Below are 115,343 nucleotides of genomic sequence, written 5' to 3'. Positions count from 1 at the left end.
CCGCGCCGAAGCGGTGACCAACGCCATTATGCAGGCCAAAGAGAACGATGTGGTGCTGCTGGCAGGTAAAGGCCATGAAGATTATCAGATTGTCGGCACCCACCGTCTCGATTACTCAGACCGTGTCACCGCCGCGCGTCTGCTGGGGGTAGTAGCATGATTAGCGTAACGCTCAGCCAGCTTGCCGGCACGCTGCACGGTGAACTTTTAGGTCAGGACGTCACAATTGACGCCGTGACCAGCGATACCCGCAAACTGACGCCTGGCTGCCTGTTTGTGGCGCTGAAAGGCGAACGTTTTGACGCCCACGACTTTGCCGATCAAGCCAAAGCGGGCGGCGCGGGCGCGCTGCTGGTGAGCCGCAAGCTGGATACCGATCTGCCGCAACTGGTGGTGAGTGATACCCGCCAGGCCTTTGGCGAACTGGCGGCATGGGTGCGTCAGCAGGTGCCGACGCGCGTCGTTGCGCTGACCGGCTCCTCCGGTAAAACCTCGGTGAAAGAGATGACCGCCGCCATTCTTGGCGAGTGCGGCAACACGCTCTACACCGCGGGCAACCTGAACAATGACATCGGTGTGCCGATGACCCTGCTGCGCCTGACCAAAGAGCACCAGTACGCGGTGATTGAGCTGGGGGCTAACCACCAGGGCGAAATCGCCTGGACCGTCAGCCTGACCCGCCCGGAAGCGGCGCTGGTCAACAACCTGGCTGCTGCGCATCTGGAAGGGTTCGGATCGCTGGCGGGCGTGGCGAAGGCGAAAGGTGAAATCTACACCGGCCTGCCGGCCAACGGCATCGCCATCCTCAATGGCGATAACAATGACTGGCTGAACTGGCAGAGCATTATCGGCGATCGCAAAGTGTGGCGCTTCTCGCCTAACGCGGCGAACAGCGATTTTACCGCCACCAATGTGCATATCACCTCCCACGGCACCGAGTTCACGCTGCAAACGCCGACCGGCAATGCCGAGGTGACTTTACCCCTGCCGGGACGTCACAACATTGCTAACGCGCTGGCAGCGACCGCGCTGGCAATGGCGGTGGGCGCATCTCTCGATGCGGTAAAACAGGGCCTGGCGAAGCTGAAAGCAGTGCCGGGCCGTCTCTTCCCGGTGCGCCTTGGTGAAAACCAGCTGCTGCTGGACGATACCTATAACGCTAACGTCGGGTCGATGACCGCCGCTGCGCACGTGCTGGCAGAGATGCCCGGCTACCGCGTGATGGTGGTGGGCGATATGGCGGAGCTGGGCGACGAGAGCGAAGCCTGCCACGTTCAGGTCGGCGAAGCGGCGAAAGCCGTTGGTATCGACAAAGTGCTGAGCGTCGGCACATTAAGTAAAGCGCTCAGCGACGCCAGCGGCGTTGGCGAGCATTTCAACGATAAAGCTGCGGCCACGGCGCGTTTAACAGCGCTGATTGCCGAGCACCCAATGATTACCATTTTAGTGAAAGGTTCACGTAGCTCCGCCATGGAAGAGGTGGTACGCGACTTACAGGAGAACGGGACATGTTAGTTTGGCTGGCCGAGCATTTGGTCAAATATTATTCCGGCTTTAACGTCTTTTCCTATCTGACGTTTCGCGCCATTGTCAGCCTGCTGACCGCGCTCTTCATCTCACTGTGGATGGGGCCGCGCATGATCGCCCGCTTGCAGAAACTCTCTTTTGGCCAGGTTGTGCGTAACGACGGCCCGGAATCGCACTTCAGTAAACGCGGTACGCCGACGATGGGCGGGATCATGATCCTCACCGCGATTGTCGTCTCCGTGTTGCTGTGGGCTTACCCCTCCAACCCGTACGTCTGGTGCGTACTGGTGGTGCTGGTGGGCTACGGCATCATTGGCTTTGTCGATGATTACCGCAAAGTGGTGCGCAAAGATACCAAGGGGCTTATCGCCCGCTGGAAGTACTTCTGGATGTCGGTGATTGCGCTGGGCGTCGCGTTTGCGCTCTACCTTGCCGGAAAAGATACCCCCGCCACCGAACTGGTGGTGCCGTTCTTTAAAGATGTGATGCCGCAGCTCGGTCTGTTCTACGTGCTGCTCGCTTATTTTGTGATTGTCGGCACCGGTAACGCCGTCAACCTGACCGATGGCCTCGATGGCCTGGCGATTATGCCGACCGTCTTTGTCGCAGGCGGCTTTGCGCTGGTGGCGTGGGCGACCGGTAACATGAACTTCGCCAACTATCTGCACATCCCTTACCTGCGTCACGCGGGTGAGCTGGTGATCGTCTGTACGGCGATTGTCGGTGCCGGGCTCGGTTTCCTGTGGTTTAACACCTATCCGGCGCAGGTCTTTATGGGCGATGTCGGATCGCTGGCGCTCGGCGGCGCGCTCGGCATTATCGCCGTGCTGCTGCGCCAGGAGTTCCTGCTGGTGATCATGGGCGGTGTCTTTGTGGTGGAAACGCTGTCGGTGATTTTGCAGGTTGGCTCGTTCAAACTGCGCGGCCAGCGCATTTTCCGTATGGCACCGATTCACCACCACTATGAATTGAAGGGCTGGCCGGAGCCGCGCGTGATTGTGCGCTTCTGGATTATTTCGCTGATGCTGGTGCTGATTGGCCTGGCAACGCTGAAGGTACGTTAATCATGGCAGATTACCAGGGTAAAAAAGTCGTCATTATCGGTTTAGGCCTGACGGGCCTTTCCTGCGTGGACTTTTTCCTCGCGCGCGGCGTCACGCCTAAGGTGATGGATACCCGCACGTCGCCGCCGGGGCTGGATAAGCTGCCGGAAACGGTCGAGCGCCATCTTGGTAGTCTTAACGATAACTGGTTGCAGAGCGCCGATCTGATTGTCGCCAGCCCCGGTATGGCGCTGGCGCATCCGTCGCTCAGTGCGGCAGCGGACGCGGGCGTCGAGATTGTCGGCGATATCGAGCTCTTCTGCCGCGAAGCGCAGGCACCGATCATCGCCATTACCGGTTCGAACGGCAAAAGCACCGTCACCAAACTGGTTGGTGAGATGGCGGAAGCGGCCGGTAAAAATGTTGGTGTCGGCGGCAATATCGGCCTGCCAGCGCTGATGCTGCTGGACGAAGCGCGCGAGCTGTATGTGCTGGAGCTCTCCAGCTTCCAGCTGGAAACCACCTCCAGCCTGCACGCCGTGGCGGCAACCATTCTTAACGTCACTGAAGATCATATGGATCGCTATCCGTTTGGCCTGCAACAGTACCGCGCGGCCAAACTGCGTATCTATGAAAACGCCAAAGTGTGCGTGGTCAATGCCGATGACGCCCTGACCATGCCGGTTCGCGGTGCCGATGAGCGCTGCGTCAGCTTTGGTGTCGACGTCGGTGACTATCACCTCAACCGCCAGCAGGGCGAAATCTGGCTGCGGGTAAAAGGTGAGAAGGTACTGAACGTCAAAGAGATGAAACTGAGCGGCCAGCACAACTACACCAACGCGCTGGCAGCGCTGGCGCTGGCGGATGCAGCCGGTTTACCGCGCGCCAGCAGTCTGAAAGCGCTGACTACCTTTGGCGGGCTGGCGCACCGCTTCCAACTGGCTTACGAGCATAAGGGCGTGCGCTGGATCAACGACTCGAAAGCGACCAACGTCGGTAGCACCGAAGCGGCGCTTAATGGCCTGCAGGTGGAAGGTACGCTGCATCTGCTGCTCGGCGGTGACGGCAAATCGGCGGACTTCTCGCCGCTGAAGCGCTATCTCGGCGGCGATCGTATTCGCCTCTACTGCTTCGGGCGCGATGGCGCTGAGCTGGCTGCGCTGCGCCCGGAAGTGGCTGAGCAGACTGAAACTATGGATCAGGCGATGCGCTTAATTGCCGCGCGCGTGCAGCCAGGCGATATGGTGCTGTTGTCGCCGGCCTGTGCCAGCCTCGATCAGTTTAAGAATTTCGAACAACGGGGCGACCAGTTCACCCGTCTGGCGCAGGAGTTAGGCTAATGCGTTTAACGCTTCCCCGCCCGAGAATGCCGCGTCTGCCAGGTTATGGGATCCTGGCGTGGCTGTTTGCGGCATTGAAAGGCTGGGTCATGGGCTCGCGACAGAAAGATACCGACAGCCTGGTGATGTACGACCGCACGCTGCTGTGGTTGACGCTCGGCCTGGCGGCGATCGGCTTCATTATGGTGACCTCGGCGTCAATGCCGGTCGGTCAGCGTTTGACGGACGATCCCTTCTTCTTCGCCAAACGCCATGGGCTTTATCTGTTCCTGTCGTTCTGTATGGCGATGATCACGCTGCGTCTGCCGATGGAGTTCTGGCAGAAGTACAGCTCGGTGATGCTGATCGCGGCGATCATTATGCTGTTAGTGGTGCTGGTGGTGGGGAGTTCAATCAACGGTGCATCGCGCTGGATTGACCTTGGCATCATGCGCTTCCAGCCGGCGGAGTTCACCAAGCTGTCGCTCTTCTGCTACCTGGCGAACTACCTGGTGCGCAAAGTGGACGAGGTACGTAATAACCTGCGCGGCTTCTTAAAACCGATGGGCGTGATCCTCGTGCTGGCGGTCCTGCTGCTGGCGCAGCCTGATCTCGGTACGGTGGTGGTGCTGTTTATTACTACGCTGGCGATGCTGTTCCTCGCGGGTGCGAAGCTGTGGCAGTTCATCGCCATTATCGGCATGGGTATCTCGGCAGTGGTGCTGCTGATCCTCGCTGAACCCTATCGTATTCGCCGCGTAACCTCCTTCTGGAACCCGTGGGAAGATCCGTTTGGCAGCGGATATCAGTTAACCCAGTCGCTGATGGCGTTTGGCCGCGGCGAGCTGTGGGGGCAGGGGCTCGGCAACTCGGTGCAGAAGCTGGAGTATCTGCCGGAAGCGCATACCGACTTTATCTTCTCCATCATCGGCGAAGAACTCGGTTATATCGGTGTGGTAGCCGCACTTTTAATGGTATTCTTCGTCGCTTTCCGCGCCATGTCCATTGGCAGAAAAGCGCTGGAGATTGACCACCGCTTCTCCGGTTTCCTTGCCTGCTCCATAGGTATCTGGTTTAGCTTCCAGGCGCTGGTTAACGTCGGTGCGGCAGCCGGTATGCTGCCGACCAAAGGCTTAACCCTGCCGCTGATCAGTTACGGCGGCTCCAGTTTATTGATTATGTCGACGGCGATTACGCTGTTGCTACGGATAGATTATGAAACGCGTCTGAAGAAAGCTCAGGCGTTTACACGAGGTGTGTGATGAGTGGTCAACCTAAGCGGTTAATGGTGATGGCAGGCGGAACCGGCGGGCATGTTTTCCCCGGTCTCGCCGTGGCGCACCATTTGATGGATCAGGGCTGGCAAGTACGCTGGCTCGGAACCGCCGATCGTATGGAGGCTGACCTGGTGCCGAAGCATGGCATTGATATCGACTTCATCCGCATCTCTGGCCTGCGCGGCAAAGGGTTGAAAGCGTTGCTGCTCGCGCCGGTGCGTATCTTTAATGCCTGGCGTCAGGCGCGCGACATTATGAAGCGCTTCAAGCCGGACGTGGTGCTGGGCATGGGCGGGTATGTTTCCGGCCCCGGTGGTCTTGCCGCCTGGTCGCTCGGTATTCCGGTTGTCCTGCATGAGCAGAACGGTATTGCCGGTTTGACCAACAAGTGGCTGGCGAAGATCGCCACCAAAGTGATGCAGGCGTTTCCCGGCGCATTTCCGCAAGCGGAAGTGGTGGGGAACCCGGTGCGCGTCGATGTGCTGGCGCTGCCCCTGCCGCAGATGCGCCTGCCGGGCCGCGAAGGACCCATTCGCGTGCTGGTGGTTGGCGGCTCGCAGGGCGCGCGCGTGCTGAACCAGACCATGCCGCAGGTGGCGGCTAAACTGGGCCCGGCGATCACCATCTGGCATCAGAGCGGGAAAGGCGCGCAGCAGGATGTCGAGCAGGCATATGCCACTGCGGGTCAGGCGCAGCATAAAGTTACTGAATTTATTGACGATATGGCTAAAGCCTATGCGTGGGCGGATGTGGTCGTTTGCCGCTCCGGCGCGCTGACGGTGAGCGAAATCGCCGCTGCCGGTCTGCCGGCGCTGTTTGTGCCGTTTCAGCACAAAGACAGACAGCAGTACTGGAATGCCCTGCCGCTGGAGAAAGTGGGCGCGGCGAAGATCCTCGAACAGCCGCAGTTTACCGTTGATGCCGTGGCAGCAACGCTTGCGGGCTGGGATCGTGAAGCATTAAGAGAGATGGCGGAACGCGCACGCGCGGCAGCTATCCCCGACGCCACCGAGCGGGTGGCGCATGAAGTGAGCCTTGCGGCTCAAGGGTAAATCGTGGCGACGCCTGTTTGCGTCGCGCCAATTTTTAGAAGTTGATGGCGTTTAGAAAATGAATACACAAGAACTTGCGAAACTGCGTTTAATCGTGCCTGAGATGCGTCGCGTCCGGCACATTCACTTCGTTGGCATCGGCGGTGCTGGCATGGGCGGTATTGCCGAAGTGCTGGCCAACGAAGGCTACCAGATTAGCGGTTCTGATTTAGCGCCAAACCCGGTGACGCAGCAGCTGACGTCCCTTGGCGCCACCATCTACTTCAACCATCGCCCGGAAAATGTGCTCGATGCGAGTGTTGTTGTGGTCTCCAGCGCCATCTCTGCCGATAACCCAGAGATTGTTGCCGCACAGGAAGCGCGTATCCCGGTGATCCGCCGCGCGGAGATGCTGGCTGAATTAATGCGTTTTCGTCACGGCATCGCTATCGCCGGGACGCACGGAAAAACGACCACCACCGCCATGGTCTCCAGCATCTACGCAGAAGCGGGTCTGGATCCGACCTTCGTTAACGGCGGGCTGGTAAAAGCGGCCGGGGTGCATGCGCGCCTGGGCCATAGCCGTTATCTGATTGCCGAAGCGGATGAGAGCGACGCCTCCTTCCTGCACCTGCAACCGATGGTGGCGATTGTGACCAATATCGAAGCCGACCATATGGATACGTACCAGGGCGACTTCGAGAATTTGAAAACGACCTTTATCAACTTCCTGCACAACCTGCCGTTTTATGGCCGTGCGGTGATGTGTGTTGATGACCCGGTGATCCGCGAGCTGCTGCCGCGCGTCGGGCGTCAAATTACCACCTATGGATTTAGCGACGACGCCGATGTGCGCGTTGAAGAGTACCGCCAGCAGGGTCCGCAGGGCCACTTTACGCTGGTACGCCAGGATAAACCGGCGCTGCGCGTAACGCTCAATGCGCCGGGTCGCCACAATGCGCTTAATGCCGCAGCGGCGGTGGCCGTGGCGACAGAAGAGGGGATTGACGACGAGGCGATTCTGCGCGCGCTGGAGAGCTTCCAGGGCACCGGGCGCCGCTTTGATTTCCTCGGCGAGTTTCCGCTGGAAGCGGTGAATGGCAACAGCGGCAGCGCGATGCTGGTTGATGATTACGGCCACCATCCAACGGAAGTGGACGCGACGATCAAAGCCGCGCGCGCCGGCTGGCCGGATAAAAATCTGGTGATGATTTTCCAGCCGCACCGCTATACGCGTACCCGCGATCTCTATGACGATTTCGCCAACGTGCTGACGCAGGTGGATAAGCTGCTGATGCTGGAAGTTTACGCCGCGGGCGAAACGGCGATCCCGGGTGCTGACAGCCGTTCGCTGTGCCGCACGATCCGCGGTCGCGGCAAGATCGACCCGATCCTGGTCTCCGATCCGGATCAGGTAGCAGCGATGCTGGCCCCGGTGCTGACCGGTAACGATCTGATCCTGATTCAGGGCGCAGGTAATATCGGCAAGATCGCCCGCAGCCTCGCGCAGTGCAAACTGGTGCCGCAGAGCGAGGAGGTGCAGCGTGGCTGAGAAAGTTGCCGTTCTGCTGGGTGGCACCTCCGCCGAGCGCGATGTGTCGCTTAATTCAGGCGCGGCTGTGCTTGCCGGGCTGCGTGAAGGCGGCGTTGACGCCCATGCCATCGATCCGCGCGAGGTTGATGTAACCCGCCTGAAGGAGATGGGCTTCAGTAAAGCGTTTATCGCGCTGCACGGCCGCGGCGGTGAAGATGGCACGCTGCAGGGTCTGCTGGAGCTGACCGGCGTTCCCTACACCGGCAGCGGCGTGATGGCCTCTGCGATTTCGATGGATAAACTGCGCAGCAAACTGCTGTGGCAGGGCGCGGGTTTACCGGTTGCGCCGTGGGTTGCGCTGACGCGCGGTGAGTTTGAATCAGGCCTGCAAGCATCTGATATTCAAAGTATTGAAGCGTTGGGCTTGCCCCTGATCGTTAAGCCAAGCCGTGAAGGCTCCAGCGTCGGGATGTCAAAGGTCAACGAAAGTAGCGATCTGCAGGCGGCTTTAGCGCTTGCTTTTCAACACGATGATGAAGTTCTGATCGAAAAATGGCTCAGTGGCCCGGAATTTACCGTCGCGTTGCTTGGAAATGAAATTTTACCGTCGATTCGCATTCAACCGGCGGGAATCTTCTATGATTATGAGGCGAAGTATCTCTCTGATGAGACGAAGTATTTCTGTCCATCAGGTCTGGAAGCAGAGCGGGAAGCGGCTTTACAGGCGCTGATCGCCAAAGCGTGGCAGGTTTTAGGCTGCCGCGGCTGGGGGCGAATCGATGCCATGCTCGACAGCGATGGTCAATTTTACTTGCTGGAAGCGAACACCTCGCCGGGTATGACCAGCCACAGCCTGGTGCCGATGGCGGCGCGTCAGGCGGGGCTGAGCTTTACCCAGCTTGTTGTTCGTATTCTGGAACTGGCGGAGTGATATGTCTCAGGCTGCGCTGAACACGCGAAATCGCGAAGCGGAGGCGGTAACGACCTCCCGCCGCAACAATGGAACGCGCCTTGCCGGCATTGTGTTCCTGTTGACGGTACTGTGCACCGTGTTGGTGAGTGGCTGGATTGTGCTCGGCTGGATGGATGACGCGCAGCGGTTACCGCTGTCGAAGCTGGTGTTAACCGGCGATCGTCACTACACGCGCAATGATGATATTCGCCAGTCCATTCTGGCGCTTGGCGCACCCGGGACCTTTATGTCCCAGGACGTCAATATCATTCAGAGCCAGATTGAGCGCCTGCCGTGGATCAAGCAGGCGAGCGTAAGAAAGCAGTGGCCGGACGAATTGAAGATTCATCTGGTTGAATATGTGCCCATAGCGCGGTGGAATGACCAGCATATGGTTGATGCGGACGGCAACGCCTTTAGCGTACCGGCAGAACGCACCAGCAAGCAGATATTGCCGATGCTGTATGGCCCGGAAGGCAGCGAAAACGAAGTGCTGCAGGGTTACCGCGATATGGGACAGGTGCTGGCAAAGGATAAGTTCACGCTGAAAGAAGCGGCGATGACCGCGCGGCGCTCCTGGCAGGTGACGCTGAGCAATGATATCAAGCTCAACCTGGGCCGTGGCGATACGATGAAACGTCTGGCGCGCTTTGTTGAACTCTATCCGGTGCTGCAGCAGCAGGCCCAGACAGATGGCAAAGAGATAAGCTACGTGGATTTGCGCTATGACTCAGGCGCGGCGGTAGGCTGGAAGCCTGCCCCTGTACAGGAACAAGCGGATCAGCAGCAAAATCAGGCACAACAGAATCAGGCACAGGCAGAGCAACAATGATCAAGGCGACGGACAGAAAACTGGTAGTTGGACTGGAGATTGGCACCGCGAAGGTCGCCGCTTTAGTAGGGGAAGTTCTGCCCGACGGTATTGTTAATATCATTGGCGTAGGCAGTTGCCCATCCCGTGGGATGGACAAAGGCGGGGTGAACGATCTGGAGTCGGTGGTGAAGTGCGTACAGCGCGCCATCGATCAGGCCGAACTGATGGCCGATTGCCAGATCTCCTCGGTCTACCTTGCGCTCTCGGGTAAACACATTAGTTGCCAGAACGAAATTGGTATGGTGCCGATTTCAGAAGAAGAAGTGACGCTGGAAGATGTGGAAAACGTGGTGCATACCGCGAAATCAGTCCGCGTACGCGATGAACACCGCGTGCTGCACGTGATTCCGCAGGAGTACGCCATTGACTACCAGGAGGGCATTAAAAACCCGGTAGGCCTTTCTGGCGTGCGTATGCAGGCGAAAGTACACCTGATTACTTGCCATAACGATATGGCGAAAAACATCGTTAAAGCCGTTGAACGATGTGGTTTGAAAGTTGACCAACTTATCTTTGCCGGGCTGGCCTCCAGCTACTCGGTGTTGACGGAAGATGAACGCGAACTGGGCGTCTGCGTCGTTGACATCGGCGGTGGTACAATGGACATGGCCGTTTATACCGGCGGCGCGCTGCGCCACACCAAAGTGATCCCTTACGCGGGGAATGTGGTAACCAGCGATATCGCCTACGCCTTCGGCACACCGCCGAGCGATGCGGAAGCGATTAAAGTTCGCCACGGTTGCGCGCTGGGATCGCTGGTCGGCAAAGATGAGAGCGTGGAAGTACCAAGCGTGGGCGGTCGACCGCCGCGCAGCCTGCAGCGCCAGACGCTGGCAGATGTGATTGAGCCGCGCTATACCGAGCTGCTCAACCTGGTCAACGACGAGATATTGCAGTTGCAGGAGCAGCTTCGCCAGCAGGGCGTGAAACATCATCTTGCGGCGGGGATTGTATTAACCGGCGGCGCGGCGCAGATTGAAGGTCTGGCGGCCTGCGCGCAACGTGTGTTCCATACGCAGGTGCGTATTGGTGCACCGCTCAATATTACTGGCTTAACTGATTACGCCCAGGAGCCGTATTACTCTACGGCGGTTGGGTTGCTGCACTACGGGAAAGAGACCCATTTAAGTGGTGAAGCGGAAGTGGAAAAGCGGACGTCAGTCGGTTCGTGGTTCAAACGAATCAACAGCTGGCTGCGAAAAGAGTTTTAATTTTTTTCAGAGACCGTAGAAAATTAGCGGTTTCAGGCGACAGGCACATACGCCAATCCTGATAAGCGGCCCACGGGCTGCCCGGTGGATGAGGCGTAAAGACGGAGAGAGATTATGTTTGAACCAATGGAATTAACCAACGACGCGGTGATTAAAGTCATCGGCGTCGGTGGCGGCGGCGGTAATGCCGTAGAGCATATGGTGCGCGAGCGCATCGAAGGGGTTGAGTTCTTCGCGGTGAATACCGACGCCCAGGCGTTGCGTAAGACGGCGGTAGGGCAGACCATTCAGATCGGTGGCGGTATCACCAAAGGTCTGGGCGCAGGGGCTAACCCTGAAGTCGGTCGTAATGCGGCTGAAGAAGATCGTGAAGCGCTGCGCGCTGCGCTGGAAGGCGCTGACATGGTCTTTATCGCAGCAGGCATGGGTGGCGGTACCGGTACCGGTGCAGCGCCTGTGGTAGCTGAAGTTGCTAAAGACTTAGGCATTCTGACCGTTGCGGTGGTGACCAAGCCGTTCAACTTTGAAGGCAAGAAGCGCATGGCCTTTGCAGAGCAGGGTATTACTGAGCTCTCAAAACATGTCGATTCCCTGATCACTATTCCGAACGACAAGCTGCTGAAAGTGTTGGGTCGCGGTATCTCTCTGCTTGACGCGTTTGGCGCGGCAAACGACGTGCTGAAAGGCGCGGTGCAGGGTATCGCCGAGCTGATTACCCGTCCGGGTCTGATGAACGTTGACTTCGCCGACGTGCGCACCGTGATGTCCGAAATGGGCTACGCGATGATGGGCTCCGGTGTGGCAAGCGGTGAAGATCGTGCGGAAGAAGCGGCAGAAATGGCGATCTCCAGCCCGCTGCTGGAAGATATCGACCTCTCTGGCGCGCGTGGTGTGCTGGTTAACATCACCGCGGGCTTCGACCTGCGTCTGGATGAGTTCGAGACCGTTGGTAACACCATTCGTGCGTTCGCTTCTGACAACGCGACGGTGGTTATCGGTACTTCTCTTGATCCGGATATGAACGACGAACTGCGCGTGACCGTTGTTGCCACCGGTATCGGTATGGACAAGCGTCCTGAGATTACTCTGGTAACCAACAAGCAGGCGCAGCAGCCGGTGATGGATCGCTACCAGCAGCACGGCATGCAGCCGATGCAGCAGGAGCAGAAGCCGGCGAAAGTGGTTAACGACAATACACCGCAGACCACTAAAGAGCCCGATTATCTGGATATTCCGGCGTTTCTGCGTAAGCAGGCGGACTAAGAATTTGCTGGAATTTGGGCATGTTCGCTCTTTGTGCTAAACTGGCCCACCCATTGTGTTATACAATTTGGTTGGATTGGTAATAAGGCGAGATTATACGATGATCAAACAAAGGACTCTTAAACGTATCGTTCAGGCGACTGGTGTCGGTTTACATACCGGCAAGAAAGTCACACTGACGTTGCGCCCTGCGCCGGCAAATACCGGGGTCATCTATCGTCGCACTGACTTAAATCCACCGGTAGACTTTCCGGCTGATGCTAAATCTGTGCGTGATACTATGCTCTGTACTTGTCTGGTCAACGAGCATGACGTGCGGATTTCCACCGTCGAGCACTTAAATGCGGCTCTGGCGGGGCTGGGTATCGACAACATTATTGTCGAAGTCGATGCACCGGAAATTCCAATTATGGATGGCAGTGCAGCACCGTTCGTATACCTGTTGCTTGACGCAGGGGTCGAGGAGCTGAACAGCGCCAAAAAATTCGTTCGCATCAAAGAGACGGTGCGCGTTGAAGATGGCGATAAGTGGGCCGAGTTCAAACCGCATAACGGTTTTACGCTCGATTTCACCATCGACTTCAACCACCCGGCGATTGATGCCAGCACGCAACGCTACGCGATGAACTTCTCTGCCGATGCATTTATGCGCCAGATTAGCCGCGCGCGTACCTTCGGTTTCATGCGTGATATCGAATATCTTCAGTCCCGCGGCCTGTGCCTGGGCGGAAGCTTCGATTGTGCCATCGTAGTTGACGATTATCGCGTACTGAACGAAGACGGCCTGCGTTTCGAAGATGAATTCGTGCGCCACAAAATGCTCGATGCAATCGGCGACCTCTTTATGTGTGGTCACAACATTATCGGTGCGTTTACCGCTTATAAATCCGGTCATGCGCTGAACAACAAACTTCTGCAGGCTGTTCTGGCAAAACAGGAAGCCTGGGAATATGTGACCTTCGAAGATGAAGCTGAACTGCCGCTGGCATTCAAAGCACCTTCAATGGTTCTGGCATAACGCCATAACCTAAAAAATCGACTGGTTAACCTGGCACTCTCTCCGGTCAGGGGAACCAGTCGTTTTTCTTTTTGCGCGCCGCAAAACCCTCTCTTTACGACTAATCTTTCCGGAAATCTTTTCAACACTGCGATCCTGCGTTTGATTGCTGCTTTCCTCGCCAGTTTTCACGTGTGTCAGGCCTGTTTCCTGCTGTGTGGCGGCGGCATTAGTGATAAGATTTGGGCGCAATCGACTTTCATAGACGCAACATCATGGACGCGTCTTTTTTGGTGGAGCAAGTGAGCGGAATACTGACGCGTTGGCGACAATTTGGCAGACGCTATTTCTGGCCGCATCTCTTATTAGGGATGGTCGCGGCGAGTTTTGGCTTGCCCGCGCTTGCCAGTAATACCGAAACCCACGCCACGCGCGAAACGACGCGCAATCACGCTTCGGCAACTACGGCGAATTTTACCAGCCTCGCGCTGCTGGAAGCGAAACGCCGTCCGAACTTCACCGTCGATTACTGGCATCAGCACGCCATCCGCACCGTTATTCGTCATCTTTCGTTCGCCATGGCGCCGCAAACGCTGGCCGCCGCAACGGAAGAGCCTTTGCCGATTCAGGCACACCATCTTGCCCTGCTCGATACGCTAAGCGCGCTGCTTAACGTTGAAAGCAAGCCGCCGGCGATTGTACGCCTTGCAGCTCGCCTCTCTTTTACACCATTCGCGACGTTCAGTGTCTCGAACTGGATTAGCCAGGCGCAGGGGATCCGCGCCGGGCCATACTCCCTCAGCTAAAAAAAGCCCTATTCATCCATTTTTTTCGCTTCGCTGAGCGGAGTATCAGAGATTTTTATCATGCTAAATTTGTTAACAAAAGTATTCGGTAGCCGCAACGATCGTACGCTGCGCCGTATGCGTAAAACCGTCAACCAGATTAATGCCATGGAACCGGCCCTTGAGAAGCTCAGCGATGATGAGCTTAAAGGGAAGACGGTAGAGTTCCGCGCGCGTCTTGAGAAGGGCGAAAGCGTTGACTCCCTGCTGCCTGAAGCCTTTGCGGTGGTACGCGAAGCCAGTAAACGCGTCTTCGGCATGCGCCACTTTGATGTGCAGCTGCTTGGCGGCATGGTGCTTAACGATCGCTGCATCGCCGAGATGCGCACCGGTGAAGGTAAAACCCTGACCGCAACCCTGCCGGCCTACCTTAATGCGCTGAGCGGCAAAGGCGTGCACGTGGTTACCGTCAACGACTATCTGGCGCAGCGTGACGCCGAAAACAACCGTCCGCTGTTTGAATTCCTCGGCCTGACCGTCGGCATCAACCTGCCGGGCATGCCGTCTGTCGCTAAGCGCGAAGCCTACGCCGCCGATATCACCTACGGCACCAACAACGAATATGGCTTCGACTATCTGCGTGACAACATGGCGTTCAGCCCGGAAGAGCGCGTTCAGCGTAAGCTGCACTATGCACTGGTGGATGAGGTGGACTCCATCCTGATCGATGAAGCGCGTACGCCGCTTATCATCTCCGGTCCGGCGGAAGATAGCTCCGACCTCTACAAAAAAGTGAACAAAATCATTCCTCACTTGGTGCGCCAGGAGAAAGAGGACTCTGACACCTTTCAGGGCGAAGGCCACTTCTCTGTCGACGAGAAAGCGCGTCAGGTTACCCTGACCGAGCGCGGTCTGGTGCTGATTGAAGAGTTGCTGGTGAAAGAGGGCATCATGGAGGAGGGTGAGTCGCTTTACTCCCCAACCAACATCATGCTGATGCATCACGTTACCGCCGCGCTGCGCGCCCATGTGCTCTTTACCCGCGATGTTGACTACATCGTAAAAGATGGCGAAGTGATCATCGTTGATGAGCACACCGGTCGTACGATGCAGGGCCGCCGCTGGTCCGATGGCCTGCACCAGGCCGTTGAAGCTAAAGAGGGCGTTGAGATCCAGAACGAAAACCAGACCCTGGCTTCTATCACCTTCCAGAACTACTTCCGTCTGTATGAAAAACTGGCCGGTATGACCGGTACCGCAGATACCGAAGCGTTTGAATTCAGCTCCATCTACAAGCTCGATACCGTGGTTGTGCCGACTAACCGCCCGATGATCCGTAAAGATATGGCGGATCTGGTCTATATGACCGAAGCGGAAAAAATCCAGGCGATCATCGAAGATATCAAAGAGCGTACCGCCAACGGTCAGCCGGTGCTGGTCGGTACCATCTCGATTGAAAAATCAGAAGTGGTATCGAATGAGTTAACCAAAGCGGGCATCAAACATAACGTTCTGAACGCCAAGTTCCACGCCAAAGAGGCGGATATTGTGGCGCAGGCCGGTTATCCGGGCGCGGTCACTATCGCCACCAACATGGCAGGTCGTGGTACCGATATCGTGCTGGGCGGTAGCTGGCAGTCTGAGCTGGCCGAGCTGGTCGATCCGACCCCTGAGCAGGTTGCAGAGCTGAAAGCCGAGTGGCAGAAACGCCATGACGCGGTGCTGGCATCGGGCGGCCTGCACATCATTGGTACCGAGCGCCACGAATCGCGCCGTATCGATAACCAGCTGCGTGGCCGTTCCGGTCGTCAGGGCGATGCGGGTTCTTCCCGTTTCTACCTCTCGATGGAAGATGCGCTGATGCGTATTTTCGCCTCCGATCGCGTCTCCGGCATGATGCGTAAGTTAGGCATGAAGCCGGGCGAAGCGATTGAGCACCCATGGGTGACAAAAGCGATTGCCAACGCGCAGCGTAAAGTGGAAAGCCGCAACTTCGATATCCGTAAGCAACTGCTGGAATATGATGATGTGGCGAACGATCAGCGTCGCGCAATCTACACCCAGCGTAACGAGCTGCTGGATGTGACCGACGTGAGCGAAACCATCAACAGCATTCGTGAAGATGTCTTCAAAGCGACTATCGACGGGCACATTCCGCCGCAGTCTCTGGAAGATATGTGGGATATCCCTGGCCTGCAGGAGCGTCTGAAAAATGATTTCGACCTCGAGCTGCCGATTGCGGAGTGGCTCGATAAAGAGCCGAACCTGCATGAAGAGACGCTGCGTGAGCGTATTCTGCAGAGCGCGGTAGAGACCTATCAGCGTAAAGAGGAAGTGGTTGGCGCGGAGATGATGCGTCACTTCGAAAAAGGCGTCATGCTGCAAACCCTCGACTCCTTGTGGAAAGAGCACCTGGCGGCGATGGATTATCTGCGTCAGGGGATCCATCTGCGCGGCTACGCGCAAAAAGATCCGAAGCAGGAGTACAAGCGTGAATCCTTCGCCATGTTCGCCGCGATGCTGGAGTCACTGAAGTATGAAGTGATCAGCACCCTGAGCAAAGTGCAGGTGCGCATGCCGGAAGAAGTTGAAGCGATGGAGCAGCAGCGCCGCGAAGAGGCAGAGCGTCTGGCACAGATGCAGCAGCTAAGCCATCAGGACGATGAAGCCGCTGCCGCCGCTGCACTTGCCGATCAATCCGGCGAGCGCAAAGTTGGCCGGAACGATCCTTGCCCGTGCGGTTCCGGTAAGAAATATAAACAGTGCCATGGCCGTCTCGCATAACGGCTAACTAACTGATGAAAAGGCGCAGAGATCTGCGCCTTTTTTATGGAGTCATCAGCATGAAAATACTCAACATCGCCGTCGGTATTATTCGTAATCCGCAGGGCGAAATCTTTATTACCCGGCGCGCGGCCGATGCGCATATGGCAAACATGCGCGAATTCCCCGGCGGCAAAATCGAAGCGGGTGAAACGCCGGAGCAGGCGATGATCCGTGAACTTCAGGAAGAAGTGGGCATTACCACGCAAAGCGCCACACTGTTCGATAAGCTGGAGTATGAATTCCCCGACCGCCATATCACGCTCTGGTTCTGGCTGGTGGACAAATGGCAGGGCGAGCCGTGGGGTAAAGAGGGGCAGCCGGGCGAGTGGATTGCGCAGAGTGCGCTGAAAGCGGAAGATTTTCCCCCCGCTAACGAACCGGTCATTACAAAACTGATTGCGCTGAGTCAGGCCCGCTGACCTTCAGCCAGCGGGCAGCCCGGGATTACTGTTGCTCTTCGCTCCACTCATCGCTGTCAGAGAGATCGCCTGCGCTGGGGATACGTTTCTCTTCCGCAGCCCATTCGCCAAGATCAATCAACTGGCAGCGTTTGCAGCAAAAAGGGCGATACGGGCTGGCTTCGCCCCACACCACAGGTTTGCCGCAGGTCGGGCAATTCACAATTGTCTTATCAGTCATCAGGGTTCCTTAACAGCAGGCTAATTCAAAATCGAGCCGCTCCGGCACCGTGCCGTGTTCGCTATCGAGGGGCATAAAACGAATGGCAAAGCGGCTTTTATGGCCGGAGATTTGCGGGTAAAGCCGCGCGTCAAGCGGCAGTTGCAGACGCAGCAGATCGGCATCATCACCGTTATCCTGGTAGAAACCGTTCAGGCTGGTCTGGCGACGATACGGTGCTGCATTGCGGATCAGATCGAGGATTAATGTCAGGGTAGCGCGCAGCGGTTCAAGGCTCTCCAGCCAGTAATTGACCTGCGCATCGCGCTGCTCCTGCGGTAAGTGTAACCACATATGCAGCGTCGGCAGATCGAAGCTACAGCAGCCGCCGGGGATGCTTAAGCGCTGGCGCACCAGCGCAATCAGCCGATCCTCACGTAACATCTGACCGATGCGCGGCGCATTCATCAGCACGGCACCGCTCGCTTTAAGCTGTTGGCGGATCTCTTCAATACGCCTGGGATCGACGCCTGGCACTTCGCTCCAGGCTTGCAGCTTACGCTGCTGGCGCTCCAGCTCTTTCAACAATTCAGTACGGGTGTCACCGCGCTCGAACACATCCAGCAGATCGCCCACGTTACGGAAGAAGTGCAGCGCGCCGGCATGATCGCTGACGGGCAGATGGACGGAGAGTTGTTGCAGTAAAAACTCGACACGCAGCCAGGTGCGCATCTTTTCATTCAGCGGATGTTCAAAAAGGATGTGGGTGTGCATTACGGTTTTTCCTGTGATACGGCCTGCGCGGCGAGAGCGAGATAGTGCGCGTGCAGGCGGGCAACATCCGATGCGATTGCATCTGGTGCGCCATTATTGTCAATGACATCATCCGCGACGGCAAGCCGCGCATCGCGCGTAGCCTGCGCGGCGAGGATCTGTTCAGCATGTTCGCGGGTCACGCCGTCACGGCGCATGGTGCGTAAAATTTGCGTCTCAACCGGAACGTCAATGACTAATACCCGATCGGCTTTGTGATAAAGCTGGTTCTCTACCAGCAGAGGGACGACCCACAGCACATAAGGTGATGTCGCCCGTGCCATCTGACGCTCGGTCTCTTGCTGGATAAGCGGGTGCAGCAAGCCGTTGAGCCAGCGCTTATCGACGTCAGAGGCAAAAATATGTTCGCGCAGTAAACGACGGTTGAGTGAACCGTCCGCGAGGATCATTTCATCGCCGAACTTTTCGGCAATAGCGCGTAGCGCAGGGGTGCCGGGTTCGACAACCTGGCGTGCAATAACGTCCGCATCGATAACGTTAGCGCCCTGTTCGGCGAACGCGTCCGCCACGGTACTTTTACCGCTGCCAATACCGCCCGTTAACGCGACCTTATACTTCATAACACTCAATCCTGTAAGGGGCTGCCAGACTCATTCTCTGCTGTTATTTTCGTCACTCATCACAACGAAACCGCAGCAGACTTAGCGTGAAAAAAAGCAAAGCCACTCTTTTTTTATTTATAGGAATCAGTAAGTTGAAAATCAATCAGACAATAAAGAAATCAATTAACTGAAACTGGCATATTCACCAGGTAAATTTATAGGATTGTAGCGTAAAAAAAGAGATTTTCGCAGTCTTGCGCGGCCCTTATTAGTGCGTATGATAGCGTCACTGGAGTTGTGAGTTTGTCTTAGCGCCATTAACCCCAGGAATCCCTACATGCGTATCGAAGAAGATTTGAAGTTAGGTTTCAAAGACGTTCTTATCCGCCCTAAACGTTCCACTCTTAAAAGCCGTTCCGATGTTGAACTGGAGCGCGAATTCACTTTCAAGCACTCAGGAATGCGCTGGTCCGGCGTACCGGTTATCGCTGCCAATATGGATACCGTAGGGACATTCGCCATGGCGAAAGCGCTGGCCTCGTTCGATATCCTGACTGCCGTACACAAGCACTACTCCGTTGAGGAGTGGCGCGCATTTGTGCAGGCACAGGCCGACTCTGTGCTGCGCCATGTGATGGTTTCAACCGGCACCTCCGATGCCGATTTTGAAAAAACCAAACAGATTCTCGCGCTGCATACCTCGCTCAATTTCGTTTGCATCGACGTTGCTAACGGCTACTCCGAACACTTCGTGCAGTTTTTGGCTAAGGCACGTGAAGCCTGGCCGGACAAAACCATCTGCGCGGGCAACGTCGTAACCGGCGAAATGTGCGAAGAGCTGATCCTCTCCGGCGCCGATATCGTCAAAGTGGGCATTGGCCCTGGCTCTGTCTGCACGACGCGCGTGAAAACCGGCGTTGGTTACCCGCAGCTCTCGGCGGTTATTGAGTGTGCCGATGCAGCGCACGGCCTCGGCGGCCAGATCGTCAGCGACGGCGGTTGCACCGTGCCGGGCGACGTTGCCAAAGCGTTTGGCGGCGGCGCAGACTTCGTGATGCTTGGCGGTATGCTGGCAGGCCATGAAGAGAGCGGCGGCACGCTGATGGAAGAGAACGGCGAGAAGTTTATGCTCTTCTACGGCATGAGTTCTGAGTCCGCTATGAACCGTCACGTTGGTGGCGTGGCAGGTTACCGTGCTGCTGAAGGTAAAACCGTTAAGCTTCCGCTGCGTGGCCCGGTTGAGAACACCGCGCGCGATATCCTCGGTGGCTTACGTTCCGCCTGCACTTACGTCGGCGCCTCACGTCTGAAAGAGCTGACCAAACGCACCACCTTTATTCGCGTTCAGGAACAGGAAAACCGCGTTTTCAACAGCCTTTAAATGGCTTGCGGTAAACGCGGCTTAACGTGTTGTACCGCCATCAGCCTGTACCGCCCATCGCATCGCCAAGATGAAAGATGGGCAGGTACATTGCCACCACCAGCACACCAATGATTATCCCTGTCGCCACCAGCATCAGCGGCTCCAGCACGGCAGCCAGCCCGTCCGCCTGACGCTGCGTCTGTTCACTGTAATACTGCGCCAGATTATCCAGCATGCTGTCGAGTGCGCCTGACAGCTCCCCGGTTCGCACCAGCTGTATGCAAAGCGGCGGAAACTCACCGCTCGCTTTTAATGCGGCAAATATCGGCGCGCCCTCGGTTATCTCCCGCTGCGCCCGCACTAACAAATCTCGCCAGTAGGGGCAGACCACCGTTTCGGTCACGCTCTCCAGTCCCTGTAAAAAGGCAATACCGGCACGCTGGGTCAGCGACAAGACGGTAAAGATCTGGCTCAGGCGTTGCCCACGCACCAGCGGCCCAATAATTGGGCTGGCAAGCAGCAACCGCTGACAGGCACGTAGCCAGTTGTCGTGACTACGTAGCCGCAGCAGCAGCGCGCCTGCCAGCACGCTAACCAGCATCAAAGGCAGCGCGCACTGTTTGACAATCCCGGCACCCGCAATGACGCCGCGTGTTAATGCTGGCAGCGGCGTATTGAAAGTCTGGTAGATGGCGGCGAACTCCGGCAGCACCAGGTAGATCATCGCCAGCACCACCGCCGCGGTCAGCGACAGAATAATCAGCGGGTAGCGCAGCGCTTTTTTCACCTTCAGCTTCAGTTCATGCTGCGCTTTTTGCTGCGCAGCGAGCCTGAAGCAGCACTCGTCCAGCTTGCCGGTCAGTTCGCCGGTGCGGATCATCGCCTGCCAGAGCGGCGGAAAGACCTCCGGCCACTGACGCAGCGCCGCAGAGAAGGTTTCCCCTTCTTCGAGTGCCGCTGACAGGCTGCGCAGCAGTGCCTGCCACTGTCTGGCCGGGTGCTGCTCAGCCATCAGTTGTAACCCTTCCGGCAGTGTTAGCCCGGCCTGAAGCAGGGTGGCAAGCTGGTTGAGCAGCGGCGTGCTCTGCTCGGGGCTCCACAGACGTGCGCGCACCGCTCGACGTTTCAGCTTCAACGGATGGCACTGCTGTTGCAACAGGCATAATACCGCCGCGTCACGGCTTACACTCCAGAGCAGCCCCTCTTGTAGTTCGCCGCTATCATCCAGCCCCAACCATTGCCAGAGTTGCCTACTCGCCATGCGGGTAGCCCAATATCCGTACCAGCTCCTCAAAGGTCGTCAGCCCCTGTTCAACCGCCTGGCAGCCATGGTGAAAAAGCGTTGTCATGCCCTCTTCACGCGCGCACTGCTCAATCTCGTTCACGCTCATGCCGCTGGCAATCGCCTGGCGAATCGGCGGTGTGATGTTGAGGATCTCAAACAGCGCCACCCGGCCGTAGAAACCGTGATAACAGGCTTCACACCCCTGAGCACGCCAGCGTGGGAGCGGGCGTGACCAGACGTTATCCGGCAGATGAATGCTCTCTGTCGCCAGCTTGCGGCAGTGGGGGCAGAGCTTACGCACCAGCCGCTGGGCAACCACCAGCGATAACGCCGAAGAGATCATCCAGCGCGCCACGCCCATCTGCTCAATCCGCACCAGCGTTTCGCTGGTGGAGTTGGTATGCAGCGTCGACAGCACCAGGTGGCCCGTCTGCGCGGCCTTGATAGCAATCTCGGCGGTTTCACCATCGCGGATTTCGCCGACCATAATGACATCGGGATCCTGGCGCAGCAGGGCGCGCAGCACACTTTGAAAAGTGAGCCCGGCGCGTGGGGCTATCTGTGTTTGATTCAGACCCGCCAGCGGGATCTCCACCGGATCTTCCACGCTGCAAAGATTAACCTCCGGCTTATTGCGCGCCTGCAACGCGCTGTAGAGCGTGACGGTCTTGCCGCTGCCCGTGGGACCGGTCACCAGCAGTAAACCTTGCGGCTGCGCCAGCGCGGCGTTGAACTGCGTCAGTTGCGCGTCGGTCATACCGAGCGCAGGCAGTGCCAGCGCCTGGTTTACCTGGTGCAGCAGCCGCAGCACCACTTTCTCGCCGTGACGGCAGGGCAGTGTGGCAATACGAAACGACACCGGCTGATCGGCGAGGGTGACGGTGAACTGCCCATCCTGCGGCAGCCGCCGCTCGGCGATATCCAGATTGCCCATCACTTTTAACCGGGCGGTCAGGGTATCGGAGAGTGTGCAGGGCAGGGGCGACAGCGGATGCAACACGCCATCCACTCGCAGGCGGATCGCGTAGTGCGTCTCGCCCGGCTCGAAATGGATATCTGATGCGCGCAGCATCAGTGCCTGTTGCAGCGTATGGTTGATGATCTCGACCGCCGAGCCGCTCTCTTCGGTGAGCGTGGCATGCGTGGCGGGTAGCGCCTGCGCGGCGAGCTGTTGATGCTTTTCCATCTCCTCCTGTGTCCAGCAGCGAATATCGACGCGCTGTTGGGCAACAAAACTGAGTGACTCCATTAACTCCATGCTCGGACTACCTACAACCGCGATAACCAGCGCATCATCATCCTTGCTCAGTAATGCCGCATTATGGCGGCGGCACAGCGCCTCGAGTTTGCTCTCTTTCATCAGATATCCTTATCGACCGGTACGGAAAACGTCTTCGCACGCCTGCTGCAACGCACTGTCTGCCTCGGTGTTACAGCTGCGTGCCCAGCCCTGGATGCCATCGGCGCTGCTCCACTGCGGCGTCATCACCACACTCAGGCCATTAAGGCTCTCCTGGCCGGTGAGCGAAACCACGCCCCTGGCAACGCTGAGCGCGGCGACATAACGTGTTGTCGTCGGTGCGGGGATACCGTTGCTGCTGGCGTCGCAGTTATCGACCCCGCCGCGCTCCAGCGCGCAAAGCTCGACGGCGGTGCGATAGGGGACAAAAGTTTGCAGCATGTCCGTTAATGCTGCTTTACGCAGGTAGTTTTGATAGGCGGGAATGCCGATGGCGCTCAGAATGGCGACGATGCCAATCACCACCATCAGCTCAATGAGGGTAAATCCGTGTTGTCTGTTCATAGACGGCTCCTTATGCAGAGCCGTTACTGTGTCAGGGGGTGAAAAGCGGGCGAGTGGCAAAAGAGCAGCCCGGAAAGTGGCTTCCGGCGTTTTTACCGCTGTTGCACAACAGACCAGTTTAGTTGCGAGATGAGCCGCAAAAAACGGGCCAGCGGCCCGTGAGAGTGGCCGCAGATCAGCGAAAACGCATCGACAGATCGAGGGCGCGAACGTGTTTGGTCAGCGCGCCAACAGAGATGTAATCGACACCGGTTTGCGCAAATTCGTGCAGCGTCTGCTCGGTAACGTTGCCCGAAACTTCGAGTTTTGCCTGGCCATTGGCCCGTTTGACCGCTTCGCGCATCTGCTCGGGCGCGAAGTTATCCAGCATGATGATATCCGCTCCTGCCTTCAGCGCGTCGTCGAACTCTTCCAGCGTCTCGACTTCAACCTCGACCGGCACATCGGGGTGCAGCCAGAAGGCTTTCTCTACCGCGTTGCGCACTGAGCCTGCGGCGATAATGTGGTTCTCTTTGATCAGAAACGCATCGGAAAGCCCAAGGCGATGGTTCGCACCGCCGCCGCACAGCACCGCATATTTCAGCGCCGTGCGCAGGCCGGGCAGGGTTTTGCGCGTATCAAGCAGCTGCGTTTTAGTGCCCTCCAGCAGGGCGACATAGTTGCGCACCGCGCTGGCGACGCCGGAGAGCGTCTGGACGAAGTTGAGCGCCGTACGTTCACCTGTGAGTAGCACACGCGAAGGGCCATCCAGCTCAAACAGCGGCTGATCGGCCTGCACCGTGTCGCCATCCGCAACGTGCCAGGTGAGCGTCACGTCGTCGCCCGCCAGCTGTATAAACACCTCTTCAACCCAGCGTTTACCGCAGAACACCCCCTCTTCACGGGTGATCACTACCGCATGGGAGCGATTCTCTGGCGGTAATAATTGCGCGGTAATGTCGTTATTCGCATCGACTTCTCCACCCAGATCTTCACGCAATGCCAGCGCGACGGCGGCAGGAATATCCAGTTCGATGCGTTTGAGCAACGCGTCACGGCGAAGGTCGGGGTTATAGCGGCGAGGCGGCATGATAGGCTCCAAAAAGTGTAACGAATCACAAAGTTAGCGTTTGGTTGTGCAGCTCCGGCATTATGGGAGGCGGCCTAAGCATGCTACTCTGAAGCGTGTTTCAGCACCATCCTCTATAAGGAGTTCCTTATGCAGTTACGCAAGGGTTGGCTGGTAGAGGCGCGGCATGTGCCCTCTCCGCATTATGATTGCCGCCCGGACGATGAGTCGCCATCACTGTTAGTGGTACATAATATCAGCCTGCCACCCGGCGAGTTTGGCGGCCCGTGGATTGACGCACTCTTTACCGGCACGCTGGATCCAAGCGCCGATCCCTATTTTGCCGGCATTGCTCATCTTCGCGTTTCTGCGCACTGTCTGATTCGCCGCGACGGAGAAATCGTGCAATATGTGCCTTTCGATAAGCGCGCCTGGCATGCGGGCGTCTCCTCTTATCAGGGGCGCGAGCGCTGCAACGATTTTTCAATCGGTATTGAGCTTGAGGGAACGGACGATCTGGCGTATACCGACGCGCAGTACCGCCAACTGGCGGCGGTGACACGAACGGTGATTGAGCTTTACCCGGCGATTGCCGACAATATGACCGGACACAGCGATATCGCGCCTGAACGTAAGACCGACCCCGGCCATGCGTTTGACTGGGCCAAATTTCGTGCCCTGGTCGCCGCGTTGTCAGAAAAGGAGAAGCCATGACGTTATTCACCATGCTGCTGGTGCTGGCAGCGGAGCGGCTGTTTAAACTGGGAGAGCACTGGCAACTGGATCACCGGCTGGAGGTGCTGTTCCGGCGCATCAAGCGCTATTCGATGCTGAGAACGCTGTTAATGACGGCGTTAGCCATGCTGGTGACCTTCCTGATTCTGCGCGCGCTGTTGGGGCTGTTTTTCAACGTCCCGCTGCTGGTGGTGTGGATCCTGATTGGCCTGCTGTGCATCGGCGCGGGCAAAGTGCGGTTGCACTACCATGCCTATCTGAAAGCGGCGGCGCGAAACGACAGCCGCGCCCATATGGCGATGGCCAGTGAGCTGACGCTGATTCACGGCGTGCCGCCCGGTTGCGACGAGCGCGAGTTCCTGCGCGAATTGCAGAATGCGCTGCTGTGGATCAACTTCCGCTTCTATCTCGCGCCGCTCTTCTGGTTTGTGGTGGGTGGCCCCTGGGGGCCAGTATTGCTGGCCGGGTATGCCTTTTTGCGCGCCTGGCAGTATTGGCTGGCGCGCTTCCAGACGCCGACCGAGCGGCAGCAATCGGGCATCGACGCGATTTTACATCTGCTCGATTGGGTGCCGGTGCGCCTTGCGGGCGTGGTCTATGCGTTGATTGGTCATGGTGAGAAAGCACTGCCGGCCTGGTTTGCCTCGCTCGGTGATACCCACACCTCGCAATACCATGTGTTAACGCGGCTGGCGCAGTTCTCGCTGGCGCGCGAGCCGCATCATGATAAGGTCGCCACGCCGAAAGCGGCGGTGTCGATGGCGAAGAAGACCTCGTTTGCCGTGGTCGTGGTGGTGGCGTTACTGACGATTTACGGCACGCTGATGTAACCGCGTGCCGCCGGTTTACTGATTATCCGCCGCCGGGATGCCGAAATCAGGCATCCCGTTTTCCTGCCAGCGAATCGTTTTCAGCCGCGTATGGCGGTTAGGATCGTAGAGCGGATCGCCCTCAATTTCGGTGTAGTTACGCGCGTGATACACCAGCACATCTTCCCCCTCCGGCGTCTGCGTAAAGCTGTTGTGTCCCGGGCCATACTGGCGGTTTTCATAACTGGTTTTAAACACCGGCTCTGGCGATTTATGCCAGTTTTGTGGCGCAAGCGGGTTGGCGTCGAGATCGATCCACAGCAGCCCCATGCAGTAGTTCTCGTCCGTTGCGCTGGCGGAGTAGCTGATAAAGAGCTTATCTTCGTGAAACAGCACTGCCGGGCCTTCGTTAACCAGAAAGCCGCGGCACTCCCACTCGAACTCCGGTTTGCTTAACATCACCGGCTCGCCTTTCAGCGTCCACGGGTTTTCCATCTCCGCCAGATAGAGATTGGAGTTGCCCGCAATATCCGGCGCTTTTTGCGCCCACAAATACCAGCGCTTGCCCTGATGCACAAAGGTGGTGGCATCCAGCGCAAAGGTGTCGAATGGCGTCTTAACCTGGCCTTTTTCAACCCACTCTCCGCTGAGCGGATCGGCGTCTGCGCACTCCAGCACAAACATGCGGTGCTGGAACATATTCAGCTTATCGAGCGCCTTTGTTCCGGCGGCGGCAAAGTACAAATACCATTTGCCCTCAATATGATGCAGTTCGGGTGCCCAGATAAGCTCGCTCATCGGCCCGCTTTGCGGTTTACGCCACACGACCACTCCTTTGGCGCTGCGCAGCCCGTCGAGCGTGGCGGCGCGGCGGATCTCGAGGCGGTCGTACTCCGGCACCGAGGCGACAAAGTAGTAGTGTTCGTCGTGGCGCAGAATAAACGGGTCTGCGCGCTGTTCAATAAAGGGGTTCGGCCAGGTTTTCATTATGCATTCCTTACGTTTTTCGCCGCCGGTACGCTCTGGCTGTCGCTCAGTTCGTGGTAGTTAATGCGGCGTTTTTCCAGATCCGCCTGGATCTGTTTCATCAATTCACGGTCTACTTTCAACAGACGGACAACGCCTGCGGTGATGAGATAACCGACGCCCGGGATCACCGTAAACAGCAGCATAATGCCGTTGATAGCGCTGGCGCTCTGCTGTTTGGCACCGGCGTCGTAGCCATACCAGGAGAGCAGGAAACCAACCATCGCGCCCGCTACCGCCAGCCCGACTTTCAGGAAGAAGAGGTTGCCGGAAAAGCTGATGCCGGTGATACGTTTGCCGGTTTTCCACTCGCCGTAGTCATCGACATCGGCCATCAGCGACCAGTGCAGCGGGGAGGGGATCTGGTGCAGGATGTTGAGCAGGAAGTAGAGCACCGCAATCATCACCGTCGCGCGCGGGTCAAGGAAGTAGAAGCCGCAGGAGAAAATCGCCAGCGCGATATTGGTCCAGAAGAAGACTTTCAGTTTGCACCAGCGGTCGGTCAGCACTTTTGCCAGCATGCTACCGAACATCATGCCGACCACGCCAAGGCTGATAAACAGCGTGGCGAAGTGGGTGCTCTCCTGCATCACCCAGGTGACGTAGTACATGGTGGCGGCCATACGGATAAAGCCGGGGCAGACGTTGCACAGCGTCAGCAGCAGAATGCGCACCCACTGATCGTTCTTCCACACGTCGCGGAAATCTTTCTTCAGATCGTCATTGGTCGGCACCGCCGGGCGCACACGCTCGCGCACCGTAGCAAAGCAGTACAGGAACATACACATGCCGATAAATGCCAGCACCGTCATCGCCATCTGATAGCCTTTGGCTTTATCCGCGCCGCCAAACCACTCCGCCATTGGCAGCAGCGTCAGCGACAGCAGCAGCGTCGCGATACCAACCATCACAAAGCGGTAAGACTGGCAGGCCACGCGCTCTTTCGGATCGTTGGTGATAACGCCGCCCAGTGAGCAGTAGGGAATGTTAATGGCGGTGTAGGTGAGGGAGAGCAGGAAGTAGGTGACAAAGGCATAGATAACTTTGCTGCTGTAGGTCCACTCCGGCGTGGTAAACATCAGCACGCTAAAGACCGCGTAAGGCACCGCAATCCACAGTAGCCACGGGCGAAAACGGCCATATTTGCTTTGCGTGCGGTCAGCCAGCGCGCCCATTAACGGGTCGGTAATGGCATCAATAACGCGAATCGACAGCAGCAGCACGCCAACCAGCGCGGGAGCTAGACCGAAGATATCGGTGTAGAAATAGTTCACAAACAGCATGATGGCGCCAAAGATGATGTTGCATCCGGCGTCGCCCATGCCATAACCAATCTTCTCTTTAACAGACAGTTTAGTGGTGTCCATCGACGGGTCTCCCTCTGAGGTATGAGTTCGATTATTCGCCCGTAAATTTTTATTTGCGTAGCAGGATCACGCCGCAGAGATGGACAATATAGCTACGTAAAGGAAAGTGTGAGGAAGTTAACATTGGTTTAACAACCCTCTCCCGGGCGGGAGAGGGGAGGGCAGAAGGGGATCAGTGTGCTTTTACCGCTTTTGCATTTTTCTGTCGTACCAGGTAACCGACGCCAAGAATGGCAATCCATACCGGGATGAGCCACACGGAGATCGCCATACCCGGCGTCATCACCATGATAACCAGCACTGCCGCCATAAAGATCAGGCAGATCCAGTTCCCCAGCGGGTAGAAGAGCGCCGGGAAGCGCGGTTTGACGCCCTGTTGCTGCTTCGCACGACGAAAACGCATGTGCGCGAGGCTAATCATCGCCCAGTTAATCACCAGCGCGGAGACCACCAGCGCCATCAGCAGCCCAAAGGCGGATTCCGGTGCGAGGTAGTTGATCAGCACGCAGAGCGCGGTGAAGAGCGCGGAGACGAGGATGGTGTTGACCGGCACGCCGCGCTTGTCGGTTTTTTGCAGCATCTTCGGCGCGTTGCCCTGTTTGGCCAGGCCAAACAGCATGCGACTGTTGCAGTAAACGCAGCTGTTGTAGACCGACAGCGCCGCCGTCAGTACCACGATATTCAGCGCATTGGCTACAAAGGAGTCGCCAAGTTCATGGAAGATCAGTACAAACGGGCTGGTGTCAGCCGTTACGCGGGTCCACGGCAGCAGGGAGAGCAGCACAGCCAGCGAGCCGATATAGAAGATCAGAATGCGGTAGATAACCTGGTTGGTCGCTTTGGGAATGCTCTGCTCCGGGTTATCCGCTTCCGCCGCGGTGATACCGACCAGCTCCAGCCCGCCGAAGGAGAACATGATGATCGCCATCATCATTACCAGGCCGCCGATGCCGTGCGGCAGGAAGCCGCCCTGTTCCCATAAGTTGCGAACCGTCGCCTGCGGGCCTGCGCTGTCGCTAAACAGCAGCCAGCCGCCGAAGAGGATCATCGCCACCACGGCCACCACTTTGATAATGGCAAACCAGAACTCCATCTCGCCGAACACTTTTACGTTGGTCAGGTTGATGGCGTTGATAACGACAAAGAAGACGGCAGCGGAAGCCCAGGTAGGGATTTCCGGCCACCAGAACTGGACATATTTACCGACCGCCGTCAGTTCGGCCATGGCGACCAGCACGTAGAGCACCCAGTAGTTCCAGCCGGAGGCGAAGCCGGCAAAACTGCCCCAGTATTTGTAAGCGAAATGGCTGAAGGAGCCGGCAACCGGCTCTTCGACCACCATCTCACCGAGCTGGCGCATAATCAGAAACGCGATAAAACCGGCAATGGCGTAGCCGAGAATAATGCCGGGACCGGCCGACTGGATGACTGACGCGCTGCCCAGAAACAGCCCAGTCCCAATAGCACCGCCCAGCGCGATAAGCTGTATATGGCGGTTCTTAAGGCCGCGCTTTAGCTGATCGCCGTGCTGTTGACCTTCCATTATGAAACCTCGTGTGTGGTTATTATGTTTACGCTATGTTTAAGCGTGTAATGAATAAGTTCCATTTATATGTATTTTTTGCTTTACGAAGCGGCAGGATGATTTTGACTTGAGACCTTTCGCATGCCAAAGAATAGTGGTAAGCGAACGGGAATGCATCTGCTTTATGACGCGTCTATGACGAGCTGACGAAAAAAAGAACGCCCGCAAATAACCCTCTTACCCCCTCATACCAAAACACCCCTCTTTTTATTCATCAGAAGTGAATAAAAAATCATCTATAAACCGACTGAATCGGTTCACATTCAGTAATTTGCGTTTCGGGAAAGTTAAAACTCACTCTTAAGGGGTAAACGAGTCATTTGCGTAAGGTTACATCTTTGAAACGCCATTTCTCTTTGCTTGTTAAAATGTGCGTGGTTTCCTGATTTCAATCAAAACCTGTATGGACAGAAGGTGAATACTTTGTTACTTTAGCGTCAACAATATGAAATTGGTAAGACCAATTTACTCCGGGCGAGTGGCAGAGACAGGGAACAATGGCCTACAGCAAAATCCGCCAACCTAAACTTTCCGATGTGATTGAGCAGCAACTGGAGTTTTTGATTCTCGAGGGCACACTCCGTCCCGGTGAAAAACTTCCTCCAGAGCGCGAACTGGCCAAACAGTTCGACGTTTCTCGTCCTTCACTGCGCGAGGCCATCCAGCGTCTCGAAGCGAAAGGCCTGCTCCTACGTCGCCAGGGTGGCGGGACCTTTGTCCAAAGCAGTCTGTGGCAGAGCTTCAGCGATCCGCTGGTCGAGCTTCTGACCGATCATCCCGAATCCCAATTTGATCTTCTCGAAACGCGCCATGCACTGGAAGGCATTGCTGCTTATTACGCGGCGCTTCGCAGCACCGACGAAGACAAAGTGCGGATTGGCGAGCTGCATCGCGCTATTGAGCTGGCTCAACAGTCGGGCGATCTGGACGCGGAGTCCAGCGCGGTCGTGCAGTATCAAATCGCCGTAACGGAAGCGGCACATAATGTAGTCCTGCTTCATCTGCTACGCTGCATGGAGCCGATGCTGGCGCAGAACGTTCGTCAAAACTTCGAACTGCTCTACGCCCGCCGCGAGATGCTACCGCTGGTCAGCAACCATCGTGCGAGTATCTTCGCCGCGATCATGGCTGGCAAACCGGAAGAGGCGCGTGAAGCGTCGCACCGCCATCTGGCGTTTATTGAAGAGATTTTGCTGGATCGCAGCCGTGAACAGAGTCGTCGTGAACGCTCTCTGCGTCGGCTGGAGCAGCGCAAGAATTAGAATTTTCTGGCGCAAATTGTGCCGGAAGAGTTGTAACAACAGCGCCAACTTTTAGAGCGCGGCAACTAAACGCAGAACCTGTCTTATTGCACTTTTACGAACCTTTACAGGCCGTCAGAGTGCAATGGGACAGGTTCCAGACAATCAACGATTAGATAGATAAGGAATACCCCCCATGTCAGAACGTTTACAAAATGACGTGGATCCGATCGAAACTCGCGACTGGCTACAGGCGATCGAATCGGTCATCCGTGAAGAAGGTGTTGAGCGTGCTCAGTATCTGATTGACCAGCTCCTTTCTGAAGCCCGCAAAGGCGGTGTGAAAGTGGCAGCTGGCACAGGGGCGAGCAACTACGTAAACACTATTGCCGTTGAAGATGAACCGGAATACCCGGGCAATCTGGAACTGGAACGCCGTATTCGTTCAGCTATCCGCTGGAACGCAATCATGACGGTTCTGCGTGCGTCTAAAAAAGACCTCGAGCTTGGCGGCCACATGGCCTCCTTCCAGTCTTCCGCAACCATTTACGAAGTCTGCTTCAACCACTTCTTCCGCGCTCGTAACGAGAAAGACGGCGGCGATCTGGTGTACTTCCAGGGCCACATCTCTCCGGGCGTGTACGCACGTGCATTTGTTGAAGGTCGTCTGACTGAAGAGCAGATGAACAACTTCCGTCAGGAAGTTCACGGTAAAGGCCTCTCTTCTTATCCGCACCCGAAACTGATGCCGGAATTCTGGCAGTTCCCGACCGTTTCCATGGGGCTGGGCCCGATTGGTGCCATCTATCAGGCGAAGTTCCTGAAATATCTGGAACACCGTGGTCTGAAAGATACCTCTGAACAGACCGTTTACGCCTTCCTCGGCGATGGCGAGATGGATGAGCCGGAATCCAAAGGTGCGATCACCATCGCGACCCGTGAGAAGCTGGACAACCTCTGCTTCATCATCAACTGTAACCTGCAGCGTCTTGATGGCCCGGTTACCGGTAACGGCAAAATCATCAACGAACTGGAAGGCATCTTCGCAGGTGCTGGCTGGAACGTAATCAAGGTGATGTGGGGTTCTCGTTGGGACGAACTGCTGCGTAAAGACACCAGCGGTAAACTGATCCAGCTGATGAACGAAACCGTTGACGGCGACTACCAGACCTTCAAATCGAAAGATGGTGCGTACGTTCGCGAGCACTTCTTCGGTAAATACCCGGAAACCGCCGCACTGGTTGCAGACTGGAGCGACGAGCAGATCTGGGCACTGAACCGTGGTGGTCACGATCCGAAGAAAATCTACGCTGCACTGAAAAAAGCGCAAGAAACCAAAGGCAAAGCAACTGTCATCCTGGCCCACACCGTTAAAGGTTATGGCATGGGCGACACCGCCGAAGGTAAAAACATCGCCCACCAGGTGAAGAAAATGAACATGGACGGCGTGCGTTATATCCGCGACCGCTTCAATGTTCCGGTGACCGATGAGCAAGTTGAAAAACTCTCTTACCTCACCTTCGCTGAAGGCTCTGAAGAGCACAAATATCTGCACGAACGTCGCCAGGCGCTGAAAGGCTACCTGCCGTCACGTCAGCCGAACTTCACCGAAAAACTGGATCTGCCTGCGCTGGAAGACTTCTCTCAGCTGCTGGAAGAGCAGAACAAAGAGATCTCCACCACCATCGCCTTCGTTCGTGCCCTGAACGTGATGCTGAAGAACAAGTCGATCAAAGATCGCCTGGTTCCGATCATCGCCGATGAAGCGCGTACCTTCGGTATGGAAGGTCTGTTCCGTCAGATTGGTATTTACAGCCCGAACGGCCAGCAGTACACCCCGCAGGACCGTGAGCAGGTTGCTTACTACAAAGAAGACGAGAAAGGTCAGATCCTGCAGGAAGGTATCAACGAACTGGGTGCTGGCGCATCCTGGCTGGCGGCTGCGACCTCTTACAGCACCAACAACCTGCCGATGATTCCGTTCTACATCTACTACTCGATGTTCGGTTTCCAGCGTATCGGTGACCTGTGCTGGCAGGCCGGCGACCAGCAGGCTCGCGGCTTCCTGGTAGGTGGTACTTCTGGTCGTACGACGCTGAACGGTGAAGGTCTGCAGCACGAAGATGGTCACAGCCACATTCAGTCGCTGACTATCCCGAACTGTATCTCTTACGATCCGTCTTACGCTTACGAAGTTGCGGTCATCATGCATGACGGTCTGCAGCGCATGTACGGCGAGAAACAAGAGAACGTTTACTACTACATCACCACGCTGAACGAAAACTACCACATGCCGGCAATGCCGGAAGGCGCCGAGGAAGGTATCCGTAAAGGTATCTACAAACTCGAAACCGTTGCGGGTAACAAAGGTAAAGTTCAGCTGCTGGGCTCCGGTTCTATCCTGCGTCACGTTCGTGAAGCAGCGCAGATCCTGGCTAACGACTACGGCGTAGGTTCTGACGTTTATAGCGTCACTTCCTTCACTGAACTGGCGCGTGATGGCCAGGATTGTGAACGCTGGAACATGCTGCACCCGCTGGAAACTCCGCGCGTTCCGTACATCGCTCAGGTGATGAACGACGCTCCGGCTGTAGCATCTACTGACTATATGAAACTGTTCGCCGAACAGGTTCGTACTTATGTACCGGCTGATGATTACCGCGTACTGGGTACCGATGGCTTCGGTCGTTCCGACAGCCGTGAAAACCTGCGTCACCACTTCGAAGTTGATGCTTCTTACGTGGTGGTAGCAGCCCTGGGCGAACTGGCTAAACGTGGCGAAATCGACAAGAAAGTGGTGGCAGAAGCGATCACCAAATTCAACATCGATGCAGATAAAGTTAACCCGCGTCTGGCGTAAGAGGTAAAGAGACAATGGCTATCGAAATCAACGTACCAGACATCGGGTCTGATGAAGTAGAAATCACCGAGATTCTGGTCAAAGTGGGCGACAAAGTTGAAGCTGAACAGTCGCTGATCACCGTAGAGGGCGACAAAGCCTCTATGGAAGTTCCGTCTCCGCAGGCTGGCGTCGTGAAAGAGATCAAAGTCTCTGTCGGCGACAAAACCGAGACCGGTAAACTGATCATGATTTTCGATTCCGCCGACGGTGCAGCTGACGCTGCACCTGCTCAGGCAGAAGAGAAGAAAGAAGCCGCGCCGGCAGCAGCAGCTCCGGCCGCTGCAAGCGCAAAAGACGTTCACGTGCCGGATATCGGCGGTGATGAAGTCGAAGTGACCGAAATTCTGGTGAAAGTGGGCGACAGCGTGACCGCTGAGCAGTCCCTGATCACCGTGGAAGGCGACAAAGCCTCCATGGAAGTTCCGGCACCGTTCGCTGGCACCGTGAAAGAGATCAAAGTAAACACCGGCGACAAAGTCTCCACCGGTTCTCTGATTATGGTCTTCGAAGTGGCAGGTGCTGCACCGGCTGCTGACGCGAAACCGCAGGTCAAAGAAGAAGCGGCTTCTGCTCCGGCAGCGGCTGCGGGCGCGAAAGACGTTAACGTACCGGATATCGGCGGTGACGAAGTTGAAGTGACCGAAGTGATGGTCAAAGTCGGCGATAAAGTTTCTGCTGAACAGTCTCTGATCACCGTTGAAGGCGACAAAGCCTCGATGGAAGTCCCGGCACCGTTCGCGGGCGTGGTAAAAGAGCTGAAAGTGAACGTGGGCGACAAAGTCTCCACCGGCTCGCTGATCATGGTCTTCGAAGTGGAAGGCGCTGCGCCTGCCGCTGCTCCGGCAGCGAAACAGGAAGCGGCTCCGGCACCGGCTGCAAAAGCAGAGAAACCGGCTGCTGCGGCTCCGGCTAAAGCAGAAGGCAAATCTGACTTCGCAGAGAACGACGCTTACGTCCATGCGACTCCGCTGATCCGCCGTCTGGCGCGCGAATTCGGCGTCAACCTGTCGAAAGTGAAAGGCTCTGGTCGTAAAGGCCGCATCCTGCGCGAAGACGTTCAGGCTTACGTGAAAGACGCGGTGAAACGCGCGGAATCCGCACCTGCTGCCGCTACCGGCGGTGGTCTGCCAGGCATGCTGCCGTGGCCGAAAGTGGACTTCAGCAAGTTCGGCGAAATCGAAGAAGTGGAACTGGGCCGTATCCAGAAAATCTCTGGTGCTAACCTGAGCCGTAACTGGGTGATGATCCCGCACGTTACCCACTTCGACAAAACTGATATCACCGATCTGGAAGCGTTCCGTAAACAGCAGAACGCCGAAGCCGAGAAACGTAAACTGGACGTGAAATTCACCCCAGTGGTCTTCATCATGAAAGCCGTTGCTGCGGCCCTTGAGCAGATGCCACGTTTCAACAGCTCGCTGTCCGAAGATGGTCAGCGTCTGACGCTGAAAAAATACATCAACATCGGTGTCGCGGTTGATACCCCGAATGGCCTGGTGGTTCCGGTCTTTAAAGACGTGAACAAGAAGAGCGTGACCGAGCTGTCCCGCGAACTGACCGTGATCTCCAAGAAAGCGCGTGATGGTAAACTGACTGCCGGCGAAATGCAGGGCGGCTGTTTCACCATCTCCAGCATCGGCGGCCTGGGTACTACCCACTTCGCGCCGATTGTGAACGCGCCGGAAGTGGCTATCCTGGGCGTCTCCAAGTCCGCGATGGAGCCGGTGTGGAACGGTAAAGAGTTCGTTCCGCGTCTGATGATGCCGATTTCACTCTCCTTCGACCACCGCGTGATTGACGGTGCTGATGGGGCGCGCTTTATCACCATCATCAATAACATGCTGTCCGACATTCGCCGTCTGGTGATGTAACCGAAAAGCCGGCCTGACGGCCGGCTTTTTTCTGCTAATCTCATAGCGCTTTTGGGGTTATCAGAGGCAAAGGACAATTCGTTAGCCGTTTGTTGTTTCAAAAATGTTAACAATTTTGTAAACTGCGGGCGGATAGAACGTCCCGGTGGATGAAGGGCGACATGAAGTACCCCTGACCGCCGGAAATCAATAAGAGGTCATGATGAGTACTGAAATCAAAACTCAGGTCGTCGTACTTGGGGCAGGCCCGGCAGGTTACTCTGCTGCCTTCCGTTGCGCTGATTTAGGTCTGGAAACCGTCATCGTTGAACGCTACAACACCCTCGGCGGTGTTTGTCTGAATGTAGGTTGTATCCCTTCTAAAGCGCTGCTGCACGTCGCGAAAGTGATTGAAGAAGCTAAAGCGCTGGCCGAGCACGGCATCGTCTTCGGCGAACCGCAGACCGACATCGACAAAATCCGCACCTGGAAAGACAAAGTGATTAACCAGCTTACCGGCGGCCTCGCAGGTATGGCAAAAGGCCGTAAGGTCAAAGTGGTTAACGGTCTGGGTAAATTTACCGGGGCGAACACCCTGGAAGTGGAAGGCGAAAACGGCAAAACCGTGATCAACTTCGACAACGCCATCATCGCGGCGGGTTCCCGTCCGATTGAACTGCCGTTCATTCCGCATGAAGATCCGCGCGTGTGGGACTCCACCGGCGCGCTTGAGCTGAAATCCGTACCGAAGCGTATGCTGGTTATGGGTGGCGGCATCATCGGTCTGGAAATGGGCACCGTATACCATGCGCTGGGTTCAGAGATTGACGTGGTTGAGATGTTCGACCAGGTGATCCCGGCTGCAGACAAAGACGTAGTCAAAGTCTTCACCAAACGCATCAGCAAGAAGTTCAACCTGATGCTGGAAACCAAAGTGACCGCCGTTGAAGCAAAAGAAGACGGTATCTACGTTACGATGGAAGGCAAAAAAGCTCCGGCTGAACCGCAGCGTTACGACGCCGTGCTGGTCGCCATCGGCCGTGTGCCGAACGGTAAAAACCTCGACGCCGGTAAAGCGGGCGTGGAAGTGGACGACCGTGGCTTTATCCGCGTCGACAAACAGCTGCGCACCAACGTGCCGCACATCTTCGCTATCGGCGATATCGTCGGTCAGCCGATGCTGGCGCACAAAGGCGTGCATGAAGGCCACGTTGCCGCAGAAGTTATCGCCGGTAAGAAACACTACTTCGATCCGAAAGTGATCCCGTCTATCGCCTATACCGAGCCAGAAGTGGCATGGGTAGGTCTGACCGAGAAAGAAGCGAAAGAGAAAGGCATCAGCTACGAAACCGCCACCTTCCCGTGGGCAGCTTCTGGCCGTGCTATCGCTTCCGATTGCGCAGACGGTATGACCAAACTGATTTTCGACAAAGAGACGCACCGTATTATTGGTGGCGCGGTTGTCGGCACCAACGGCGGCGAGCTGCTGGGTGAAATCGGTCTGGCGATCGAAATGGGCTGTGATGCAGAAGATATCGCGCTGACCATCCACGCGCACCCGACGCTGCACGAATCTGTTGGCCTGGCCGCAGAAGTGTTCGAAGGTAGCATCACTGACCTGCCGAACCCGAAAGCGAAGAAGAAATAAACCTCTTCACGCCGCTTGTGCGTTCGACAATAAAGCAGCCTATATGGCTGCTTTTTTTATTCCTGCCGCAGAACCACCACATTTAGTAGGTAATTAGCCCTCAACCAATTGATAACGAAGCCGATAACTCACTTAAGAATAGTATTGGCACGCTCGCCTCAGGCGGGTGGCCTGGCGTCGTCATGACATGGACTTTGTCACTTATCCGCGTTTCATCGCTCCCGTCCTGCCTTTGCCGCATTTGTTGTTCTTCTGGTGTTCGAAATATAAAGGAATCGTTAATGTCTATTAAAAAACTCGCTGTTGTTGGTATGGTTCTGGCAGCGTTTACCCTCTCCGGCTGTGGCGCGATGACGACGGCTATCAAAAAACGCAATCTGGATGTAAAAACTCAGATGAGCCAGACCATCTGGCTGGAGCCGGCTTCTGAGAAAACTGTGTTTATTCAGGTGAAAAATACCTCTGATAAAGACATGAGTAATTTGCAGACCCTGCTGGCGAAAGAGCTGAGCGATAAAGGCTACAAAGTGACTTCCTCTCCGGATACGGCCTATTACTGGATCCAGGCGAACGTGCTGAAAGCGGACAAAATGGATCTGCGTGAAACGCAGGGCTACCTGAAAAGTGGTTACGAAGGCGCGGCGATTGGTGCCGGTCTGGGTGCCGGTATCACCGCCTATAACAGCAACTCCTCCGGCGCCGCGCTGGGCGTGGGTCTGGCGGCTGGCCTGATTGGCCTCGCAGCAGACGCGATGGTGGAAGATGTGAACTTCACTATGATCACCGACCTGCAGATCTCCGAGCGCAGCAAAGCGAAAGTGACCACCGATAATATCGCCGCCCTGCGCCAGGGCACCTCCGGTATCAAGCTGCAGACCAGCACCGAAGAGGGTAACCGTGCGAAATACCAGACCCGTGTGGTCTCTAACGCCAACAAAGTAAACCTGAAATTCGAAGAGGCGAAACCGGCCCTCGAAGCGCAGCTGGCAAAATCTGTCGCCAACATTATGTAAGTTGACTGCTGGCAGCTTAAAAAGCGGGCTCAGGCAACTGGCCCGCTTTTTTTATACGTAAAAGTGACGGGAGCCTGCTTTTCAGCCAAAAGCGATAAACCTTCACCGCACGTTGCCGATGTTACTTATTTACTATTTCGGTGAGAGGGAGTTTCATCGCCATGATTAACGGCCTTAACCTTACTGCGCTACTGCCATCAGCCGCGCGGGTCAGTACCTCTGCGCGGGTCGGCACTGCCGCGCCCGCATCTGTAAACAAAGCATCCCCTGCGGATGACGCCTCGACAAAAGTGATGTTCGGCAGCCAGACGCCGGAGATCGCCGCCGTCTATTCGCTGATACCTAAGAAAGTGAACCCGGCGATTGCCGAACAGCAGCATAGCCAGATTCAGGGGCTGATGGGGCTGGCCTCCGGCGGCACCTCCGTCTCCGCGTTTGCCACGCTTGGCAGCACGCTGCTGAGTAACCTGAATGATAACCGTGGCGATGTGGTGCAGACGCTGCGCGGTGCGGATATGGGCATTGCCCGCGCGCCTTATGATTCAGCCATCACCATGGATATCGTCACTCAGTCCGGCACCAAAGTGCAGTTGGTGATGAGCCAGCAGGATGACGGCATGACCGTTCAGCTGAAAACCGACGGCGAAGCGCTCAATGACGACGAAGCCGCCGCTATCGCGGGCCTCGGTAAAGCGCTGGGAGAGACCCTGAGCGGCCTCGGCAAGCAGCAACCGCAGTTGGACATCAGCGGCTTAACCCAGTTTGATACGCGCTTGCTGAAATCGGTGGATCTGAAAACCGACCTGCGTAACGACGACAAGTCGTTACAGTCGCTCAATTTCCATGCGGATAACAAAACACGCTCCACGGCTTATGAAGATGGCGACTTCTCGCTGAAAATGAGCAGCGACATGGCGCACTCCGCCTTTGCCGGCAACGCCGCGCAGCAGCAAATCGCCTTAAGCGCGTGGGACAGTAAATTCGATAAAGCGCGCACTGCCGGGCAGGGCAATTATGAGCAGATGGCGGCGCTGAAGGCGGTTTTCCGCGCGCTTAACAGCAATACCAGCGCCGAAACAATGCCTGTCGTGGCGACCAATGCGATTCGCATCGGTGATAACGGCGCCTCACAGCTCAGCGGGCTGAATGATTTTTCACTCTCGCTGACGCAGACGGAGAAGTCGGTGAATCCCGCGAAGCTGCAGGAGAAAGACCGCTTTGCCTACACCGCCTCGCAGTCAACGGAAGCCAACGCCCACAGCGACAGCTCTAAGAGCGTGAAGCAGACGACGCGTAGCAACCTGAGCGCTGCATGGCACCAGGCGATCGATCCGTCGATTCCGCTGGCATTGGGCACGCAGAAATCCTCACAAAGTTACTACTACCATGTGGTCGAAAACAGCGAGGAGAACAGCACCACGCTCAACTACAATGGACGCGGTCAACTGGCCAACGTTGCGCACCATCAGCAGGTAGATAACCGTGAAACGGTGAAAAAGTACCTGCTGGGCAAACTGGTTGATGAGAGCCTGAACCCGGAGAAATACAGCCGTAGCTGGGGGCTGGATATTCTCGGCAAGCTTTAACATTGTCTTAACGTAACGGCTCTGCGGAGCCGTTTGTTTTCTCGGCGGTTCGAGGATTATTTTTCGCTAAACCCCTCTGCCGTCTGCTTTATGCCATCTGTAACGATTCAGCCGGGATTTAATGTTGCTTTTTTGTAAACAGATTAACACCCCCTGAAATTCCTGCTATGCTGCCCGGCGCGGTTCGCGGATTTACCCTACAAACTGCTGTCTCACAGGAGCGTGAAGAGAAACGCCTGCCGCATTATGACAATGAGAGCGAGGAGAACCGTCGTGCTAGAAGAATACCGTAAGCACGTAGCTGAACGTGCCGCTGAGGGGATTGCGCCAAAACCATTAGATGCAACCCAAATGGCCGCGCTTGTCGAGCTGCTGAAGAGTCCGCCTGCTGGCGAAGAAGAATTCCTGTTAGACCTGCTGGCTAATCGTGTACCGCCCGGTGTTGACGAAGCCGCCTATGTGAAAGCGGGTTTCCTTGCAGCTGTCGCCAAAGGCGAAGCAACCTCCCCACTGGTTAGCCCTGAGAAAGCCGTTGAACTGCTGGGTACCATGCAGGGCGGCTATAACATCCATCCGCTGATTGATGCGCTGGATAACGACGCGCTGGCACCGATTGCTGCCAAAGCCCTCTCCCATACCCTGCTGATGTTCGATAATTTCTACGATGTGGAAGAGAAAGCGAAAGCGGGCAACGCCTACGCCAAACAGGTGATGCAATCCTGGGCTGATGCTGAATGGTTCCAGAGCCGTCCGCCGCTGGCCGAGAAGATCACCGTTACCGTCTTTAAAGTGACCGGCGAAACCAACACCGATGATCTTTCACCGGCACCGGATGCCTGGTCGCGCCCGGATATTCCGCTGCATGCGCTGGCGATGCTGAAAAACGCCCGTGAAGGGATCGAACCGGATCAGCCGGGCAGCGTTGGCCCGATCAAGCAGATCGAGGCGCTGGCGCAGAAAGGCTTCCCGCTGGCCTACGTCGGCGACGTTGTCGGGACCGGCTCTTCGCGTAAATCCGCCACCAACTCGGTGCTGTGGTTTATGGGCGACGACATTCCGAACGTGCCGAACAAGCGCGGCGGCGGTCTGGTGCTTGGCGGCAAAATCGCCCCTATCTTCTTCAACACCATGGAAGATGCCGGTGCGCTGCCAATTGAAGTCGACGTCTCTGACCTGAACATGGGCGACGTGATTGACGTTTACCCGTTCAAAGGCGAAGTGCGCAACCACGAAACCAACGAACTGCTGGCGACCTTTGAACTGAAAACCGACGTGCTGATTGATGAAGTGCGCGCCGGTGGCCGTATCCCGCTGATTATCGGCCGTGGCCTGACCACCAAAGCGCGTGAAGCGCTGGGTCTGCCGCAGAGCGAGATCTTCCGTCAGGCGAAAGACGTGGCGGAAAGCAGCCGCGGCTACTCGCTGGCGCAGAAAATGGTCGGCCGCGCCTGTGGCGTCGACGGTGTTCGTCCGGGCGCATACTGCGAACCGAAGATGACCTCTGTGGGCTCGCAGGACACCACGGGTCCGATGACCCGTGATGAGCTGAAAGATCTGGCGTGCCTCGGCTTCTCTGCCGACCTGGTGATGCAGTCCTTCTGCCACACTGCGGCCTATCCGAAGCCGGTTGACGTCACCACCCACCATACGCTGCCGGACTTCATTATGAACCGTGGCGGCGTGTCGCTGCGTCCGGGCGATGGCGTTATCCACTCCTGGCTGAACCGCATGCTGCTGCCGGATACCGTAGGCACCGGCGGTGACTCCCATACCCGTTTCCCGATTGGTATCTCCTTCCCGGCGGGCTCGGGTCTGGTGGCGTTTGCTGCCGCGACCGGCGTAATGCCGCTGGATATGCCGGAATCGGTGCTGGTGCGCTTTAAAGGCAAAATGCAGCCGGGCATCACGCTGCGCGATCTGGTTCACGCTATTCCGCTGTACGCCATCAAACAGGGTCTGCTGACCGTTGAGAAGAAGGGTAAGAAAAACATCTTCTCCGGCCGCATCCTGGAAATTGAAGGCTTGCCGGATCTGAAAGTCGAGCAGGCGTTCGAGCTGACCGATGCCTCCGCTGAGCGTTCTGCCGCGGGTTGCACCATCAAGCTGAACAAAGAGCCGATTATCGAGTACCTGACCTCCAACATCGTGCTGCTGAAGTGGATGATTGCTGAAGGCTACGGTGACCGCCGTACGCTGGAGCGCCGTATCCAGGGCATGGAGAAATGGCTGGCGGATCCGCAGCTGCTTGAAGCGGATGCGGACGCAGATTACGCGGCGGTGATCGATATCGATCTGGCCGAAATCAAAGAGCCTATCCTCTGTGCGCCGAACGATCCGGACGATGCGCGTCTGCTCTCTGATGTGCAGGGCGAGAGCATCGATGAGGTGTTCATCGGTTCCTGTATGACCAACATCGGCCACTTCCGCGCCGCCGGTAAGCTGCTGGACAGCCATAAAGGCCAGCTGCCGACCCGCCTGTGGGTTGCGCCGCCGACGCGTATGGATGCCGCACAGCTGACCGAAGAGGGCTACTACAGCGTCTTTGGTAAGAGCGGTGCGCGTATCGAAATCCCGGGCTGCTCCCTGTGCATGGGTAACCAGGCGCGTGTGGCAGACGGTGCGACCGTCGTTTCAACCTCGACCCGTAACTTCCCGAACCGTTTAGGTACCGGCGCGAACGTCTTCCTGGCCTCTGCTGAGCTGGCAGCCGTCTCGGCGCTGATCGGCAAGCTGCCGACGCCGCAGGAGTATCTGACCTTTATGGATCAGGTGGATAAAACCGCCGTGGATACCTACCGCTACCTCAACTTCGACCAGCTTGATCAATACACCGATAAAGCTGAAGGCGTGATATTCCAGACCGCCGTCTAAATCAGAAAGCCACTCTTCGGAGTGGCTTTTTTTTCCCTTCCTTCCCGTCCCCGCGCTTTTTTTCCTGTATGGTGCTGCGATAATTAAAGCACTGGCGGCTCTCTGGCCCCCATGAGGAGCAATGATGGATTACGAATTTCTGCGCGATGTTACCGGCGGCGTCAAAGTGCGCATGTCGATGGGGCACGAAGTGATTGGCCACTGGTTTAACGAAGAGGTGAAAGAGAACCTCGCCCTGCTGGATGAAGTGGAGCAGGCGGCGCAAACGGTGAAGGGCAGCGAGCGTTCGTGGCAGCGCGTCGGCCATGAATATACGCTGTGGCTGGATGGTGAAGAGGTGATGATCCGCGCCAATCTGCTGGAGTTTACCGGCGACGAGATGGAGGAGGGGATGAACTACTACGATGAGGAGAGTTTATCCCTCTGCGGCGTGGAAGATTTTCTTCAGGTGGTGGCCGCTTACCGGCAATTTCTTAAGCAACGCTAATCGGGGAGCGTCCCTGCTCCCGTTGCGCATTTACACGGCCGGAATATTGCGGCCGTAGTAGATCTCGCGCATCTCTTTCCACAGCGCTTCCGTGATCTCTTTCCGCTCCTGCGGCGTCAAATCTTCCGGTTTGGTATGGAACATGTAGTGCTTAAGGTCGAACTCCTTAAGCAACATTTTGGTATGGAAGATGTTTTCCTGGTAAACATTCACATCCATCATGTCATACAGCGATTTCATATCGTCAGACATAAAGTTCTGGATCGAATTAATTTCGTGGTCGATGAAGTGCTTCATGCCATTCACGTCGCGCGTAAAGCCGCGCACGCGGTAGTCGACGGTCACGATATCCGACTCAAGCTGATGGATAAGGTAGTTCAGCGCTTTCAGCGGCGAAATCACCCCGCAGGTTGAGACTTCAATGTCAGCGCGGAAGGTGCACAACCCGCCTTCGGGATGGCTTTCCGGGTAGGTGTGCACGCAGATATGGCTCTTATCCAGATGCGCGACAACCGCTTCCGGCAGCGGCCCCGGATGTTCGGTTTTATCGATCAGGTGCGGGTCGACCGGCTCTTCGCTCACCAGGATCGTCACGCTCGCACCCTGCGGCTCGTAGTCCTGGCGGGCAATATTCAAAATGTTGGCGCCAATGATGTTACAGGTCTCCGTGAGGATCTCCGTCAGGCGGTTGGCGTTATAGAGTTCATCAATATAGGCAATATAGCCGTCGCGCTCTTCGGCGGTTTTGGCGTAGCAGATATCGTAGATACAAAAACTCAGGCTTTTGGTCAGGTTGTTAAAGCCATGTAGTTTAAGCTTTTTCAATTTTTCTCACCCCCTTAGCGTCACTGTGCAGACAGTGCATCGTGTAGATATTGTGGCAGAGCGAATGCTGCCGTATGGATTGCCGGATTGTAGTAACGGCAGGTCAGTGCGGCGGTATGGAAACGTGCGGCGATAATCTCCGTGGAGAGCGAGCGCAGCGCTTCGTTATCCGTCGCCCAGGCAAAGGTCATAATGCCGCCGTAATAGGTCGGGATCGCCGCCTGGTAGAAGCTGACATCGGCAAAGTAGTGACCCAGTTTGCGATGGCTGCCGACGGCTTCCTCCTGCTGTAAGAAGCAGACGCCGTTCTGCGCGACAAAAATCCCGCCGGGATTAAGGCAGCGCTTGCACCCTTCATAAAACGCCGAGGTGAAGAGGCTCTCGCCCGGACCGACAGGATCGGTGCAGTCAGAGATAATCACATCGAAGGTTTTTTGCGTGTGGTTGACGAAGTTGACGCCATCATCAATCACCAGCTCAAAGCGCGGGTCATCGTAGGCACCGGCGTTGTGTTTTGGCAGGTACTGGCGGCAGAAGGAGACGACGCCTGCGTCGATCTCTACCATGGTGATGGTTTCAATATTTTTGTGGCGGGAGACTTCGCGCAGCATCGCACCGTCGCCGCCGCCAATGATCAGCACATGCTTTGCGTGACCGTGCGCCAGCAGCGGAACGTGAGTCATCATCTCGTGATAGATAAACTCATCGCGTTCGGTGGTTTGTACCACGCCATCCAGCGCCATCACGCGGCCAAAGGCGGCGTTTTCGAAGATAATCAGATCCTGATGATCGGTCTTTTCGTGGTAAAGCACCTTATCAACGGCAAAGTACTGACCAAAGTTGTCGTGCAGCGTTTCTTGCCAAATGGTGTTGTCGGCCATTCGTCGCTCCTTTGTTAACATCCGTGAAAAACGGGCGCAACATGATAGCCAACTCTGGCGAACGATGCACGGTCAAAAGATAAGCGCTATTTCACGTAGGCGAGCAGACTCAACGAGTCACGGGCAAGGGCCTTACACTTTTTCGCCGTTGGAATGCCGATGCCGCTCAGATCGCGGTAGCTCTCTTCGCCCAGCGCTTTCATGTTCCAGCTATCGTAGTTGCTGAGATCCCACTGATTTTGCTGGGCAAAAAAGACTAGCGCACGGCGGATCTGCCCGTTAGGTAAGTTGTTATAACCGCAGTCATTTTTCAGAAAAACAAACACCGCCGTCAGATCGGCCATGTCTTCAGCTTCAGATTCACTCAGGGCATAACTATTGGCGGAGACAGCGAGCAGGCTGCCAAGGATGATACTTCTGAAAAACGTTTTCATTCTCTCTACCACGGCGTAACGGAAATTAAACGTTAGCACAGTCCAGTTAACGCGACGATATTTATTATCGTCTGCTTTCTTGACCTTCCGGCAGGGGAAAGGTTTACGCTTAATGCATCGCCGACTCTTGATAAGGACATACCCATGCAACGTCGAGATTTCCTTAAATATTCCGCGCTCCTGGGGGCTGCCAGCGCGCTGCCGCTCTGGAGCCGCTCGCTCTTCGCCGCCACCCGGCCCACGTTACCCATTCCACCGTTGCTTGCCCCGGATGCAGAGAGCCGCATTGTCTTAACGGTGCAGGCAGGGGAGAGCCAGTTTGCGCAGAAAAGCGCGACAACCTGGGGGTATAACGGCGCGTTGCTGGGGCCAGCTATTCAGCTGCGCCAGGGAAAAGCGGTGACGGTGGATATCCGCAATCAGCTTGCGGAAGAGACCACCGTGCACTGGCACGGTCTCGAAGTGCCGGGCGAGGTCGACGGTGGGCCGCAAGGCGTTATTAAGGCGGGCGGTAGCCGGTCGGTGACCTTCACACCCACGCAGCAGGCCGCCACCTGCTGGTTCCACCCTCATCAGCATGGCAAAACCGGACGTCAGGTGGCGATGGGGCTCGCCGGGCTGGTGCTGATTGAAGATGAGAACAGCCGCAAACTGCGCCTGCCGCAGCAGTGGGGGATTGATGATGTGCCGGTGATTGTGCAGGACAAAAAATTGACCGCGCAGGGGCAGATTGATTACCAGCTCGATGTGATGAGCGCGGCGGTGGGGTGGTTTGGCGATACGCTGCTCGCTAATGGTGCCGTCTACCCGCAGCATGCAGCTCCGCGCGGCTGGCTGCGCCTGCGTCTGCTCAACGGGTGTAACGCGCGCTCGCTCAATTTCGCTACCAGCGATAAGCGCCCGCTCTACGTCATCGCCAGCGATGGCGGCTTGTTAAGTGAGCCGGTTAAGGTGACGGAGCTACCGATGTTGATGGGCGAGCGCTTCGAGGTGCTGGTGGATATCAGCGATGGTAAGGCTTTCGATCTGATGACGCTGCCGGTTAAGCAGATGGGGATGACCGTCGCGCCGTTTGACCAGCCGGTGCCGGTGCTGCGTATTCAACCGTTGCAGGTGACCGCCTCGGGCGATCTGCCGGATACGCTTGCTTCGCTGCCCGCTCTGCCTGCGCTTGAGGGGCTTACCCAGCGCACCCTGCAACTGTCGATGGATCCGATGCTCGATATGATGGGCATGCAGGCGCTGCAGCAGAAGTATGGCGACGGCGCGATGGCGGGCATGGGGATGCATCACGGCGATATGCAGGGCATGCATGGGATGCAGATGGATCATGGCCATATGGATCACGGCAGCCAGGGTTTTGATTTCCACAATGCCAACCGGATTAACGGCAAAGCGTTTGATATGGTGACGCCGCAATTTGCGGTGCAAAAAGGGCAGTTTGAGCGCTGGACGATCTCCGGAGAGGGGGACATGATGCTGCACCCGTTCCATATTCACGGTACGCAGTTCCGCATCCTCTCTGAAAACGGCAAGCCGCCCGCGGCGCATCGCGCAGGCTGGAAGGATACGGTTAATGTGTACGGTGCGCGCAGTGAAGTGCTGGTGCGCTTTGATCATGCGGCAGCGAAAGAGTTTGCCTATATGGCGCACTGCCATCTGCTGGAGCATGAAGATACCGGTATGATGCTCGGCTTTACCGTCGCGTAAACTGCGCCCGGCAAAAATGCCTGATGGCGCTGCGCTTATCAGGCCTACGTTTCTGTGATCGGTTTCGGGGTTTTGTAGGCCGGATAAGGCGCCAGCCGCCATCCGGCAATGCGTTCCGATTTGACAATAAAAAAGCCCGGCAGCGCAATGCTTGCCGGGCTTTGTTTTGTAGGCCGGATAAGGCGTTAGCCGCCATCCGGCAAGTCTACATCAGAGTGCTTAATTACTTCGCGTCATCCGGCAGAGCAAACGCCACGATGTAATCACCCATCTTGGTACCGAACGAACCGTGACCGCCTGCGGAGATGACAACATACTGCTTGCCATTCACTTCATAGGTCATCGGCGTTGCCTGACCACCCGCTGGCAGACGACCTTCCCACAGTTTGTCACCGTTGGTCATGTTGTACGCGCGCAGGTAGTTATCCGCTGTACCGGCAATAAACAGCACGTTACCGGCAGTGGAGATCGGGCCACCAAGCATCGGCATACCGAGGGTAAACGGCACTTTAATCGGCATCGGGAACGGCAGGCTATCCTGCGGCGTACCGATACGTTTTTTCCATGCTACCTGGTTGGTTTTCAGATCCAGCGCAGAGATATAACCCCAGGCTGGCTGTTTGCACGGCAGGCCAAACGGAGAGAGGAACGGGTTCAGCGTGACGCCAAACGGCACGCCATACTGCGGCTGAATACCAGATTCCGAACCGGTGCCTTTCGCATCTTTCGGCGGCTCCATCGGGTTGTTTGGACCACGCGGGATCAGCTTCGAGACAAACGGCAGCGCCATCGGGTTAGCAATCGCCACCTGACGGTTTGGATCGACGGAGATACCGCCCCACTCAAACATGCCAAGGTTACCCGGGAAGACCAGCGTACCCTGCTCAGACGGCGGGGTGAAAATGCCTTCATAACGCATCTGGTGGAACATCACACGGCACACCAGTTGGTCGAACATGGTGGCGCCCCACATATCCGCACCGCTCAGATCTCTCTTCGGACGGAAGCTCAGATCGGAGAAGGGTTGGGTTTTGGTGACGTAATCGCCTTTCGCTGCGCCCTGCGGAACCGGTTTTTCCGGTGCCGGCACAACCAGTTCGCCGTTACGACGATCCAGCACGAAGATGTTACCGGTTTTTGCCGGAGCATAAACGACCGGCACTTTCTTACCGTTCACATCGATATCCGCCAGCGTCGGCTGGGACGGCATATCCATATCCCACAGATCGTGGTGTACGGTCTGATAGCTCCACACCAGCTTACCAGTGGTCGCATTCAGCGCAACAATGGAACTGGCGTAACGCTCCTGCTCCGGCGTACGGTTACCGCCCCAGATATCTGGCGTAGTAACGCCCATCGGCAGGTAGACCATATCCAGCTTGGCGTCATAGGCGGCAGGCGCCCAGGAGTTCGGCGAGTTGATGGTGAACTTGTGCTCATCCGACGGGATTGCATTCGGATCTTTCGCGCCCGGATCGAAGGCCCACAGCAGCTTACCGGTGTTGATATCGAAACCACGAATCACACCAGACGGCTCACGGGTAGAGAAGTTATCCGTTACCGCACCGGCAATGATAATCACTTTATCGGTGACGATCGGCGGTGAAGTCGGCTCATACATCCCCGGCGTAGTAACCGGCATGTTGGTTTGCAGGTTCAGGATACCTTTGTTAGCAAAGGTGTCACACAGCTTGCCGTTATCAGCGTTAACTGCGAACAGGCGACCGTCGTTGACCGGCAGAATGATGCGGCGTGGGCAGTTAGCCACCACGTCCGGGCTGGCGTTTTCCGCCGTCGCTTCGTGGTAAGAGACACCACGGCAGGTCACGTGCTGGAAGGACGGGTCCGCATTCAGCTGCGGATCGAAGTGCCACTTCTCTTTACCGCTTGCTGCATCAAGTGCGAACAGACGCTGGTGAGCGGTGCAGAGGAACAGGGTGTCGCCCACTTTAATCGGCGTCACTTCGTTGGTGATTTCACCCGGATCGTTCGGCAGCTTCAGGTCGCCGGTGCGGAACACCCAGGCTTCCTTCAGGTTTTTCACGTTATCCGCGTTAATCTGCTTCAGCGGCGAGTAACGCTGGCCTTCCTGGTTACGGCCATAAGCCGGCCAGTCGCTATCGGCAACGTTAGAGATCGGTGCAGCAGGCGTCGAGTCAGCGCTCAGGGTGCCGTTGATCTCCTGCGGGTCATTGAAACCGGCCCAGGTCAGAATGCCGCCGCTGATCAGCAGTACCGCTAACAGGGCAGCAACCGCACCGCGGGCAGGAATAATCAGGCGACGCCAGACAAATGGCAGAATCAGCCAGATACCGAAGAAGACAAGAATATCGCTACGTGGGGTCAGCGCCCAGAAGTCGAAGCCGACTTCCCAAACGCCCCACAGCATGGTGGCAAGCAGCAGAGCCGCATAGAGCCAGAGCGCGGAACGCTTCCCCTTCCACAGCAGCCAGGTCACGCCAAGCATCACCAGGCCAGCGATGGGGTAGTACCAGGAGCCGCCGATGGAGATCAGCCAGACACCACCAATTAAAAGATACAGCCCGCAGAAGGCTGCAAAGATCGTCGTCAGCATGATCAATAGCCGCGACCGTTGCGATTTTGTTTCTGCCATAAAAGGAATACTCATCAGTTTGTTAAATTTTTGATAGCAACTAATTATAGGTGTTAACAAGTGTGATCGTCATCACAAATCGAGCTTTCTCGATGCATGCCCACCTCAATTGGTTTTGCTGGTATACTTCACGGCTTGCGTTTCAATCACCGGTTTAAGCGATTGGTGTTGAATTATTTGCTTCTAAAATCATATGGTTAGTTAATATGAAACACAAAGTTGAAGTGATGATCCCGGAAGCGGAGATCAAAGCACGCGTCGCCGAACTGGGTCGTCAAATCACTGAACGTTACAAAGATAGCGGCAGCGAGATGGTGCTGGTGGGGCTGCTGCGCGGCTCGTTTATGTTTATGGCCGATCTCTGCCGTGAAGTGCAGGTCTCCCATGAAGTCGATTTTATGACCGCTTCCAGCTACGGCAGCGGCATGTCATCGACCCGCGATGTGAAAATCCTCAAAGATCTGGATGAAGATATTCGCGGCAAAGATGTATTGATTGTTGAAGACATTATCGATTCTGGCAACACGCTGTCGAAAGTGCGCGAGATCCTGCGCCTGCGCGAGCCGAAGTCGCTGGCGATCTGCACCCTGCTGGATAAACCTTCGCGACGCGAAGTGGATGTCACCGTCGAGTATATCGGTTTCTCGATTCCGGATGAGTTTGTGGTGGGTTACGGAATTGACTACGCTCAGCGCTATCGCCATTTGCCCTATGTCGGCAAAGTGGTGATGCTGGACGAATAAAAAAATCGGGGCCCACGGCCCCGATTGTTATTTGTGATTAATGTGCTTCTGGCTGATGTTCTGCACACCTGTGCGGTAACGCTGTTCCAGCGTTTCGCGGTTGGTGGCGGTCACATCCAGATCGCGCAGCAGGCCGTCATGGATGCCGTAAGCCCAGCCGTGAATCGTCACGTTCTGGCCGCGTTTCCAGGCGGATTGCATAATCGTTGAGTGGCCAAGGTTATAAACCTGCTCCATGACGTTCAATTCGCACAGCGTATCGAGACGACGTTCTGGCGGCATTTCGCCGAGCAGCGAGCTATGTTTAAACCAGATGTCGCGAATGTGCAGCAGCCAGTTGTTGATAAGACCCAGTTCCGGGTTTTCAACCGCTGCCTGAACGCCGCCGCAGCCGTAGTGGCCGCAGATGATGATGTGTTCAACTTCCAGCACATCAACCGCGTATTGCACAACGGAGAGGCAGTTTAAGTCGGTATGGATGACCAGGTTGGCCACGTTACGGTGAACAAACAGCTCGCCGGGTTCAAGGCCAGTCAGGCGCTCAGCCGGAACGCGTGAGTCTGAACAGCCAATCCACAGAAAGCGCGGCTTTTGTGCCTGCGCCAGCGTTTCAAAAAATCCTGGATCTTCCTCGACCAGCATTTTTGACCATAGTGCGTTGTTGCTGATGAGTGTATCTATGTCTTTCATAGCGCTTTGCGACCTGTAAGCAAAATGAGTGCGAGGCCTAATATAGGTCAACTCTTTCTCTTTTAAAACCACACATCGAGTGTAAGAAAATAGGTAAGTGATAATTCATGACCATTGCACTGGAGCTTGAGCAGCTTAAAAAAACCTATCCGGGCGGCGTTCAGGCGCTGCGCGGAATCGATCTGCAAGTCGAGGCGGGAGACTTCTACGCCCTGCTTGGGCCGAACGGCGCGGGTAAGTCGACCACCATCGGTATTATCAGCTCGCTGGTGAATAAAACCTCTGGCCGGGTCAGCGTCTTTGGCTATGACCTGGAAAAGGATGTGGTGAACGCCAAACGCCAGCTTGGGCTGGTGCCGCAGGAGTTCAACTTCAACCCCTTTGAAACCGTACAGCAGATTGTCGTCAACCAGGCGGGCTACTATGGTGTCGATCGCAAAGATGCGTTAGTGCGCAGCGAAAAGTACCTTAACCAGCTCGATCTGTGGGGTAAACGTAACGAACGTGCGCGCATGCTCTCCGGCGGGATGAAGCGTCGTTTGATGATTGCCCGCGCACTGATGCATGAGCCAAAACTGCTGATCCTCGATGAGCCAACGGCGGGCGTCGACATCGAACTGCGCCGCTCGATGTGGGGCTTTTTGAAGGATCTGAACGACAAAGGCACCACCATTATTCTCACCACCCACTATCTGGAAGAGGCAGAGATGCTGTGCCGCAATATCGGCATCATCCAGCATGGTGAACTGGTGGAGAACACCTCGATGAAGTCGCTGCTCTCCAAGCTCAAATCGGAGACCTTTATCCTCGATCTGGCGGCGAAAAGCGCGCTGCCGAAGCTGGAAGGGTATCAATATCGGCTGGTGGATACCTCAACGCTTGAAGTTGAAGTGCTGCGCGAGCAGGGGATCAACAGCGTCTTTAGCCAGCTGAGCGCGCAGGGGATCCAGGTATTAAGTATGCGTAACAAAGCCAACCGCCTTGAAGAGCTGTTCGTTACGCTGGTGCATGACAGGAAAGGAGAGGGCGCATGATGCAGCTTTATTGGGTGGCGCTGAAGAGTATCTGGTACAAAGAGATCCAGCGTTTTATGCGTATCTGGGTGCAGACACTGGTGCCGCCGGTGATCACCATGACCCTCTACTTTATTATTTTCGGCAACCTGATCGGTTCGCGTATCGGTGAAATGCACGGCTTCACCTATATGCAGTTTATCGTTCCGGGGCTGATCATGATGGCAGTGATCACCAACGGCTATGCCAACGTCGCCTCCTCCTTCTTTAGCGCTAAGTTCCAGCGCAACATTGAAGAACTGCTGGTGGCACCGGTACCGACGCATGTAATTATTGTCGGTTATGTGGGCGGTGGCGTAGCGCGCGGGCTGTGCGTTGGCGTGCTGGTAACGGCGGTGTCGCTCTTCTTCGTGCCTTTCCAGGTGCACTCATGGCTGTTTGTCGGGCTGACGCTGCTGCTCACCGCGGTGCTCTTCTCGCTGGCCGGCCTGTTGAATGCGGTGTTCGCCAAAACCTTTGACGATATCAGCCTGATCCCGACCTTTGTGTTGACCCCGCTGACCTACCTGGGCGGCGTGTTCTACTCCCTGACGCTGCTGCCGCCGTTCTGGCAGGCGCTGTCGCACCTGAATCCGATTGTTTATATGATCAGCGGCTTCCGCTTCGGCTTCCTTGGGATCAGCGATGTGCCGCTGGTCACCACGGTCGGCGTGCTGGTGGTCTTTATCCTCGGCTTCTATCTGACCTGCTGGTATCTGATTCAGCGTGGGCGCGGGTTGCGTAGCTAACGGTTATCCGGCTATTTTCAACATTGCGCTAAAAAACAATAAGATCGCTCAGGCGATCTTATTGTTATGCATGAACAGCAATCAATCGTGTTTTAAAGACATTCTGATTTGATCGCCCGTTTCTAATCGGTAATCACAATAAGTGAGTCCATTGTTTCTGGTGGGCTGATTCATCGCATTTAAGAGTTCTTTTACTTTGCTGCCTATGATGGCCATGGGATCGAATCCTTTCCATTTACAGTTAGTGGCGGATGGGGAGCAATAAACCATGCTTGAAATCCCATCCGTGTCCGTTTCCACTCCCGTTGACGTTATGCTTCCTTTTGCCGGGCATTGACCCGCAAAAGCTGCGCCTGAAGCGGATGAAAAACCTAAAAGCAGAGCGAGAATAATAGCTTTATCCATGTTCATGATGTTTCCTTAGTCCATTATTAAGGTGCAATTGCACAAATAACATACACCTGGGAAATGGAAAGGCAAAGTTTGAACAGAAGATGAGCATTTCACACCAGAGGTCACCTGCGCAGAAAGCAATGCGCCGAGTTAGCCCACTTTTTGACCTAAACAAAGCCATTAAATCCCTCAGGTTTTGTTACAATCACGCCACTTTCCTAACGCGGTTCGTCTCATGTCTCGTTTGATTGCCTTTCTCTTTCTGTTGCTGGCCGGTAGCGCCTCTGCCGCCATTATCAGCGAACAAGCTGTTCCTGCACGTTATCTGCAAACCACCGAAGATGCCGACATCTGGGCGCAGGTGGGCGATAAAGTGATTACCGTCGGCAATATTCGCGCCGGGCAGATCATCGGCGTGGTGCCGGGCGAGGAGGATTACTACGCCTTTCGCTTCGGCTTTGGCTCGGGGTTTATTGATAAAGGCCATCTCGGCACGGTGACGGGCAACAAGCGCGTGCAGGATAGCCTCGGCGATCTTAATAAGCCGCTCAGCAACCAGAATCTCATCACCTGGCAGGATACGCCGCTCTACAACGCGCCGGATAAAACCAGCCCGCAGTTCGGCACGCTGGCGCAAAACCTGCGCTACCCGATTATCGATAAGCTCAAAGATCGCCTGAACCAGACCTGGTTTCAGATCCGCATTGGCAACCGGCTGGCGTGGGTCAGCAGCCTCGATGCGCAGGAAGATAATGGCCTGCCGGTGCTGACCTACCACCATATTTTGCATGACGAAGAGAACACCCGCTTTCGCCACACCTCCACTACTACTTCGGTTCGCGCCTTTACCAACCAGATGACGTGGCTGCGCGACCAGGGCTACGCCACGCTGTCGATGTATCAACTGGAAGGGTATGTGCGTAACCGCATGAATCTGCCCGCGCGCGCGGTGGTAATCACTTTTGATGATGGGCTGAAGTCTGTCAGCCGCTACGCCTACCCGATCCTGCGCCAGTATGGCTTTAAAGCGACGGCGTTTATTATCTCGTCGCGCATCAAGCTAAAGCCACAGAAGTGGGACCCAAAATCGCTGCAATTTATGAGCGTGTCGGAGCTTAACGGCATTCGTGATGTGTTTGATGTGCAGTCGCACACCCACTTCCTGCACCGGGTCGATGACGCGCGCCATCCGATCCTCTTTAGCCGTAGCTATCACAACATTCTGTTTGATTTTAAACGTTCGCGCCGCGCGCTGGCGCAATTCAACCCGCATGTGCTCTATCTCTCCTATCCGTTTGGCGGCTATGACGATAAAGCGGTGAAAGCGGCAAATGATGCCGGTTTCCATATGGCGGTGACTACGGTGCGCGGGAAGGTGAAGCCGGGGGATAATCCGTTCTTGTTAAAACGGCTCTATATCTTACGGACGGACTCGCTGGAAACGATGTCGCGGCTGATCAGCAATCAGCCGCAGGGGTAGGGCATCAGGCAACCTGAACGGGCACGGCTTTCGCGGTGCGTTTCATCTCGTTGTCGCCATCAAAATAGGCCACTTTCGGCTGCCAGCTGCGGGCCACGTCATCGGGCATGGTGACGTAGCTGGCGATAATCAGAATATCGCCGACATCCGCACAGTGCGCCGCCGCGCCGTTAACGGAGATAATGCGTGAGCCGCGCTCACCGGCAATCGCATAGGTAGAGAAGCGCTTACCGTTGGTGACGTTGTAGATATCAATGGCTTCGTATTCAAGGATACCGGCCGCTTCCAGGAAATCCTGGTCGATGGCGCAGGAGCCTTCGTAATGCAGATCGGCCTGCGTCACTTTGACGCGGTGGAGCTTGCCTTGCAGCATAGTGCGAATCATAAGTTGAACCTTCGTTACTGAGAGTAAAGCCGAAACGGGGAGACGGCTCCCTGCTTAACCCCGTCTGTTGTTGCCGCGCCTTAACCGGCGCAGCGTTCTGCCAGATTATTTCTGGGTCAATTCAACCACTTTGTTGTCGATAAGCCGCGCCTGGCCGAGCCATGCCGCCATCAGAATCACCGCGCGCTGGCTGCTCTCTGTCACGTCAAGCAGCGTGTCCGCATCACGGATCTGAATATCATCGGCGCGGAAACCGGCTTCGTTGACCTGCTGCTCCGCCAGGGCCACCAGCTCTTCGGTATCGCGCTCGCCCGCCTGTAATTTATCGGCGATGGCGTTCATCACTTTGCTCATTCCCGGCGCGATTTTGCGCTGGTCAGCGGTGAGATAGCCGTTACGCGAGCTGAGCGCCAGGCCATCTTTCGCCCGCACGGTCGGTACGCCGACAATCTCAATGTCATAACCCATATCCGCCACCATTTTGCGGATCAGCTGCAACTGCTGGTAATCCTTCTCGCCGAAGCAGGCGATGTCGGGCTGGACCAGGTTAAACAGCTTGCTGACGATGGTGGAGACGCCGCGGAAATGGCCAGGACGGCTGGCACCTTCCAGCATCGTCGAGATGCCCGGAACGTCAACATAAGTCTGGCCTTCCGTGCCCTGCGGGTAGATATCGGCAGGCGCCGGGGCAAAGACGAAATCGACTTTGCGTTTGTTCAGCTTTTCACAATCTTCCTGCAAGGTGCGCGGGTAGCGCACCAGGTCATCCTGGCGGTCAAACTGCATCGGGTTCACAAAGATGCTTACTACCACCACATCGGCGCGCAGTTTCGCTTCGTCGACCAGCTTCATATGACCATCGTGCAGGTTGCCCATGGTCGGCACCAGCGCAATGCGTTTTCCTTCCTGACGCAGGCGGCGAATATGCTGGCGCAGCAGCGGCAGGGTTTCAATAATCAACACAACAAGGCTCCTTAATGGAAACTGTGCTCTTCGCCCGGATAGGCTCCGGACTCGACTTCAGCCACATACTGCCTCACCGCGGCACGCATGTCGCCTGCTTCATTGAGGAAATTTTTAGCGAATTTTGGAATATGTCCACCGGTAATGCCGAATGCGTCATGCATCACCAGAATCTGTCCGTCGGTCACATTACCTGCGCCAATACCAATCACCGGAATGGTTAACGCCCCGGTAATGCGCTGCGCCAGTTCAACCGGCACGCACTCCAGCACCAGCAGCTGCGCGCCTGCCGCTTCCAGCGCCAGCGCATCTTCATACAGGCCCTGCGCCGCATCGCCGCGCCCCTGCACTTTATAACCGCCGAAGATGTTGACCGATTGCGGAGTTAAACCGAGATGACCGCATACCGGCACTGCGCGTTCAGTGAGCATTTTCACCGTTGGTGCCAGCCAGCGGCCGCCTTCGATTTTCACCATATTGGCACCGGCGCGCATCACCGCAGCCGCGTTCTCAAACGCCTGTTCGGGGGTGGCATAAGCCATAAATGGCAGATCGGCGAGCAGCAGGCAGGCGGGTGCGCCGCGGCGAACGGCCTGAGTGTGATAAGCGATATCGGCCACCGTTACCGGCAGCGTGGAGTCGTGCCCTTGTACCGTCATGCCTAACGAATCGCCGACCAGCATCACGTTGATCCCCTCTTCGGCAAAGAGTTTGGCGAAGCTGTAGTCATAGGCGGTGATGGTGGCGAAGCGGCGCTTCTCCTGCTTACATTTCAGCAGCCACGAGAGGGTCGTCGGTTTCATAGCGTTTCCTGATAGTCGAAGGCGAATCTGGCGCATTCTAAGCAGCAACATTCAGGGGGGCAATGACTTTAGGCAACCCGTTGATGCAGGTCACCTTTTCAGGCGGGGTTACCAGGCGTGAGGTTTTGGCGCGTTCAGCCGCGTCAGCACGGCCTGTAATGATTCGCCATCGGGGAAATGCAGGTCAGGGGCGATCTCAAACAGTGGCCACAGCATAAAGCCGCGGTTTTTCATATCGTAATGGGGAATGGTCAGGCGCGCGGTCTGCACCGTCATCTCGCCAAACAGCATAATATCGAGGTCAAGCGTGCGCGGCCCCCAGCGCTCGGCTTTACGTACGCGCCCCTGTTGCAGCTCAATGCGCTGCGTATGGTCGAGAAGGGCTTCCGGTGCGAGCGTTGTTTCCAGCGCCACGGCGGCGTTGAGGTAGTCAGGCTGATCCGGCGGGCCGAGCGGGGGAGTGCGGTAAAGAGAGGAGCACGCCACGATCCGGCTGTCGGGGATCTCCCCCAGCGCGGCTATCGCGGCGTTCACTTGATCGAGCGGCGAGGCGAGATTGCTGCCCAGCGCGATAAAGGCCAGTGTCACGCACTGCCCTCACGGCGCGGCGCGCGCTTGCGCGGACGGCGATGACGACGGCGCTCGGCCGGCTCTTCACCTAAATCATCAAGCATATGTTTTTGCGCCGGCGGTGCAGAGACCTGGAACTCGCCCCACCATTTTGTCAGGCGTTGCAGTTCAGCGTTGTTTTCCGCCTCGGCGCGCAGTGCCAGCAGATCGTACGAGGCGCGGAATTTCGGATGTTCCATCAGTTTCCAGGCGCGTTTGCCCTGGCGACGGGACATGCGCAGCTGCAGCTGCCAGATATCGCGAACCAGCGTAGTGATGCGTTTCGGGATCGCCAGCGAGCGGCACGCTTCGTCGAGCACGTCGTTCATCGCCAGTGCGAAGGCGTCGTAGTAGGCCAGCCCGCCCTCCTGGGTGATACGCTGCGCGTTTTCCAGCAGCGGATACCAGAACATAGCGGCAAACAGAAACGCCGGGTTAACGCGCATATCGTTGTGAATGCGGTTATCGGTGTTCTTCAGCACCTGGGCAATAATGCGCTCCATCGGGCTGTCGCCGTGCTCGGTAAAGCAGCGGGTGATGATCGGGAAGAGCGGCTGGAAGAGGCCATATTCGCGCAGCAGCTGGTAGGTATCGTAACCGTAACCGGCCTGCAGCAGCTTCAGGGACTCTTCAAACAGACGCGCTGGCGGCACGTCGTTAATTAAGGTTGCCAGACGCGGGATCGGCTCGGCGGTCTCTTCGCTAATCTGCATGCCCAGCTTGGCGGCGAAACGCACCGCGCGCAGCATGCGCACCGGATCTTCGCGGTAGCGGGTTTCCGGGTTGCCGATCAGGCGGATGGTGCCCTCTTGCAGATCGCGCATGCCGCCGACGTAATCACGTACGGTAAAGTCGGCAACGCTGTAATAGAGGCTGTTAATGGTGAAGTCACGACGCTGGGCATCTTCTTCAATTGAGCCGAAGATGTTGTCGCGCAGCAGCATGCCGTTCTGGCCGCGCTGGGAGATGGTGCGATCGGTTTGTTGATCGTCATGATGACCACGGAAGGTCGCCACTTCGATAATCTCCGGCCCGAACATCACGTGTGCGAGGCGGAAACGGCGACCCACCAGGCGGCAGTTGCGGAACAGCTTACGCACCTGATCCGGCGTGGCGTTGGTGGTGACATCAAAATCTTTTGGTTTTTTGCCCAGCAACAAGTCGCGCACACCGCCGCCTACCAGGTAAGCTTCATAGCCCGCTTTATTCAGACGATAGAGCACTTTGAGCGCATTTTCGCTGATATCTTTGCGGGAAATAGCGTGCTGCTCACGCGGGATAACCGCCATTTGCGGTTTGGCCATTGCCTCAACGGCCATGCTCTCTTCGCGGCTTAGCACCTTGCGGCAAAAATTAGCGACTCGGGTAAAAATAGTACACCTCGGTAGTGTCAGACGTCATCGGGACAAAAAAATAGCGGCTAATCATAGCTCAGCGCGAAGCATTTGAGAATGCTGTATTCGCATCGCCTGTTACAGGTACGCGTGAAAGCGACCAGTTCGCCACCGCCTTTTCCAGCAGATCCTCCAGCGAGAGATCCTGCCACTCTTTTGTTACATCCTGGTTCATAAATTGTAAAGCACGGATCAACACAGGACGCGGATCGCCCTCCGGCAGGGCAGGCGCATGGTTCTGCTTGGAGAGCTTATCCCCTTGTTCATTAAGGGCTAATGGCAGATGAACATACTCAGGTGCCGGCCAGCCTAATTGTTGATAAAGGGAGAGGTGCCGCACCGTCGGCGCTATCAGATCCGCGCCGCGCACGATCTCCGTCACACCCTGAAAATGGTCATCGACCACCACGGCGAGGTTATAAGCAAATAATCCATCGCGGCGGTGAATAATAAAATCTTCGCGCGCCAGTTTCTCTTCGGCAACGATGCGCCCGCGCAGACGGTCGTTAAATTCCAGCACCGGTTGGCGTTGCAGCAGGCGGACCGCGGCGTTTTCCGGGCCATGATTCAGGGTGCGGCAGTGACCATCATAGAAACCGCCGACGCTTTGAATACGCGCTCGCGTGCAGGTGCAGAAGTAGCTCAACCCTTCACGGTGCAGCCGCATTAGTACTTCCCGATAAGCCTCATGTCGCCGGGATTGCCACAGCACCTCACCGTCCCAGTGCAGGCCGTAGTGTTCCAGCTGGCGCAAAATTGTCTCTGCCGCGCCGGGCACTTCGCGGGGAGGATCGATATCTTCAATCCGCACGCGCCAGATACCATGCTGAGCACGGGCTTGCAGATAGCTGCCGAGGGCGGCAATTAACGAACCAAAATGCAGTTCACCGGATGGGGATGGCGCAAAGCGCCCGATATAGTGTGATTCAGGCATATCGACAGGCAAAAAAGTACAGGGCGGGCGCGTTCGCCGCCTTATAAGAGACGCCCCGCATCAGCGGGGCGTCTTGGGGAATGCCGGGGGTTAGCCCGCCATCTGTTTTTCGCGGATTTCCGCCAGGGTTTTGCAGTCGATGCACAGGTCGGCAGTCGGACGCGCTTCCAGACGACGGATACCAATTTCAACGCCGCAGGATTCGCAGAAACCGAAATCTTCGTCTTCTACTTTTTTCAGCGTTTTTTCGATCTTCTTAATCAGCTTACGCTCGCGATCGCGGTTACGCAGTTCAAGGCTGAACTCCTCTTCCTGAGCAGCACGGTCAACCGGGTCCGGGAAGTTAGCCGCTTCGTCCTGCATGTGCGTAACGGTGCGATCGACTTCATCCCTAAGTTGATTGCGCCATGCTTCAAGAATCCGCTTGAAGTGCGCCAGCTGGGCTTCGTTCATATACTCTTCGCCCGGCTTCTCTTGATACGGCTCCACCCCAGCGATGGCGAGAATACTCAGGGACGATGTTTTACGGTTTTGCCCTTCTTGCATGTTGCTTCTCCTTAACACGCACTATCGATCCCCGTACGGGGGAAAAATCAGGCCGCTATAAATAGCAGATGCTTTTACGGATGGCAAATATCCATACGTAACACTTGACAACCCTGTGAAGAAAAGCGTATTTGCGCACGCGACCAAATCACTTATTCGTCAGGCGCTTGCCTTAAAGCGAGAACGGTAGCGGCAAGCTAAGACTGATATTATCGGCAGAAAGTTCCGCTTTATAAGCAATAACTTCCACCCCATTTTGTTGCGCTTCACTCAATAATCGTGCGTATTCCCCATCAATATGGCGCGCGGGTGCGAAATGTTCAACGGCGGAGTGCAGAATGGCAAACAAGATCACCGCACGGTCACCATTGGCCGCAACGCTCATCAACTCCCGTAAATGCTTCTGCCCGCGCAGTGTGACCGCATCCGGGAAATAGCCTGACTGCTGCTCGGCGAGCGTGACCGATTTCACTTCAATATAGCAGTTGCGGCGATCCTCCGCCTGTAACAGAAAATCAATTCTGCTGCGCTCCGCACCATATTTCACTTCGCTTTTCAGCACGCTATATCCCGTTAACTCAGGCAGGCGGTCAGCGATAATCGCCTCTTTCGTTAACATATTTGCCCGCTGAGTATTAACGCAAATAAATGCGCCCTGTTGCGTTTCAGTTAATTCCCAGGTGTGGGCATATTTGCGCTTCAGATTTGTTGAGGTGGAATACCAGACCCGATCGCCTGGCGTCGCGCAACCGGTCATCGCGCCGGTATTGGGGCAGTGCAGCGTCAGGGTTTCGCCTTCGGGCGTCACGACATCCGCCAGAAAGCGCTTATAGCGCGTCACAAGCGTGGCGGATTGTAGCGGTGGGGTGAATTCCATATCTCTTCCTTAATATGTTCGTGGCTCAAGACGCGCCGAAATGATTACTCCCCGCTAAGGGGCCAGCGCTTCAGGGCGGTGTAACGGGTACGCCCGTTGAGAAACTGCGATTCGTAGAGCGCAAACTCAGTGACCGGAAAAGACCAGCGAAAACCCGGCGGCGGCAGCGAAACCGCGTGGCTGGCGTCGCGCAGCAGCGTGATGTGCGGGTGAAAAGGCTGCGGGCTTTGATAGCAGCCGCTGCGTGCTGCCTGCGCGCGCAGCATATCTGCCAGTTGCAGTAATCCGCGCGGCGGCTGGCGCGAACCGAGCCACACCACGCGCGAGCGCAGCCACTGCCCGGCATCATCCAGCGTCAACGTAAAGCCCGGCTGGCGAATGCGTCCGGCCAGCGTCTCCAGCGCCTTCTGTTTCTCGGCGCTGATATCGCCCAGAAAGGCTAGCGTCAGATGCAAATTGGCGGCGGCAATTGGTCGCCCCGCTTCCGGCGTGAAGTGCTGCGCGCGCCACTGCACCAGTTGGGGCTGGAGTTCGGCGGGCAGTTCAATGGCAAAAAAGAGCCTTTTTGATGCGGGCATAGTGTGCTCGAGGTCAAGAATATGTGGGGATGGTATACTGCCGCTCCTCTTCTGTTAACCCCTGGAGCGTTTGTGTCCTTACTGCCGGTTGCCGCCGTTCTGCCCGATCTTCTCTCTGCGCTGAAAAATGCGCCCCAGGTGCTGCTGAGCGCCCCGACCGGTGCCGGGAAATCGACCTGGCTGCCGCTGCAACTGCTGCAACAGAATGCAGTTGAAGGGAAAATTTTGCTGCTCGAGCCGCGACGTCTGGCGGCGCGCAACGTTGCGCAGCGGCTGGCGGAGCTTCTCAATGAGCAACCCGGCGACACCGTGGGTTACCGCATGCGCGCCGATACCTGCGTCGGCCCGAACACCCGCCTTGAAGTGGTCACCGAAGGGATCCTCACTCGCCTGATCCAAAACGATCCGGAGCTGAACGGCGTCGGGCTGGTGATCCTCGACGAGTTCCACGAGCGCAGTCTACAGGCCGATCTGGCACTCGCGCTGCTGCTTGATGTGCAGCAGGGACTGCGGGAGGATCTGAAAGTACTGATTATGTCCGCGACGCTGGATAATCAGCGTCTACACTCGCTGTTGCCGGACGCGCCGGTGATCGTCTCCGAAGGGCGTACGTTCCCCGTTGAACAGCGCTACCAGCCACTGCCCGCCCATCAACGTTTTGATGAGGCGGTGGCACAGGCCACGGCTGAACTGCTGCGCACCGAACCGGGTTCGCTGCTGCTCTTTTTGCCAGGCGTTGGCGAGATCCAGCGCGTGCAGGAGCAGCTTGCGTTGCGCGTCGGCAGCGATGTGTTGCTCTGCCCCCTTTATGGCGCGTTGCCGTTAAGCGAACAGCGCAAAGCGATTCTGCCTGCGCCTGCCGGCAAACGAAAAGTGGTGCTGGCGACCAATATTGCCGAAACCAGCCTGACCATTGAAGGGATCCGGCTGGTGGTGGACAGCGCGCAAGAGCGCGTTGCCCGTTTTGATGCCCGCAGCGGCTTAACGCGTCTGATTACCCAGCGCATCAGCGTGGCGTCGATGACCCAGCGCGCCGGACGCGCCGGGCGTCTGGAGCCGGGCATCTGCCTGCATCTGCTTGCCAAAGAGCAGGCGGAGCGCGCGACGGCGCAGAGCAGCCCGGAGATCGTCAATAGCGACCTCTCCGGCCTGTTGATGGAGTTATTGCAGTGGGGCTGCCAGGATGTTGCGCAGCTTAGCTGGCTGGATCTGCCGCCTGAGGCTAACCTGGCGGCGGCGCGCAGGCTGCTGACGCAACTGCGCGCGCTGGAAGAGGGGCGTTTAACGCCGTTTGGCATGAAAATGGCGGCGCTCGGCAACGATCCGCGTCTGGCGGCGATGCTTTCGAGCGCGCAGGGCGATGATGAGATTGCTACCGCGGCGAAGCTTGCGGCGATCCTCGAAGAGCCACCGCGCGGCGGTAATTCTGATTTGAGCGCGGCTTTCTCGCGCCAGCAGGGGAACTGGCAACAGCGCGCGCGCCAGCTGGCACGCAGGCTGAAGAGCAGCGGCGGCGAGCCGGATATCCGCGCGCTGGCACCGCTTCTCGCCTGTGCGTTTGCCGATCGAATTGCGCGCAGGCGCGGTCAGCAGGGGCGCTATCAGCTGGCGAACGGTTTAGGTGCAACGCTGGATGCCGATGATGCGCTAAACCGTCACGAATGGCTGCTTGCGCCGCTGCTATTGCAGGGGAGCCAGTCGCCGGATGCACGTATTTTGCTGGCGCTGCCGCTGGATATCGACGTGCTTGTTGCCCAAAGCACGCATTTGATTACCCAGTCCGACAGCGTCGAGTGGGATGAAACGCTCGGCACTCTGAAAGCATTTCGTCGTCGGCAAATTGGGCAACTGACGCTGAGCGCACAGCCGCTGGCGAAGCCCTCTGAGGAGGAGCTGCACCAGGCGATGTTAAACGGTATTCGCGAAAAGGGGCTGCGGGTGCTGAACTGGACAAGCGAAGCGGCGCAGTATCGTTTACGCTTACTCTGCGCCGCGAAGTGGCTACCGGAGTTCGACTGGCCCGCCGTCGATGACGCCTCGCTGCTCGACACCCTTGAGGCGTGGCTGCTGCCGCAAATGGGCGGCATTCGTTCCCTGCGCGATTTGCAGTCTCTCGACGTAGGGCAGGCGTTGCAGCAGGCGCTGCCGTGGTCGTTGCGTCAACGGCTGGATAGTGAGCTGCCTGGGCATTACACTGTGCCGACCGGAAGCCGGATAGCCATCCGATATCATGAAGATAATCCGCCTGCGCTGGCGGTGCGGATGCAGGAGATGTTCGGTGAAGCCACCACGCCGACGATTGCGCAGGGGCGCGTGGCGCTGGTGCTGGAGCTGCTTTCGCCTGCCCAGCGGCCGCTGCAAATTACGCGCGATTTAGGCGCGTTCTGGGCCGGAACCTACCGCGAGGTGCAAAAAGAGATGAAGGGGCGCTACCCCAAACATGTCTGGCCGGACGATCCGGCAAACACCGCGCCGACGCGGCGAACGAAAAAGTATTCATAGTGCTGATGCGTATAGCGTCATTCAGCAGTGGTATAAATTGAGAGAGTTCTTCTTCTGCCTGTAGGCCGAAGAGCTGAGAATCGGGCCCTTGCGCCTGAACGTTGCGGAGAGTAAAGCATGGCGGGGAATGACCGCGAGCCAATTGGACGCAAGGGGAAACCTGCGCGCCCGGCAAAAGAGAAAATCAGTCGTCGTCGCGTTCGTGATGAAGAGTATGACGAATACGATGATGAAGAGGAAAACGCAGTGCCGAAAAAGGGAAGAGGCAGAGGCAAGAAGCCCCGCGGTAAACGCGGCTGGTTCTGGCTGCTGCTGAAAATTTTCATTGTTTGCGCAGTGCTGTTTGCCATTTATGGCGTCTATCTGGATCAGAAAATCCGCGCCCGTATCGACGGTAAAGTGTGGCAGCTGCCTGCCGCCGTCTATGGCCGTATGGTCAACCTCGAGCCGGATATGGCCATCAGCAAAAATGAGATGGTCAAGCTGCTGGAGGCGACGCAGTACCGCGAAGTGACCAAGATGACGCGTCCCGGTGAGTTCACCGTGCAGGCGAAAAGCATCGAGATGATCCGCCGTCCGTTTGATTTCCCGGACAGCAAAGAGGGCCAGGTGCGCGCGCGTCTGACCTTTGACGGCGATCGCCTGGAGACAATCGAGAATATGGACAGCAACCGCCAGTTCGGTTTCTTCCGTCTCGATCCGCGCCTGATCACCATGCTCTCTTCGCCGAACGGCGAGCAGCGCCTGTTTGTTGCGCGTAACGGCTTCCCGGATCTGCTGGTCGATACCCTGCTGGCGACGGAAGACCGCCACTTCTACGAGCATGACGGCATCAGCTTCTACTCCATTGGCCGTGCGATGCTGGCGAACCTTACCGCGGGTCGCACGGTGCAGGGGGCGAGTACGCTGACCCAGCAGCTGGTGAAAAACCTCTTCCTGAGCAGCGAGCGCTCCTACTGGCGTAAAGCCAACGAAGCCTATATGGCGCTGATCATGGATGCCCGCTACAGCAAGGATCGCATCCTTGAGCTCTATATGAACGAGGTCTACCTCGGTCAGAGCGGCGATAACGAAATCCGCGGTTTCCCGCTGGCGAGCCTCTACTACTTTGGTCGTCCTGTTGAAGAGCTGAGCCTCGATCAGCAGGCGCTGCTGGTCGGGATGGTAAAAGGGGCGTCGATTTACAACCCGTGGCGTAACCCGAAACTGGCCCTTGAGCGCCGTAACCTGGTGCTGCGCCTGCTGCAACAGCAGAGCGTGATTGACCAGGAGCTGTATGACATGCTCAGCGCCCGTCCGCTCGGCGTACAGCCGCGTGGTGGGGTGATCTCACCTCAGCCAGCCTTTATGCAGATGGTGCGCCAGGAGCTGCAGAGCAAACTCGGCGATAAAGTCAAAGATCTCTCCGGCGTGAAGATCTTCACCACCTTTGACTCGGTGGCGCAGGATGCTGCCGAAAAAGCGGCGGTAGAAGGCATTCCGCTGCTGATCAAACAGCGCAAGCTGTCGGATCTGGAAACCGCGATGGTGGTGGTCGATCGCTACACCGGTGAAGTCCGCGCGATGGTGGGCGGTGCGACACCGCAGTTTGCTGGTTATAACCGTGCGATGCAGGCGCGTCGCTCTATCGGCTCGCTGGCGAAACCGGCGACCTACCTGACGGCGCTGAGCCAGCCAAATACCTATCGCCTGAATACCTGGATTGCGGATGCGACGATTTCGCTGCGCCTCTCCAACGGCCAGGTGTGGTCACCGCAGAACGATGATCGCCGTTTCAGCGGTCAGGTGATGCTGGTGGATGCGCTGACGCGCTCGATGAACGTGCCGACCGTTAACCTCGGCATGGCGGTAGGTTTACCGGCGGTGACGGATACCTGGGAGAAACTCGGTGCGCCGAAAAATCAGCTGAACGGTATGCCGTCAATGCTGCTGGGCGCGCTCAACCTGACGCCGATTGAAGTGGCGCAGGCCTTCCAGACCATCGCCAGCGGCGGTAACCGCGCGCAACTTTCCGCGCTGCGTTCGGTGATTGCTGAAGATGGCACGGTGCTTTATCAGAGCTACCCGCAGGCGGAACGTGTGGTGCCTGCTCAGGCGGCCTACATGACGCTGTGGACTATGCAGCAGGTGGTTCAGCGCGGAACGGGTCGCCAGCTTGGCGCGAAGTATCCGGGCCTGCACCTGGCGGGGAAAACCGGTACCACCAACAATAACGTTGATACCTGGTTTGCCGGCATCGACGGGCGTGAAGTGACCATCACCTGGGTTGGCCGCGATAATAACCAGCCGACCAAGCTGTATGGTGCCAGCGGCGCGATGGCGATTTACCAGCGTTATCTGCAAAACCAGTCGCCGATCCCGCTGGATCTGACGCCACCGGAGGACATCACCAACATCGGCGTTGATGATATGGGTAACTTTATCTGCGGCGGCGGTGGCGTACGTCAGCTGCCGGTCTGGACTACCAATCCGGACGCGCTGTGCCAGCAAAGCCAGATGATGCAGCCGCAAACGGGCAATCCGTTCGATCAGTCGACGCAGCCGCAACAGCAGCAGCCGCAGCAACAACAGCCGCAGCAGGAGCAGAAGAGCGACGGCGTAGCGGGCTGGATTAAAGATATGTTCGGCAGTAACTAGTGATAAAAAACCCCGGTTCAGCAGACCGGGGTTTTTATTTTGTCCTTTCTGATACATTCAAATAACGCCGCGTTAAATTCCTTTCTTCATGCAATTAACATCCTGCTTTTTCAGCGACTAATTCTTTCCTGTTAAGCCCCGGCGGGCGGCATTGCGCTTGCTATGCACTGAGCGCTTCGCATATTATTCTGCGGTCATAATAATAATTCTCGTTTACGTTAACGTTCACTTACTGAATCAGAGATACACTCATGGCGCGTCCAACAACTGCTCAGCCAGTCACTTTTACGCTGCGTACTCTCGCAGTCGTAGTAGCCACAGCGGTTAGCGGCATGTCTGTTTATGCACAGGCTGCCACCACCTCAAAAGAAGAAACCATCACCGTCACCACCGCCGCGCCGCAAGAGAATGCGTGGGGGCCGGCGGCGACCATCGCGGCGAAACATACCGCGACCGCGACAAAAACGGATATGCCGCTGGAAAAAACGCCGCAGTCCATTTCCGTCGTCACCGCCGAAGAGATCGCGCTGCACCAGCCGAAATCGGCAAAAGAGGCCCTGAGCTACACGCCGGGCGTCAGCGTGGGCACGCGTGGGGCTTCCAATACTTACGATCAGCTGATCATCCGCGGTTTTGCCGCTGATAACCAAAGCCAGAATAACTACCTCGACGGCCTGAAGTTGCAGGGCAACTTCTATAACGACGCGGTGATCGATCCCTATATGCTGGAACGCGTAGAGTTGCTGCGCGGGCCAACCTCCGTGCTCTACGGAAAAAGCAGCCCCGGCGGCCTGATGAATATGGTCAGCAAGCGCCCGACCACCATGCCGCTGCACGAAATCCAGTTTAAAGCCGGCACCAATAGCCTGTTTCAGACCGGGTTTGATTTCAGCGACGCGCTGGATGATGACGGTGTTTACTCCTATCGCCTGACCGGCCTGGCCCGCTCTGCTAATGCGCAGCAGGACGGGAAAAAAGAGCAGCGTTATACCATCGCCCCCTCTTTTAGCTGGCGGCCGGATGATAAAACCAACTTCACCTTCCTCTCCTATTTCCAGAATGAGCCTGACACCGGCTACTACGGCTGGTTGCCGAAAGAGGGGACCGTTGAACCGCTGCCGAATGGCAAACGCCTGCCGACCAGCTTCAATGAAGGCGCAAAGAACAACACTTACTCCCGTAACCAGAAGATGGTCGGTTACAGCTTTGAGCATGCCTTCGACGATACCTTTACCGTGCGCCAGAACCTGCGCTACGCCGAGAACAAAACCTCGCAAAACAGCGTCTACGGTTACGGTATGTGCTCTGACCCGCTCTACACCGCCGATGCAAAAAAAAGCCCTTGTGCCAGCATCGCGCCGTCGCAGTGGAACCACTACCTGACGCGCCAGTATGTGATTGATAACGAGAAGTTGCAGAACTTCTCGGTCGATACGCAGTTGCAGAGCACCTTTGCCACTGGTTCTGTCGACCATACGTTGCTGACCGGCGTCGACTTTATGCGTATGCGTAACGACATCGACTCGTGGTTTGGCTATGCGGGATCGGTTGCGCCATCGGATATCTATAACCTCGATCGCGGCGATTTCGATTTCGCTGCCCATTCTGGTCCGTCTGGCGCTTACCGCATCCTTAACCGCCAAAAACAGACCGGCCTCTATGCGCAGGATCAGGCGCAGTGGGAGAAGGTGCTGATTACGCTGGGCGGCCGTTACGACTGGGCGAAGCAGAGCGCGTTTAACCGCGAGACTGGCATCACCACAACCCGTGACGATAACCAGTTCAGCTGGCGCGGCGGCGTTAACTACCTGTTTGATAATGGCGTTACACCATACTTCAGCTACAGCGAATCTTTCGAACCGTCATCCACCTCCGGTGCGAATGGCGCAATCTTCGCTCCGTCGAAAGGCAAGCAGTATGAAGCCGGGGTGAAATACAGCCCGAGCGATCGGCCGATTGTGCTGACCGGCGCGCTCTATCAGCTGACCAAGAGCAACAACCTGATGGCCGACCCTGCGGGATCGGTCTGGTCAGTCGAGGGCGGCAAAGTGCGTTCGCGCGGCGTGGAGCTGGAAGCCAAAGCGGCGCTCTCCGCCAACCTCAACGTGGTCGGCTCCTACACCTATACGCAAGCGGAATACACCACCGATACCAAACTGAAAGGTAATACCCCGCCGCAGGTGCCAAAACATATGGCTTCGCTGTGGGGAGATTACACCTTCTATGATGGCGCGCTTTCCGGCCTGACGCTGGGTACCGGCGCGCGCTTCACCGGCTCAAGCTTCGGCGATCCGGCGAACTCGTTTAAAGTCGGTAGCGCCACCGTCGTTGATGCGCTGGTGCGTTACGATCTGGCGCGCTTCGGTATGGCGGGCTCCAATGTCGCCCTGCACGTCAATAACCTGTTCGACCGTGAGTATGTCGCCAGCTGCTTTAACAGCTACGGCTGCTTCTGGGGCGCTGAACGTCAGGTGACAGCAACCGCAACCTTCCGCTTCTAATCTTTCTCTTCGGGCACGGTTCGCCGTGCCCTCTGACAAGTTGGCAACCATGCAGGAAAACAAAACGCTTCCCGATACCACCTTTCAACTGAACGATGTCACCTTTCGCGTGCCGGGACGCACGCTGCTGCATCCGCTGTCGTTGACCTTCCCAGGCGGGAAAGTGACCGGCCTGATTGGTCATAACGGCTCGGGCAAATCGACACTGCTGAAGATGCTTGGCCGCCATCAGGCACCCTCTGAGGGCGATATTCTGCTCGACGGGCAGCCGCTGGAGATCTGGAGCAGCAAATCCTTCGCCCGCAAAGTTGCCTATCTGCCGCAGCAGTTGCCGCAGGCGGAAGGGATGACCGTGCGCGAACTGGTGGCGATTGGGCGGTATCCGTGGCACGGGGCACTGGGGCGTTTTGGCGTGGCTGACCGCGAGAAAGTGGAGGAGGCGATTGCGCTGGTCGGTTTAAAACCGCTGGCGCACCGGCTGGTGGATAGCCTCTCCGGTGGCGAACGCCAGCGTGCGTGGATTGCCATGCTGGTGGCGCAGGATAGCCGCTGCCTGCTGCTTGATGAGCCGACCTCCGCGCTTGATATCGCCCATCAGGTCGATGTGCTGGCGCTGGTGCACCGCTTAAGCCAGCAGCGTGGCTTGACGGTGATTGCCGTGCTGCACGATATCAATATGGCGGCGCGCTACTGTGACTATCTGGTGGCGCTGCGCGGCGGTGAGATGATCGCCGAAGGCGCGCCGGAGGCCTTAATGCGCGCCGAAACACTGGAGCAGATTTACGGGATCCCGATGGGGATCCTGCCGCATCCGGCCGGTGCCGCGCCCGTGAGCTTCGTCTACTGATGGCCGCTATTCCTGAAATCAGCCGTCGGCGTTTACTGACGGCAATGGCGCTGTCGCCGCTGCTCTGGCAGATGCGCGGTGCGAAGGCCGCAAGCGTCGATCCGCAGCGCGTCGTCGCTCTTGAGTGGCTGCCGGTTGAGCTGCTGCTGGCACTGGGCGTGATGCCCTATGGCGTCGCCGATGTGCAAAATTACAACACCTGGGTCAACGAACCGTCGCTGCCAGCATCGGTTATTGATATTGGCCTGCGTACCGAGCCGAACCTCGAACTGCTGACGCAGATGAAGCCATCGCTGCTGGTCTGGTCGGCGGGCTATGGCCCCTCCGAAGCGAAGCTGGCGACCATTGCGCCGGGGCGCGGGTTTACCTTTAGCGACGGCAAAAAGCCGCTGGCGATGGCCAGACGCTCGCTGAACGAGATGGCGCAGCTGCTCAACAAAGAGGCGCAGGCGAATCAGCATCTCGCGCAGTTCGATGCGCTGATGAGCGCCACAAAGCCGCGCTTTGCCCGGCGCGGCGACCGCCCGCTGCTGATGATTACCCTGCTCGATCCGCGCCATGTACTGGTATTTGGTGCCAACTGCCTGTTCCAGGAAGTGCTCGATGATTTCGGCATTCGTAACGCCTGGCAGGGCGAGCAGACCTTCTGGGGCAGCGTGGCGGTCGGCATCGACCGGCTTGCCGCCTATAAAGATGCGGATGTGATCTGCTTTGATCACAACAATGAACAGGATATGCAAAAAGTGATGGCGACACCGCTCTGGCAGGCGATGCCGTTTGTGCGCCAGGGGCGTTTTCAGCGCGTGCCGGCGGTCTGGTTCTATGGCGCGACGCTCTCCGCCATGCATTTCACCCGCGTGCTGGATAACGCGCTGGGAGGCCGGGCATGATCCGTCGCTTCTCCCTCTCATCGGCGCTGCTGCTGGCGGTGCTGTTTATGCTGGCGGCCGGGCTAACCTGGTACAACTTAACCCTTGCGCTGCCGCGCGCCCAGTGGGGGCAGGCGCTGTTTACGCCAAATATCGATCGTATCGATCAGATGCTGTTTCACTACAGTCTGCTGCCGCGCCTGGCGATCTCGCTGCTGGTCGGCGCCGGGCTTGGGCTGGTGGGCGTGCTGTTCCAGCAGGTGTTGCGTAACCCGCTGGCGGAGCCGACCACTCTTGGCGTGGCGACCGGTGCGCAGCTCGGCATCACTATCACCACGCTGTGGGCGATCCCGGGCGTGATGGCATCGCAGTTTGCGGCGCTGCTCGGTGCCTGCGCCGTCGGCGCGCTGGTGTTTGGCGTAGCGTGGGGAAAACGGCTCTCCCCGGTGACCCTGATTCTTGCGGGCCTGGTGGTGAGCCTCTACTGCGGGGCGATCAACCAGCTTTTGGCGCTGTTTCACCACGATCAGCTGCAAAGCATGTTTTTGTGGAGCACCGGTACGCTGACGCAGACTGACTGGAGCGTGGTGCAGCGTCTCTGGCCGCAGCTGCTTGGCGGCACGGTGTTAACGCTGCTGCTGCTGCGTCCGCTGACCTTAATGGGGCTGGATGATGGCGTGGCGCGTAACCTCGGGCTGGCGCTGTCGCTGGCGCGGTTGGCGGCGTTAACGCTGGCAATTGCCCTCAGTGCGCTGCTGGTTAACGCCGTCGGCATTATCGGGTTTATCGGCCTTTTTGCGCCGCTGCTGGCGAAGATGCTCGGCGCGCGGCGTCTGCTGACGCGCCTGATGCTGGCTCCGCTGATTGGCGCGCTGATCCTCTGGCTCTCCGATCAGGTGATCCTCTGGCTGACGCGTATCTGGATGGAGGTCTCCACCGGGTCGATGACGGCGCTGATTGGCGCACCGCTGCTGCTGTGGCTGCTGCCGCGCCTGCGGAGTATGAGCGCCCCGGCAATGGATGGTGGCGATAAGGTCCGCCCCGAGCGCGGGCATGTGATGTGGTTTGCGCTGGGCGGCGTGCTGTTACTGCTGCTGGCGATGTGGGCGGCGCTCAGTTTTGGCCGCGACGCGCACGGCTGGCAGTGGGCCAGCGGTACGCTGCTGGATCAACTGCTGCCCTGGCGCTGGCCGCGCATTATTGCCGCGCTGACCGCCGGGATGATGCTGGCGGTCGCCGGGTGCATTATCCAGCGCCTGACCGGTAATCCGATGGCCAGCCCGGAAGTGCTGGGCATCAGCTCCGGCGCGGCGTTTGGCGTGGTGTTGATGCTCTTTTTTGTGCCGGGCAACGCTTTTGGCTGGCTGCTGCCCGCCGGGAGCCTTGGCGCGGCGGCAACGCTATTGATCATTATGCTCGCCGCCGGGCGCGGCGGCTTTTCGCCGCACCGCATGCTGCTGGCGGGGATGGCGCTCAGTACCGCCTTTACCATGCTGTTGATGATGTTGCAGGCGAGCGGCGATCCGCGCATGGCGACGATCCTGACCTGGATCTCCGGCAGTACCTATAACGCTTCTGGTGAGCTGGTGGTGCGCAGCGCGGTGGTGATGGTGGTGCTGCTGGCGTTAACCCCGCTGTGTCGCCGCTTGCTGATGATCCTGCCGCTCGGCGGGGAGAGTGCGCGCTCGGTAGGCATGGCGCTGACCTCGTCGCGTGTCGTGTTGCTGCTGTTGGCGGCAGCACTGACGGCAGCGGCGACGATGACTATCGGGCCGCTCAGCTTTGTCGGGCTGATGGCACCGCATATCGCGCGCATGATGGGCTTTCGCCGCACGATGCCGCATATGGTCATCTCCGCACTGGTGGGGGGCGTGTTGCTGGTGTTTGCCGACTGGTGCGGGCGGATGGTGCTGTTTCCGTTCCAGATCCCGGCGGGGCTGCTCTCGACCTTTATCGGCGCGCCGTACTTTATCTATCTGCTGAGAAAGCAGAGCCGCTAAAAAAATGCCCGGTGGCGCTAACGCTTACCGGGCCTACGAAGGCTGAGAACACGATTTTGTAGGCCGGATAAGCGCAGCGCCATCCGGCATTTCCCGATGGCATCACGATGGTATTGTAGGCCGGATAAGCGTGAGCGCCATCCGGCAATTCCCGATGGCAGCCCGATGGTTTTGTAGGCCGGATAAGCGTGAGCGCCATCCGGCATTTCCCGATAGCAGCACGATGGTTTTGTAGGCCGGATAAGCGCAGCGCCATCCGGCATTTACCAATGACTGCACGATGATTTCGTAGGCCGGGTAAGGCGTAGCCGCCACCCGGCACGGCATTACAGCTTCGCGAAGGCGCGCTTTGCGGCGTCGATGGTGTTATCGATATCCTCAACGCTGTGGGCAACGGACATAAAGCCCGCTTCAAACGCGGACGGTGCCAGGTAAACCCCTTCCTCCAGCATCAGGTGGAAGAAGCGTTTAAAGCGCTCAACATCGCACTTCACCACATCCTGATAGCTGGTCACGCTCTGCGCATCGGTAAAGAAGAGACCGAACATCCCACCGACATGGTTAACCACCAGCCCAATGCCCGCTTCCTGCGCGGCGTTCAGCAGACCTTCCGCCAGGCGAGTCGTCAGATCGGTCAGGGTAGAGTGAATGCCCGGCTGCGCCACTTCGTTCAGACAGGCGAAACCCGCGGCCATCGCAATCGGGTTACCGGAGAGGGTGCCCGCCTGGTAGACCGGCCCGGTCGGTGCCAGCGCTTCCATCACGTCGCGGCGACCGCCGAAGGCGCCTACCGGCATCCCGCCGCCGATGATTTTGCCAAGGCAGGTCAGATCCGGCACCACATCGTAGTAGGCCTGTGCGCCCGCCAGCGCGACGCGGAAACCGGTCATCACTTCATCGATAATCAGCAGCGCGCCAAACTCATCGCACAGCGCACGCAGGCCCGGCAGGAATTCCGGCAGCGGCGGTACGCAGTTCATATTGCCTGCGACCGGCTCAACGATGATACAGGCGATATCCTGCGGATACTGCTCGAACGCTGCGCGCACCGAGTCGAGATCGTTATAGGTGCAGGTGAGGGTGTGCTTAGCGAAATCTGCCGGTACACCCGGTGAGTTCGGCTGACCGAGGGTTAATGCGCCGGAACCCGCTTTCACCAGCAGGCAGTCGGCGTGGCCATGGTAGCAGCCCTCAAATTTGATGATTTTGTCGCGATGGGTAAAACCGCGCGCGAGGCGGATGGCGCTCATTGTCGCTTCGGTGCCGGAGTTGACCATACGCACCATATCCATGGTCGGAACCAGTTCGGTCACCAGCTCCGCCATTTTCACTTCCATCTCGGTCGGCGCGCCGAAGCTCAGCCCGCGGCTGGCCGCTTCGATTACCGCATTGCGGATCGCCGGGTGGTTGTGGCCCAGCACCATCGGTCCCCAGGAGCCGACGTAGTCGATATAGGCTTTGCCGTCGGCATCGTACAGATAAGCTCCGTCAGCCCGCTCGATAAACAGCGGCGTACCGCCAACGCCGGTGAAGGCGCGTACCGGTGAATTGACCCCGCCAGGGATAAGCTGTCGCGCTGTATTAAAGAGGTTTTCAGACTTACTCATGCTTTCATTCCTGGTTGCTGGAAAAAATCGTTGCCGCTCATTCTATGTGATTACCGGAAGCGGATGAAAGTTTTGCCGGGAAGAAGGACATATTTTGCAGGGATTTTGCCCGCGACGCGGCGGCAACGGGTGGCTACAATACTCCTTTTGTATGACGTATCAGAGCCAATGTCAGAAAACACTCCCTCATTTGAACAGCAGCAGGTTGAACGACGCCGACGCAGAGATATTCTGCGCCGCATGCTGCAACGTGATAAAACGCCGCTGGCGATCCTCGTGGTGGCGGCCGTGGCGGGAACGCTTACCGGACTGGTGGGCGTCGCCTTTGAAAAAGCGGTTAACGCGGTGATCAACCTGCGCATCGGCGCGCTGGCGCAGGTGGCGAACAGCGCTGTCGTCTGGCCGCTGGCCTTTATTGCCTCGGCGCTGCTGGCGATGATTGGCTACTTTTTGGTGCGCCGCTTCGCGCCGGAAGCGGGCGGCTCCGGTATTCCGGAGATCGAAGGTGCGCTGGAAGATCTGCGCCCGGTGCGCTGGTGGCGCGTGCTGCCGGTGAAGTTTTTCGGCGGCATGGGCACGCTGGGCGCGGGCATGGTGCTCGGGCGCGAAGGGCCAACGGTGCAGATTGGCGGCAACGTCGGGCGGATGGTGTGCGATCTCTTTCGTCTGCGCAGCGGCGAAGCGCGCCACACTCTGCTGGCAACCGGCGCGGCGGCGGGGCTCTCTGCGGCCTTTAACGCGCCGCTGGCGGGCATACTCTTTATCATTGAGGAGATGCGCTCGCAATTTCACTACAACCTTATCTCCATCAAAGCCGTCTTTACCGGCGTGATCATGTCGAGCATCGTCTTTCGCCTGTTCAACGGCGAAGCGGCGGTTATCGATGTCGGTAAGTTGAGCAACGCACCGGTAAACACTTTGTGGCTTTATCTGCTGCTGGGAATGGTGTTTGGCTGTATCGGCCCGCTGTTTAATACGCTGGTGCTGCGTACCCAGGATCTGTTTCAGCGCCTGCACGGCGGGAAGACCGGAAAGTGGGTGCTGATCGGCGGCCTGATTGGCGGAACCTGCGGCGTGCTCGGCCTGATGGCTCCTGCGCTCTCCGGCGGCGGTTTTGCGCTGATCCCTATCGCGTCTGCCGGGAATTATGGCCTCAGCGCGCTGCTGTTTATCTTTCTGATCCGCGTGGCGATGACGCTGCTCTGCTTTAGCTCCGGCGCGCCGGGCGGGATTTTTGCGCCGATGCTGTCGTTAGGCACGGTGCTCGGCATGGCCTTCGGCGCGGCGAGCATGGCGATTTTTCCCCATTATCAGCTTGATGCAGCGACCTTTGCCGTCGCCGGAATGGGGGCGTTACTTGCCGCCTCGCTGCGCGCGCCATTGACCGGAATTGTGCTAGTTTTGGAAATGACTGACAATTATCAGCTTATTTTGCCAATGATCATCACCTGCCTTGGTGCGACACTGTTAGCCCAGTTTTTGGGCGGTAAACCGCTCTATTCCGCCATCCTGGCACGTACGCTTGCCAGGCAGGAGGCCGCCGCTGACCGTGCGCTGCCGCGGGAGAATACTTGAACGATTTACTACCCTAATGGATAATAGCCGCCATGATCGGGTCAATATTTGCCCAGGTCGACGTATTAACGGGAGCAAGACATGAGTGATGACGTAGCGCTGCCGCTGCAGTTTACCGACGCAGCAGCCAATAAAGTAAAAAGCCTGATCGCGGACGAAGAGAACCCTAATCTGAAACTGCGTGTCTACATCACCGGTGGTGGTTGCAGCGGCTTCCAGTACGGTTTTACCTTTGACGATCAGATTAACGACGGCGATATGACCATTGAGAAGCAGGGCGTTGGCCTGGTGGTTGACCCGATGAGCCTGCAATACCTGGTGGGCGGTTCGGTGGATTACACCGAAGGTCTGGAAGGTTCCCGCTTCGTAGTGACTAACCCGAACGCGACCAGCACCTGCGGCTGCGGTTCGTCGTTCAGCATCTGATTACGTGAAATGCCGGGTAATACCGGCATTTACTTCGCTTTTTAACGACCCGCTTCATCCAGCGCAAAGGTTGGCAGCTTCAGGTGCCAGCGGATCGCCGCCAGGCGAATCACCAGCGTGACGACCATTCCTACCATACTCGCTGACTCCAGCGGCACGGCAAAAATATAGAACGCCGTAGCATGGACGATGCCACCCGCAATACAGGCCGTGGCGTAAATTTCTGTGCGCAAGATCATTGGTATTTCACGTGCCAGCACATCACGAATAATGCCGCCGCCGACGCCCGTCACTACGCCCATACAGATCGCCACCAGCGGCCCGGTGCCGGCGAGAAACGCTTTATTGACGCCAATGCCGACAAACACCGCCAGACCGACCGCATCCAGCACCGGCAATATCCACTTCGGCAAGCGGCGCGGCTGGCGCACTAAAATAATGGTTAACATGCAGGTGACCATCGCCACCACCAGATCGGTGGGATCTTTCACCCAAAAGACCGGCCCGTGCGCCAGTGCCATATCGCGAATGGTACCGCCGCCGACCGCAGTCACCACGCCCAGCACCAGCACGCCAAAAGGGTCCATCCGCAACTTTCCGGCAAGCAGAACGCCTGAGATGGCGAAAACGGCGGTGCCGATAATATCCAGCCAGTAGACCAGCATGGTTCATTCCCCGGTTATTTCACCTGCGCAAGGGCAGAACAGAGTTGTTGAGCGGCGAGGATAATACGCGGGCTCGCCCGTTCAAACCAGTCATCATGCAGAGAAATAATCGGCACATTCAGCTGATCGCCCCAGAACGCTTTGACGCGCGTTTGCGCCTTCTCTTCACCTGCGAGAATAATTGCCTGCGGATGGCGCGCCAGCACCTGTTCACGGCTCACCTGTGGCCAGGGCACGCGGCTTTCGGCAAAGATATTCTCGCCGCCACATAGCTCCACCACCTGGTGTTGAATCGATCCTTTCCCGCTGGTAAAGAGCGGCTGCGTGCCGAACTGCATAAAGACGCGTTTTTTCGCCTGTGCTGCGTAGCGGGATTTTAACGTCTCATACGCGCTCATTAGCTGTTGCGCCGCCTGCTCAGCCTGCGCGGGCTGCGGGCTGTAAGGGGCGAGATGGCGCAGCGTCTGCGCGACCTCTTCAATGGAGACGGCATCGATCCACATCACGTGGATGCCAAACTTTTTCAGCTGATCGACCTGACGCTCCGGGTTGCCTCCGCGCCAGGCCAGCACCACGTCGGGCTTCAGGGCGAGGATGCGTTCGAGGTTTATCCCTTGCCAGCTGGCAACCTGCTCAATCTGCGCGGCGGCGGGGGATAGTCGGAGTAACTGCTGACGGCGACGGGCGTGATACCGGCGGCGAAAGCCAGTTCGGTATTAGCCGGAGAGAGCGAAATGACGCGCGGCGCAGCGAAGAGCCACGCCGGCAGAAATAGAAGCAGGGCGGCGAGCGCCCTGAAAAGGGGGTTACCCACGTGCCAGTTTCTGCACCAGGGTTTCAACCATCAGGCTGGACTGTTTTGCCGCCACCACCAGGAACTCATCAAAGCTCAGGTGAGACTGCTGGTCCGCCACGTCGGAGATGGCGCGAACCACCACAAACGGCACGCCAAAGTTGTGGCAAACGTGAGCGATAGCGGTCGCTTCCATCTCAACGGCAACTGCCTGCGGGAAGTTGTGGCGAATTTTTGCCAGGCCCACGGAACCGTTGATGAACGCATCGCCGCTGACAATCAGCCCGCGCACCGCGTTCAGGTTCAGCTCGCCGATGCAGGCTTCTGCCGCCAGCACCAGCTTCTCATCGGCTTTAAAGCCCGCCGGGCAGCCCGGCAGCTGACCATACTCATAGCCAAAGGCGGTGACGTCGGCATCGTGATAACGCGCTTCATCAGAAACCACGATATCGCCCACTTTCAGGGTTGGTGCCAGGCCGCCTGCGGAGCCGGTATTGATAATCACATCCGGCTTGCAGTGCTCCAGCAGCAGGGTGGCGCCCATCGCGGCGGCAACTTTGCCAATGCCGGACTTGAGCAGGGCCACATCTGTGCCATTCAGCGTACCGGTGTAAATTTCGCTTCCGCCAATATTCAGCGTCTGACGGTTTTCGATTTTGTCACGCAGCAGCGTAACTTCTTCTTCCATTGCACCAATGATGCCAATTTTCATGGAGATACTCGCTAATGTGATAAGGCAGGAATAGGTTTACAGGGCATAGTCTATCATGGCATACACAATTGCATGACACCCCGTGCGCCTGCGTAGAGGAGAGGAAATGGACGACATCGATTTTCGCAATAAGATCAACTGGCATCGCCGGTATCGCTCGCCGCAGGGCGTGAAAACCGAACATGAGATCCTGCGGATCTTCGAAAGCGATCGCGGACGTATTATCAACTCCGCCGCCATCCGGCGTTTGCAGCAGAAAACCCAGGTCTTTCCTCTTGAGCGTAACGCGGCGGTTCGCACACGTTTAACGCACTCTATGGAAGTTCAGCAGGTCGGGCGCTATATCGCCAAAGAGATTTTAAGCCGGCTTAAAGAGCAGCGCCTGCTGGAAAAGTATGGCCTGGATGAGTTAACCGGGCCGTTTGAGAGCATCGTCGAGATGGCCTGCCTGATGCACGATATCGGCAACCCGCCGTTCGGCCACTTTGGTGAAGCGGCGATTAATGACTGGTTCCGCCAGCGGCTGGCACCCGATGATGCCCTCAGCGAGCCGCTTGGTGACGATCGCTGTGAAGTGATGGCTCTGCGCCTGCGCGAAGGGGAGGGGACGCTCAACGCGCTGCGCAGTAAAGTGCGCCACGATTTAAGCCACTTCGAAGGGAACGCGCAGGGTATTCGCATGGTGCATACCCTGATGCGCATGAACCTGACCTGGGCGCAGGTCGGCTGTATTTTAAAATATACCCGCCCGGCGTGGTGGGTCGGGGACCCGCCCGCTTCCCACAGCTATTTAATGAAAAAGCCCGGCTACTATTTCTCGGAAGAGGCGTACGTTGAGCGGCTGCGTAAAGAGTTAAACCTCGATACCTATAGCCGCTTTCCATTGACCTGGATAATGGAAGCCGCGGATGACATCTCCTATTGCGTGGCCGATCTCGAAGATGCGGTTGAGAAACGGATATTTTCCGCCGAGCAGCTCTATCAGCATCTTTACGAGGCGTGGGGCGAGCATGAAAAAGGATCGCTGTTTGCTCAGGTTGTCGAAAATGCGTGGGACAAATCGCGCGCGAATTCGATGAGCCGCAGCGCCGAAGATCAATTCTTTATGTATTTGCGCGTCAACACGCTTAATAAGCTGGTGCCCTATGCTGCCCAGCGCTTTATTGACAACCTGCCACAAATCTTCAGCGGCGAATTCAACCACGCGTTGCTGGAAGATGACAGCAGCTTCAGCCAGCTGCTTGAATTATATAAAAACGTCGCCATTAAACAGGTATTCAGCCACCCCGATGTGGAGCAGCTGGAATTACAGGGCTACCGCGTTATCAGTGGGCTGCTGGAAATTTATCGACCTTTGTTGCAATTATCGCTGGCGGACTTTACCGAGCTGGTGGAAAAAGAGCGTCTGCGCCGTTTTCCTATTGAATCGCGCCTGTTCCAGAAACTGTCGACGCGCCACCGGTTAGCCTACGTCGAAGCGGTAAGCAAATTATCGCCTGACGACGAAGCCTATTCGGTGCTGGAGTATTATCACCGTTGTCGATTAATTCAGGACTATATTAGCGGAATGACGGATCTTTATTCATGGGATGAATATCGTCGTTTAATGGCGGTGGAATAACCCCGCTGAATTGTAAAGAGCGACAATATTTTTTTACTTTTTCCAGAGGTTTAAGGCCTGAACTTCACGCTATAAATCGACTCTGAGTGACACATACACAGCAGTTCGCGTTAATCAGAAAAGAGATTGAGAGAGATGAAAAAAACGACGTTAGCAATGAGTGCACTGGCTTTAAGTTTAAGTTTTGCGCTGTCTCCTCTGTCTGCGACGGCAGCAGAAACAGCCTCGTCAACCACCGCAACATCGCAGCAGATGCCAAGCCTCGCACCGATGCTGGAAAAGGTGATGCCGTCAGTCGTGAGCATTAACGTTGAAGGCAGCACCACGGTGAACACACCGCGCATGCCGCGCAACTTCCAGCAATTCTTCGGTGATAACTCACCCTTCTGCCAGGACGGTTCGCCGTTCCAGAGCTCCCCCTTCTGCCAGGGCGGCGGTGCACCGGATGGGCAGGGCGGCGGCCAGCAGCAGAAATTTATGGCGCTGGGCTCCGGCGTAATCATTGACGCAGCGAAAGGCTACGTCGTTACCAACAACCACGTGGTCGATAACGCCAGCACCATCAAAGTGCAGCTTAGCGACGGGCGCAAATTTGACGCCAAAGTGGTGGGCAAAGATCCGCGCTCCGATATCGCGCTGATCCAGATTCAGGATCCAAAAACCTCACCGCCATTAAGCTTGCCGACTCCGATGCGCTGCGCGTAGGCGACTACACGGTGGCGATTGGTAACCCGTTTGGTCTTGGCGAAACCGTCACCTCCGGGATTGTCTCGGCGCTCGGCCGAAGCGGCCTGAACGCGGAAAACTATGAAAACTTTATTCAGACCGATGCCGCCATTAACCGCGGTAACTCCGGCGGCGCGCTGGTTAACCTCAACGGCGAGCTGATTGGGATTAACACTGCCATTCTCGCACCGGACGGCGGCAACATCGGTATCGGCTTTGCTATCCCGAGCAACATGGTGAAAAACCTCACCAGCCAGATGGTGCAGTATGGTCAGGTGCGCCGCGGCGAATTGGGGATTATGGGCACCGAGCTGAATTCTGAGCTGGCGAAAGCGATGAAAGTCGACGCCCAGCGCGGGGCGTTTGTCAGCCAGGTGATGCCGAACTCCGCCGCCGCGAAAGCGGGCGTCAAAGCGGGCGACGTAATTACCACGCTCAACGGCAAACCGATCAGCAGCTTTGCGGCGCTGCGCGCAGAAGTCGGTTCAATGCCGATTGGCAGCAAAGTTACGCTGGGGATGCTGCGCGACGGCAAACCAGTCAACGTGACCCTTGAACTGCAGCAGAGCAGCCAGAACCAGGTTGAATCCAGCACCATCTTCAGCGGTATCGAAGGGGCGGAGATGAGCAACAAAGGCAAAGATGGCGGCGTGGTGGTGAATGCGGTGAAACCGAATAGCCCGGCGGCACAAATCGGCCTGAAAAAAGGTGATGTGATCCTCGGCGCGAACCAGCAGCCGGTGAAAAACATTGCTGAACTGCGCAAAATTCTCGACAGCAAACCGTCGGTGCTGGCGCTGAACATCCAGCGCGGCGACACCTCTATCTACCTGCTGATGCAGTAATCCTCTGTAAAACCCTCTTCTCTGTAATGGGGAAGAGGGGCTTCCCGCCCTTTTTGTGAACCCTTCCACAACTCCACACTTCTCGCTGTCGCTTTGTGCATCCGCACAATGCGCGGGTCAAATTTCTGCCATATGCTTGGCCTCTGCACCGGGGAGGGTTACATGGCTGGCTGGCATCTTGATACCAAAATGGCACAGGATATCGTGGCGCGTACCATGCGTATCATCGATACAAACATCAACGTGATGGATGCGCGCGGGCGGATTATTGGCAGCGGCGATCGTGAGCGCATTGGTGAATTGCACGAAGGCGCGCTGCTGGTGCTGTCGCAGGGGCGCGTGGTCGATATCGACGATGCGGTGGCGCGCCATCTGCACGGCGTGCGCCAGGGCATCAACCTGCCACTGCGCCTCGAAGGGGAGATTGTCGGCGTCATTGGCCTGACTGGCGAACCCGAAACATTGCGTAAATATGGCGAGCTGGTCTGTATGACGGCGGAGATGATGCTGGAGCAGTCCCGGCTGATGCATCTGCTGGCGCAGGATAGCCGTCTTCGCGAAGAGCTGGTGATGAACCTGATTCAGGCAGAAGAGCACACGCCAGCGCTGACCGAATGGGCGCAGCGTTTAGGTATCGATCTTAATCAGCCGCGCGTGGTGGCGGTGGTGGAGGTTGATAGCGGGCAGCTGGGCGTCGACAGCGCAATGGCGGAACTTCAGCAGCTGCAAAACGCCCTCACCACGCCGGAGCGCAATAATCTTATCGCCATCGTCTCCCTGACCGAAATGGTGGTGCTGAAACCGGCGCTGAACCCGTTTGGCCGCTGGGACGCAGAAGATCACCGCAAGCGCGTTGAACAGCTGATTACGCGGATGAAAGAGAATGGTCAGCTGCGTTTTCGCGTCGCGCTGGGCAACTTCTTTACCGGCCCGGCAGTATTGCGCGCTCCTACCGCACGGCGCGTACCACCATGATGGTGGGCAAACAGCGGATGCCGGAGAGCCGCAGCTACTTCTATCAGGATTTGATGCTGCCGGTGCTGCTCGACAGCCTGCGCGGCGGCTGGCAAGCCAATGAGCTGGCGCGCCCGTTAACACGGCTGAAAGCGATGGATAATAACGGTTTGCTGCGCCGCACGCTGACGGCGTGGTTTCGCCACAATGTGCAGCCGCTGGCGACGTCGAAGGCGCTGTTTATCCACCGCAATACGCTGGAGTATCGCCTGAATCGTATTTCGGAGCTGACCGGGCTGGATTTGGGGAATTTTGACGACAGGCTGTTGCTCTATGTGGCGTTGCAGCTGGATGAGCAGCATTGATGGCGGTGTTTGTGCCGGTTTGATATGGGTGAGCGCTTATCTGGCCTACGCGATCGTGCCGGTTTGATACAGGTGAGGCGCTTATTTAGCCTGGGCGCTGCTTTTTTGCCGGATGGCGCAGCGCTTATCCGGCCTACATGATCGTGCCGGTTTGGGATGGCTCAGTAACGGGGCAAAGGCGCCATCAGGCTTAACAGGCCAGATGGCGGTGATAAAATTTATTTCCCGCGCGTCAGCTTCTCAAGATCGGATTCGATTTCACTGATCTTGTTGGTCACAACGCTTTCGAGATGGCGCAGATCGTCAAGGATCTTACGCTTCAAATCCACTTCAGTGCGATCGCGCTGGCAGATCTGATCCAGTTCATCAATCACGTAACGCAGGTTAGGGCTGATCTCCTGCACCTCTTTATAACCCTGGCCTACGCCATCGGCGACCACGGTTTTGCGCTGACGCGGATATTTGAATTTGACGCTCTTGGCGAAGAACTCGCCCCGGTCTTTATGAAAATAGATTTTAAGAATGTCGTTATTCGCTTCCTGGCGGAGGCTATAGCGATCGATTTCATCGGGATTGGTAATGCCTAAACTTTTAAGATTGTCGTACATAGCGGACCCTTAAGCTCAACATAACCTATGAATAATTAACGAAAAAATCTATTTTCGCCACTGACGTATGCAAAAAAGGCGGGCTATATCACCCTCTCCCGCACGGGGAGAGGGAAAAGGCTTAGTCGATGGTGCGCAGCAGTTCGTTGATACCAACTTTGCCGCGGGTTTTCGCATCCACTTTTTTCACGATAACCGCACAGTAGAGGCTGTATTTACCATCTTTCGACGGCAGGTTGCCGGACACCACCACTGAGCCTGCCGGTACGCGGCCATAATGCACTTCGCCCGTTTCGCGGTCGTAAATACGGGTGCTTTGACCAATATAAACACCCATCGAGATAACCGAACCCTCTTCAACGATCACGCCTTCTACCACTTCGGAGCGCGCGCCGATGAAACAGTTATCTTCAATAATAGTCGGATTTGCCTGCAGTGGCTCCAGTACGCCGCCGATACCTACGCCGCCGGAGAGGTGAACGTTTTTACCGATCTGCGCGCAGGAGCCGACGGTTGCCCACGTGTCTACCATTGAGCCTTCATCAACGTAAGCGCCGATGTTGACATAGGAAGGCATCAATACCGTGTTACGAGCGATATACGCGCCCTGACGCACTGCCGCAGGCGGCACTACGCGGAAACCCTCTTTCTGGAAACGCGCTTCGTCGTAATCAGCGAACTTCATCGGCACTTTATCGAAGTAGCGGCTCTCCGCACCGTCGATAACCTGGTTATCGTTAATGCGGAAAGAGAGCAGAACCGCTTTTTTCAGCCACTGGTGGGTGACCCACTGGCCGTCGATTTTTTCTGCGACACGCAGCGCGCCGGAGTCAAGCAGGGCGATAACCTGGTTGACCGCTTCACGGGTCACGGTATCGACATTGGCCGGGGTAATTTCTGCGCGGCGCTCGAAAGCGGCTTCAATAACGTTCTGTAACTGCTGCATTGTTAAACTCTTTCCATCTTGTGTAAAAAAATAATCACCCTTTATCGTTTGGATTGAGGGCCTCTGTCAACCGTTGTTGTACCTCCTTTTGCAGCGCATTATTAAGGCCACGCCGGTCAGCGGTAGCGATTATGAATAAATCTTCTACTCGCTCGCCAATGGTTGTAATTCTTGCGCCGTGCAGCGAAATTCCAAGGTCGGCAAAAATCTGCCCGACCCGCGCCAGCAGCCCTGGCTGGTCAAGCGCAATCAACTCCAGGAACGATTTTCTGTCCGTATGGGTCGGCAGGAAATTCACTTCGGTATCGACGGTAAAGTGGCGCAGCTTGGCCGGTTGACGACGCGGCTGCGGCGGCTGCCAGGTATGCTGAGTGATCGCCTGCTTCAGCCCGAAACAGATCGCCTCGTGACGATCGGCTGAGAGCGGGCTGCCGTCCGGCTCCAGCACAATAAAGGTGTCCATCGCCATGCCGTCGCGGGTGGTAAAGACCTGCGCGTCATGGACGCTGAGATTGCGGCGATCCAGTTCGGCGCAGACGGCGGCAAAGAGATAGGGGCGATCCGGGCTCCAGATAAAGATCTCGGTTCCGCCGCGCGTCGCCTGCGGGCTCAATAGGATCAGCGGTTTGGTCAGATCGTGTTGCAGCAGATGGCGCGCGTGCCAGGCAAGCTGGTTTGGGCTGTGACGAACAAAGTAGTTGGCGCGACAGCGCGCCCAAATCTGGTGCAGCCGCTCCTCATTAATATTGTCCATGCGCAGCAACGCCAGCGCCTGCAACTGGTGGTGACGCACGCGCTCGCGCATATCCGGCGTGTTCTGCATCCCGCGGCGCAGCTGTTTTTCAGTGGCGAAATAGAGTTCACGCAACAGGCTCTGCTTCCAGCTGTTCCACAACGTTTCGTTGGTCGCGCAGATATCGGCAACCGTCAGGCAGACCAGGAAGCGCAGGCGGTTCTCCGTTTGCACCTCTTCGGCAAACTGCTTAATCACTTCCGGATCCTGAATATCACGGCGCTGCGCGGTGACCGACATCAGCAGATGGTGGCGCACCAGCCAGGCGACCAGCTGCGTTTCCCGCGAGTTCAGGCCGTGAAGCTCAGCGAACTTCAGCACATCCTGCGCCCCCAGCACCGAGTGGTCGCCGCCGCGCCCTTTGGCAATATCGTGAAACAGTGCCGCTATCAGAATCAGCTCCGGGTGCGTCAGGCGCGGCCAGAGTTCCACGCAGAGTGGGTGCTTGCTGCGAGTCTCCTCTTTGGCAAAACTTTCCAGCTTCAGCAAAACGCGAATGGTGTGCTCATCGACGGTATAGGCGTGAAAAAGGTCGAACTGCATCTGGCCGACAATATGCGACCACTGCGGCATATAGGCCCACAACACGCTGTGGCGATGCATCGGCAACAAACCCCGGCTCACCGCGCCCGGATGGCGCAGCATGCTGAGGAAGATTGTGCGCGCTTCCGGAATGTAGCAGAGCGGCTGGGTTAAATGGCGGCGCGCATGGCGCAAGTGACGCAGGGTGGTGGAGTAGATACCGGTAATGGCGCTGTTACGCACCATAATCGCGAACATGCGTAAAATCGCCTGCGGCTCGCGGATAAACAGCGTCTCATCGCGCAGATCGATAAGCGTGCCGCGCAGCTGAAACTCATCATCAATTGGGCGCGGCTTTTCATCAGGCGTCAGGGCCAGAATCGCTTCGTCGAAGAGTTGCAGCAGCATATGGTTAAGTTCCGACACGCGGCGCGTGACGCGGAAGAAATCCTTCATCATATGCTCAACGGGCTGATTGCCGTCGCCGACATAGTTGAGACGCTGCGCCACGCTGAGCTGGCGGTCGAATAGCAGGCGGTTATCGTAGCGCGTCACTTCCAGATGCAGGGCGAAGCGAATGCGCCACAGCAGATGCAGACACTCATTCAGCTCGTTGCGTTCCGCTTCGGTCAGAAAGCCGAAGCCGACCATCTCATTAAGCGAGGTAGCGCCAAAATGGCGGCGCGCGACCCACTGTAAGGTATGAATATCGCGCAGGCCGCCGGGGCTGCTTTTAATATCGGGCTCGAGATTATAGCTGGTGCCGTGATAGCGCTGATGGCGCTCGTTCTGCTCCACCACTTTCGCCGGGAAGAAGGTCTCCGACGGCCAGAAACTGTCGCTGAAGATATGTTTTTGCAGTTCCAGAAACAGCGCGACATCGCCGACCAGCAGACGTGATTCGATAAGGTTGGTGGCGACAGTGAGATCCGATAATCCCTCCTGCAGACACTCATCCAGCGTGCGCACGCTGTGACCCACCTCCAGCTTCACATCCCACAGCAGGGTCAGCAGCTCGCCGATCTTTTGCGCCTGCTCATCCGGTAGCTTATTGCGGCTAAGGATCAGCAGATCGATATCGGATAAGGGATGCAGCTCACCACGGCCGTAGCCGCCAACGGCCACCAGCGCGGTATCGCCCGCATCGCCAAAGCCATATTGCAGCCACAAGCGCTGCAAAAGCTGATCGATAAATTCGGTGCGCGCCTCAATCAGCTGCTCGGCCGAGATCCCGGCGTCAAACACCTGCCCCAGCCACTGCTGAAAAGCATCGATGCGCGCTTTGATGGTGGCGCAGTGCAGCTCCTCTGCGGGCCACACTCCGGGATGTTCAGGCTGGCCGGGAAGGGTGGGCTGAACGCTGCTGACAAATTGTTCGGAAGAGATATTGCTCATGATTAGCCACCCAGTTGGCGTGCGGATCCACTGCAAAACAAAGTAAAAGAGATGGATGGAAATGAAAAGTCGTTTATATGTATGACCCGGCCGGGAAGCGGGCAAAAAAAACGGCCCGCAAAGCGGACCGTTATAGCTGGCAGAGAGGCGCTATCAGGCGGCGGTCAGCACAGCCTCGATGGTGTCATCTTTACGCAGCGTGAGGATCTCACAGCCGGTTTCAGTGACAACAATCGTGTGCTCATACTGCGCAGAGAGGCTGCGATCTTTGGTTTTCACCGTCCAGCCATCTTTCATGGTACGAATGCGGTAATCACCGGCATTGACCATCGGCTCGATGGTAAAGGTCATACCCGCTTTCAGCACCACGCCGCCGTCATCAGCATCGTAATGCAGCACCTGCGGCTCTTCGTGGAAGCCGCGACCAATGCCGTGACCGCAATATTCGCGCACCACGGAGAAGCCTTCGCCTTCAACATATTTCTGGATAGCAGCACCGAGCGTGCGCAGGCGAATACCCGGTTTTACCATGCGCAGCGCCAGGTAGAGGCTATCCTGGGTGACGCGGCAGAGGCGCTCGCCAAGAATGGTCGGTTTACCGACGATAAACATCTTCGAGGTGTCGCCGTGATACTCATCTTTAATGACGGTGACGTCGATATTGACCACATCGCCATCTTTCAGCAGTTTTTCGTCATCCGGGATGCCGTGGCAAACCACTTCATTAATTGAGATACAGACCGATTTCGGGAAGCCGTGGTAGCCCAGGCAGGCCGAAACGGCGTGTTGCTCATTAACGATGTAATCGTTACAGATGCGGTCCAGTTCGCCGGTGCTGACGCCGGGTTTAATGTGCGGTTCGATCATTTCAAGCACTTCGGCGGCGAGACGGCCGGCAACGCGCATTTTTTCAATTTCTTCGGGTGTTTTAATAGAGATAGCCATGAGAAGTGTCCATCAGTGTCGATTTTTTCGACTATACCAGGAGTAGTGCTGTCAATGGTAACAGTCGGGCAAGCGTTGTGCCAAATTGAGAATCGTTAACAGCACGCTGCGGTAACAACTATTGGTGTCCTGCTCGCTTTTGTGATATAAAGCGCGCCGGACTTCCGTTCCTGTTTTGGAATGGGAGCCACAAATCTCACTTTGTGTAATAACACACACGTATCGGCACATATTCCGGGGTGCCCTTCGGGGTCGGTAATATGGGATACGTGGAGGCATAACCCCAACTTTTATATAGAGGTTTTAATCATGGCAACTGTTTCCATGCGCGACATGCTCAAGGCTGGTGTTCACTTTGGTCACCAGACCCGTTACTGGAACCCGAAAATGAAGCCTTTCATTTTCGGCGCGCGTAACAAAGTTCACATCATCAACCTTGAGAAGACTGTACCGATGTTCAACGAAGCCCTGGCTGAGCTGAACAAGATCTCTGCTCGTAAAGGCAAGATCCTGATCGTTGGTACTAAACGCGCTGCAAGCGAAGCGGTGAAAGAAGCAGCTCAGAATTGCGATCAGTTCTTCGTGAACCATCGCTGGCTGGGCGGCATGCTGACTAACTGGAAAACCGTTCGTCAGTCCATCAAACGTCTGAAAGACCTGGAAACTCAGTCTCAGGACGGCACCTTCGACAAGCTGACCAAGAAAGAAGCGCTGATGCGCACTCGTGAGCTGGACAAGCTGGAAAACAGCCTGGGCGGTATCAAAGACATGGGCGGCCTGCCGGACGCACTGTTTGTTATCGACGCTGACCACGAGCACATCGCAATCAAAGAAGCAAACAACCTGGGTATCCCGGTATTTGCTATCGTTGATACCAACTCCGATCCGGACGGCGTTGACTTCGTTATCCCGGGTAACGACGATGCAATCCGTGCTGTTAGCCTGTACCTGAATGCCGTTGCTGCTACCGTTCGTGAAGGCCGTTCTTCTGATCTGGCTACTCAGGCGGAAGAAAGCTTCGTAGAAGCTGAGTAATAAGGCACGCTCGCTGAGCCCCTTATTGAGCAGGTAGTACCGAGTTTGGTTAGGGGGCCTGTTTATGGCCCCCTTTTTCACTTTCAAGCCTGTTTGGTTCCTGGAACCGGGCAGGTCATATCTCTCCCGAGGATTAAAGAATGGCTGAAATTACCGCATCCCTGGTAAAAGAGCTGCGTGAACGTACTGGCGCAGGCATGATGGACTGTAAAAAAGCGCTGACCGAAGCAAGCGGCGACATCGAGCTGGCAATCGAGAACATGCGTAAGTCCGGTGCGATCAAAGCGGCGAAAAAAGCGGGCAACGTTGCTGCTGACGGCGTGATCATCACCAAAATCGACGGCACCTACGGCATCATTCTGGAAGTTAACTGCCAGACTGACTTCGTTGCTAAAGATGCTGGTTTCCAGGCATTTGCTAACAAAGTTCTGGACGCTGCTGTTGCTGGCAAAATCACCGACGTTGAAGTTCTGAAAACGCAGTTCGAAGAAGAGCGCGTTGCACTGGTTGCTAAAATCGGTGAGAACATCAACATCCGTCGCGTCTCTTCCCTGGAAGGCGAAGTTCTGGGCTCTTACCAGCACGGCGCGCGTATCGGTGTTCTGGTTGCGGCGAAAGGCGCTGATCAGGAGCTGGTTAAGCAGCTGGCTATGCACGTTGCTGCAAGCAAGCCGGAATTCGTTAAGCCGGAAGACGTGTCTGCTGAAGTGGTTGAGAAAGAGTACCAGGTTCAGCTGGACATCGCCATGCAGTCTGGCAAGCCGAAAGAGATCGCAGAGAAAATGGTTGAAGGCCGCATGAAGAAATTCACCGGCGAAGTTTCTCTGACCGGCCAGCCTTTCGTTATGGACCCGAGCAAAACCGTTGGCCAGCTGCTGAAAGAGCACAACGCTGACGTGACTGGCTTCATCCGCTTCGAAGTGGGCGAAGGCATCGAGAAAGTTGAGACTGACTTCGCAGCAGAAGTTGCTGCCATGTCCAAGCAGTCTTAATCAATAAAAGGAGCCGCCTGAGGGCGGCTTCTTTTTATGTCCTTCATCTGAAAAACAGCCAGCACACTAGTGTTAGCGCTGACAGGCGACGTATCATAGCGCCAGATTAAACCCGTCTAATTGTTCACAGTCTCAGGAAAGAAACATGGCTACCAATGCAAAACCCATCTACAAACGCATTCTGCTTAAGCTGAGTGGCGAGGCGCTTCAGGGCTCTGAAGGTTTCGGTATCGACGCAAGCATTCTTGACCGTATGGCACAGGAAATTAAAGAACTGGTTGAACTGGGTATTCAGGTTGGCGTAGTCATTGGCGGGGGTAACCTGTTCCGTGGTGCGGGCCTGGCGAAAGCGGGGATGAACCGCGTTGTGGGCGATCACATGGGTATGCTGGCAACAGTGATGAACGGCCTGGCAATGCGTGATGCTCTGCATCGTGCCTATGTGAACGCGCGCCTGATGTCCGCATTCCCGTTAAACGGCGTGTGTGACAACTACAGCTGGGCTGAAGCAATCAGCCTGCTGCGTAATAACCGCGTAGTGATTTTCAGCGCCGGTACCGGTAACCCATTCTTCACCACCGACTCCGCAGCCTGCCTGCGCGGTATCGAAATCGAAGCCGATGTGGTGCTGAAAGCGACCAAAGTGGACGGCGTCTATACGGCCGATCCGGTGCTGGATCCGACAGCAACCCTCTGCGAGCGCCTCTCCTATACTGAAGCGCTTGATAAAGAACTGAAAGTGATGGATCTGGCCGCCTTTACCCTCGCTCGCGACCATAAATTACCGATTCGCGTGTTCAATATGAACAAACCAGGCGCGCTGCGCCGCGTGGTAATGGGCGAAAAAGAGGGCACATTGATTACGGAATAATTCCCGTAAGCAATAAATAAAGGTAAGATTCCGCTTTAATTTATCCAGCAGAGCGTTCCGGCATCTTTACGATGCCATCATGGGAACAAGGCTATACTTAGCACAACCGCCGTATGGCCTGTCTGCGACAAGATTTCAAGGATCCGTAACGTGATTAGCGATATCAGAAAAGATGCTGAAGTACGCATGGAAAAATGCGTAGAATCCTTCAAAACCCAAATCAGCAAAGTCCGTACCGGCCGCGCTTCTCCGAGCCTGCTGGACGGCATCGTTGTTGAATATTACGGTACGCCGACGCCGCTGCGTCAGCTGGCCAGCGTAACGGTAGAAGACTCCCGTACTCTGAAAATCAACGTCTTCGATCGCTCGATGAGCCCGGCCGTTGAAAAAGCGATCCTCACCTCCGATCTGGGTCTGAACCCAAGCTCTGCGGGCAGCGATATTCGCGTTCCGCTGCCGGCACTGACCGAAGAGCGTCGTAAAGATCTGATCAAAGTGGTGCGCGGTGAAGCTGAACAGGCCCGTGTTGCCGTGCGCAACGTGCGCCGTGACGCTAACGACAAAGTTAAAGCGCTGCTGAAAGACAAAGAGATCAGCGAAGATGATGACCGTCGCTCTCAGGATGACGTGCAGAAGCTGACCGACGCTGCGATCAAGAAAGTTGACGCGGCGCTGGCGGACAAAGAAGCGGAACTGATGCAGTTCTGATTCGATACAAACCGACTAAAACGCCGTCCAGAGAGCCGTGCAAGCGGCTTGCTGACGGCGTTTTTGCTTTCCCCCCTTGCAACGTTGCGAGCGTTTCATGAAGCATTTAACTCTTCTGGGCTCAACGGGTTCCATAGGTTGCAGCACGCTTGCTGTGGTTCGTCATAATCCCGATCGTTTCACCGTCACCGCGCTGGTCGCGGGAAAAAATGTCGCGCGCATGGTGGAACAGTGCCTCGAGTTCTCTCCGCGTTATGCGGTGATGGATGACGCTGACAGCGCACAGCAGCTACAGCGCACCCTGAGCGAGCATGGCAGCCGCACTGAAGTGCTGAGCGGCCAGCAGGCCGCCTGTGAGATGGCGGCGCTTGATGAGGTCGATCAGGTGATGGCCGCTATCGTCGGCGCGGCTGGATTATTGCCAACGCTTGCCGCTATTCGTGCCGGTAAAAGCGTACTGCTTGCCAATAAAGAGTCGCTTGTTACCTGTGGCCGCCTGTTTATGGAGGCGGTGAAAGAGAGCAGGGCGCAGCTGCTGCCGGTCGACAGCGAGCATAATGCGATTTTTCAGAGTTTGCCGGAACCAATCCAGCATAACCTGGGGTACGCTGATCTCGAACAGAATGGCGTATCGTCTATTCTGCTTACCGGGTCTGGTGGCCCATTCCGGGAGACGCCGATGGCGGATCTGGCGCTGATGACGCCGGATCAGGCTTGTCGCCATCCGAACTGGTCGATGGGGCGTAAAATCTCCGTTGATTCCGCCACCATGATGAATAAAGGTCTGGAATACATTGAAGCACGCTGGTTATTTAATGCCGCTGCCCGCCAGATGGAAGTGCTGATTCACCCGCAATCGGTGATCCACTCCATGGTGCGTTATCAGGATGGCAGTGTGTTGGCGCAGTTGGGTGAACCGGATATGCGAACACCCATCGCACACACGATGGCCTGGCCGGAGCGTGTGTCGTCAGGTGTCAACGCTCTGGATTTCTGCAAGCTGAGCGCATTGACTTTTGCCGCCCCCGATTTCGATCGTTATCCCTGTCTGAAGCTGGCGATTGACGCCTCCAGCGAGGGTCAGGCGGCGACAACCGCGCTAAATGCAGCGAATGAAGTGGCCGTTTCGGCTTTCCTGGCATCCGCTATTCGTTTCACTGATATTGCCGCTCTCAATCTCTCTGTGCTGGAACAGATGGATTTACGTGAACCGCAGAGTATTGATGACGTTCTGGCCGTCGATGTACTGGCACGAGAGATTGCGCAAAAACAAGTGATGCGCTTCGCAAGCTAGTGATAATGCTGTCCGGAGTGACGGTGCTATTTGTTAGCGTAGGGCTTCAGTGATATAGTCTGCGCCACAAAATTGCCGCTTTTTATTATGGCGAATTGTGTAAGCCGTGGTTTGCGCGGCTTTTTTGTGTGAAGGCTTTTGTATTCCTGAGTACCGCTAAATCCTTTTCAGGGACTAAAACGCGTTATGTTGTCTGCTAACCAACCGATAAGCGAAAATTTGCCAACGCATGGCTGCCGCCATGTAGCGATAATTATGGATGGCAATGGTCGCTGGGCAAAAAGGCAGGGGAAACTCCGTGCCTTTGGACACAGAGCGGGAGCGAAATCCGTTCGCCGCGCAGTCTCTTTTGCCGCCAACAATGGTATCGACGCGCTGACGCTGTATGCTTTTAGTAGCGAAAACTGGAACCGTCCGGCGCAGGAAGTGAGCGCGCTGATGGAACTGTTTGTGTGGGCGCTGGATAGCGAAGTGAAAAGCCTGCACCGCCATAATGTTCGTTTACGCATTATTGGCGATACCAGCCGGTTTAATGCGCGTTTGCAGGAGCGAATCCGCAAAGCGGAAGCGTTAACCGCCCAGAACAGCGGGCTAACGTTAAATATCGCCGCCAACTACGGTGGGCGCTGGGATATCGTTCAGGGAGTTCGGCATTTAGCTGAGCAAGTGCAGGAAGGGCTGTTGCGCCCGGACGAAATAGATGAAGAGACGCTGAACAAGCAAGTCTGCATGCATGAGCTGGCTCCCGTTGATTTAGTGATTAGGACGGGCGGCGAACATCGCATAAGTAATTTTTTACTTTGGCAAATTGCCTATGCCGAACTTTACTTTACTGATGTTCTTTGGCCTGATTTTGATGAACAAGACTTTGAAGGTGCGCTGAATGCCTTTGCTAATCGAGAGCGTCGTTTCGGTGGTACCGAGCCTGGTGGCGACAAAGCCTGATGGGGGTTGCTTTTGCTGAAGTATCGCCTGATTTCTGCGTTTGTATTGATACCCATTGTTATCGCGGCGCTTTTTTTGCTGCCACCGGTGGGATTTGCGATTATCACTCTCGCCGTCTGCATGCTCGCCGCATGGGAATGGGGTCAGCTGAGCGGCTTAACCTCGCGCACGCAGCGCGTGTGGCTGGCGGTGCTCTGTGGGCTGCTGTTAGCGCTGATGCTGTTTACGCTGCCGGAGTATCATCACAACGTTCACCAGCCGCTGGTTGAAGGCTCGCTTTGGGCCTCTCTGGTGTGGTGGCTGGCGGCATTGGGGCTGGTGCTGGGTTATCCGGCCTCTGCGGCGCTGTGGCGCAACTCTAAAGCGCTGCGCCTGCTGTTTGGCGTTCTCACCATCATTCCCTTCTTCTGGGGCATGCTGGCGCTGCGGGTCTGGCACTATGAGGTCAACCCCTACAGCGGCGCAATCTGGTTGCTCTACGTCATGATCCTTGTCTGGGGCGCGGACTCGGGTGCTTATATGTTTGGCAAACTGTTTGGCAAACATAAGCTGGCACCGAAAGTGTCGCCCGGTAAAACCTGGCAAGGTTTCCTCGGCGGATTGCTGACCGCAGGGATCATCTCCTGGGGCTACGGCGCATGGGCGAACCTTGAAGTGGCGCACTCAACGCTGCTGATCTGCTCTGTGGTGGCCGCGCTTGCTTCGGTGCTGGGCGATTTAACCGAGAGCATGTTCAAGCGTGAAGCCGGCATTAAAGATAGTGGTCATCTTATTCCAGGCCACGGCGGTATACTGGATCGCATTGACAGCCTGACGGCGGCGGTTCCCGTATTTGCCTGTCTGTTACTGCTGGTTTTCAGGACGATTTGACGGAAGGTTTTATGCTGAGCATTCTCTGGAATCTGGCGGCGTTCATTATTGCGCTTGGTGTTTTGATCACGGTGCATGAATTTGGCCATTTCTGGGTTGCTCGCCGCTGCGGCGTCCGCGTCGAGCGCTTCTCCATTGGTTTTGGTAAAGCGCTCTGGCGCCGCTTCGATAAGCAGGGCACCGAATTTGTTATCGCCCTGATCCCGCTGGGCGGCTACGTCAAAATGCTCGATGAGCGCGTCGAGCCGGTCGCCCCGGAGATGCGCCACTTCGCGTTTAACAACAAAACCGTCGGCCAGCGCGCCGCGGTGATCGCGGCGGGTCCCATCGCCAACTTCATCTTCGCTATCTTCGCCTACTGGCTGGTGTTTATCATCGGCGTCCCTGGCGTTCGCCCGGTAATTGGTGAAATAACGCCCAACTCTATCGCTGCAAGCGCGCAAATTGCACCCGGCACGGAACTTAAAGCCATTGATGGTATCGAAACGCCTGATTGGGATGCAGTGCGCTTACAGCTGGTGTCAAAAATCGGTGACAGTCAGACGACCGTCAGCGTGGCACCTTTCGGCAGTAACAATCGACAGGATAAAGTGCTGGACCTGCGCCACTGGACCTTTGCGCCTGACAAGGACGATCCGGTGATGTCGCTGGGGATTCGGCCGCGCTCCGCGCAGCTGGAACCGGTGCTCGCTGAAGTCCAGAGCGGTTCCGCCGCCAGCAAAGCAGGTTTGCAAGCAGGCGACAGGATCGTTAAAGTCGAGGGTCAGCAGTTAACGCAGTGGACCACCTTTGTCACGCTGGTGCGGGACAACCCCGGTAAGGCGTTAGCGTTAGACGTGGACAGGCAGGGGACTCCCTTGTCTGTAACACTGGTACCGGATACGAAACCCGGTAACAAGGCAGAGGGTTTTGCGGGCGTCGTGCCCAAAATTATCCCGCTGCCGGATGAATATAAGACAGTACGCCAGTACGGGCCTTTCAGCGCCATCGCCGAAGCCACGGGTAAAACCTGGCAGTTGATGAAGCTGACGGTCAGTATGTTGGGGAAATTGATCACCGGTGATGTAAAACTGAACAACCTCAGTGGGCCGATCTCTATCGCCCAGGGGGCTGGGATGTCAGCAGAGTTCGGGTTGATTTACTACCTGATGTTCCTCGCTTTGATAAGCGTGAACTTAGGCATTATCAATCTGTTCCCGCTCCCCGTTTTAGACGGCGGACATCTGCTGTTTTTAGCGATTGAGAAGCTGAAAGGCGGACCGGTATCCGAGCGAGTTCAAGACTTTAGTTATCGCATTGGCTCTATTTTGCTGGTGTTGTTAATGGGGCTTGCACTTTTCAATGATTTCTCTCGCTTGTAAGAGAGTTTGTTAGGAAGAACGCATAATAACGATGGCGATGAAAAAGTTGCTCATAGCGTCGCTGCTGTTTAGCAGCGCCACCGTATACGGTGCTGAGGGGTTCGTAGTGAAGGATATTCATTTCGAAGGCCTACAGCGTGTCGCCGTTGGTGCGGCCCTCCTCAGTATGCCAGTACGTCCAGGCGATACGGTGAATGATGAAGACATCAGTAACACCATTCGCGCACTGTTTGCCACTGGCAACTTTGAGGATGTTCGTGTCCTGCGTGATGGCGATACCCTTCTCGTTCAGGTGAAAGAACGCCCGACAATCGCCAGCATCACCTTCTCCGGCAACAAGTCGGTAAAAGATGACATGCTGAAACAGAACCTCGAGGCTTCTGGCGTGCGTGTTGGCGAATCACTGGATCGCACCACCCTATCCGATATTGAAAAAGGGCTGGAAGATTTCTACTACAGCGTCGGTAAATACAGCGCCAGCGTAAAAGCTGTCGTCACGCCGCTGCCGCGTAACCGCGTCGATCTGAAGCTGGTCTTCCAGGAGGGCGTCTCCGCGCAGATCCAGCAGATCAACATCGTCGGTAACCACGCGTTTTCAACCGAACAGCTGATCTCTAACTTCCAGCTGCGCGATGAAGTGCCATGGTGGAACGTAGTCGGCGATCGTAAATACCAGAAACAGAAGCTGGCGGGCGATCTTGAAACCCTGCGCAGCTACTACCTGGATCGCGGTTATGCCCGTTTCAACATTGATTCGACGCAGGTTAGCCTGACGCCGGACAAAAAAGGCATCTACATTACCGTTAACGTCACCGAAGGCGATCAGTACAAGCTTTCTGGCGTGCAGGTTGCCGGCAATCTGGCGGGCCACTCAGCGGAAATAGAAGGCCTGACCAAAATTCAGCCGGGCGAGCTCTACAACGGCACCAAAGTGACCAAAATGGAAGACGATATTAAAAAGCTTCTGGGTCGCTATGGTTATGCCTATCCGCGCGTACAGTCTCAGCCTGAGATCAATGACGCCGATAAGACCGTTAAGCTGCATATCAACGTCGATGCGGGTAACCGTTTCTACGTGCGTAAGATCCGCTTTGAAGGCAATGACACCTCGAAAGATACCGTTCTGCGTCGCGAAATGCGCCAGATGGAAGGGGCATGGCTCGGCAGCGATCTGGTCGATCAGGGTAAAGAGCGTCTGAACCGTCTCGGCTACTTTGAAACCGTCGATAGCGAAACGCAGCGTGTTCCGGGCAGCCCGGATCAGGTTGATGTGGTTTACAAAGTCAAAGAGCGTAACACCGGTAGCTTCAACTTTGGTGTCGGTTACGGCACGGAAAGCGGCGTTAGCTTCCAGGTCGGCGTGCAGCAGGATAACTGGTTAGGTACCGGTTACTCTGTTGGCATCAGCGGCACCAAGAACGACTACCAGACCTACTCGGAACTCTCGGTCACCAACCCGTACTTCACGGTTGATGGCGTGAGCCTCGGCGGCCGTCTGTTCTACAACGACTTTAAAGCGGACGACGCGGATCTCTCATCCTACACCAACAAAAGTTATGGTCTGGATGGCACGCTCGGGTTCCCGATTAACGAATACAACACGCTGCGCACCGGCTTAGGCTACGTGCACAACAGCCTGTCGAAGATGCAGCCGCAGATCGCCATGTGGCGTTATCTCGACTCCGTGGGGCAGAATGCCAGCACCAGGGATGACAGCAACGGCTATTCAGCGGATGATTTCACCTTCAACTATGGCTGGACGTATAACAACCTTGACCGCGGTTACTTCCCGACGAAAGGTTCACGCGTCAACCTGAACGGTAAAGTGACGATTCCGGGCTCTGATAATGAGTTCTACAAAGTCACTGTCGATACCGCGTCCTACTTCCCGATTGACGAGGATCACAAATGGGTGATGCTGGGTCGTACACGTTGGGGCTATGGCGATGGTATCGGTAGCAAAGAAATGCCGTTCTATGAGAACTTCTATGCAGGTGGTTCCAGCACCGTGCGCGGCTTCCAGTCCAATAACATTGGTCCGAAAGCGGTCTACTACGGCGGCAGCGGTCTGGAAAACTGTAACACTACCACGTCGAAATTCTGTAAGTCTGACGATGCGGTGGGCGGTAACGCAATGGGTGTTGTCAGCGCTGAGCTGATCACGCCAACGCCGTTTATCAGCGAGAAGTATGCTAACTCTGTACGTACCTCCTTCTTCTGGGATGCGGGCAGCGTATGGGATACGAACTGGCAAAATACCGCGGAGATGAAAGCGCTGGGTATTCCGGATTATAGCGATCCGAGCAATATCCGCATGTCTGCCGGTATCGCACTACAATGGATGTCCCCATTGGGGCCGTTGGTCTTCTCCTACGCCCAGCCGTTTAAAAAGTACGATGGAGACAAAGCGGAGCAGTTCCAGTTTAACATCGGTAAAACCTGGTAACGCCGCACTGCAACGGAATGCGCAAGCAGTGTAGTGATGGCTGCGGCTTCGAAGAAGCCCAGCCTCGCAAAGAGCTGTACCTCCGGGTACAAACGGGATGGTAAGGAGTTAATTGTGAAAAAGTTGTTATTAGCTGCAGGTTTAAGTCTGGCAATGGCCGCGTCGGCTCAAGCTGCTGACAAAATTGCGATTGTTGATATGGGTAACCTGTTACAGCAGGTCGCACAGACTTCCGGCGTTTCTCAGACCATGAAAAACGAATTCGGCGGCCGTGCCAACGAACTGCAGAGCATGGAGTCCGACCTGCAAGCAAAAGCACAGCGTTTGCAGCGCGACGGTTCTACCATGAAAGCGAGCGAGCGCAGCAAACTGGAAAAAGATATCACTTCCGGTCGCCAGGCATTCGCTCAGAAAGCGCAGGCTTTTGAGCAGGATCAGGCTCGCCGCTCTAACGAAGAGCGCGGCAAGCTGGTCACCCGCATCCAGTCCGCAGTGAAGAAAGTCGCTGCCGATCAGGGTGTGGATCTGGTTATCCCTGCCAATGCCGTTATTTACAACAGCAATGATGTGAAAGACATCACCGCTGATGTACTGAAACAGGTTAAATAAGTAATGCCTTCAATTCGACTCGCTGATTTAGCTCAGCAGTTGGATGCAGAATTACACGGTGATGGCGATATCGTCATCACCGGCGTTGCGTCCATGCAATCTGCCGAAGCAGGTCATATCACTTTCATGGTAAATCCTAAATACCGTGAACACCTGGCCGCATGCCAGGCCTCTGCCGTTGTAATGACGCAGGACGATCTTCCTTTTGCCCACAGCGCCGCACTGGTCGTGAAGAACCCTTATCTGACCTACGCGCGTATGGCACAAATTCTTGATACCACGCCGCAGCCTGCGCAGAACATCGCCCCTGGCGCCGTTATCGATCCGACCGCGACGCTGGGCAGCAATGTCTCTATCGGCGCGAATGCGGTGATTGAATCCGGGGTGACCCTCGGCGACAACGTCGTGATCGGCCCTGGCTGCTTCGTGGGGAAAAATACGAAAATTGGCGCAGGATCGCGTCTTTGGGCCAACGTATCTATTTACCATGAGATTGAGATCGGTGAGAACTGCCTGGTTCAATCGGGGACGGTAATAGGTTCGGATGGCTTTGGTTATGCTAACGATCGCGGAAATTGGGTGAAAATCCCGCAACTTGGTCGCGTAATCATCGGCAACAATGTCGAGATTGGCGCATGTACCACCATCGACCGCGGCGCGCTTGATGACACCCGTATCGGTAACGGCGTAATTATCGATAACCAGTGTCAGATTGCACATAACGTTGTGATTGGCGACAATACCGCCGTTGCCGGTGGCGTCATCATGGCAGGCAGCCTGAAAATTGGCCGCTACTGCATGATTGGCGGAGCCAGCGTAATCAACGGGCATATGGAAATTTGCGACAAGGTTACGGTAACGGGGATGGGTATGGTGATGCGTCCTATCACTGAGCCAGGCATTTATTCTTCCGGCATTCCGTTACAACCCAATAAAACGTGGCGAAAAACCGCAGCCCTGGTGATGAATATCGACGAGATGAGTAAGCGTTTGAAAGCTGTCGAGCGCAAGATAAATCAACAAGACGAGTAATTCATTCACCTGACGCTTGTACACAAAAGCGTTCGGGTTAACAGAAAAAGCGACAAAACGCCTCTGCAACTCGACGCATAAAGTGTATATACTCCCCGGCCTGTTGGCATTCTCAGGAATGTCGCGGGCCGTGTTATTATTGCTTTTTTGTATATTTAGACAGGAAGAGTATTTTGACTACTGACACTCATACTCTGCACATTGAAGAGATCCTGGAGCTTCTGCCGCACCGCTACCCGTTCTTACTGGTAGATCGTGTGCTGGATTTTGAAGAGGGTCGTTTTCTGCGCGCAGTCAAAAATGTTACGGTAAACGAACCGTTTTTCCAGGGCCACTTCCCTGGCAAACCGATTTTCCCGGGCGTGCTGATCCTCGAAGCAATGGCGCAGGCAACCGGTATTCTGGCGTTTAAAAGCGTTGGTAAACTGGAACCGGGTGAGCTGTACTACTTCGCCGGCATCGACGAAGCGCGCTTTAAGCGCCCGGTTGTGCCTGGCGATCAGATGATCATGGAAGTCACTTTCGAGAAAACGCGCCGTGGCGTGACCCGCTTTAAAGGGGTTGCTATGGTTGACGGTAAAGTTGTTTGTGAAGCTACTATGATGTGTGCACGTAGCCGGGAGGCCTGATACGTGATTGATAAAACCGCCTTTATTCATCCTACCGCCATTGTTGAAGAGGGTGCCGTCATTGGCGCCAACGTTCATATTGGCCCGTTTTGTATTGTGGGACCTCACGTCGAAATCGGCGAAGGGACCGTACTGAAATCTCACGTTGTTGTTAACGGCCACACCAAAATCGGTCGTGATAACGAGATTTATCAGTTCGCCTCCATCGGCGAAGTGAACCAGGATCTGAAATATGCTGGTGAACCGACCCGTGTGGAAATTGGCGATCGCAACCGCATTCGCGAAAGCGTCACCATCCATCGTGGCACAGTACAGGACGCTGGACTGACGAAGGTGGGCAGCGATAACTTACTGATGATCAACTCGCACGTTGCGCATGACTGCATTATCGGTAACCGCTGCATCCTCGCGAATAATGCAACGCTGGGCGGCCACGTCACAATCGGTGATTTTGCGATCATCGGCGGCATGACGGCAGTTCACCAGTTCTGCATTATTGGCGAGCACGTAATGGTTGGCGGCTGCTCCGGCGTCGCGCAGGACGTACCGCCTTATGTCATTGCTCAGGGCAACCATGCCACGCCGTATGGCGTGAACATCGAAGGCCTGAAACGCCGTGGCTTCAGCCGCGAAGCGCTTGTGGCTATCCGTAACGCGTACAAATTGCTCTATCGCAGCGGTAAAACGCTCGACGAAGCAAAACCGGAGATTGCCGAGCTTGCTGCGAAGCACCCGGAAGTTGATGCGTTTATGCAGTTCTTTGAGCGCTCGACGCGTGGCCTGATCCGTTAATGGTCGACAAGCGTCCGCTTACGATAGCCCTTGTCGCCGGAGAAACCTCCGGCGATATTCTTGGTGCCGGTCTTATCCGCGCACTGAGAGCGCGCGTGCCCAACGCCCGTTTTGTTGGCGTTGCCGGCCCGCGTATGCAGGCTGAAGGGTGTGAAGCCTGGTATGAGATGGAAGAGCTGGCGGTGATGGGGATTGTCGAAGTACTCGGCCGTCTGCGTCGCCTGCTGCATATCCGCGCTGATTTGACCCGCCGCTTCAGCGAGCTGCAACCCGATGTGTTTGTCGGGATTGATGCGCCAGACTTTAACATTACTCTTGAGGGTAATTTAAAAAAACGCGGCATCAAAACGATTCACTACGTCAGCCCGTCTGTCTGGGCGTGGCGACAAAAGCGCGTTTTCAAAATTGGTAAAGCCACCGATCTGGTACTGGCGTTTCTCCCTTTCGAAAAAGCGTTTTACGACCGGTTTAATGTCCCATGCCGCTTTATCGGGCACACCATGGCCGATGCCATGCCGCTCGATCCCGATAAAAATGCGGCGCGTGCGCATCTGGGAATTAGCCCGCAGGCGCGCTGCCTGGCGCTGCTGCCCGGCAGCCGTGGTGCAGAAGTCGAGATGCTGAGCGCCGACTTTTTGCGTACCGCGCAGCTGCTGCGTGAGCGCTACCCGGAGCTGGAAGTAGTGGTTCCGCTGGTCAATGCGAAACGCCGCGAGCAGTTTGAGCAGATCAAAGCGCAAGTTGCGCCAGATTTGACGGTGCACCTGCTTGATGGCCAGGCGCGGGAAGCGATGATTGCGTCCGATGCCGCGCTGCTTGCCTCGGGCACCGCAGCGCTGGAGTGCATGCTGGCGAAATGCCCGATGGTGGTCGGCTACCGTATGAAGCCCTTCACCTTCTGGCTGGCGAAACGGCTGGTGAAAACGCCCTATGTTTCCCTGCCGAACCTGCTCGCCGGGCGCGAAGTGGTTAAAGAGCTGTTGCAGGAAGAGTGCCAGCCGCAGGCGTTGGCTGCCGCACTGGAACCGCTGCTGGCGAACAGTGAAACCCGCCATGAAATGCATGATCTGTTTCGCGAGCTGCATCAGCGCATCCGCTGTAATGCCGATGAACAGGCAGCGGACGCGGTACTGGAGTTAGCAAAATGATTGAGTTTGTTTATCCGCACACGCATCTTGTTGCGGGTGTGGATGAAGTAGGGCGCGGCCCGCTGGTCGGCGCGGTTGTGACGGCGGCGGTGATCCTCGATCCCGCTCGGCCAATTGTGGGTCTCAACGACTCAAAAAAACTTTCCGAAAAACGCCGTTTGTCGCTCTTTGATGAGATTAAAGAGAAAGCGCTGGCCTGGAGTCTCGGCCGCGCGGAGCCGCACGAGATCGATGAGCTTAATATTCTGCACGCCACGATGCTGGCAATGCAGCGCGCGGTCGCCGGGCTTGCTATTACGCCGGAGTACGTGCTGATTGACGGCAACCGTTGCCCAGCGCTTGCCATGCCCTCGATGGCGGTGGTGAAAGGCGACAGCCGTGTGGCTGAAATCAGCGCGGCGTCGATTATCGCCAAAGTCACGCGCGATGCCGAAATGGCCGCGCTGGATGCGATCTTCCCGCAGTATGGCTTTGCACAACATAAAGGCTATCCCACGGCTTTTCATCTGGAAAAGCTGACGGAGCATGGCGCAACCGAGCATCACCGACGCAGCTTTGCGCCGGTCAGGCGCGCGTTGGGCGTCGTCTCCTGATTCTTAAGAACGTGAAACTACAGGCTGGAATTGAATAATGGCTGAACCACGTTTCGTACACCTGCGGGTGCATAGCGACTACTCCATGATTGACGGGCTGGCGAAAACCGGGCCGCTGGTGAAGAAGGCGGCCGCCCTTGGCTCGCCCGCGCTGGCGATCACCGATTTTACCAACCTCTGCGGTCTGGTGAAGTTCTACGGAACGGCGCACGGTGCCGGGATCAAGCCCATCGTCGGCGCTGACTTCCACGTGCAGTGCGATCTGATTGGTGACGAGCTGACGCAGCTTACCGTCCTCGCCGCCAACAATACCGGCTACCAGAACCTGACGCTGCTGATTTCGCGCGCCTATCAGCGCGGCTACGGCGCGGCGGGCCCTTATATCGATCGCGACTGGCTAATTGAGCTTAACGAAGGGCTGATCCTGCTTTCCGGCGCGCGAATGGGCGACGTCGGCAAAAGCCTGCTGCGCGGCAACAGCGCGCTGGTGGAGCAGTGCCTCGATTTCTATAAAACCCATTTCCCGGATCGCTACTATCTGGAGCTGATCCGCACCGGTCGTCAGGACGAAGAGAACTACCTGCACGCGGCAGTCGCGCTGGCAGAAGCGCAGGGGTTGCCGGTTGTCGCCACCAACGATGTCCGCTTCCTCGAAGAGGGCGACTTTGACGCCCATGAAATTCGCGTCGCCATCCACGACGGCTTTACCCTCGACGATCCCAAACGCCCGCGTAACTACTCGCCGCAGCAATATATGCGCAACGAAGAGGAGATGTGCGAACTCTTCTCCGATATTCCGGAAGCGCTGGAAAACAGCGTCGAAATTGCTAAACGCTGTAACGTCACCGTGCGCCTCGGCGAGTACTTCCTGCCGCAGTTCCCGACCGGGGATATGACCACCGAAGACTTCCTGGTCGTGAAATCGAAAGAGGGGCTGGAAGAGCGACTTGAATTCCTCTTCCCCGATCCGGCAGTGCGTGCCGAGAAACGCCCGCCTTACGACGAGCGCCTCGACATTGAGCTCCAGGTTATCAACCAGATGGGCTTCCCGGGCTACTTCCTGATCGTTATGGAGTTTATCCAGTGGTCGAAAGATAACGGCGTGCCCGTCGGGCCTGGACGTGGTTCCGGTGCCGGGTCGCTGGTCGCCTATGCGCTGAAGATCACCGATCTCGACCCGCTGGAGTTTGACCTGCTGTTCGAACGTTTCCTTAACCCGGAACGTGTCTCAATGCCCGACTTCGACGTCGACTTCTGCATGGAGAAACGTGACCAGGTAATCGAGCACGTGGCGGATATGTATGGCCGCGACGCGGTGTCGCAGATCATCACCTTTGGTACCATGGCGGCGAAAGCGGTTATCCGCGACGTTGGCCGCGTGCTGGGCCACCCCTATGGCTTTGTCGACCGTATCTCCAAGCTGGTGCCGCCCGATCCGGGCATGACGCTGGCAAAAGCCTTTGAAGCAGAGCCGCAGCTGCCGGAGATCTACGAAGCCGACGAAGAGGTGCGGGCGCTGATTGACATGGCGCGCAAGCTGGAAGGGGTGACGCGTAACGCCGGTAAACACGCCGGTGGCGTGGTGATTGCGCCTACCAAAATTACCGATTTTGCACCGCTTTACTGCGATGAAGCCGGGCAGCATCCGGTTACCCAGTTTGATAAGAACGACGTGGAATACGCCGGGCTGGTGAAGTTCGACTTCCTCGGCCTGCGTACGCTCACCATCATCAACTGGGCGCTGGAGATGATCAACGCCCGGCGCGAGAAGCAGGGCGAGCCGCCGCTGGATATCGCCGCCATTCCGCTTGAAGACAAGAAGAGCTTCGACATGCTGCAACGCTCGGAGACCACGGCGGTCTTCCAGCTTGAATCCCGCGGCATGAAGGATCTGATCAAGCGTCTGCAGCCGGACTGCTTCGAAGATATGATCGCACTGGTGGCGCTGTTCCGCCCCGGTCCGCTGCAATCGGGCATGGTAGATAACTTTATCGACCGTAAGCACGGGCGCGAAGAGATCTCCTACCCTGACGTGCAGTGGCAGCACGAGAGCCTGAAGCCGGTGCTGGAGCCGACCTACGGCATTATCCTGTATCAGGAACAGGTAATGCAGATTGCCCAAGTGCTCTCCGGTTATACCCTCGGTGGCGCGGATATGCTGCGTCGTGCGATGGGTAAGAAGAAGCCGGAAGAGATGGCCAAACAGCGCTCCATTTTTGAAGATGGCGCGAAGAAAAACGGTATCGATGGCGAACTGGCGATAAAAATCTTCGACCTGGTGGAGAAATTCGCCGGGTATGGATTTAACAAATCACACTCCGCCGCCTATGCTTTGGTTTCCTACCAGACCCTGTGGCTAAAAGCGCACTATCCGGCCGAGTTTATGGCAGCAGTAATGACTGCAGATATGGACAACACCGAGAAAGTGGTCGGGCTGGTGGATGAGTGCTGGCGCATGGGCTGAAGATCCTGCCGCCGGACATTAACTCCGGGCTCTACCACTTCCACGTCAACGACGATGGCGAGATCGTCTACGGCATCGGCGCGATCAAAGGCGTGGGCGAAGGGCCGATTGAAGCGATTATCGAAGCGCGTAACAACGGCGGCTATTTCCGCGAGCTGTTCGATCTCTGTGCGCGCACCGATATCAAAAAGCTCAACCGCCGGGTGCTGGAAAAGCTGATTATGTCCGGGGCGTTCGACCGCCTTGGCCCGCACCGCGCCGCGCTGATGAACTCGCTCGGCGATGCGCTGAAAGCGGCCGATCAGCACGCGAAAGCGGAAGCGATCGGCCAGGCAGATATGTTCGGCGTGCTGGCGGAAGAGCCTGAGCAGATTGAGCAATCCTACGCCAGCTGCCAGCCGTGGCCGGAGCAGGTTCAGCTTGAGGGCGAGCGGGAGACGTTAGGGCTCTACCTGACGGGACACCCGATCAACCAGTATTTAAAAGAGATAGAGCGCTATGTCGGAGGCTACAGGCTGAAAGACATGCATCCGACCGAACGTGGGAAGGTCACCACGGCGGCCGGGCTCGTCATTGCTGCGCGGGTTATGGTCACCAAGCGCGGCAATCGTATCGGCATCTGTACGTTGGATGACCGTTCCGGGCGTCTTGAAGTGATGTTGTTCACTGACGCGCTGGATAAATACCAGCAGCTGCTGGAAAAAGACCGCATACTCATCGTCAGCGGACAGGTCAGCTTTGATGACTTCAGCGGTGGGCTTAAAATGACCGCCCGTGAAGTCATGGACATTGACGAGGCCCGTGAAAAATATGCCCGCGGGCTTGCTATATCGCTGACGGACAGGCAAATTGATGACCAGCTTTTAAACCGACTCCGTCAGTCTCTGGAACCCCACCGTTCGGGAACCATTCCAGTACATCTCTATTACCAGAGGGCGGATGCGCGCGCGCGGTTACGCTTCGGCGCAACCTGGCGTGTCTCTCCGAGCGATCGTTTACTTAATGATCTGCGTGGCCTCATTGGTTCGGAGCAGGTGGAACTGGAGTTTGACTAATACAGGAATACTATGAGTCTGAATTTCCTTGATTTCGAACAGCCGATTGCTGAGCTGGAAGCGAAAATCGATTCTCTGACCGCCGTTGGCCGTCAGGATGAAAAACTGGATATTAACATCGACGAAGAGGTGCATCGTCTACGTGAAAAGAGCGTAGAGCTGACACGTAAAATCTTTGCCGATCTCGGTGCCTGGCAGGTTGCGCAGTTAGCCCGCCATCCGCTGCGTCCATACACCCTGGATTATGTTCGCCTGGCGTTCGACGAATTTGACGAGCTGGCCGGCGACCGCGCCTATGCTGACGATAAAGCTATCGTTGGCGGCATCGCGCGTCTGGATGGTCGCCCGGTGATGATCATTGGTCATCAGAAAGGCCGTGAAACGAAAGAGAAGATTCGCCGCAACTTCGGTATGCCAGCGCCGGAAGGGTATCGTAAAGCGCTGCGCCTGATGGAGATGGCGGAACGCTTTAACATGCCGATCATCACCTTCATCGACACGCCGGGTGCCTATCCGGGCGTTGGCGCGGAAGAGCGCGGCCAGTCTGAAGCGATTGCCCGCAACCTGCGTGAAATGTCTCGCCTGAGCGTGCCGGTTATCTGCACCGTGATTGGCGAAGGCGGCTCCGGCGGCGCGCTGGCGATTGGCGTTGGCGACAAGGTCAATATGCTGCAGTACAGCACCTACTCGGTGATCTCCCCGGAAGGGTGTGCCTCGATCCTGTGGAAAAGCGCGGACAAAGCACCGCTGGCGGCCGATGCAATGGGCATCATCGCACCGCGTCTGAAAGAGCTGAAACTGATCGACTCTATCATTCCGGAACCGCTGGGCGGCGCACACCGCAACCCGGAAGCCATTGCCGCTTCGCTGAAAGCGCAGCTGCTGGCAGATCTCGCCGATCTGGAAGGGCTGAGCAAAGACGAGCTGCGCAACCGCCGTTACCAGCGTCTGATGAGCTACGGCTACGCCTGATAGCGAAACGCTGTGTAAAACGCGATAATGAGCCGCACCCCGGGTGCGGCTTTTTTTATACCTGCTGTTTACCTCAACTATGCTTAGCTAAGGTTTTTAACGGAGGTAGTTGTGAATATTATTGCCATCATGGGACCCCATGGCGTTTTCTACAAAGATGAGCCGATTAAGGAACTGGAGCAGGCCTTACAGGCGCAGGGTTTTCAGATCATCTGGCCGAGAAACAGTACCGACTTACTGAAATTTATCGAACACAACCCCCGCATCTGCGGCGTGATCTTTGACTGGGACGAGTACAACCTCGACCTGTGCTGCGAGATCAACCAGCTTAACGAATACCTCCCGCTCTACGGTTTTATCAACACCCACTCGACGATGGATGTCAGCGCCCAGGATATGCGCATGGCGCTGTGGTTCTTCGAATATGCGCTGAGCGTGGCGGATGATATTGCGACGCGCATCGCGCAATACACCAAAGAGTATCTGGAAAACATTACCCCGCCCTTTACCCGGGCGCTGTTTACCTACGTAAAGGAGGGGAAGTACACCTTCTGTACGCCAGGGCATATGGCGGGCACCGCCTACCAGAAAAGCCCGGTCGGCTGCCTCTTCTATGACTTCTTCGGCGGCAATACGCTGAAAGCGGATGTCTCGATCTCGGTGACGGAGCTCGGATCGCTGCTCGATCACACCGGCCCGCATCTTGAAGCGGAGGAGTATATCGCCCGCACCTTTGGTGCCGAGCAGAGCTATATGGTGACGAACGGCACCTCCACCTCCAATAAGATTGTCGGCATGTACGCCGCACCAACCGGCAGCACGCTGCTTATTGACCGTAACTGCCACAAATCACTGGCTCACCTGCTGATGATGAGCGATGTCACGCCGCTGTGGCTGAAACCGGGGCGCAACGCGCTGGGCATTCTTGGCGGCATTCCGCGCCGTGAATTTGCCTCAGCCAGCATTGAGCAGAAGATCGTTGCTACGCCAGGTGCAAGCTGGCCGGTGCATGCGGTGATCACTAACTCCACCTATGATGGCCTGCTCTACAACACCGACTGGATCAAGAAGACGCTGGATGTGCCGTCGATTCACTTCGACTCCGCCTGGGTGCCCTATACCAACTTCCATCCGATCTACGCTGGGAAAAGCGGTATGAGCGGCGATCGCGTGCCGGGGAAAGTCTTTTATGAAACCCAGTCGACACACAAAATGTTGGCCGCCTTCTCGCAGGCGTCGCTGATTCATATCAAAGGTGAATATGACGAAGATGCTTTCAACGAAGCCTTTATGATGCATACCACCACCTCGCCAAGTTACCCGCTGGTCGCCTCCATCGAAACGGCGGCGGCGATGTTGCGCGGCAACCCCGGTAAGCGGCTGATTAACCGCTCCGTGGAGCGCGCGCTCCACTTCCGTAAAGAGGTTCAGCGGCTGAAAGAGGAGGCCGATGGCTGGTTCTTTGATATCTGGCAGCCGGAAGAGATTGATGAAGCGGAGTGCTGGCCGGTGGCGCCCGGTGCGGATTGGCACGGTTTTCGCGAAGCCGACGAGGATCATATGTTCCTCGATCCGGTGAAAGTGACGATCCTGACGCCGGGTATGGATGAGGTCGGCAATATGGGCGACGAAGGGATCCCGGCGGCGCTGGTGGCGAAGTTCCTTGATGAGCGCGGCGTAGTGGTGGAGAAAACCGGGCCCTATAATCTGCTGTTTCTCTTCAGTATCGGTATTGATAAAACGCGGGCGATGGGTCTGTTGCGCGGTTTGATGGAGTTTAAGCGCGCCTACGATCTCAATCTGCGGGTGCGCAATATGCTGCCGGATCTCTACGCAGAAGACCCCGACTTCTACCGCAATATGCGCATTCAGGATCTGGCGCAGGGGATCCATAAGCTGATCCGCCAGCACGATCTGCCGCGCCTGATGTTGCAGGCCTTCGACGTGTTGCCGGAGATGAAACTGACGCCGCATCAGGCGTGGCAGCGACAGGTACGTGGCGATGTCGAAACGGTAGCGCTGGAAGCGCTCATCGGCCGCGTTTCCGCCAATATGATCCTGCCTTATCCGCCGGGCGTGCCGCTGGTGATGCCGGGCGAGATGATCACCGAGCAGAGCCGGGCAGTGCTCGATTTTCTGCTAATGCTCTGCGCCATTGGCCGCCACTATCCCGGTTTCGAAACGGATATTCACGGTGCAAAACGGGACGAAGAGGGGTGTTATTACGTCAGAGTCCTAAAAACGCGCTGAATGGTTGCGGGCGTTCCGCGGCGGGCGTAACGTTCTGGCATCAAAAAAAGGAGAGATTATGCTGGGTTTAAAACAGGTTCACCATATCGCCATCATTGCGACGGATTATGCGAAGAGCAAAGCTTTCTACTGCGACATCCTCGGCTTTACGCTGCTCAGTGAAGTCTATCGCGAAGCGCGCGACTCATGGAAAGGCGATCTGGCGCTTAACGGGCAGTACGTTATCGAGCTTTTCTCCTTTCCGTTCCCGCCCGCGCGCCCCAGCCGGCCGGAAGCCTGCGGGCTACGCCACCTGGCGTTCAGCGTCGATGATATTGACCAGGCGGTTGCCCACCTCACCGCGCACGGCGTGGCGTGTGAAGAGATCCGCATCGACCCCTGCACCGATAAACGCTTCACCTTTTTTAACGATCCCGACGGCCTGCCGCTGGAGCTTTACCAGCAGTAAGGCTTGCCACTTCTGTGAATGCCCGGTAACGTGCCGGGCATTGTTCCCGTGTTAACACTCACTATGACCACGCCACTGCTTCTCTCGTTGCCAACCGAATCACGCCAGTTTCTGGTGGCGTTCAGCGGCGGGTTAGACTCCACCGTTTTGCTGCATCAACTGCGGCTCTGGCGTGAAGATCGCCCCGATGTGCAGCTGCGCGCAATTCATGTGCATCACGGTTTAAGCCCGAATGCCGATCGCTGGGCGGCGCACTGCGAATCACTGTGTGAGAGCTGGCAGATCCCGTTATTAACCGTTCGCGTCACGCTGGTGGATGAAGGGAAGGGGATTGAGGCGCAGGCGCGTACCGCGCGCTATCAGGCGTTTCGTGAAGCGCTACTGCCGGGGGAGGTGCTTGTCACCGCGCAGCATCTCGACGATCAATCTGAAACGGTGCTGTTAGCGCTTAAACGCGGCAGCGGGCCGGCCGGGCTGGCCGCGATGCCTCAGAGCCTGCCGTTTGGCGATACGCAGCTGATCCGCCCGTTGCTCAACCAGAGCCGGGCGTCCCTGGAGCAGTGGGCGCGCGATCATCATCTCAGTTGGATCGAGGATGAGAGCAACGCCGACACGCGCTTCGATCGCAACTTCCTGCGCCAGAATATCCTGCCTCTGTTAAACGCCCGCTGGCCGCACTTTGCCGACGCGGTGGCGCGCAGTGCCGCGCTGTGCGGTGAACAGGAACAGTTACTTGATGAACTGCTGGCGGAGTCGTTATCAACAGTGACCACCGCAGAGGGGGCGCTGACGATTGCGCCTCTCACCGGTTACAGTGATGCGCGGCGGCGAGCACTTTTGCGCCGCTGGCTGGCGCAGCGCGGGGCGATGATGCCTTCGCGGGCGATGCTCGATCGCCTGTGGCAGGAGGTGGCGCTCGCCCGGGAAGATGCGGTGCCGTGCCTGCGCGTTGGCGACGATGAGGTGCGGCGCTATCAGGGATGTTTATGGTGGGTGAAACGCACCGCGCATCCGCGTGATGCCGAGCTTGCCTGGCCTGCGCCTTTCGCCACGCTCACTTTGCCGCAGGGATTGGGATCTCTGTCGTTGCTCCTCGGCGGTGAGTTACGCGCGCCCACTGTCGATGAAGCGGTTTCGGTGCGCTTTCAGACGCCGGGCCTGATTCATATTGTGGGTCGTCATGGCGGGCGGAAGCTGAAAAAAATATGGCAGGAGCTGGGCGTTCCTCCCTGGCAGCGCGATGCCACGCCGCTGCTTTTTTATGGCGATACGCTGATTGCGGCGGCCGATCGGTTTGTAACGCGGGAAGGGGTGAAAGAGGCGGGGCAGACGGGTGTGTGTCTGGCGTGGCAAAGATAACGGGCAGCGACGCTGCCCGTACTGTTCAGGACTCGCTCACCACAACGGTGCCGATTTCGGGATGGCTGAAGCTGGCGATTCTGTCCAGACGCAGTTCACAGGTCTCCCCGGCGGCGTCAATCACCAGATACTCAACGTTTTTACGTAACAGCAGATCGTTCGCTTTGGCGCTGAGGACCTCGCCATCTTTCATTTCCAGCTTCAATAAAAGATGATGCTGGCAGGCGAGTTCAAGATTGTCATAATCATCACAATTGATGGGTTGATAGGCATCATTTATTGACATAATCGCTCACCAGTAAGTTCGCGGCAGCATAGGCTGCCTTATCCCTGACCGACTCTGAAAGGGTGTCATCCGACGCCATTTCATTCAAGACCTTCAATACGCACCCCAGCGCGTCCGGGATATACCCTACATCTCCGCTGGCGATTTCCGCATAACGTTTGCGCACTAGCTCACAATAATTATCCACATCACCTCCTGCCAGTCTCCCGGCTTTACTGTGAGATAACCCTAAGCCTACGAAGTTAACCTCTGTTTAGCAAGGTGACTATACCATAGCTTGTTTACCATTATCAGAGCGATGAATAACGCACGCGGCAAGAGATAACAGCGCTTTATGCTTATTTTCGCTACAATGGCGGCCATTTTATGAAGGAGGATGTAATGGCGTTAAAAGCGACAATTTATAAGGCGACGGTGAATGTAGCCGACATGGATCGGAACCAGTTTTTAGATGCCGCCCTGACGCTGGCCCGTCATCCTTCCGAAACGCAGGAGCGCATGATGCTGCGCCTGCTGGCCTGGATAAAGTATGCCGACGAGCGGTTGCAGTTTACGCGCGGGCTGAGCGCTGATGATGAGCCGGAAGCGTGGCTGCGCAATGACTACCTCGGGATCGATCTGTGGATTGAGCTTGGCCTGCCTGATGAAAAGCGGTTAAAGAAGGCGTGCAACCAGGCAAAAGAGGTGGCGCTCTTTACCTATAATTCACGGGCGGCGAATATCTGGTGGCAGCAAAACCAGGCGCGCTGCGCAACTTTCAGCAATTTAAGTATCTGGTATCTTGATGACGCACAGCTGGCAGCGCTCAGCGCATTTGCCGACGATCGCACCATGAATCTGCAGGCGACTTTGCAGGATGGCGCAATCTGGCTCTCAGATGCCACGCAAAACGTGGAGTTCCATTTTGAAACCTGGCAGCAACCATGATTGAGATCTCCCGCTCCGTCTCGCTGCCTGAGGATGAGCTGGATATCACCGCCGTGCGCTCGCAGGGCGCGGGCGGCCAGCACGTCAACAAAAGCTCAACCGCCATTCATCTGCGTTTTGACATTCGCGCCTCCAGCCTGCCAGAGTATTACAAGGCGCGCCTGCTGGAGGTGTCGCACCATTTGATAAGCCAGGATGGCTGGATCGTTATCAAAGCGCAGGAGTACCGCAGCCAGGAGATGAATCGCGAAGCAGCGATAGCCCGCCTGGTGGCGCTGATTAAAGAGTTAACCGTAGTGCAGAAAAGCCGCCGGGCCACGCGCCCGACCCGCGCCTCGAAAGAGCGGCGGTTATCGACGAAATCACAAAAGTCGACGGTCAAATCTCTGCGCGGCAAAGTCCGTCGCCATGACGGCGGATAAACAGAAAGAGAACAAGCATAAGGAAACGAGTGTGAACAGAGCGATTTTAGCCGTTGCGGCAGGGTGTACCCTCTTTGCCCTTTTCGGCTGTAATAACCGTAACGAGACCGAGATGGTGCAGCCGACCCAGGTCGAAGAGCTGAAACCGATGCAGCAGAGCTGGCGAGGTGTGTTGCCCTGCGCGGATTGTGAAGGTATTGAAACCTCGCTGTTTCTGCAAAAAGATGGCAGTTGGGTAATGAACCAGCGTTACCAGGGAGGGAAAGCACCATCGGTATTCGGCACCTATGGCAACTGGGCGCGCACAGCGGACAAATTAGTCCTTACCGATAGCCAGGGCGACAAGACCTATTTCCGTGCGAAGGGTGAAGCGCTGGAGATGCTGGATCAGGAGGGCAACCCGATTGAGTCGTCGCTCAACTACACCCTGCAGCCGGTAAAAGCACCACTGCCAGCCACGCCGATGGCGATGCGCGGCATGTATAAATATATGGCGGATGCGGCGGTCTTTACCGATTGCGCGACCGGAAAAGAGGTGGCGGTCGCCAGCAACGCGCAGCTTGAGCGCGATTATGCGGCGGCGCGCGGCACGGAGCTGAAACCGATTCTGCTGGTGGTGGAGGGGCATTTTGCGCTGGAGCCGAACCCGGATACCGGTGCGGCGCAGAAAGTGCTGGTGACGAATAACAAAGGCAAATTCAGCGCGGATAAAGGCTGTGATGAGTAGTCTCTGACAGCATAAAAAAAGCCCCGTTAAACGGGGCTTTTTAATTGGTTTAGCCTTTGATGGCTTTTACCAGGTAATCCAGCACATCGCCGGTTTTGATCATCTGCTTCTCGCCGCTGCGACGATATTTGTATTCGATATCGTCATTGTCGAGGTTGCGATCGCCAATCACCACGGTGTGCGGAATGCCGATCAGTTCCATATCAGCAAACATCACGCCCGGACGCTCTTTACGATCGTCCATCAGCACTTCAATACCCTGCGCGCGCAGATCGGCATAGAGTTTTTCCGCCAGCTCCTGCACACGGTAGGACTTGTGCATATTCATCGGCAGAATGGCA

At 56.7% G+C, this 115,343-nt stretch carries 98 protein-coding genes and 4 pseudogenes (2 of these 102 running past the window's edge); 66 read left to right on the top strand and 36 right to left on the bottom strand.

Features of this window, described 5'->3' with window-relative positions:
• The 15 genes from murE to mutT all read left to right on the top strand — a co-directional run.
• Positions 1-160 carry the end of a UDP-N-acetylmuramoyl-L-alanyl-D-glutamate--2,6-diaminopimelate ligase gene (gene murE / locus BWI95_RS01875; protein ID WP_054802799.1) on the top strand. 1,328 nt of this gene lie to the left of the window's left edge, so only the last 160 of its 1,488 coding nucleotides appear in the window; its start codon lies beyond the left edge, outside the window; it ends in the stop codon at positions 158-160.
• A complete protein-coding gene (gene murF, locus BWI95_RS01870; protein WP_076768894.1) occupies positions 157-1,515 on the top strand; it encodes a UDP-N-acetylmuramoyl-tripeptide--D-alanyl-D-alanine ligase in 1,359 nt (452 codons plus the stop codon). Before murE ends, murF begins: the two co-directional genes overlap by 4 nt.
• Positions 1,509-2,591 carry a phospho-N-acetylmuramoyl-pentapeptide-transferase gene (gene mraY / locus BWI95_RS01865; RefSeq protein WP_023480302.1) on the top strand — a complete coding sequence of 361 codons (1,083 nt, stop codon included), beginning with the start codon at positions 1,509-1,511 and terminating at the stop codon, positions 2,589-2,591. The genes murF and mraY overlap by 7 nt, the downstream gene beginning before the upstream one ends.
• 2 nt (positions 2,592-2,593) lie before the next feature.
• Positions 2,594-3,910: a UDP-N-acetylmuramoyl-L-alanine--D-glutamate ligase gene (gene murD, locus BWI95_RS01860; RefSeq protein ID WP_076768893.1), complete on the top strand. Its 1,317-nt coding sequence runs from the start codon at positions 2,594-2,596 to the stop codon at positions 3,908-3,910.
• Positions 3,910-5,151, top strand: a complete 1,242-nt coding sequence (ftsW, locus tag BWI95_RS01855; protein ID WP_054802800.1) for a cell division protein FtsW — start codon at positions 3,910-3,912, stop codon at positions 5,149-5,151. The genes murD and ftsW overlap by 1 nt, the downstream gene beginning before the upstream one ends.
• The gene (gene murG / locus BWI95_RS01850) at positions 5,151-6,218 is read left to right on the top strand and encodes an undecaprenyldiphospho-muramoylpentapeptide beta-N-acetylglucosaminyltransferase (RefSeq protein ID WP_054802801.1); all 1,068 of its coding nucleotides are present in this window, start codon (positions 5,151-5,153) and stop codon (positions 6,216-6,218) included. The genes ftsW and murG overlap by 1 nt, the downstream gene beginning before the upstream one ends.
• A gap of 58 nt (positions 6,219-6,276) precedes the next feature.
• Entirely contained in the window at positions 6,277-7,749 is a 1,473-nt protein-coding gene (murC, locus tag BWI95_RS01845) for a UDP-N-acetylmuramate--L-alanine ligase (protein WP_042718388.1), read from the top strand.
• Positions 7,742-8,662: a D-alanine--D-alanine ligase gene (locus tag BWI95_RS01840; RefSeq protein WP_076768892.1), complete on the top strand. Its 921-nt coding sequence runs from the start codon at positions 7,742-7,744 to the stop codon at positions 8,660-8,662. Before murC ends, BWI95_RS01840 begins: the two co-directional genes overlap by 8 nt.
• Before the next feature lies 1 nt (position 8,663).
• Positions 8,664-9,515 (top strand): cell division protein FtsQ, encoded by an 852-nt coding sequence (gene ftsQ / locus BWI95_RS01835; RefSeq protein ID WP_042718391.1) that lies wholly within the window; start codon positions 8,664-8,666, stop codon positions 9,513-9,515.
• Positions 9,512-10,768 carry a cell division protein FtsA gene (gene ftsA, locus BWI95_RS01830; RefSeq protein ID WP_023480191.1) on the top strand — a complete coding sequence of 419 codons (1,257 nt, stop codon included), beginning with the start codon at positions 9,512-9,514 and terminating at the stop codon, positions 10,766-10,768. Before ftsQ ends, ftsA begins: the two co-directional genes overlap by 4 nt.
• 114 nt (positions 10,769-10,882) lie before the next feature.
• Positions 10,883-12,031, top strand: a complete 1,149-nt coding sequence (gene ftsZ / locus BWI95_RS01825; RefSeq protein WP_007373153.1) for a cell division protein FtsZ — start codon at positions 10,883-10,885, stop codon at positions 12,029-12,031.
• Between the two features lie 100 nt (positions 12,032-12,131).
• Positions 12,132-13,049, top strand: coding sequence for a UDP-3-O-acyl-N-acetylglucosamine deacetylase (gene lpxC, locus BWI95_RS01820; protein ID WP_023480366.1), 918 nt, complete (start codon positions 12,132-12,134; stop codon positions 13,047-13,049).
• Between the two features lie 281 nt (positions 13,050-13,330).
• The gene (gene secM, locus BWI95_RS01815) at positions 13,331-13,834 is read left to right on the top strand and encodes a secA translation cis-regulator SecM (RefSeq protein WP_206616703.1); all 504 of its coding nucleotides are present in this window, start codon (positions 13,331-13,333) and stop codon (positions 13,832-13,834) included.
• A 57-nt stretch (positions 13,835-13,891) separates the two neighbouring features.
• Positions 13,892-16,597 (top strand): preprotein translocase subunit SecA, encoded by a 2,706-nt coding sequence (gene secA, locus BWI95_RS01810; protein WP_076768891.1) that lies wholly within the window; start codon positions 13,892-13,894, stop codon positions 16,595-16,597.
• 59 nt (positions 16,598-16,656) lie between these two features.
• Entirely contained in the window at positions 16,657-17,058 is a 402-nt protein-coding gene (mutT, locus tag BWI95_RS01805) for an 8-oxo-dGTP diphosphatase MutT (RefSeq protein ID WP_054802802.1), read from the top strand.
• A gap of 25 nt (positions 17,059-17,083) precedes the next feature.
• Here mutT and yacG read toward each other — a convergent pair whose 3' ends face one another.
• Genes yacG through coaE form a run of 3 tightly spaced genes read right to left on the bottom strand, consistent with a single transcriptional unit; the run spans position 17,084 to position 18,651 of the window.
• Positions 17,084-17,278, bottom strand: coding sequence for a DNA gyrase inhibitor YacG (gene yacG, locus BWI95_RS01800; RefSeq protein ID WP_076768890.1), 195 nt, complete (start codon positions 17,276-17,278; stop codon positions 17,084-17,086).
• Positions 17,279-17,287: 9 nt separating this feature from the next.
• Positions 17,288-18,031, bottom strand: coding sequence for a cell division protein ZapD (gene zapD, locus BWI95_RS01795; RefSeq protein ID WP_042716639.1), 744 nt, complete (start codon positions 18,029-18,031; stop codon positions 17,288-17,290).
• A complete protein-coding gene (coaE, locus tag BWI95_RS01790; RefSeq protein WP_054802803.1) occupies positions 18,031-18,651 on the bottom strand; it encodes a dephospho-CoA kinase in 621 nt (206 codons plus the stop codon). Before coaE ends, zapD begins: the two co-directional genes overlap by 1 nt.
• A gap of 319 nt (positions 18,652-18,970) precedes the next feature.
• Here coaE and BWI95_RS01785 point away from each other — a divergent pair, with 319 nt between their 5' ends.
• Positions 18,971-20,014: a GMP reductase gene (locus tag BWI95_RS01785; RefSeq protein WP_054802804.1), complete on the top strand. Its 1,044-nt coding sequence runs from the start codon at positions 18,971-18,973 to the stop codon at positions 20,012-20,014.
• 40 nt (positions 20,015-20,054) lie between these two features.
• Here BWI95_RS01785 and hofC read toward each other — a convergent pair whose 3' ends face one another.
• From hofC to nadC, 4 genes are all read right to left on the bottom strand, one after another.
• A complete protein-coding gene (hofC, locus tag BWI95_RS01780; RefSeq protein WP_076768889.1) occupies positions 20,055-21,257 on the bottom strand; it encodes a protein transport protein HofC in 1,203 nt (400 codons plus the stop codon).
• Positions 21,247-22,641 carry a type II secretion system protein GspE gene (gspE, locus tag BWI95_RS01775; RefSeq protein ID WP_076768888.1) on the bottom strand — a complete coding sequence of 465 codons (1,395 nt, stop codon included), beginning with the start codon at positions 22,639-22,641 and terminating at the stop codon, positions 21,247-21,249. Before gspE ends, hofC begins: the two co-directional genes overlap by 11 nt.
• A 9-nt stretch (positions 22,642-22,650) precedes the next feature.
• On the bottom strand, positions 22,651-23,085 hold the full coding sequence (gene ppdD / locus BWI95_RS01770) for a prepilin peptidase-dependent pilin (protein WP_054802805.1): 435 nt from the start codon (positions 23,083-23,085) through the stop codon (positions 22,651-22,653).
• A gap of 175 nt (positions 23,086-23,260) precedes the next feature.
• Positions 23,261-24,154 carry a carboxylating nicotinate-nucleotide diphosphorylase gene (gene nadC / locus BWI95_RS01765; RefSeq protein ID WP_076768887.1) on the bottom strand — a complete coding sequence of 298 codons (894 nt, stop codon included), beginning with the start codon at positions 24,152-24,154 and terminating at the stop codon, positions 23,261-23,263.
• A gap of 129 nt (positions 24,155-24,283) precedes the next feature.
• Here nadC and ampD point away from each other — a divergent pair, with 129 nt between their 5' ends.
• Together ampD and ampE are read left to right on the top strand one after the other, a co-directional pair.
• Complete coding sequence (ampD, locus tag BWI95_RS01760) at positions 24,284-24,847, top strand: 1,6-anhydro-N-acetylmuramyl-L-alanine amidase AmpD (protein ID WP_054802806.1); 564 nt, start codon at positions 24,284-24,286, stop codon at positions 24,845-24,847.
• Positions 24,844-25,698 carry a beta-lactamase regulator AmpE gene (gene ampE / locus BWI95_RS01755; RefSeq protein WP_054802807.1) on the top strand — a complete coding sequence of 285 codons (855 nt, stop codon included), beginning with the start codon at positions 24,844-24,846 and terminating at the stop codon, positions 25,696-25,698. Before ampD ends, ampE begins: the two co-directional genes overlap by 4 nt.
• A 15-nt stretch (positions 25,699-25,713) precedes the next feature.
• Here the strand turns inward: ampE and BWI95_RS01750 are convergent, their stop codons facing one another.
• From BWI95_RS01750 to aroP, 3 genes are all read right to left on the bottom strand, one after another.
• Positions 25,714-26,664 (bottom strand): glycoside hydrolase family 43 protein, encoded by a 951-nt coding sequence (locus tag BWI95_RS01750; protein ID WP_054802808.1) that lies wholly within the window; start codon positions 26,662-26,664, stop codon positions 25,714-25,716.
• Complete coding sequence (locus BWI95_RS01745; RefSeq protein ID WP_054802809.1) at positions 26,664-28,070, bottom strand: glycoside-pentoside-hexuronide (GPH):cation symporter; 1,407 nt, start codon at positions 28,068-28,070, stop codon at positions 26,664-26,666. Before BWI95_RS01745 ends, BWI95_RS01750 begins: the two co-directional genes overlap by 1 nt.
• Before the next feature lie 172 nt (positions 28,071-28,242).
• Complete coding sequence (aroP, locus tag BWI95_RS01740) at positions 28,243-29,613, bottom strand: aromatic amino acid transporter AroP (protein WP_076768886.1); 1,371 nt, start codon at positions 29,611-29,613, stop codon at positions 28,243-28,245.
• Between the two features lie 539 nt (positions 29,614-30,152).
• Between aroP and pdhR the strand changes: the two genes are divergently transcribed.
• The 8 genes from pdhR (at position 30,153) to yacL (ending at position 43,253) form a co-directional block, all read left to right on the top strand.
• Positions 30,153-30,917: a pyruvate dehydrogenase complex transcriptional repressor PdhR gene (gene pdhR / locus BWI95_RS01735; protein ID WP_023480248.1), complete on the top strand. Its 765-nt coding sequence runs from the start codon at positions 30,153-30,155 to the stop codon at positions 30,915-30,917.
• 175 nt (positions 30,918-31,092) lie between these two features.
• Complete coding sequence (gene aceE, locus BWI95_RS01730) at positions 31,093-33,756, top strand: pyruvate dehydrogenase (acetyl-transferring), homodimeric type (RefSeq protein WP_023480311.1); 2,664 nt, start codon at positions 31,093-31,095, stop codon at positions 33,754-33,756.
• 14 nt (positions 33,757-33,770) lie between these two features.
• Complete coding sequence (aceF, locus tag BWI95_RS01725; RefSeq protein ID WP_054802810.1) at positions 33,771-35,669, top strand: pyruvate dehydrogenase complex dihydrolipoyllysine-residue acetyltransferase; 1,899 nt, start codon at positions 33,771-33,773, stop codon at positions 35,667-35,669.
• A 202-nt stretch (positions 35,670-35,871) separates the two neighbouring features.
• The gene (gene lpdA, locus BWI95_RS01720; RefSeq protein WP_042711868.1) at positions 35,872-37,296 is read left to right on the top strand and encodes a dihydrolipoyl dehydrogenase; all 1,425 of its coding nucleotides are present in this window, start codon (positions 35,872-35,874) and stop codon (positions 37,294-37,296) included.
• A 281-nt stretch (positions 37,297-37,577) separates the two neighbouring features.
• Positions 37,578-38,309, top strand: coding sequence for a conjugal transfer complement resistance protein TraT (traT, locus tag BWI95_RS01715; protein WP_023480291.1), 732 nt, complete (start codon positions 37,578-37,580; stop codon positions 38,307-38,309).
• A gap of 161 nt (positions 38,310-38,470) precedes the next feature.
• Complete coding sequence (locus BWI95_RS01710; RefSeq protein WP_076768885.1) at positions 38,471-39,895, top strand: hypothetical protein; 1,425 nt, start codon at positions 38,471-38,473, stop codon at positions 39,893-39,895.
• A 273-nt stretch (positions 39,896-40,168) separates the two neighbouring features.
• Positions 40,169-42,766 carry a bifunctional aconitate hydratase 2/2-methylisocitrate dehydratase gene (gene acnB / locus BWI95_RS01700; RefSeq protein ID WP_094419370.1) on the top strand — a complete coding sequence of 866 codons (2,598 nt, stop codon included), beginning with the start codon at positions 40,169-40,171 and terminating at the stop codon, positions 42,764-42,766.
• Between the two features lie 124 nt (positions 42,767-42,890).
• A complete protein-coding gene (yacL, locus tag BWI95_RS01695) occupies positions 42,891-43,253 on the top strand; it encodes a protein YacL (protein ID WP_023480494.1) in 363 nt (120 codons plus the stop codon).
• 30 nt (positions 43,254-43,283) lie between these two features.
• Here the strand turns inward: yacL and speD are convergent, their stop codons facing one another.
• The 3 genes from speD to BWI95_RS01680 all read right to left on the bottom strand — a co-directional run bounded on the left by speD (position 43,284) and on the right by BWI95_RS01680 (position 45,393).
• On the bottom strand, positions 43,284-44,078 hold the full coding sequence (speD, locus tag BWI95_RS01690; protein ID WP_023480253.1) for an adenosylmethionine decarboxylase: 795 nt from the start codon (positions 44,076-44,078) through the stop codon (positions 43,284-43,286).
• 20 nt (positions 44,079-44,098) lie between these two features.
• Positions 44,099-44,959 (bottom strand): polyamine aminopropyltransferase, encoded by an 861-nt coding sequence (speE, locus tag BWI95_RS01685; protein WP_023480226.1) that lies wholly within the window; start codon positions 44,957-44,959, stop codon positions 44,099-44,101.
• Positions 44,960-45,045: 86 nt separating this feature from the next.
• Positions 45,046-45,393: a YacC family pilotin-like protein gene (locus tag BWI95_RS01680; protein ID WP_023480277.1), complete on the bottom strand. Its 348-nt coding sequence runs from the start codon at positions 45,391-45,393 to the stop codon at positions 45,046-45,048.
• Between the two features lie 144 nt (positions 45,394-45,537).
• Between BWI95_RS01680 and cueO the strand changes: the two genes are divergently transcribed.
• Positions 45,538-47,103, top strand: a complete 1,566-nt coding sequence (gene cueO / locus BWI95_RS01675; protein ID WP_076768883.1) for a multicopper oxidase CueO — start codon at positions 45,538-45,540, stop codon at positions 47,101-47,103.
• A 223-nt stretch (positions 47,104-47,326) separates the two neighbouring features.
• Here the strand turns inward: cueO and BWI95_RS01670 are convergent, their stop codons facing one another.
• Positions 47,327-49,717 carry a glucose/quinate/shikimate family membrane-bound PQQ-dependent dehydrogenase gene (locus BWI95_RS01670; RefSeq protein WP_054802812.1) on the bottom strand — a complete coding sequence of 797 codons (2,391 nt, stop codon included), beginning with the start codon at positions 49,715-49,717 and terminating at the stop codon, positions 47,327-47,329.
• Between the two features lie 206 nt (positions 49,718-49,923).
• Here BWI95_RS01670 and hpt point away from each other — a divergent pair, with 206 nt between their 5' ends.
• Positions 49,924-50,460: a hypoxanthine phosphoribosyltransferase gene (gene hpt, locus BWI95_RS01665; protein ID WP_076768882.1), complete on the top strand. Its 537-nt coding sequence runs from the start codon at positions 49,924-49,926 to the stop codon at positions 50,458-50,460.
• 27 nt (positions 50,461-50,487) lie between these two features.
• On the opposite strand, the gene can is transcribed toward hpt, so the two are convergent.
• Entirely contained in the window at positions 50,488-51,150 is a 663-nt protein-coding gene (gene can, locus BWI95_RS01660; RefSeq protein WP_042716572.1) for a carbonate dehydratase, read from the bottom strand.
• 107 nt (positions 51,151-51,257) lie between these two features.
• Here can and BWI95_RS01655 point away from each other — a divergent pair, with 107 nt between their 5' ends.
• On the top strand, positions 51,258-52,184 hold the full coding sequence (locus BWI95_RS01655) for an ABC transporter ATP-binding protein (RefSeq protein ID WP_023480271.1): 927 nt from the start codon (positions 51,258-51,260) through the stop codon (positions 52,182-52,184).
• Positions 52,181-52,951, top strand: a complete 771-nt coding sequence (locus BWI95_RS01650; protein ID WP_034813337.1) for an ABC transporter permease — start codon at positions 52,181-52,183, stop codon at positions 52,949-52,951. Before BWI95_RS01655 ends, BWI95_RS01650 begins: the two co-directional genes overlap by 4 nt.
• Positions 52,952-53,032: 81 nt before the next feature.
• On the opposite strand, the gene BWI95_RS01645 is transcribed toward BWI95_RS01650, so the two are convergent.
• Positions 53,033-53,362: a hypothetical protein gene (locus tag BWI95_RS01645; protein ID WP_054802813.1), complete on the bottom strand. Its 330-nt coding sequence runs from the start codon at positions 53,360-53,362 to the stop codon at positions 53,033-53,035.
• A 217-nt stretch (positions 53,363-53,579) separates the two neighbouring features.
• On the opposite strand from BWI95_RS01645, the gene BWI95_RS01640 reads away from it, so the two are divergent.
• The gene (locus tag BWI95_RS01640) at positions 53,580-54,824 is read left to right on the top strand and encodes a polysaccharide deacetylase family protein (RefSeq protein ID WP_023480477.1); all 1,245 of its coding nucleotides are present in this window, start codon (positions 53,580-53,582) and stop codon (positions 54,822-54,824) included.
• Between the two features lie 4 nt (positions 54,825-54,828).
• Here BWI95_RS01640 and panD read toward each other — a convergent pair whose 3' ends face one another.
• The 9 genes from panD to thpR all read right to left on the bottom strand — a co-directional run bounded on the left by panD (position 54,829) and on the right by thpR (position 61,913).
• Positions 54,829-55,209, bottom strand: coding sequence for an aspartate 1-decarboxylase (gene panD / locus BWI95_RS01635; RefSeq protein ID WP_023480241.1), 381 nt, complete (start codon positions 55,207-55,209; stop codon positions 54,829-54,831).
• A gap of 105 nt (positions 55,210-55,314) precedes the next feature.
• Entirely contained in the window at positions 55,315-56,172 is an 858-nt protein-coding gene (gene panC / locus BWI95_RS01630) for a pantoate--beta-alanine ligase (RefSeq protein ID WP_076768881.1), read from the bottom strand.
• A gap of 11 nt (positions 56,173-56,183) precedes the next feature.
• Positions 56,184-56,975: a 3-methyl-2-oxobutanoate hydroxymethyltransferase gene (panB, locus tag BWI95_RS01625; protein WP_054802814.1), complete on the bottom strand. Its 792-nt coding sequence runs from the start codon at positions 56,973-56,975 to the stop codon at positions 56,184-56,186.
• A gap of 108 nt (positions 56,976-57,083) precedes the next feature.
• Positions 57,084-57,563, bottom strand: a complete 480-nt coding sequence (folK, locus tag BWI95_RS01620; protein WP_054802815.1) for a 2-amino-4-hydroxy-6-hydroxymethyldihydropteridine diphosphokinase — start codon at positions 57,561-57,563, stop codon at positions 57,084-57,086.
• Entirely contained in the window at positions 57,560-58,957 is a 1,398-nt protein-coding gene (gene pcnB, locus BWI95_RS01615; protein WP_208864609.1) for a polynucleotide adenylyltransferase PcnB, read from the bottom strand. The genes folK and pcnB overlap by 4 nt, the downstream gene beginning before the upstream one ends.
• A gap of 58 nt (positions 58,958-59,015) precedes the next feature.
• Positions 59,016-59,912, bottom strand: coding sequence for a tRNA glutamyl-Q(34) synthetase GluQRS (gene gluQRS, locus BWI95_RS01610; RefSeq protein WP_054802838.1), 897 nt, complete (start codon positions 59,910-59,912; stop codon positions 59,016-59,018).
• Between the two features lie 90 nt (positions 59,913-60,002).
• Entirely contained in the window at positions 60,003-60,458 is a 456-nt protein-coding gene (gene dksA, locus BWI95_RS01605) for an RNA polymerase-binding protein DksA (protein WP_007373199.1), read from the bottom strand.
• A 172-nt stretch (positions 60,459-60,630) separates the two neighbouring features.
• Entirely contained in the window at positions 60,631-61,335 is a 705-nt protein-coding gene (gene sfsA, locus BWI95_RS01595) for a DNA/RNA nuclease SfsA (protein WP_023480367.1), read from the bottom strand.
• Between the two features lie 44 nt (positions 61,336-61,379).
• The gene (gene thpR, locus BWI95_RS01590) at positions 61,380-61,913 is read right to left on the bottom strand and encodes an RNA 2',3'-cyclic phosphodiesterase (RefSeq protein ID WP_076768879.1); all 534 of its coding nucleotides are present in this window, start codon (positions 61,911-61,913) and stop codon (positions 61,380-61,382) included.
• Between the two features lie 72 nt (positions 61,914-61,985).
• On the opposite strand from thpR, the gene hrpB reads away from it, so the two are divergent.
• The 6 genes from hrpB to fhuB all read left to right on the top strand — a co-directional run bounded on the left by hrpB (position 61,986) and on the right by fhuB (position 73,269).
• Positions 61,986-64,415, top strand: coding sequence for an ATP-dependent helicase HrpB (hrpB, locus tag BWI95_RS01585; RefSeq protein WP_076768878.1), 2,430 nt, complete (start codon positions 61,986-61,988; stop codon positions 64,413-64,415).
• Between the two features lie 117 nt (positions 64,416-64,532).
• Positions 64,533-67,052 carry a bifunctional glycosyl transferase/transpeptidase gene (gene mrcB, locus BWI95_RS01580; protein ID WP_076768877.1) on the top strand — a complete coding sequence of 840 codons (2,520 nt, stop codon included), beginning with the start codon at positions 64,533-64,535 and terminating at the stop codon, positions 67,050-67,052.
• A gap of 251 nt (positions 67,053-67,303) precedes the next feature.
• Positions 67,304-69,553, top strand: coding sequence for a ferrichrome porin FhuA (fhuA, locus tag BWI95_RS01575; protein ID WP_076768876.1), 2,250 nt, complete (start codon positions 67,304-67,306; stop codon positions 69,551-69,553).
• A gap of 49 nt (positions 69,554-69,602) precedes the next feature.
• Positions 69,603-70,400, top strand: a complete 798-nt coding sequence (gene fhuC, locus BWI95_RS01570; RefSeq protein WP_054802817.1) for a Fe3+-hydroxamate ABC transporter ATP-binding protein FhuC — start codon at positions 69,603-69,605, stop codon at positions 70,398-70,400.
• Positions 70,400-71,290 carry a Fe(3+)-hydroxamate ABC transporter substrate-binding protein FhuD gene (fhuD, locus tag BWI95_RS01565; RefSeq protein ID WP_054802818.1) on the top strand — a complete coding sequence of 297 codons (891 nt, stop codon included), beginning with the start codon at positions 70,400-70,402 and terminating at the stop codon, positions 71,288-71,290. The genes fhuC and fhuD overlap by 1 nt, the downstream gene beginning before the upstream one ends.
• Positions 71,287-73,269: a Fe(3+)-hydroxamate ABC transporter permease FhuB gene (gene fhuB / locus BWI95_RS01560; protein WP_076768875.1), complete on the top strand. Its 1,983-nt coding sequence runs from the start codon at positions 71,287-71,289 to the stop codon at positions 73,267-73,269. Before fhuD ends, fhuB begins: the two co-directional genes overlap by 4 nt.
• Positions 73,270-73,595: 326 nt before the next feature.
• Here the strand turns inward: fhuB and hemL are convergent, their stop codons facing one another.
• Positions 73,596-74,876 (bottom strand): glutamate-1-semialdehyde 2,1-aminomutase, encoded by a 1,281-nt coding sequence (gene hemL / locus BWI95_RS01555; RefSeq protein ID WP_042711954.1) that lies wholly within the window; start codon positions 74,874-74,876, stop codon positions 73,596-73,598.
• Between the two features lie 168 nt (positions 74,877-75,044).
• On the opposite strand from hemL, the gene clcA reads away from it, so the two are divergent.
• Positions 75,045-76,451 carry a H(+)/Cl(-) exchange transporter ClcA gene (clcA, locus tag BWI95_RS01550; protein ID WP_076768874.1) on the top strand — a complete coding sequence of 469 codons (1,407 nt, stop codon included), beginning with the start codon at positions 75,045-75,047 and terminating at the stop codon, positions 76,449-76,451.
• 81 nt (positions 76,452-76,532) lie between these two features.
• On the top strand, positions 76,533-76,877 hold the full coding sequence (erpA, locus tag BWI95_RS01545; protein WP_023480429.1) for an iron-sulfur cluster insertion protein ErpA: 345 nt from the start codon (positions 76,533-76,535) through the stop codon (positions 76,875-76,877).
• A gap of 41 nt (positions 76,878-76,918) precedes the next feature.
• Here the strand turns inward: erpA and BWI95_RS01540 are convergent, their stop codons facing one another.
• The 3 genes and pseudogenes from BWI95_RS01540 to mtnN all read right to left on the bottom strand — a co-directional run bounded on the left by BWI95_RS01540 (position 76,919) and on the right by mtnN (position 79,047).
• The gene (locus tag BWI95_RS01540; RefSeq protein ID WP_076768873.1) at positions 76,919-77,542 is read right to left on the bottom strand and encodes a TRIC cation channel family protein; all 624 of its coding nucleotides are present in this window, start codon (positions 77,540-77,542) and stop codon (positions 76,919-76,921) included.
• Between the two features lie 14 nt (positions 77,543-77,556).
• A pseudogene (gene btuF, locus BWI95_RS01535) lies at positions 77,557-78,356 on the bottom strand (vitamin B12 ABC transporter substrate-binding protein BtuF).
• Positions 78,349-79,047: a 5'-methylthioadenosine/S-adenosylhomocysteine nucleosidase gene (gene mtnN / locus BWI95_RS01530; protein ID WP_042711574.1), complete on the bottom strand. Its 699-nt coding sequence runs from the start codon at positions 79,045-79,047 to the stop codon at positions 78,349-78,351. The pseudogene btuF and the gene mtnN overlap by 8 nt, the downstream one beginning before the upstream one ends.
• A 106-nt stretch (positions 79,048-79,153) precedes the next feature.
• Here mtnN and dgt point away from each other — a divergent pair, with 106 nt between their 5' ends.
• The 4 genes and pseudogenes from dgt to cdaR all read left to right on the top strand — a co-directional run bounded on the left by dgt (position 79,154) and on the right by cdaR (position 83,558).
• A complete protein-coding gene (dgt, locus tag BWI95_RS01525) occupies positions 79,154-80,668 on the top strand; it encodes a dGTPase (protein WP_054802820.1) in 1,515 nt (504 codons plus the stop codon).
• A gap of 135 nt (positions 80,669-80,803) precedes the next feature.
• Positions 80,804-81,579: pseudogene (locus BWI95_RS23970) on the top strand (trypsin-like peptidase domain-containing protein); the annotation flags it as partial.
• 48 nt (positions 81,580-81,627) lie between these two features.
• Complete coding sequence (locus BWI95_RS23965) at positions 81,628-82,239, top strand: PDZ domain-containing protein (protein WP_415859152.1); 612 nt, start codon at positions 81,628-81,630, stop codon at positions 82,237-82,239.
• Between the two features lie 162 nt (positions 82,240-82,401).
• Positions 82,402-83,558: pseudogene (gene cdaR, locus BWI95_RS01515) on the top strand (DNA-binding transcriptional regulator CdaR).
• 218 nt (positions 83,559-83,776) lie between these two features.
• Here the strand turns inward: cdaR and BWI95_RS01510 are convergent.
• From BWI95_RS01510 to map, 4 genes are all read right to left on the bottom strand, one after another.
• On the bottom strand, positions 83,777-84,166 hold the full coding sequence (locus BWI95_RS01510) for a DUF3461 family protein (protein WP_023480393.1): 390 nt from the start codon (positions 84,164-84,166) through the stop codon (positions 83,777-83,779).
• A gap of 121 nt (positions 84,167-84,287) precedes the next feature.
• A complete protein-coding gene (gene dapD / locus BWI95_RS01505; RefSeq protein ID WP_023480482.1) occupies positions 84,288-85,112 on the bottom strand; it encodes a 2,3,4,5-tetrahydropyridine-2,6-dicarboxylate N-succinyltransferase in 825 nt (274 codons plus the stop codon).
• A gap of 34 nt (positions 85,113-85,146) precedes the next feature.
• A complete protein-coding gene (gene glnD / locus BWI95_RS01500; protein WP_054802822.1) occupies positions 85,147-87,822 on the bottom strand; it encodes a bifunctional uridylyltransferase/uridylyl-removing protein GlnD in 2,676 nt (891 codons plus the stop codon).
• Positions 87,823-87,975: 153 nt separating this feature from the next.
• Positions 87,976-88,767 carry a type I methionyl aminopeptidase gene (map, locus tag BWI95_RS01495; protein WP_023480350.1) on the bottom strand — a complete coding sequence of 264 codons (792 nt, stop codon included), beginning with the start codon at positions 88,765-88,767 and terminating at the stop codon, positions 87,976-87,978.
• A 309-nt stretch (positions 88,768-89,076) separates the two neighbouring features.
• On the opposite strand from map, the gene rpsB reads away from it, so the two are divergent.
• The 20 genes and pseudogenes from rpsB to tilS all read left to right on the top strand — a co-directional run bounded on the left by rpsB (position 89,077) and on the right by tilS (position 112,640).
• Positions 89,077-89,802, top strand: a complete 726-nt coding sequence (rpsB, locus tag BWI95_RS01490; protein ID WP_023480483.1) for a 30S ribosomal protein S2 — start codon at positions 89,077-89,079, stop codon at positions 89,800-89,802.
• A gap of 140 nt (positions 89,803-89,942) precedes the next feature.
• Positions 89,943-90,794, top strand: a complete 852-nt coding sequence (gene tsf, locus BWI95_RS01485) for a translation elongation factor Ts (RefSeq protein ID WP_023480457.1) — start codon at positions 89,943-89,945, stop codon at positions 90,792-90,794.
• 145 nt (positions 90,795-90,939) lie between these two features.
• A complete protein-coding gene (gene pyrH / locus BWI95_RS01480; RefSeq protein WP_076768872.1) occupies positions 90,940-91,665 on the top strand; it encodes a UMP kinase in 726 nt (241 codons plus the stop codon).
• Positions 91,666-91,815: 150 nt separating this feature from the next.
• A complete protein-coding gene (frr, locus tag BWI95_RS01475; protein WP_023480286.1) occupies positions 91,816-92,373 on the top strand; it encodes a ribosome recycling factor in 558 nt (185 codons plus the stop codon).
• Between the two features lie 97 nt (positions 92,374-92,470).
• Entirely contained in the window at positions 92,471-93,667 is a 1,197-nt protein-coding gene (ispC, locus tag BWI95_RS01470) for a 1-deoxy-D-xylulose-5-phosphate reductoisomerase (protein ID WP_023480337.1), read from the top strand.
• 186 nt (positions 93,668-93,853) lie between these two features.
• On the top strand, positions 93,854-94,612 hold the full coding sequence (gene ispU, locus BWI95_RS01465) for a (2E,6E)-farnesyl-diphosphate-specific ditrans,polycis-undecaprenyl-diphosphate synthase (protein WP_023480217.1): 759 nt from the start codon (positions 93,854-93,856) through the stop codon (positions 94,610-94,612).
• Positions 94,613-94,624: 12 nt separating this feature from the next.
• A complete protein-coding gene (gene cdsA, locus BWI95_RS01460) occupies positions 94,625-95,482 on the top strand; it encodes a phosphatidate cytidylyltransferase (RefSeq protein WP_076768871.1) in 858 nt (285 codons plus the stop codon).
• A gap of 11 nt (positions 95,483-95,493) precedes the next feature.
• Positions 95,494-96,843, top strand: a complete 1,350-nt coding sequence (gene rseP / locus BWI95_RS01455; protein ID WP_054802823.1) for a sigma E protease regulator RseP — start codon at positions 95,494-95,496, stop codon at positions 96,841-96,843.
• A 31-nt stretch (positions 96,844-96,874) separates the two neighbouring features.
• The gene (gene bamA, locus BWI95_RS01450; protein WP_076768870.1) at positions 96,875-99,289 is read left to right on the top strand and encodes an outer membrane protein assembly factor BamA; all 2,415 of its coding nucleotides are present in this window, start codon (positions 96,875-96,877) and stop codon (positions 99,287-99,289) included.
• Between the two features lie 114 nt (positions 99,290-99,403).
• On the top strand, positions 99,404-99,898 hold the full coding sequence (skp, locus tag BWI95_RS01445) for a molecular chaperone Skp (RefSeq protein ID WP_023480303.1): 495 nt from the start codon (positions 99,404-99,406) through the stop codon (positions 99,896-99,898).
• A gap of 3 nt (positions 99,899-99,901) precedes the next feature.
• Positions 99,902-100,930, top strand: coding sequence for a UDP-3-O-(3-hydroxymyristoyl)glucosamine N-acyltransferase (gene lpxD, locus BWI95_RS01440; RefSeq protein WP_034813316.1), 1,029 nt, complete (start codon positions 99,902-99,904; stop codon positions 100,928-100,930).
• Between the two features lie 173 nt (positions 100,931-101,103).
• Positions 101,104-101,559 (top strand): 3-hydroxyacyl-ACP dehydratase FabZ, encoded by a 456-nt coding sequence (fabZ, locus tag BWI95_RS01435; RefSeq protein WP_023480493.1) that lies wholly within the window; start codon positions 101,104-101,106, stop codon positions 101,557-101,559.
• Positions 101,560-101,562: 3 nt separating this feature from the next.
• On the top strand, positions 101,563-102,351 hold the full coding sequence (gene lpxA / locus BWI95_RS01430; RefSeq protein WP_054802825.1) for an acyl-ACP--UDP-N-acetylglucosamine O-acyltransferase: 789 nt from the start codon (positions 101,563-101,565) through the stop codon (positions 102,349-102,351).
• Positions 102,351-103,499, top strand: a complete 1,149-nt coding sequence (gene lpxB, locus BWI95_RS01425; RefSeq protein WP_076768869.1) for a lipid-A-disaccharide synthase — start codon at positions 102,351-102,353, stop codon at positions 103,497-103,499. The genes lpxA and lpxB overlap by 1 nt, the downstream gene beginning before the upstream one ends.
• Entirely contained in the window at positions 103,496-104,092 is a 597-nt protein-coding gene (gene rnhB / locus BWI95_RS01420) for a ribonuclease HII (RefSeq protein WP_042712004.1), read from the top strand. The genes lpxB and rnhB overlap by 4 nt, the downstream gene beginning before the upstream one ends.
• A 37-nt stretch (positions 104,093-104,129) precedes the next feature.
• A pseudogene (dnaE, locus tag BWI95_RS01415) lies at positions 104,130-107,611 on the top strand (DNA polymerase III subunit alpha).
• 12 nt (positions 107,612-107,623) lie between these two features.
• Positions 107,624-108,583, top strand: coding sequence for an acetyl-CoA carboxylase carboxyl transferase subunit alpha (gene accA / locus BWI95_RS01410; protein WP_054802826.1), 960 nt, complete (start codon positions 107,624-107,626; stop codon positions 108,581-108,583).
• 111 nt (positions 108,584-108,694) lie between these two features.
• Positions 108,695-110,833, top strand: a complete 2,139-nt coding sequence (locus BWI95_RS01405; RefSeq protein ID WP_054802827.1) for a lysine decarboxylase LdcC — start codon at positions 108,695-108,697, stop codon at positions 110,831-110,833.
• A gap of 58 nt (positions 110,834-110,891) precedes the next feature.
• A complete protein-coding gene (locus BWI95_RS01400) occupies positions 110,892-111,281 on the top strand; it encodes a VOC family protein (RefSeq protein ID WP_023480267.1) in 390 nt (129 codons plus the stop codon).
• Positions 111,282-111,329: 48 nt separating this feature from the next.
• On the top strand, positions 111,330-112,640 hold the full coding sequence (gene tilS / locus BWI95_RS01395; RefSeq protein WP_076770263.1) for a tRNA lysidine(34) synthetase TilS: 1,311 nt from the start codon (positions 111,330-111,332) through the stop codon (positions 112,638-112,640).
• A 25-nt stretch (positions 112,641-112,665) separates the two neighbouring features.
• Here tilS and rof read toward each other — a convergent pair whose 3' ends face one another.
• Positions 112,666-112,926 carry a Rho-binding antiterminator gene (gene rof / locus BWI95_RS01390; protein ID WP_054802828.1) on the bottom strand — a complete coding sequence of 87 codons (261 nt, stop codon included), beginning with the start codon at positions 112,924-112,926 and terminating at the stop codon, positions 112,666-112,668.
• Complete coding sequence (locus tag BWI95_RS01385) at positions 112,913-113,113, bottom strand: YaeP family protein (RefSeq protein ID WP_023480353.1); 201 nt, start codon at positions 113,111-113,113, stop codon at positions 112,913-112,915. Before BWI95_RS01385 ends, rof begins: the two co-directional genes overlap by 14 nt.
• Before the next feature lie 194 nt (positions 113,114-113,307).
• Here BWI95_RS01385 and BWI95_RS01380 point away from each other — a divergent pair, with 194 nt between their 5' ends.
• From BWI95_RS01380 to nlpE, 3 genes are read left to right on the top strand one after another with little or no spacing between them, the layout of a single operon-like run.
• Positions 113,308-113,853, top strand: coding sequence for a YaeQ family protein (locus tag BWI95_RS01380; protein WP_076768868.1), 546 nt, complete (start codon positions 113,308-113,310; stop codon positions 113,851-113,853).
• Positions 113,850-114,275 carry an alternative ribosome rescue aminoacyl-tRNA hydrolase ArfB gene (gene arfB, locus BWI95_RS01375; protein WP_076768867.1) on the top strand — a complete coding sequence of 142 codons (426 nt, stop codon included), beginning with the start codon at positions 113,850-113,852 and terminating at the stop codon, positions 114,273-114,275. Before BWI95_RS01380 ends, arfB begins: the two co-directional genes overlap by 4 nt.
• Positions 114,276-114,306: 31 nt before the next feature.
• Positions 114,307-115,002, top strand: a complete 696-nt coding sequence (gene nlpE, locus BWI95_RS01370; RefSeq protein ID WP_054802840.1) for an envelope stress response activation lipoprotein NlpE — start codon at positions 114,307-114,309, stop codon at positions 115,000-115,002.
• Between the two features lie 49 nt (positions 115,003-115,051).
• On the opposite strand, the gene proS is transcribed toward nlpE, so the two are convergent.
• A protein-coding gene (gene proS, locus BWI95_RS01365; protein ID WP_076768866.1) for a proline--tRNA ligase crosses the window boundary here: on the bottom strand, positions 115,052-115,343 show its end. Its footprint extends 1,427 nt past the window's final position; only the last 292 of its 1,719 coding nucleotides appear in the window; its start codon lies beyond the right edge, outside the window; it ends in the stop codon at positions 115,052-115,054.

The sequence above is a fragment of the Kosakonia cowanii JCM 10956 = DSM 18146 genome (assembly GCF_001975225.1).
GTDB classification, from domain to species: Bacteria; Pseudomonadota; Gammaproteobacteria; order Enterobacterales; family Enterobacteriaceae; genus Kosakonia; species Kosakonia cowanii.
The sequence above is the reverse complement of the archived record's forward strand: the minus strand, read 5'-3'. Positions and strand labels throughout refer to the sequence as shown.

Excerpts from the sequence above, each read along its gene's own strand:
- murF (WP_076768894.1), top strand. The coding sequence starts at position 157 with ATGATTAGCGTAACGCTCAGCCAGCTTGCCGGCACGCTGCACGGTGAA.
- mraY (WP_023480302.1), top strand. The coding sequence starts at position 1,509 with ATGTTAGTTTGGCTGGCCGAGCATTTGGTCAAATATTATTCCGGCTTT.
- murD (WP_076768893.1), top strand. The coding sequence starts at position 2,594 with ATGGCAGATTACCAGGGTAAAAAAGTCGTCATTATCGGTTTAGGCCTG.
- ftsW (WP_054802800.1), top strand. The coding sequence starts at position 3,910 with ATGCGTTTAACGCTTCCCCGCCCGAGAATGCCGCGTCTGCCAGGTTAT.
- murG (WP_054802801.1), top strand. The coding sequence starts at position 5,151 with ATGAGTGGTCAACCTAAGCGGTTAATGGTGATGGCAGGCGGAACCGGC.
- murC (WP_042718388.1), top strand. The coding sequence starts at position 6,277 with ATGAATACACAAGAACTTGCGAAACTGCGTTTAATCGTGCCTGAGATG.
- ftsQ (WP_042718391.1), top strand. The coding sequence starts at position 8,664 with ATGTCTCAGGCTGCGCTGAACACGCGAAATCGCGAAGCGGAGGCGGTA.
- ftsA (WP_023480191.1), top strand. The coding sequence starts at position 9,512 with ATGATCAAGGCGACGGACAGAAAACTGGTAGTTGGACTGGAGATTGGC.
- ftsZ (WP_007373153.1), top strand. The coding sequence starts at position 10,883 with ATGTTTGAACCAATGGAATTAACCAACGACGCGGTGATTAAAGTCATC.
- lpxC (WP_023480366.1), top strand. The coding sequence starts at position 12,132 with ATGATCAAACAAAGGACTCTTAAACGTATCGTTCAGGCGACTGGTGTC.
- mutT (WP_054802802.1), top strand. The coding sequence starts at position 16,657 with ATGAAAATACTCAACATCGCCGTCGGTATTATTCGTAATCCGCAGGGC.
- yacG (WP_076768890.1), bottom strand. The coding sequence starts at position 17,278 with ATGACTGATAAGACAATTGTGAATTGCCCGACCTGCGGCAAACCTGTG.
- zapD (WP_042716639.1), bottom strand. The coding sequence starts at position 18,031 with ATGCACACCCACATCCTTTTTGAACATCCGCTGAATGAAAAGATGCGC.
- coaE (WP_054802803.1), bottom strand. The coding sequence starts at position 18,651 with ATGAAGTATAAGGTCGCGTTAACGGGCGGTATTGGCAGCGGTAAAAGT.
- BWI95_RS01785 (WP_054802804.1), top strand. The coding sequence starts at position 18,971 with ATGCGTATCGAAGAAGATTTGAAGTTAGGTTTCAAAGACGTTCTTATC.
- hofC (WP_076768889.1), bottom strand. The coding sequence starts at position 21,257 with ATGGCGAGTAGGCAACTCTGGCAATGGTTGGGGCTGGATGATAGCGGC.
- gspE (WP_076768888.1), bottom strand. The coding sequence starts at position 22,641 with ATGAAAGAGAGCAAACTCGAGGCGCTGTGCCGCCGCCATAATGCGGCA.
- ppdD (WP_054802805.1), bottom strand. The coding sequence starts at position 23,085 with ATGAACAGACAACACGGATTTACCCTCATTGAGCTGATGGTGGTGATT.
- nadC (WP_076768887.1), bottom strand. The coding sequence starts at position 24,154 with ATGCCGCCTCGCCGCTATAACCCCGACCTTCGCCGTGACGCGTTGCTC.
- ampD (WP_054802806.1), top strand. The coding sequence starts at position 24,284 with ATGCAGTTACGCAAGGGTTGGCTGGTAGAGGCGCGGCATGTGCCCTCT.
- ampE (WP_054802807.1), top strand. The coding sequence starts at position 24,844 with ATGACGTTATTCACCATGCTGCTGGTGCTGGCAGCGGAGCGGCTGTTT.
- BWI95_RS01750 (WP_054802808.1), bottom strand. The coding sequence starts at position 26,664 with ATGAAAACCTGGCCGAACCCCTTTATTGAACAGCGCGCAGACCCGTTT.
- BWI95_RS01745 (WP_054802809.1), bottom strand. The coding sequence starts at position 28,070 with ATGGACACCACTAAACTGTCTGTTAAAGAGAAGATTGGTTATGGCATG.
- aroP (WP_076768886.1), bottom strand. The coding sequence starts at position 29,613 with ATGGAAGGTCAACAGCACGGCGATCAGCTAAAGCGCGGCCTTAAGAAC.
- pdhR (WP_023480248.1), top strand. The coding sequence starts at position 30,153 with ATGGCCTACAGCAAAATCCGCCAACCTAAACTTTCCGATGTGATTGAG.
- aceE (WP_023480311.1), top strand. The coding sequence starts at position 31,093 with ATGTCAGAACGTTTACAAAATGACGTGGATCCGATCGAAACTCGCGAC.
- aceF (WP_054802810.1), top strand. The coding sequence starts at position 33,771 with ATGGCTATCGAAATCAACGTACCAGACATCGGGTCTGATGAAGTAGAA.
- lpdA (WP_042711868.1), top strand. The coding sequence starts at position 35,872 with ATGAGTACTGAAATCAAAACTCAGGTCGTCGTACTTGGGGCAGGCCCG.
- traT (WP_023480291.1), top strand. The coding sequence starts at position 37,578 with ATGTCTATTAAAAAACTCGCTGTTGTTGGTATGGTTCTGGCAGCGTTT.
- BWI95_RS01710 (WP_076768885.1), top strand. The coding sequence starts at position 38,471 with ATGATTAACGGCCTTAACCTTACTGCGCTACTGCCATCAGCCGCGCGG.
- yacL (WP_023480494.1), top strand. The coding sequence starts at position 42,891 with ATGGATTACGAATTTCTGCGCGATGTTACCGGCGGCGTCAAAGTGCGC.
- speE (WP_023480226.1), bottom strand. The coding sequence starts at position 44,959 with ATGGCCGACAACACCATTTGGCAAGAAACGCTGCACGACAACTTTGGT.
- BWI95_RS01680 (WP_023480277.1), bottom strand. The coding sequence starts at position 45,393 with ATGAAAACGTTTTTCAGAAGTATCATCCTTGGCAGCCTGCTCGCTGTC.
- cueO (WP_076768883.1), top strand. The coding sequence starts at position 45,538 with ATGCAACGTCGAGATTTCCTTAAATATTCCGCGCTCCTGGGGGCTGCC.
- BWI95_RS01670 (WP_054802812.1), bottom strand. The coding sequence starts at position 49,717 with ATGGCAGAAACAAAATCGCAACGGTCGCGGCTATTGATCATGCTGACG.
- hpt (WP_076768882.1), top strand. The coding sequence starts at position 49,924 with ATGAAACACAAAGTTGAAGTGATGATCCCGGAAGCGGAGATCAAAGCA.
- can (WP_042716572.1), bottom strand. The coding sequence starts at position 51,150 with ATGAAAGACATAGATACACTCATCAGCAACAACGCACTATGGTCAAAA.
- BWI95_RS01655 (WP_023480271.1), top strand. The coding sequence starts at position 51,258 with ATGACCATTGCACTGGAGCTTGAGCAGCTTAAAAAAACCTATCCGGGC.
- BWI95_RS01650 (WP_034813337.1), top strand. The coding sequence starts at position 52,181 with ATGATGCAGCTTTATTGGGTGGCGCTGAAGAGTATCTGGTACAAAGAG.
- BWI95_RS01645 (WP_054802813.1), bottom strand. The coding sequence starts at position 53,362 with ATGAACATGGATAAAGCTATTATTCTCGCTCTGCTTTTAGGTTTTTCA.
- BWI95_RS01640 (WP_023480477.1), top strand. The coding sequence starts at position 53,580 with ATGTCTCGTTTGATTGCCTTTCTCTTTCTGTTGCTGGCCGGTAGCGCC.
- panD (WP_023480241.1), bottom strand. The coding sequence starts at position 55,209 with ATGATTCGCACTATGCTGCAAGGCAAGCTCCACCGCGTCAAAGTGACG.
- panB (WP_054802814.1), bottom strand. The coding sequence starts at position 56,975 with ATGAAACCGACGACCCTCTCGTGGCTGCTGAAATGTAAGCAGGAGAAG.
- gluQRS (WP_054802838.1), bottom strand. The coding sequence starts at position 59,912 with ATGCCTGAATCACACTATATCGGGCGCTTTGCGCCATCCCCATCCGGT.
- dksA (WP_007373199.1), bottom strand. The coding sequence starts at position 60,458 with ATGCAAGAAGGGCAAAACCGTAAAACATCGTCCCTGAGTATTCTCGCC.
- sfsA (WP_023480367.1), bottom strand. The coding sequence starts at position 61,335 with ATGGAATTCACCCCACCGCTACAATCCGCCACGCTTGTGACGCGCTAT.
- thpR (WP_076768879.1), bottom strand. The coding sequence starts at position 61,913 with ATGCCCGCATCAAAAAGGCTCTTTTTTGCCATTGAACTGCCCGCCGAA.
- mrcB (WP_076768877.1), top strand. The coding sequence starts at position 64,533 with ATGGCGGGGAATGACCGCGAGCCAATTGGACGCAAGGGGAAACCTGCG.
- fhuA (WP_076768876.1), top strand. The coding sequence starts at position 67,304 with ATGGCGCGTCCAACAACTGCTCAGCCAGTCACTTTTACGCTGCGTACT.
- fhuC (WP_054802817.1), top strand. The coding sequence starts at position 69,603 with ATGCAGGAAAACAAAACGCTTCCCGATACCACCTTTCAACTGAACGAT.
- fhuD (WP_054802818.1), top strand. The coding sequence starts at position 70,400 with ATGGCCGCTATTCCTGAAATCAGCCGTCGGCGTTTACTGACGGCAATG.
- fhuB (WP_076768875.1), top strand. The coding sequence starts at position 71,287 with ATGATCCGTCGCTTCTCCCTCTCATCGGCGCTGCTGCTGGCGGTGCTG.
- hemL (WP_042711954.1), bottom strand. The coding sequence starts at position 74,876 with ATGAGTAAGTCTGAAAACCTCTTTAATACAGCGCGACAGCTTATCCCT.
- clcA (WP_076768874.1), top strand. The coding sequence starts at position 75,045 with ATGTCAGAAAACACTCCCTCATTTGAACAGCAGCAGGTTGAACGACGC.
- erpA (WP_023480429.1), top strand. The coding sequence starts at position 76,533 with ATGAGTGATGACGTAGCGCTGCCGCTGCAGTTTACCGACGCAGCAGCC.
- BWI95_RS01540 (WP_076768873.1), bottom strand. The coding sequence starts at position 77,542 with ATGCTGGTCTACTGGCTGGATATTATCGGCACCGCCGTTTTCGCCATC.
- mtnN (WP_042711574.1), bottom strand. The coding sequence starts at position 79,047 with ATGAAAATTGGCATCATTGGTGCAATGGAAGAAGAAGTTACGCTGCTG.
- dgt (WP_054802820.1), top strand. The coding sequence starts at position 79,154 with ATGGACGACATCGATTTTCGCAATAAGATCAACTGGCATCGCCGGTAT.
- BWI95_RS23965 (WP_415859152.1), top strand. The coding sequence starts at position 81,628 with ATGGTGAAAAACCTCACCAGCCAGATGGTGCAGTATGGTCAGGTGCGC.
- BWI95_RS01510 (WP_023480393.1), bottom strand. The coding sequence starts at position 84,166 with ATGTACGACAATCTTAAAAGTTTAGGCATTACCAATCCCGATGAAATC.
- dapD (WP_023480482.1), bottom strand. The coding sequence starts at position 85,112 with ATGCAGCAGTTACAGAACGTTATTGAAGCCGCTTTCGAGCGCCGCGCA.
- glnD (WP_054802822.1), bottom strand. The coding sequence starts at position 87,822 with ATGAGCAATATCTCTTCCGAACAATTTGTCAGCAGCGTTCAGCCCACC.
- map (WP_023480350.1), bottom strand. The coding sequence starts at position 88,767 with ATGGCTATCTCTATTAAAACACCCGAAGAAATTGAAAAAATGCGCGTT.
- rpsB (WP_023480483.1), top strand. The coding sequence starts at position 89,077 with ATGGCAACTGTTTCCATGCGCGACATGCTCAAGGCTGGTGTTCACTTT.
- tsf (WP_023480457.1), top strand. The coding sequence starts at position 89,943 with ATGGCTGAAATTACCGCATCCCTGGTAAAAGAGCTGCGTGAACGTACT.
- pyrH (WP_076768872.1), top strand. The coding sequence starts at position 90,940 with ATGGCTACCAATGCAAAACCCATCTACAAACGCATTCTGCTTAAGCTG.
- ispC (WP_023480337.1), top strand. The coding sequence starts at position 92,471 with ATGAAGCATTTAACTCTTCTGGGCTCAACGGGTTCCATAGGTTGCAGC.
- ispU (WP_023480217.1), top strand. The coding sequence starts at position 93,854 with ATGTTGTCTGCTAACCAACCGATAAGCGAAAATTTGCCAACGCATGGC.
- rseP (WP_054802823.1), top strand. The coding sequence starts at position 95,494 with ATGCTGAGCATTCTCTGGAATCTGGCGGCGTTCATTATTGCGCTTGGT.
- bamA (WP_076768870.1), top strand. The coding sequence starts at position 96,875 with ATGGCGATGAAAAAGTTGCTCATAGCGTCGCTGCTGTTTAGCAGCGCC.
- lpxD (WP_034813316.1), top strand. The coding sequence starts at position 99,902 with ATGCCTTCAATTCGACTCGCTGATTTAGCTCAGCAGTTGGATGCAGAA.
- lpxB (WP_076768869.1), top strand. The coding sequence starts at position 102,351 with ATGGTCGACAAGCGTCCGCTTACGATAGCCCTTGTCGCCGGAGAAACC.
- rnhB (WP_042712004.1), top strand. The coding sequence starts at position 103,496 with ATGATTGAGTTTGTTTATCCGCACACGCATCTTGTTGCGGGTGTGGAT.
- accA (WP_054802826.1), top strand. The coding sequence starts at position 107,624 with ATGAGTCTGAATTTCCTTGATTTCGAACAGCCGATTGCTGAGCTGGAA.
- BWI95_RS01400 (WP_023480267.1), top strand. The coding sequence starts at position 110,892 with ATGCTGGGTTTAAAACAGGTTCACCATATCGCCATCATTGCGACGGAT.
- rof (WP_054802828.1), bottom strand. The coding sequence starts at position 112,926 with ATGTCAATAAATGATGCCTATCAACCCATCAATTGTGATGATTATGAC.
- BWI95_RS01380 (WP_076768868.1), top strand. The coding sequence starts at position 113,308 with ATGGCGTTAAAAGCGACAATTTATAAGGCGACGGTGAATGTAGCCGAC.
- arfB (WP_076768867.1), top strand. The coding sequence starts at position 113,850 with ATGATTGAGATCTCCCGCTCCGTCTCGCTGCCTGAGGATGAGCTGGAT.